The organism is Amycolatopsis sp. WAC 01416, from assembly GCF_003947485.1.
Classification (GTDB): Bacteria; Actinomycetota; Actinomycetes; order Mycobacteriales; family Pseudonocardiaceae; genus Amycolatopsis.
Genome location: NZ_QHHX01000010.1, coordinates 1 through 115,343, shown reverse-complemented (window position 1 = coordinate 115,343; position 115,343 = coordinate 1). Strand labels below are relative to the sequence as shown.

The window sequence follows — 115,343 nt, the reverse complement described above, 5'->3', positions numbered from 1 at the left end:
GGCGCCGGACCGATCGAACGCGGTGAGGGCGGCGTCCCAAAGTCTCGCCGCTTCCGCCTGCGCGAAACGGCTTTCGGCCCGTTCGGCGGCGGCCCGCGCGTAGTGTGCGGCGCGGTCCGCGTGCTCCTCGGACAGCACGAAATGGTGTGCCAAGGCATCGACGTCGTCAGGACGCAGACCTTCCAGCGCCTCGGCGATCTCGCCGTGCTCGCGGGCACGGCGCGAACGAGAGAGATCGCGGTAGAGCGTGTCCCGCACGAGCGCGTGCGCGAACCGGAATCGACGCGGCGCCGGCTCGGTCAGGAATCCTTGCCGGACAGCGCTTTCGACCGCGTCGAGCGCGGTTTCCCCGGCCAGTGCCTCGAGTACGTCCAGGTCGACGTCCGTGCCGATCACCGCGGCCCGGCGCACCACGCCCCTCGCCGCGTCCGGTAGCGCTTCCAGCCGGTGCCGGACGACGTCGCGGACTCCCGGCGGCACCGCGTCCAGCGCGGCCATGCCCTCGGCGGCCAGCAAACGGGCGAGTTCACGGACGAAGAAGGCGTTCCCGCCGCTACGCCGATGGATCACCGCGGCGGTCCGTGAGTCGACTTCTTCTCCGGTCGTGACCCGGACCAGGCCGGCGACTTCGGTCTCGGGCAGGCCGCCAAGGTAGACGCGCACCGGCTCGTGGCGTGCGGCCCGGCCGAGGAAATCCGTCAGCCGCGCGGGCGGGTCGGTGCCTCGATGGGTCGCGACGACCAGCACCGGCTCGGCGAGCACCGCGGTCAGCAACGCGAGCGTCTCCTCGCCCGCCCAGTGCAGGTCGTCGAGGACGAGCAGCAGCGGCTTGGCGCCGGCCAGATAGGCCGCGACCGCCCGATGCCATCGCCAGCGCGCGGCGACGGGATCTTCGGACACCGGTTCCGCCGTCGGCGCGGGGCCGTATCCGGCGTCGGCGAGTGTCGCCAGGATCCGGGTCCACGCGTAGGCGGGCGGCACACCCTCGTCGTCCGGATCGCTCCCCCAGGCCGTGGCCCAGCCGCGTGCGGCGAGCCGGGCGGAGAACGCCTCGGCGAGCGCGGTCTTCCCCACCCCGGCGTCGCCCGACACGAGCACCAGCCGCGACCGGACCGCGGCTTCCTCGAGCCTGGTCAGCTCCGCGTCGCGGCCGACCAGCGGCCGTTCGGCGATCTTGGGCGGGGACGGCGTCAGCCGCGGCGCTTGCGCCAGGATGTCGGCTTCCAGTTCCCGCAGGCCGGCGCCGGGATCGATGCCGAGTTCGTCGGCGAGCAGCTTGCGCGCGGCGCGCAACACCGTGAGCGCGTCACCCTGCCGCCCGGCGCGGTAGAGCGCCAAGGCCAGCAGCCGGGAACCGTTCTCCCGCAACGGGTGTTCGCGCACCCGCGGTTCCAGCTCGGGGATCACCTCGGCGGCCCGGCCGAGCGCGAGAAGGGCTTCGGCACGCAGTTCCCCGGCCAGCAGCCGGAGTTCGGTCAAGCGGGAGACCTCGCCACGCGCCCAGCCTTCGTGGGCGAACTCGGCATACGCCGTCCCGCGCCACAACGCGAGCGCGGTGTCCACTTGCGACAGTGCCGCGTCCGCCCGCCGTGCGTCGAGCAGTTCGCGGGCAGCGGCGACGGCGGCCTCGAAGTCCCAGGCGTCGACGGACTCCGCGCGCAGGGCGTAACCGCGGGCGACCGTGACGAGCAGCCGCGCGGGCTCCCGGGGCGCGCGGTCCGGCTCCAGCGCGCGGCGCAGGGCACCGACGAACGTCTGGACGGCGCCGACCGCGCCCTCGGGCGGGCGCTCCCACAGGTCGTCGACCAGGCGTTCCACCGGCACGACGCGGCCGCGGGCGATCAGCAGCCTGGCCAGCACCGCCCGGTGCCGCGGCCCCTTGAGCCCGACGGCACCCCGCGCGTCTTCGGCCACGAGCGGGCCGAGTACCCCGAACCGCATCGTCACCTCCCGCTTCACCGACGGTGATCATCGTGCCCCGGCCGCTCGGTCGTCGCTGACCGGGTGCTGATTCGCGCCGGGGACGCTGGCGGTCATCACGGAACGACCAGGAAGGTATCCATGCGCATCACCGGATTCGACTACCAGCGGGTGCCCGTGGCGGACGGCGTCGCACTCGACGTCGCCGTCGCCGGGACCGGCAGCCCGATCGTGCTCCTGCACGGCTTCCCCGAGACCCACCTCATGTGGCGGCACGTGGCGGCCGATCTGGCGGCGGACCACACCGTTCTCTGCCCTGACCTGCGAGGATACGGCGAAAGCGACAAGCCCGAAGACACCGGCGAGACCTACTCGAAGCGCACGATGGCGGCCGACGTCATCGCCGTCGCGAAGGCGTTCGGCCATGACCGGTTCGCCCTCGCCGGGCACGACCGGGGCGCGCTGGTGGCCCTGCGGGCGGGGCTCGACCACCCCGGCAAGGTGAGCCACCTCGCGATCCTCGACGTGCTGCCCACGCTGGACATGTGGGACGTCCTGCACGGCACCGGCGCCGCGGTCGGCTTCCACCTCTATCTGATGGCGCAGCCGCCGGGGCTGCCCGAACAGCTGATCGGCGCCGCGCCCGACGCGTTCTTCGGTCACTTCCTCGACGCCTGGACACAGCGCGGCGACGCGATCCCTGCCGACGTCCGGGCAGCGTACCTTGCGGCCTCGCGAAACGCGGTGACGTCGATCGTCGCCGACTACCGCGCGTCGGCGGGCGTCGACGTCGAGCACGACAAGGCCGATCGCGCGGCGGGCAACCGGCTCGCCATGCCGCTCACCGTGCTCCAACAGGACTGGGGTGCCGCGCTCGGCTACGACGCCGTCGCGCTCTGGCGGGCGTGGGCGACGGACCTCGACCATCGGACGGTCACCTCGGGCCACTTCATGGCCGAGGAATCGCCGTCGGAGGTGGTGAAAGCACTGCGAGACCTGCTCGCACGCTAGAGCGGGTCGTGAGTGGCGATTCGGGTTAGAACCCGAATCGCCACTCACGACCCGCGGAACCGACCACGCCACCTCTGCCTCACCACCGGAAACGCCGTGGCGCCGACGGGGTCACGCACCGTACCGTCACCGCATGCCCAGGCTCTTTCCGGTGGTGGAACCCTTGCCGCCCGGCTATTCGTCCTTCGCTCTGTGGCCGTTTCGCGGCCACGACGGCGAGTGGATCCCCCTTCACCGCGAAATGCCCTCCGAAGACGTCGGCGCGGTCGTGCTCTCCCTCCTCGGACACAGCACGAGCGGCGAGCTCGCCCGGCCCGACCTCGGGACCGCGTTCGACGAGCTGGTGCGGCTCGAGACCCCTTTCCTCGCCGGCGGTCTGCTGCTCGAAGCCGATGGCGTCTCCCTCACCCCAGCTTGCTGCTGCGACCTGACCGACTGGCCGGACTGGCACGGGCTGACGCAGGGGAACGGCCCCGACCTCGGTCACGGACCGGGGACGGTGTTCGAGTTCGACGGCGAGATCATCCGGTTCTGGCCGGACGTGGACGACGAGGACTGGGAGTCCCCCGAAGGACGGCGGCTGGAAATCCGGCGTCAGGACCTCCCCGGCCTCCTCCAAGGTGTGCTCCGGGACCTCGTCGGGTTTCTCGACGCGCTCCGGGCATGGATGCGGAACGTCGAGCCGACTTACGCGGATCACGTCGTCGCCGCTGTACGCGGCTACTTGCGCGTCGGAGACGGCCCATCGGCCTGAACCGAACGGCCCAACCCTCGCCGCCACCGGCGGGAATAGACAGCCGTTCAGGTTTGGCCATCACCCGGACGGGTATCGGTTGTCGGCACGCTCTACGAGGGGCCCGACATGACACCCACTGCCAAACGCGCGCACACCGTCGCCCGCGATCTTCTGTCTCTCACCAGATCGGGTGAAGCCGACCGGCTCGCCACCGCGCTGGTGTCCATCGCGTCGTCCACCCGGCGGAAACCGGCGCTCGGCGAAGTCGTCGGACGACTGGTCGACACGTTCTCCTTGGCCGCCAAGGATCGCCGTCGTTCACTGCGGATCGGTGAACCGTTCACCTTGCGCCTGCGGGATTCCGCGGGACGGACGGTGCGGCCCGACAAACTCGACCCCGCCGTGGCGGCGATCGTCCGCGCCATCGCCGCCAGTGTCCGCGACGACCGGGACACCTGCGCCGACCAGATCGGCGAGGCCTGCGACAACGCCGATCTCGACCAGCGGATCCGGGTTCTCGCGCACTGCCTGGTCTGGACCTCGGATCTACTGAGCACCGATACCACGGCCTATCCCCCGGTGCTGTCCTGCTTCAAGGTATCGCCCCGACACTGTCCACAGTAGACATTGCGCGGTTCGGATGACTTCCGGCCCGTCGTGTGGACAACCCCCGCGCGGAACGGCAAGCTGGACCATCGCGCACGAAGTCCCAGTCCCCGATGACGGGCGCACCTTCGCGGCCACTTCCCCTGAACCAGGAGTGCAGACTTGGACGAGGTAGCGCCCTCGACGGTACCCGCGGACTCCCGCGCCGCCGCCACGGCAGGCCGATTGCCCAATCCGGACAGCAGATTGGTCCGGGCGGCCGTCGCCGGTGATCCGGACGCGGTCCGGGAACTGCTCCGTTTCCTTTCCCCGCACGTGTTCCGTTATTGCGCGGGCAAGGTCGGGAGCGCCGGAACGGGTGCCTGTGACGCACAGGACTGCGCGCAGGAGGTGTTGCAGGCGGTGCTGATCGCCTTGCCCCGCTACCGGTATCGCCCGGACCGGTTCCTCGCGTTCGTCCTCGGGATCGCCGGGCACAAGGTCGCCGACCTCCATCGGCGCCGGTCCCGCGAACCGGTGGCCTCGGTCTCGGAGATCGCCGACGGGCTGACGTTCTGGGCCCGCCGCGACCCGGACGAGATCGAACGGCTGGAGCATCGGTTGCAGGCCGGGACCCTGCTGGCGAGACTGCCGATGCCGCACCGGGAGGTGATCGCCCTCCGGTTCGTGTTCGGCCTTTCGGCCGAGGAGACGGCCGAACGGCTCGGCCTCCCGAGTGCCGGAGCGGTCCGCGCGGCCCAATTCCGGGCGCTCACTCGGTTGCGGGTGCTGCTCACCGAGCGGAACGCCCGTTACGCCGGCGATGTCCCGATCATCGGACAAATCCCCGCACCGGAGCTCGTCCCGGCATAGAACAGTCCACTTCGGACACTCGATTCCTTGTACGCCGCTTGTACGAGCGTCTTGCATCCTGTCCCCCTATCAGGGGAACCACTGGAGGACAGAGATGAAGATCCGATCGAGGATCGCCAGAGGTGCCGTCGGCACGATCGCACTGACCGGGGCGATCATGTTCGGCGGTGCGGGCGAGGCGCTGGCGGCGACGGGCACGGTGAACACCGACTCCGGGGTGGCGGTGACCGTGCGGTCGAGCCCGAGCACCGGCGCGAGTTCGGTCGGCACCGTCGCGAGCGGCACCGCCGTCACGATCGACTGCCAGATCAACGGCTCGACGGTGACCGGCAAGTACGGCACCACCGACATCTGGGACTACGTGCCGTCCAAGGGCGGCTACATCAGCGACGCCTACGTCTACACCGGCTCCGACGGCCGGGTCGCGCCGGACTGCGCCGGCAGCACCCTCTCCTGCTCCACCGCGGGCACCGGCAACCCGAGGACCTGCGCCGAAGCCGTCGCGTGGGCGAAGGCGCACGTGCACACCAACAACGATCCCAACTACTACCGCTGGTGCGACCGGATCAACTCGTGGGCCTACGGCTGGACCGCGAGCGGCTCGGAAACGGCCTACGTGCACTGGACCCAGATCCCGGGTTCGTACAAGCACCCCGGTGACACCCAGGTCCCCGCGGGCGGGCTCGCCTTCTTCAGCAACGGCGGCACCGGGCACACGATGATCTCCATCGGCGGCGGCAAGTTCCTGTCGAACGACATCCACGGCCCCGGCAGCTTCACCGAGACCACGATCTCGGAGATCAAGAACGCGTGGAACTACACCTACCTCGGCTGGTCGCAGCCTTGGTTCAAGATCAACCACTGATCGCGCGAGTGGCCTCGAAACGCTGCCGGACGAAGGGGTCCTCGTCCGGCAGCGTTTCTTCCGCACGCCAGGAGAAACTCGCGGCGGTCAGCTCGGAGAAGATCCACCGGCGCCGGACGCCGTCGGTGTCGGCCTCGATCTCGAAGCCGTCCTCCGTCCGCTTGCCGAGGAACGGGATCACCCAGCCGTTGCCGGGACCGAGCCAGGTCGACCGGAACGCGTCGATCTTCTCGTCGTAGAAGCGCAGGCTCATCCCCCACTCCCCGTCCACGCCGTCGACCCTGCTCGCCCGCGCCGGACTGATCCACACGTCGGCCAGCGCGCGGCCGTCGAGCGCCCAGCCGAAATGCCATTCGCCGTCGACGGTCCGCACACCGCCGTCCTCCGCGTAGTTGTGCACGACCAGGTCCCAGCTGCCGATCAGCGGCTCGAACACACCGAGCCGTCCGGCGAGTTCGGGGCGCGGTCCCGAGGCGGTGAAGACGGCGGCGATCCGTTCGGTGACGTCCATGCGGCCAGAATGACCATTTGACAGTATGCTGTCAAATATGACCGACCTCGTCCGCGACTACCGGCTGCTGATCGCCGACGTCTACGAACTCGCGGGGCTGAGCCGCCGCGTCAGCGAGCGGGAGGCGGCCGGGCTGGGCACGACGGTGGCCCGCTGGCATGTGCTGAGCACGGTGTCCGAAGAACCCCTCGCCGTCCCCGCCATCGCACGACGGCTCGGCCAGGTCCGCCAAGCCGTGCAGCGCGTCGTGGACGACCTCACCGAGGCCGGTCACCTGAGCGTGGAGCCGAATCCTTCGCATCGCCGCTCGTCCCTGTACGCCATCACGCCCGAGGGCGCACGACTGCTGCAACGGCTGTGGGACGCGAGCGAATCCCGGCACGACGTGCTCCACGACAGCGGCGTCAACCCCGAGGAGCTGCGGCAGGCCCGCGACACACTGCGCAGATTGTCAGCCGCGCTCAGCTCCTGAATCCGCCCTTTCGTCGCATCGTGATAAAAAGCGGCCACTCGATCGGGTTAGAGTTGACGGATGGGCAACGAAGCTCTCGCTACTCCCGCACCCCGGGAGCAGCGCGCGCTCATGCAGGCGATGCTCACCCGGCTACCCGAGTTCAGCGACCGCCTCGCCCGGCTGCTCAGCGACGAGGACGAGTTCTACCACCAGGTGGACAGCACCGCGCCGGAAGAGTTGCGCAAGGTCTGCCGGGCGAATCTCGAGCGGGCGCTGACCGCACTCGTCGAGGGGCGCGGGCTACCGCTCGACGCGGCCCGCAAGACCGGGCTGGCGCAGGCCAGACAGGGTATCCCGCTGCCATCCGTGCTCCGCGCGTTCCGGATCGGCGGGATCTTCGTCTACGAACGCCTGGTGGAGCTGGCGGGCCCCGGGTTCATCAACCCGGCCCGCACGGTGGAGATCAACGCAGGCGTATGGAAGACCATCGACCTCTACTCCGACGCGCTGACCACCGCGTACAACGAGGTCGCGGGCGAACTCTCGCACGAGAAGCTCGTGCTGCTCGATGGCCTGCTGCAGGGCCGCTTCGCCACCCAGGCGGAACTCGAAAACGCCGCCAAGGAACTCGATCTTCCGGCGGCGGGTACGTTCGTCGCCGTCGTGACCGAGCCCGTCGAGCCGAAGGAACGGCCCGGCGTCGAAGCGCTGCTGCGGGCGCGACGCTGGAAGTCGGCCTGGCGGCCCGGCGCCGAAATCGGACTGGTCGTGATCGACCGCGTCGAAGACGTCCGGCGGCTGCGTGACGTCCTGGGCACCCTGCCGCTGGCGGTGGGGATGAGCAGGCCGTTCAACGGCTTCCTCGAGGTGCCGGACGCGGTGCACCGGGCCAGGATCGCCCGCCGGTCGCTGGCCGCCGGCGCCGCCGGTGTCGCCGTCTTCGGCGACTCCCCGGTCACCACCCTGGTCGCGAGCGCGCCGGAGATGTCGCGGGACGTCTTGCGCTCCGTGCTGGCCGGGCTCCTGGTGCTGCCCAAACCCGAACGACAGGTCCTGCTCGACACGCTGGTCGCGTGGTTCGCCGGGCACGGCTCGGCCAAGGAGGCCGCGGACCGGCTGATCGTCCACCCGAACACCGTCCGGTACCGGCTGCGCCGGGTGCAGGAGCTGACCAGACGCGACCTGTCGGACCCGGTCGACGTCGGGGAGCTCTACGTCGCGCTGGAGGCGGTCCGCCTGGCGGACAACGGCTAGCCCCTTCTCTCCGGCGCCATGTCGGCGTCGATGATCCTCGCGAGGTCCAGCAGCGTGTGCCCGAGACCGGGCCGCGCGGTGAGCCGCACCGCGAGCGTGCGGCCGCGCGCGGTCGTGGCGACCGGCAGGGTCACTTCGGGATTCGCGGATCTCGTCCACTGTGGACGGCGCCCGGCCGCGGACAGGACGATGTCGGGATGCGGGGACCGCCGCCCCGGCCGCCACCGTGACCTCCTGGCGTCGAGGTCACGGATCACGTTGCCGTGCAACGAAAGCAACGTCGCGACGTCCGCGACGGCGTCACGAAGCTCGACATCGGTGATCGAATCCGAGTACGCGCCGATGTCCAGCACGCGGGAATCGTTCGGGTCCTGCGGCACAAAGTTCCTTTCCACGCACCGGAAGTCGTCCGATGGTGGTCCCGCTCACGTTGTTCCCGGGAACAAACATGTTTGGCTGCCTGGGCCGAATGGCGGCGCCGGTACCACCTTCCGGCCGCACGCGGTGCCTGTGACCGCCGGTCACACCTTTGACGCTGACCTGCGGGCGGGCCAGTATCTGACGACTGATTACCGATGGGTAATGTGGATTTTCCATGGTTCCACCAGGAGGACCGTTGCGACGTGCGTTGAGCCTGATCTTCTTGGCCCTAGGGGTGTTCTCCATCGCCGGCGCGGTGTTGCTGCCGACCTACGTGAAACCCGAACTCGCCAAGGTGCCACTGAACCAGGAATCGACGTCGGTCCTCGAAGGCACCGCGTCCAAGGTGCTCGCCGTGAAGACCGAAGGCGGCAAGACCGTCACGGAGATCCGCGACAACGCCAAGCTGAAGGCGACCGCCCGCGTGGCGGCGAACTTCGCGCCGCCGGAGATGCGTGAGGGTACGGACGTCGCCGTCTGGCTGCTGGCCGTCTCGGTCGTCGACACCAGCGACCAGACCGTGGTCAGCGCCAGCAAGCGGCAGGTCTGCTTCGACCGTCGCACCGCGGAGGGCTACATGCCGCCGGGTGGTGACCAGGAGGCGAAGTGCTCGGCCAACAGCAGCTTCGTCACCAAGCTCAAGGACAAGCCCGAGAAGGAGGGCGAGAAGCCCGAGGAGATCCAGGAGTACAAGCCGCAGCCCGGCCTGAACTTCAAGTTCCCCTTCGACACCGAGCAGAAGGACTACCAGGTCTACGACGACAACACCGGCCGAGCCGTCCAGGCCCGGTTCAAGGGCGTCGAGGACATCAAGGGCGTCGAGGTCTACAAGTTCGTCCAGGAGATCCCCACCACGAAGATCTCGACGAAGAAGGTGCCGGGCTCGCTCATCGGCGCCACCGGTGACTCCGTCGAGGCGGGTCAGTTCTACGCGGGCACCATCACCAGCTGGATCGAGCCGGTGACCGGGATCCAGGTCAAGCAGGAACAGCGCTCACACCAGGAACTGCGGTCGGCCGCGAACCCCACGCCCACCGTGGTCTTCGACGGCACGCTGACCTTCACCGACGCGACCGTCGACGCGATGGTCAAGCAGGTCGGCGAGAACAAGGGCAAGCTGGACTTCATCGGGAGCACCGGGCCGATCGTGCTCGGGGTCGCCGGCGCGGCCTTCCTCGCGCTCGGAGTCTTCCTGCTGGTGAAGCGGCGCCCGACGCCTTCGCGCCACTAAGGCTTACGCAGCACCAACACCAGATTCCACGACGCGACCTCCCGTACCCCGGGGACACGCGCGATCCATTGGGCCCAGGAGGGGTGGTAACGCGGGTACACCTCCTGAAGATCGGCGAGCGGCGTGGCCTCCCCCCACCGGACGGCCGCGCCTGCCGAAAAAGCGAACAGACTCTCGCCGAATTTGTTCTTCGGCTCCTTCCCGTTCTTTTCGAGATAACGCCGCCGGGCGTAGTGTCCACCGAGGAAATGCCACGGTGCCGTCTCGTGACCGCCCCACGGCGAATACCAGGGTGTGAACGAGGCGAAAACCGTCCCTCCCGGTTTGGTCACCCGGCACATCTCGGCCAGCATGACCTCCGGTTCGGAAACGTGTTCGAGGACGTTCGACGAATAGCAGACGTCCACGGATCCGGTGCGCACCGGCAGTTTCGTCCCGCTGCCGCGGACCATGTTCTCCCCGGCCTCTCCCCGCGCCGTGAGCTCTCCGACGTCGGGGTCTATGCCCAGGTAGGTGGCTCCGGCGGCGCGGAACGCGTCCGAGAAATAGCCCGGCCCGCCGCCGACGTCGACGATGGTTCGGCCGTTCAACGGAGTGTGCTGCGCCAATTGCCGGACGGAGTCCTCGGCGAGCACCGAGTAGAAACCGTCCGGATCCGTCTGTTCGGTGAGAAAAGCCCGGAACAACGTCACCGATCTGCGCAAGGTGGCGCGATGAGGCATCGCCGAACGGGTCACCGACCGATTACCGACCATCGAACCATCGCTTTCCGAGAATGATTCATCTACCGTGTACGCACCGGTAACCTAGCATTGTCGCTAACAGGTTGGGAGAACCACGATGGAACGGCCACGTGTGCTGCTCGTCAACTGGCGCGACACCGGCCATCCGGAAGGCGGCGGCTCCGAGCGGTACGTCGAGCGGATGGCGGAGGGACTCGCCAAAGCCGGATACCGAGTCGAAATCCAGTGCGCGGCGTACCCGGGCGCGAACGCGGGCGAATGGCGCGACGGCGTCCGCTATCGCCGCCGCGGCAACAAGTTCGGCGTGTACCCGCACGCGCTCCGGGCGATCCGGAACGCGCACGCCGACCTCGTCGTGGACGTCCAGAACGGGATGCCGTTCTTCGCCAGGCTCGTGGCGGGCTGCCCGGTTCTCGTGCTGGTGCACCACGTCCACAAGGAACAGTGGATCAGCGCGCTCGGCGAGACGGTGGGCCGGATCGGCTGGTGGATCGAGTCCCGGCTGGCGCCGTGGCTGTTCCGGCACTGCCGCTACGTCACGGTTTCCGAGATCACCAAGGGCGAACTCGCCGGCCTCGGCATCGAAGGCTCACGCATCACCGTGGTACCCAACGGTTTGGACACTCCCCCACGCGTCAAGGCCGTCCGGGCCCCCGAACCGACACTGGTCGCCGTCAGCAGGCTGGTGCCGCACAAGCGGATCGAGCACGCGATCGACGTCGTCGCGGAACTGAGCACGCGCTGGCCGACACTGCGGCTCGAGATCGTCGGCCAGGGCCCGTGGGAAGAGGTTCTGCGCGAACACGCGCGCGACCGCGGCGTCGAAGACCGCGTGCGGCTGCACGGCTGGGTGGACGAGAACGAGAAACACGAGATCCTGGAACGGTCCTGGCTGCACCTGTGCCCGTCGGTCAAGGAAGGCTGGGGAATCGTCATCATGGAGGCCGCCGCGCACGGCGTGCCGTCGGTGGCCTACCGGGCGGCAGGCGGGGTGGCCGAATCCATCGTGGAGGGCAAGACCGGCCTGCTGGCCGACGACTTCGCCGATTTCACCGCGCGGGTGGACGGGCTGCTCGCCGATCAGGCGCGCCGGAACGAAATGGGCCGGGCGGGGGTCACCTGGGCGGGCCTGTTCGACTGGGAGCACAGCGTGCACCGATTCGAATCACTCGTGCGCGACGTGGCCGGGGTGGCCATCCCCCAGCCCAGGGTCCTGATCCCGCAAGGCTTCCACGATCCCGTCGGCCAGCCCGGCCGCGGCGGCGTCGTCGAAGTCCTTGCGGCGTGCGCGCACGGTGACGGTGCTCGTCTCGCCGACGGTCGCCGCGCCGAACGCCACGCCTGAGCGGCCGCTGGCGGCGGGATAGAACGCGATCGAGGTGACCGCGTCCGCCGCCGAAACGACGCCGAGGTTGGAAACCAGATAGGTCGACCCGAGCCTGCCCGCCAGCAGCCGGGTGCCCAGCCGGGCGATTCTGCTGCTGCGGGCGGGGAAATCGGGTTCCGGCGGCTGAGTGGCCAGCAGCGCGCCCACTTCGGCGACCGAGGGCTCGCGGCCGACCCGCAACCGGAAGAACGCGCTGTCGTGCTCGGGTTCCGGGGCGGCGCCGCCCCGACAGGAGGCACCCACCGCGGCCACCACCCTGGCGGTCTCCTCACCGTGCCGGGCGTTCCACGTCTCGGTCAGGTTCGCGGCGGCCGCCGTGAAGGCCGCGGATCCCAGGCGCGCGCGAGGGAGAATCCGGGCACTGAACACGTCTCCTGAGCCACTTTCGGCCCGTTCCGGGGTGATCCTGGCCGGTGGCGCGAAAAGCGCTTCAGCGAGCCGCTGGAAGGCCGACGTGAGAAAGGATCGATCCGCCGTACGCGCGCCGATGCCCTTGGCGGCGGACGAGATCGGGATGTCGAGGGCCAGGCCGAGGACGGCGAGCAGGCCGAGACCGTCGAGCGCGCCGTGGTGCGCGGCGATCAGCACGACGGGTTCGTCGACGCCGACGGCGACGCGAAGCAACGGCGCGCCGCGTTCGTACGACGCCTCGGCGAAGCGATCACGGATCGCCGGAAGTTCTTCACCGGCAACGGCTTCGACGTCGGGAGCGGCCCCGAGCCATGGCCGTTCCCCGACGGCGACCGCCAGCCGCATCCGCGCCTTTTCCGGTGTCAGCACCGAAGACAGCTTCGCTTCCAGGAGGATGCTCCAGGAAACGGTGGGGTCGCCGTAGAGCCCGACGACCCGGCCGGCGTGGTCGGAGGCGAGCTGGGACACCGGCTCAGCGGTTGCCGTAAATGATGTGCTCCGGGCTCGAATTCGGGTTGAACTGCTCCTTGATCTTCGCCTGCACCTGGGGTGCGGCGTCCGGATCGGCGGTGTTCGTCAGCGCGTAACTCCCGCCCGCGGCCGTTGCGAGCCCGATGATGACGGCGGCGGCCGCGCCGATGAGGGTACCCAAGACCTACTCCTTCCGCGGCAGGGAATTCCTGCGTCGGCTCAATGTACGCACCGGTAACTTGAGGCACAACAGTGCGGCGGCGATCGAGAGCAGTGCTACTCCGTTTGCCAGCACCACGGGGATCGGTGATCGCGTCTCGGTCACGGCGGGCTCACCGGGAGTGCGGTAAAGCGTGAGCCAGTCACCGGACCACACCCGTTCCGCGCCGGTCAGCAACCGCGCGTCGACCCGTCCCGGCGTCCCGTGTTCGACCAGGATCCAGCCGATTCCGGCCGCGGACAGGTCCTCGGGCGACTTCGCGGCGCGGACACGGTCCATTCTGGAATCCTCGCCGGAGATCTCCTCGCCGCCGACCCGCAACGTGTCGTCGACGAGAACGGTTTCGGGCAGCGCGCGCGGCGCCGGGTCCAACTGGGTCCGGTGGTCGTTCCAGGCGAAACTCCGGAACGTGGACAGTGGAAGCGCGACGACGTCGCCGGGGCGGTCGTCTTCCGCCAGCACCCGGTGGACGGCGTTCCAGTCCTCCGGGTAAGGCACCGCTTCGATCCGCCCCCAGCCGCCCCAGGCGAGATCGGGCATGGTGAGCAAGGGAAAGAGCGCGGCCGCCACGATGAGCGCCCCGCGCGCAGCGCCGGTCCGCAGACGTGTCGCGGCGGCTTCGGCCGCGAGCGCGAACCCGAGCGCGACCGGAAGGGCCCACCACGCCACCCATTTCTGCGCGTCCCGCAGCAGTCCCGCGCCGGGAACGTGCCCCATAGCCCAGGACAGCACGGGTTCGCCGAACGGCAGCGTCGCCAGCGCGGCGAGCACGACACCGAGAACTCCCAGCAGCACCAACGCTCTCGCGGGCGGCGTCCCCCACCTTCGTACCAGGGGACGGATCCCGGTCAGCGCCACGGCGACCGTGACGAGGATCAGTACCGGGGCCATCGGCGCGCCCCGGCTGCCGGGGACGACGTCGCCGTTCCAGATGCCGCCGAGCCCGAGCACGCTCAGGATCGCCGGGCCCCAGCTTTCGGCGCGGGCGCTGAACGCGGCAACCCCGGCTGGATCGGACAACGTGCCGCCGTCGTGCAGGAATGTCGGCACGAGCCACGGCAGGTTGAGCACGACGGCGAGACCGAGGGTGTGGCCGAGTTTCCGAGGCCCGGCCAGGACGATCGCCGTGAGCGCGGCCAGTACACCGCCCGGCGGGGTGAGCACCGCGGGGGCGCAGGCGAGCACCAGCCGCGCGAGCGCTCTCGACTCGTCCCGGCGCAGGGAAAGCGCGGCGCGCGCGATCCACGGGAGGCAGGCGTAGGTGAGCAGGAGCGGCCAATGCCCGATGAACAACCGTTCCGCGAAATAGGCCGTCCACGCATATGCGGTGGCGGCGACGATCCGCGTACCGAGTTGCTCCGTCGGCACCAGCCGTGCTGCGCCATATGCCGCGGCGAAGAGCGAAAGCAGCAGGACGATTTTCTGCACCACATCGCCGGGAATCACCGCTGTCGCGAGCGCGATCACGGCGTCGGCGGGGACGGAACGAGGTAGAGCGGAACCGAGGCCCAATGCGTCCGGGACCAGCGACTGACGCTGGGCGAACACCATGTCGTAGCTCAGGACGAAGCCGCGTCCGAGCACCGGCAGGAACACCAGCGACGCGAGCCCCGCCGACACCGCGGCCAGGACGAGCCGCTCACGCCGTGCGTCCAACTGCCCTTTCCTTTCCGCGCCGATCGCGGTTATGGTCGCTCGATTACTCGCCGGTAATAGGAGCGCCGTTGAGCTTAGACGTCGAGGTCGACCAGACCAGAACCGACAAGCGTGTCGCGGCGATCCTCGTTTCGCTCGCGCTGGCGGCCAACAACGCCGGTGCCTACGCGCTGAGCATCGTCGCCGCCCGGCTGCTCGCGCCGAGCGCGTTCGGTGAACTGAGTTCACTGCTGGCGGTGCTGGTGATCGGTGTCGTCCCCGCGATGGGCCTGCAAACCGTGGTCGCCCTGCGCGTCGCTCGCAAGCCTCAAGACTCGGGAACGCTACTGGCGCTGGGCCTCACGACGAGCGCCATCGTCGCGGCCATCGGCCTGCTGCTGGCGCCGGTGCTGGTCTTCGTGCTGCACCTGGATTCCGTCGTGCCGGCGCTGCTGCTCGCCGTCACACTCGGCCCGCTGACGCTGCTCGGCCTTTTCCACGGTCTGCTGCAGGGCAGCGGCCGGTTCGCCCGCCTGGCCGGGCTCATGTCACTCGAAGGCGCGGGCAAGGTCGGCGGCTCGCTGCTCGGACTGCTGATCGGCGGCGACGCCACCGGCGCGCTGGCAGGCACCGCGATCGGCTCGTACCTGGTGATCTTCTGCGGCTGGCTCCTCTGTGGACGGCAACGACCGCGGAAGGCGGGCTGGCACGCGGGCGAGGTCCTGCACGCGGCGCAGGCGATGCTGGCGCTGGTCCTGCTGGTGAACCTCGACCTGGTACTGGCGCGCCACACCCTCCCCGCGAACGAGGCGGGCGAGTACGCGCTCGGCGCGATCGTCACGAAAATCGCCTACTGGCTCCCCCAAGCGGTCGGTGTCCTGGTGCTCCCCCGCTTCGCGAACGGCGACGACCGGCGCCGCATCCTGCCCGCCGCCCTGGCCGTCTGCGCCGCCCTCGACGCCGTCGTACTCCTCGTCTCGGTGGTCGCCGGTCCACGCTTGCTCTCCTTCATCGGCGGCCCCGGCTACGCCGCCAGCACCATGCCGGTCTGGCCGTTCGCCCTCGCCGGCTCGATGCTCGCGCTGGTCCAGATCCTGCTGTTCTCCCGCCTCGCCGCCGGCGACCGGCGGGTGACCGTGCTGATGTGGACGACGGTGGTGGTGGAGACGGTGCTGGTGACCGCTTGGCTGCACTCTTCGGCGGTTCAGGTGGTCACTGTCGCGTCTTGCTGTGCCGGGGGTTTGGCACTTTCCGGCGCCGTTCTGGAGTGGCGGTCGCGTCGGACTTGAGGGGCACTGTGTGGATTTTGGGACGTCAGATGTCCAAAAATCCACACGGTCACCCACGAAAGGTCCGGTCACGACACCGAGCGACCGGAACCTGTCGGTGATCGGCTCCATGCTGTTTCGGTGCGAAGAGGAGACTGGGCGCGCCACCCCTTGATCACCAGCGGTTCGGCAGTGATCACGGCGACGCAACTTGAAACCATCGGCATGCCACGCCGGACGATCTCGCGACGATGCGAGCCCGGAGGGACGTGGCGGATGCTGCTGCCCGGCGTCGTCTTGCTCCAGAACGGTGCGCCGACGAGCGAACAGCAGGTCCAGGCCGCTCTCCTCCATGCCGGTGCCGACTCGATCCTGACCGGCGTACGCGCCCTGGAGCGATACGGTCTGCGCAACCTCCCATGCACCGATGAGGTACATGTCCTTGTCCCGTCGGAGCGCTCAGTCGCCGACAGCGGGTTCGTCCACATCGAACGGTCACGCCGACTGCCGAAACCAAGAGCACGGTCCGGCATCCCGACCGCTCCGGTGCCACGCGCGGTGATCGACGCGGCGCGAAGGACACGGGACACGGACGCGGTCACCGCGATGATGGCCGAGTCGGTACAGCGAGGCTTCTGCTTGCCAAGGGCACTTTCCGACGAACTCGAGGAAGGCCGCCGGACAGGCACGGAGTCGTTGCGAAACACGCTCCTGCCGATCCTCGGCGGCGCCCGTTCGGTCGCCGAGGCCGACGCCTGGAACCTCTGGCAGAGATCCGATCTGCCCGAGTGTCGCTGGAATGTCAAGATCTTCGACGCGAACGGCGTCTACATCGCGCAGCCGGACGGATGGTGTGACGAGCTGGGCTTCGCCTGGGAAATCGATTCCCTCGGGTACCACGCGGGAACCGACGGCTTCCGCAACACCCTTGCCCGCAACGCCCGCTATGCCGCCGCCGGGATCGTGGTGCTCCAGACACTCCCGTCACGCCTGCGTTCCGAGCCCGCCGAGGTCGCGGCCGAACTCCGGGCGGCGCTGGACAGCGCCCGGTCACGACTCCGTCCGGACGTCCGCGTCCGGTGACGGTCCCGCGAACCAAGGCACACACATCGCCACCATCGCCGCCGCCGCCAACAGCAGCGAAGCCTGCGTCACCGGACCGTAGGCCCACTCCTGCCCGTGCCCCAGCAGCCGCCCCACCACCGCGACGAGGGTGCCCGCGACCATCCCGCCGAAAGCGAGGTACCGCGGCGCGCGTTCGCTGAACTGGCGGGCCAGCAGGACGGCGATCAGTAGCACGATCGGCAGCATTCCGCCGAGGACGGCCAGCAGTCCGATGAGGACCACGGGGACGACGACACCGGAACCCGCCTCGACGGAGACGCGGCGCCGGCGGACCGGCCACAGTACGCCGATCAGTACGGCCAGGATCGCGATCGCGCCGATGAGCAGGCCGGACCGGTATTTCCAGTCCGGCGTGAACTCGAGTCGGACGATGCCGCCCGAGCCCGCGGGCAGGATCCACGCCTGCTGCCAGCCGTCGACGCGCGTCTTCACCAGCGGAGTCCCGTTCAGTGACGCGGTCCAGCCCGCGTTGGCGTTCTCCGGGACGGCCAAAATGGACTCGTCGCCGCCCGCCACGGTGACCGTCCGGGACGTCGCGTCCCAGGAGTCCACGGTGACGGCGCGATGCGCGGCGGGCGAAACAGCCTGCCCGGCGGGTTTGAGCCACAGATCCTGGACCACAAAGGACTCGGACCGGTCGGTACGCAGTTCGTGTCCGCCCGCCGCCAGGTCGACGCCGCCGGCGGAGTCGGGGCACGCGGACAGCGTCAGCGGCCGGTGCGCGAGGTAGTCGGCGAGGGTGCCGCGGACGGACGTGTCGTAGTCGAAGCCGTTCAAGTGGACGTTCGGGCCCGATCCGCAGGGCACCGTGAATTCCGAGTCCGGAGCGGGAAGTTCGGCACCGGTCAGGGACAGGCTCCCGATGCCCAGCGAGTTCCGGGTCCGCTGGTCGTCGTCGAGACCGGCGAACGCGATCTTCAGCTGTGACGTCTCCAGCGGCGGGAACGTCGCCGCGCCGGAGGCGTCGAGTTCCACGGAGCGGCTCGAAGTCGGCGTCGTCAGCTCCAGCCGTGCGGGCGCGCGTGGATCGGCGGCGACGCGGATACCGGAGATGGTCTGGGGTTTCGCCCACCCCAGGGTCAACGTCGGCCGCAAGTCGGTGATGTCGGGCAGCCACGTAGTCGCCGGATTCCCGTCCACCGCGGCGAACGCGCTCGCCGAAGGATCCCCGCCCAGTTGCGACGTCGCGGACACCCGCACGCCCGGCAAGGCCACCGGAACCCGGCCACCACCGGCGGGCAGCACGGTGCCGCCGAACTCGTAAGCATTCTGCGACGCCGTGGAGAACAGCCGCCGGATCCCGTCCGGTTCTTCACCGTCGCGGGCCGCGTCGGCGTCACAGCGGACGTGCTCGCCGTCCGGCACACACGAGTACCTCGGCTGCTGACCCCGCGTGAACGCGAAGCCCGGCGCCGCACCGGCGGACAGGTCCGCGGGGACTTCGAGCGCGCGTTGCGGGTCGACGCCGGGGATCTTCAGCTCCGAGATCCCGACGTTGCCGTCCTGCCTGCCGACCACGAGCGACAGCAACGTGATCCGCACCTTGCGCGTCACCCCCGGCGGCGCCGGATAGGAGTGCGCCCCCTCGCCCCGGACGACCTGGTGATCGACGGAACCGTTGTCCGTGGTGATCCGGATCCGGGTGGCGGGCCAGCCGACCCGGATGTCGTCGACCATCGCGACGTCGACCGTGTTCACCAGCCTCGGGGTGTCCAGTTCGACTTCGAGCCATTGGCCGATCGGGCCGGTGAAGCTCGACGAATGCCAAGCGGTGCGGGGATCCCCGTCCAACGCGGCGAACGGCTGATGGCTCGGATCCGAACCACCGAACGCGTCCGCGAACGACGCCGCCGTCGACGCGTTCACCGAGCGGATCCCCCGGTACGCGGCCACGGTCTGGTGCTGCTCGCCGGGGAACGGCAGCACGTCGAGCGCGGCTCGTTGCTGACGCGGCGATTCCCCGGCGGTCAGCGTCTGGCTCAGGTTGTCCCGCACCCCGCCGACGTTGCGTTCGGCGCGGCGCAGCCCGTCGGTGACCAGCCTCGGCCCGGTCGGCGAGCCGCCGTCCCCGGTCAGCACCGTCGGCGTACCGGGATCGAGCTGCCCGGAGTTCATCAACGGCAACAGGTTCTCCGGGCCACCGCTCACCGTCGGGACGTCCTTCGCGGACGTCGCGGTGACGAGCGGAACGGGCCGTTTCACCTCGAAGATCTCCAGCGGCCCGAACTCGGCCGACTTCTCGATCCCCGGCGATCCCGCCAGCCCTGCGCGCAACGTCGTGAAATCGGGCGCGCCGACCTTGGCGCGGTCGATGTCGCCGCGCAGCACCAGGAACCGGTAGCCCGACCGCGCGAGCAGCGCGGCGAGCCCGGGCTCTCCTCTACCGTCGGCCAACGCCGCGTCGATCGAGTCCATCAGGCGGGTGTTGCCCTCCGAGCCCAGCGGGACCTGGTTGCGCACGGCCCACGGGCTGTCCGCGATGGCCTGCGCCGGTTCGTCCACCGTGCGGCCCCAGTCGTACTCGCCGAAGCCGGTCGCGGGCAGCAGCAACGTACGCGCCGTCGCGTCGGTCTTGGCGACATGGCCCATCGCGTCGTACCAGTATCCCGGCACCTCGTCCCAGCCAGGCCCCGGCCGCAACATCAGCAGCCACACCGGTGCGGCCATCGCCACGACCAGCAGGGCGCCCAGCGCGGGCCGCAGATGGCGGCGTAGTGCCGGCGCGGCACTCGTGATGCCGTGGACGAAGGCCAGCATCAACGGCAGCCGCAGCACCGGCTCGAACTTGTGCACGTTCCGCAGTGGCGCGAGCGGGCCGTCGAGCAGCTGCCGGACGGGTTCCGCCAGCGGGCTGTCGAGCGTCCCGACATAGCCGACGGTCAGCAGCGTCAGCCCGGTCAAGACGCCGAGCACCAGGAACCGCCGCTCGGGCAGGCCGCGCCGCGCGAGGCCGAACAGCCCGACCGCGGCCACCAGCCCGGTCGCCGCCATCAGCACGGGATTGTCGACCAGCGCCCAGCCCGACGGCCACCACGGCGTGCCCTGCACGACATAGGCGACCCACTGGTTCGTGCCGCGCAATACCTCGAACAACGACATCGGCGCCGTGGTGTTCGTCGCGGATTCGATGTAGTCGAGGAACGGCAGGCTGTACTGGCCGAGCAGGACCAGCGGCAGGATCCACCACAGCATCACGCCTGCGACGAAGACGAACCACCAGATGACGAGTTCGACGTGCGTACTTCGCCATTTCCTGGTCAGCAGCCACAACCCGGGCAGTACGAGCGCCATCACGACCATCGCGCCGTTGATCCCGCCCATGCACAGCACGGCGAGCGCCGACAACCCGGCGGCTCGACGTGGCGAGCCGACGCGGTCGGCGAGGATCAGCGGCAGCAGCACCCACGGCAGCAGGACGGCGGGCAGCATCTCCGAGGACAGCGAACCGATTTCGGTGACCATCCTCGGCGCGAGGGCGTAACCGACTGCTCCGATCAGCCGAGTCCGTTCGTTCCCTATTTTCAGCGCGCGGGCCACCAGGAGCGCGCCACCGAACGCGACCGAGAGCAGGATCGCGCACCACAATCGCTGCGCGATCCACACCGGCATCCCGACCGCCTGGCACAGGGCGAAGAACGGCCCCATCGGGAACAGGTAGCCGTACGCCTGGTTCTGCAACTCCCCCGCCGTCGCCTGGGGATTCCACAGGTGCAGCGCCCGGCCGAGGAAGGCGAGCGGATCCACCGCGAGGTCCAGTTTCGTGTCGAAGGTCGTCCTGCCGGGACGCTGCACAAAGGACAGCACGGTGAGCGCCAGCACGATCCACGTGCTGGGTCGTTTCACCAGCGCCCCGGGGGTTACCATCCGGTAGATACTAGGCGGAAACGTGGCTACTATGCGCCTATGACAGACGGTTTCGAAGAAGCGTGGTCGCTCGCCGAACCCGTCAAGGGCTGGATGACGCGGGAGCAGGGCCTGGCCTTGTGGACCGCGGCGTGCCGCCTGGACAAGGGCGACCTCATCGTCGAAATCGGCAGCCACCAGGGCCGTTCGACGATCGTGCTCGCCAGTGCCGCCCGCACGGTCGGCGCACGGGTGGTCGCCGTCGACCCGTTCGTCGACGGCCGCCTGTTCGGCGGATCGCCGACACGCCAACGATTCGAGGCCAACCTGAGAAAGGCGGGCGTCGAGGACGTCGTGGAACTCGTGGCGGAGTACAGCACGAAGCTCCGGCCGCGCTGGGACCGCCCGATCCAGTTGCTCTACATCGACGGCAAACACGACTACTGGACCTACACCGACGACCTTCGCTGGTCGGAAAACCTGACCGCCGGTGGGGAAATCCTGGTCCACGACTGCTTTTCGTCGATCGGCGTCACCTTGGGCACGATCGCGAAAGTCCTCTTCGGACGGCGTTACACCTATCTCGACCGCGCGACGTCGATGGCCCGGTTCCGGCTCGCCCCGCCGTCGGCGAAGGACAGGCTGCGCGTGATCGCCCAGTTGCCGTGGTTCATCCGCAACGTCGGGATCAAGATCCTGCTGCGGCTCCGGCTGGCGCCGGTGGCGAAGATCTTCGGCCACGACAGCCCGTACGACCCCTACTGAGTGAGCGGCTTGCCGACGTCGACCTTCGCGAGACAGACGGGAGCACCCTTGGCGGACAGCTGAAAGCCGATCTTGTCGAACAAGCCCTCGATCGGCAGGTACATCGTGTGCAGGCCGGGCTGGAACCAGACCGGCACGCGCACCCCGTCGCGGTCGACGAAACCTTCACCGCCGTCCGAGGTGAAATAGTCGATCCGCAGCAGGTGGCGGCCGAGAACGGGGGTGTCCAACGGAACCCGGACCAGTTGCTCGCCGACGGTGTAGCCGCAGCCCGCCACCGGGCCTGGCAGGCCACGGGAAACCGGTTCCACGCCGGCGATCGTCCTCGCGGTGCCGGTATCGTCCAAAAGGGACATCCGGCTCGTCGGCTGGTCGAACAGAGCGCCGGGGATCAGGCCCACCACCCGGGAGGTGCGGGCGTTCTCGCCGAACCAGCCGTGCAGGATGTCGTTCGGCACCACGGTGTCGTACAGGACGAGATCGGGATCCCGTTCGATCGAGGCCCGCGCGTTCGCGAGGAACTCCCGGGAGTGGTCGAACCGCAGTCCGGGCGCCAGCCGGGAGAACCCCACGGCGGAACTCACGATCAGGGCGAGGCACAACGCCAGGGCCAGCGGCCGTTTCGCCGTGGACGGCTCGGGATCCGCAGGCCGGTCCAACGGTTTCGGCTCCAGGAAGGCGAAAGTGAGACACAGCACGACGACGAGCGCGAGATCGGCGACGTAGCGGGGATCGCTGCCCAGTTCGGGACCGACCTCGGTGAGCCGGGTGGCCGCCGAAAGCCCGATGTCCGCGACGAACACCAGGCCCAGCAGGATCCACGCCTTCCTGGCCCGGAGCCCGCCAACGCGAACCCCGGCGAACAACACGCCGACGGCCACGAGCAGCAGCAGAATCCTTACCACCACAGGAGAAGCGGCGAACGTCGCACCAGGACCCGGTCCCGACCAGGGGCCGCCCACGAGTCCAGGGAGCAGGGTGTCGCCGAGCATCCGGCCCGTCATGTCCGCGACTGTGCCGACGGTGACCGCGCCGCCGCCCTGCCCGACCTGGCTCGTCGTCAAGGCCAGGAAAACGACGGCATAGCCCGCCAGGACGGCGGCGAGGACACCCATCAGCACGAGGTGGCGGCGCAGGGAAATCCCGAGCAGCACGGTGATCCCGGCGATCAGCACCGGGATGAACACGGCCTTTTCGTAGAAGGCCAGCCCGAACACGGTCCAGGCCACGGTGGCGATCGCCCAGCGCCCGCCGTCGGCGAGGTACCGCACGTGCGCGTGCAGCGCGGCGGTGGCGGCCAGCAGCACGGGCGCGATCTGGATCGCGTACGCCCACCACAACGTCGGGACCAGCAGCAAGGTCGACGTCGTGAACATCGTGAACGGGACGAGAATCCCCCACCGGCGGCCGAAACAGCGCACCAGTACCGCCCACAGCAGCACCGAGGCCGCCGCCTGCATCAGCAGGACCGGTGCCATCAGCACGGCGAAGTCCAGCGGCGCCCACGCGGTCTGCACGTCGGCGAGCAGGAATCCGCCCGGCGCGAGGTGGCCGTGGTAGTCCTGGAAGAAATAACCGAAGTCGAACGGGCCCGACTTCGCGGCGTGATAGGTGATCACGAAGTCGTCTTGCGCGAGGCTGCCGCGCAGCGCGGCCCACGCGTGCAGGACGAACGGGACCACACCCGCGACGAACGCGGCGAGCGTGACCGGCGAAGGTCTCTTCCCCCGGACGAGCAAGTCCTGCCTCAATTCTTGCAGATCGGCGGCTGGCACATGATCTTGCTCAGCGCCTGGTAGAAGACGTCCGAGATCTTCCGCGGATCGGGGGTGGTGAACGAATCGCCGCCGGTGGCGGTGGAAACCTGGTGTAGTTCGGACGCGTCGATGTCCGGTCCGATGCCGATCCCGATGACCGGCAACGGTTTCCGAGGGTCCTGGAGCTTGCCCAGCTCTTCCAGCAACCGCGGCAGCCCGATCGTCTCGCTGTCTTCGTTGCGCCCGTCGGTGAGGACGACGACCAGGTTGATCCGGCCGGGTTTCCAGTTCTGCCTGGCGTTCTGGTACGCGGCGAGGATCGAATCGTAGAGCCCTGTCGCCCCACCGGCTTTCGGCCGCACGGCCTGCAACTGCCCGACACCGCCCGAACTCTTCTGTTCGGCGATCGTCTTCATCGGCAGCAGGACGCGATGGTCCTTGTCACCGTCCAATTTGGTCGAGAACAGCCACAAGCCCAGTTCCGTGGTGGGTTTGAACAGTCCGAGTCCCTGCGTCGCGGCCTGCAACGTGAGGTCCATCCGGCTCTTCCCGGTGCCCGGCACGGCGGCGGCCATCGAACCGGAGACGTCGAGCAGCACCTGGACACGGGCGCTCAGGTTCGTCCCCGCCCAAGCCTGCAGTACGGCATACAGCTCGGTCGCGGGCGGGGCACCCGCCGGATGCGGCGCCGGATCGGTCCGGCCGTCCCGCGCTCGCGGCACGGCGAACTGTCCGGTGGCCGCACGGAATCCCGCGTCGGCGAAGATGCCGCCGGCGAGCGGATCCAGCAACAGCCGCAAAAAGCGTTCCGCCGCGCTCCTCGACGCTTCGGACGCCTTGGGCAGCACGACATACGGGTAGTCGAACCCCTGCACCGGGACACCCGGATACGCCGCCACCAGATTCCGCGCCAGTACGGATTGTTCGGTGGCGGGAAAGGCGGCCGGGGCCTGGCCGGGGGCGGGGTTCAGTTTCCGCATGACGGCGGTGAGGGCCGCGGCCGGATCGGGCTCCTTCTCGGTCAGCTTCCGCAGGGCGAGCAAGGTGCCGACACCCAGCGGATCGCGCGCCGGGTCGGGGAAGCCGACCGGTGAGCCGTCGAGGATCTCTTGCCAGGAAGGAGCTTTCCCCGGCCAGCCGAACCGCCGCGCGGTTTCGTCGGGAAGTCCCAGCACCACCGGTGAGTTCGCCACCGACTGACCGGATTCCGGCAGGTTCCACGCGCCGGCGTCCCTGGCCTGCGACAACATCGTGCTCGACTCGGGGATCCAGACGTCGGGCCCGCCGGAGGTGGTGGTCCCGAGCAGGTCGGCGGTCGCGGCCGACTCGCTCGCGGTCACGTTGACACTGAAGCATTCTTCCTGCGGCACGGTCTGCGCGAGCCGTGTGAGCACCGGCGCCACGTCGGGGACGGTGGTGATCTCGACCGGCGTCAACGCGTCACAACCGTTGTCCGCCAACCGGGCCCGGAGGTAATCCACGCCCCACCAGGCACCCAGCGCGATCACCAGCAAGAGGCTCAAGACGACGACGGGCGCGGTGAAACGCCCGCCACGCCTCGGGCCTACCTGCATGTGCATGCCTCCGAGGTGCGGGGTGAGGACCTGGGATGTTGCCCAATCCGCCCGCGAACGTCAACCCTCGGGTAACTTAGCGCCTCCCGCTGCGGCGAACGGCCTAACCGAACCGTGACTCGCGTGATCAGACACGTAACTCGCGTGATTGGAGGCGTAACTCGCGAGTTACGCCTCCAATCACGCGAGTTACGGCTCCAATCACGCGAGTTCGGCCGAACGGCCTAACCGAAATAGCGTCCCGCCCCGATGTGGGCACCGGCGGACTGCCACCATCCGGCGTCGCCCGCCGAGTCGATCCCGTCCGCGATCACCGTCGCGCCCGCCATGGCCGCGGTCTCGATGAGGTTCCGCAGCGACCGTTCCGCCAGTGGTTCCGTCCGCCGCTCCGCCAGCCGGGGAGCGATCCGGACCGTCTTCACGGGCACGTCCACGAGACAGACGATGTCACCGGCCGCTCCGAAGTCCTGCAGTTCCGCGTCCACCCCGATCTCGGCGAGGAGGTGCAGGTTGTCGACGGTCTCCCCGAGTTCGGCGAGCACGGCACCGGCGGGGAAGCCCAGCCGCAGCCGTGACGGCCCGAGACCGGTCGTGGAGAGCACGCTCCGCACCGATCCGACGAGATCGGGATCCGCGGCCTGGTTCGGCGTCAGGCTCACCAGCATCGGGAGCCTGTCGTCCGACTCCTCGCAAGCCGTGCGGATGAGCCATTCGCCGAGCGGCACGATGAGACCGGTGTCGTTGGCGAAGCGGACGCAGGTGTCGTGACCGATCCGGCCGTGGCGCGGATGGTTCCAGGCGAGTCTCGCCTCGATCCCCGCGGGCCTGCTGTCCGCCAGCCAGGTCAGCGGCCGGAAATGCACTTCGACCTCGCCGGTCTCCCAGGCGCCCGCCATCGAGACGGCCAAGCCGAACTCGTGCCGCTCCCTGGTGTCGAGGACAGAGTCGGACAGCGCCCATTGCCGATAGCCGTTGGCCTGCGCCCGGCGCAGCGTCATGTCGGAGACGCGCAGCAGTTCGTTCGGCGCGATGTCCCTCGGCGGCCGGTGCACCACCCCGATACAGGCCGAGACCGCGACCCCGCTGCCGCCTTCGAGGTACACCGGTTCGGACAGCTCCTGGTTGATCATGCCGATCACGGTGGCGACCTCCGGGCTGGTCGCGGTGTTCTGGATGAGGATGCCGAATTCGTCACCGCCGATCCTGGCGATGAGCGCGTCCTCGCCACCGACGACGGCGCGCAGCTTCGCGGCGACGTTCTTCAGCAGGTCGTCGCTCTGTTTCTGGCCGAGCCCGCCGGCGATCAGGGAGAATCCGTCGAGGTCGAGGTGATAGACCGTGATGCCGAACGACGGGTCGGCGTGGCGCAGCGCCCGTTCCAGTCGGGTGCCGAAGCACTGCCTGTTCGGCAAGCCGGTCAACGGATCGTGCAGGGCCTGACGGCTCAGCTGCCGCTGCAGCAGCGAAACGTCGGTGTCGCCGTCGACGAGCGTGATCAACTGCTGGGCCTCACCCGCCGGGTCGCGGATCACCGCGCCGGTGAAGGCGGCCCACGTCGGTACGTCCTCGTCGGCCACGAGTCTTCGCGACAGCTCGAGCCGCTGACTCTCGCCTTCGAGCAGCTTCCGGTACCCCTCGCGCAAGCCCTCGGCGTCTTCCGGATGGACCAGGTCGTAGAGGTTGAGCCCGGTCAGATCCGCGACGGGCCGGTTCAGCATTTCGGCGAACGCCGGGTTCACCCGCTGGACGCGGCCATCCACCCTGGTGACGGCGACCCCCGTGGCCGAACCGGTGAACAGCTGCTCGAACCGCGCCTGCGTGAGCACCAGTTCACGCCGGGTCTCGCGTTCGATCGTGACCAACGTACGACTCAAATCCTCTTGCTGTGTCTGGATGCTCGCGCGCAACGCCTCGCCGTAACCCGACGCGAGCGCGCCGAGCACCTGCAGCACCCGTTCGGGGAGCGACTTCACGCTCCGCAACTCCGGCTCGTGCAAGAGCCCCTTGCCGAGTACGTCCATCGTGCGACGGAGGCTGTCCGGCCCGACGCACCTGAGCGCGACGAGTCGCGCGCCGGCTTCGGCGGCCTGCGCGGGCTCTGCGTCTTCACTCAGGACCGCCGCGAAGATCTCGTCCAGGAGAGCGGCGAAATGCTCTTCGATCTGGGCGTGGGTATACGGAAGATACGCCGTTCCGGTGACCAGGTAGGCCCACTTGCGGGCCAGCGTGGCGCGGGTCGGCGCGGTGTTCTTCCGCTTCGGCGATGCGGAGGATGAAGCTCTCTTCTGGGCGTCCGGCGATACCGGGAACTCATCGCCGTCCGGAAGTGGGAAAGTCACGTCCGCCGGTCCTGGGGTCGTTTTCGTATTCCGTCGTGAAGAACCATCCTCCACGATTCTCTGGCCGTACTCACGGTCAACCGTCCACCTGATCGGGTGGTCACCCTACGGTACTGCAATACCGACCTTTTCCCTCAGCCGAACGCGGGTGGCGTCCCGATAGTGGGACGCGTTGCGGTGCAATGCCAGCGAATGTCCGGCACCGGACAGAACATACGTGGAAAGTTCGGCCTCTGGCCGATAGAACGGCGCTTCCGCCGCACGCGACGTCCGCGCGTTCGAGCAGTCCCGGAGCGCGAAAAGGCCGCAGAACAGGATGTCCTTCTCCACGACCGCCTGGAAAACCGGCACCCTGATCGCTTTCGTCGCGGGCAGTACGATGCCGAACACGGCGACGGTTCCCATTCCCGGGACCGCGACCTGGTCCTTGGTCGCCTCGTCGGCCTCGACGACCCGCGGATCGGTATTTTCCGTCGCGTAGAACAGGCCGGCACACGCCGTCCACGTCCTGATATGTCGAAGCCTCGGCCGCGACGATGCCCGAACCGACCGAATGCCCGACGATCACGACCTTGTCGAACGGCATACCGCCGACCCGTCCCGCGCGCAAATGGCCGATCACCTCGTGCATCGACCGCGCCGGCACCGGCAGCAGGAGCGGAGGACTGAACGGTTTGCCGCTCCCGCCCGAACCGAGCTGATCCGCGGCGAAGGTCGCGTAGTCGTGCTTGGCCATGTCCCGCTGATAGGAGTAGCGATCCGGGTCGCCGAGCGGGCCGGTGACCGGCAGATCCAGGTCGGAACAGCGGATGTCGACGGCCGCGGCCGGCGCGGCGACCAGGAAACCGCCGACGAGCGCGCAGCAGGCGGCCACCACCGCGGCCAGTTTGAGCGGCATTCTCACAGAACCCTCTCCGGAATCGGAACGCTCGGAAGGAGCATGAACCCTACACCCGGTGATCGAACGTTCACCGCCAGCCTGTCAGGCCGGTGTTCGCGGCACACCGCGCGCCGATCGTCGCCGCCACCAAGGCGATCTCCGTGGGGGCGAATTGGTGGCCGGGGCACAGCCGCGCGCCGGCGCCGAACGGGATGAACGCGCCTTTGGGCACCGCGGCGGCGCGCTCGGGCTCCCAGCGATCCGGGTCGGGTTCGGGGAACCAGCGTGGATCGCGGTGCAGCGTGCGCCGGCTGACCGCGACCTCGGTACCGGCGGGGATGCGCACACCGCCGAGTTCGACGTCCTCCCGCGCCCGCCGCATGAGGATCACCGGCGGAGTGCGGCGGACGACCTCGTTGATGATCCGCTGCGTGCAGACCAGGCGCGGCAGGTGTTCGAATCGCGCGGGCCCGCCCGACAGCACCTCGTCGACCTCGGCGTGGAAGCGGCGCTCGATGTCCGGCCGCGCCCCGATCGGTCGCCGTGGCCCACGCCGGACTGCTGCTGCATTTCGTGCCGGACTCGTGGGAACCGCACGCGATTCTGGCGCGTTACCGGGAGCGCCTGGCACCCGGCAGCTTCCTCCCCCTCTCGCACGTCGCCGCCGACGCGAACTCGAGCGGCCTCGAGCCGGGCGTCGTCGGCTGCGCGATGTGGAACCCGCAAGGCGCCGGCGATATGTCCGAGGACCCGGAGATCAACTCGCTGCCGTACGCCGGGGTGGGCCGGAAGCCTTGAGCCCCGATGTCATGAAAGGGTCGTTCAGGACATATTTCGTCTTGAACGACCCTTTCATGACGTTCCCCCTCGCCGGTCGGATCAGGGCAGTACGTCGGTCACGGTGTCCTTGATGACCTGCCACTTGCCGTGCTCGCGCACCAGCGTCAGGCTGATCGTGTAGTGCCGGTTGACGTTCTGCGACGGCACCTTGTAGTAGGCGTCGAGGATCGCGAAGCCCATCTTGCAGTCCTCGACGACGGTGTGGGTCACCGTCCACGGCATGCTGTACTCGTACGGGACCTTGAACTGCTCGTTGACCACCGGGTCGACGTTGGCGTCGTAGCCGATGAACAACTGTCCCCGGCGCCCGACGGTCACCATGTCCTGGTGGATGATCGCCCGGTATCGGGCCTCGTCGCGTTTGTTGAAGCTGTCCATGTCCTCCCAGACCGCGCGGTCGAACGCCCGCTGACAGGACTGCCGTTCCGCCTCCGCCCGCTGGTCGCTCGCCGCCGCCGCGGCGGGCACACCGATTCCCGCCGCGGCCACGATCAGCCCGGCCAACGCCGCGTAATACCGCTTGCGCATGGGGTTCTCCTCATCACGTCCCGTATCTGGTCCACAAGCAGGTTCTCCGGACGGCGCATCACAGCTGCATCACTTCCGCACCGGCGCGGGCGGACGGCCGGTTAACCTCGGGGGAGGGGGTGCGATGGAGTTCCGGATCTTGGGGCCGGTGCAATGCCGGAACGGCGCGCGGGCGCTGAAGCTGGCGGGCTCGCGGCAGGAGCGGATCCTGGCCGCGCTGCTGCTCGGCGCCGATCGCGTGGTCTCCGTTTCGCGGCTGGTGGACGTCGTCTGGGACGAGGATCCGCCCGCCACGGCCATCCGCCAGATCCGCAACCTCACCACGGCGTTGAAGCGCACGCTCGTCGCCGAGGGCGCCGCTGAAGACGTTCTGACCGCCGAAGGGCCCGGCTTCGTCCTGCGCCCGGGCGTCTTCGACCTGCGCACGTTCGAGGAGCACGTCTCGCGGGGCGAGATCCGCGAAGCGCTCGCGTGCTGGCGCGGACCGGCACTGTCCGGCGTGGACAGTATGGCTTTGCGCGGCGAGGCCGACGAACTCGACGAACGTCGTCTGTCCGTTGTGGAGCGTTGCCTCGATGAAGAGGTCTCCGCCGGGGAAGACTCCGTCGCGGAGCTGACCGCACTGGTCGCCGAGCACCCGCTCCGGGAACCGTTCGCCGGACTGCTCATGCGCGCGCTGCACCAGCAGGGCAGGCAGGCCGACGCGCTGAACGTCTACCGGCAGGCACGGACGCGGCTGGTGGAGGAACTCGGCCTCGACCCCGGCCAGAAGCTGCGCGAACTCTACGAGCGGATTCTCCGCGACGAGCCGGAATACGGCAAGACACGCTGCTTCCTCCCGTACGACGTCCCGGATTTCACCGGCAGGGAGGCCGAGCTCCGCCGCCTGTTCGACGCCGTCCGGCTCGGCCGTCCGGTGGCCGTCGACGGGATGGCCGGGGTCGGCAAGACCTCGCTCGCCGTCCACGCCGCGCACAGACTGGCCGCCGATTTCCCGGACGGGCAACTGTTCGTGGATCTGCACGGCCATTCCCCCGCCCGCGAACCGCTCCCGCCCGAGGCGGCGCTGGAAGCCCTGCTCGGGCAGCTGGACGTCCCGGCGAGCAGGCTGCCCGGCGGCGTGGACAGGCGCGCGGAGCTGTGGCGCACGAGAACGGCGGGCCGGTCCCTGCTAGTGGTGCTCGACAACGCCACGAGCGCCGAACAGCTGCGGCCGCTCCTGCCCGGTTCGGCCACGGTCGGCCTCCTGATCACCGGCAGGCGCCGCCTGTCCGCCGTCGACGGCGGAGCGTCGATCAGTCTCGAAGTGCTGCCGGACGAACAGGCGGGCGCTCTGTTCGCGGCGGCGTCCGGGCGGCCGGACTCGGGGGTGGCCGCGTTGTGCGGGAATCTGCCGCTGGCGATCCGGATCGCGGCGGCCCGCCTGCAGAATCGTCCACAGTGGACCGTGGAGATGCTCGCCGAACGGCTGGGCTCGGAACACGACCGGCTGGCCGAGCTGACCGTCGCGGGACGCGATGTGGCTGCGGCCTTCGCCCTGTCCTATCGGGAACTCGATGCCGCGCAACAGCGCCTGTTCCGGTTGCTGGGAAGGAATCCCGGCGCCGACATCGGCGTGCCCGCGGCTGCCGCGTTGGCAGGCGTCGGTGAACATGAGGCCGAGCGCCTGCTGGAAGACCTCCTCGACGCCCACCTGCTCAGGCAGCCCGCGCTGGGCCGCTACGCGTTCCATGACCTGATCGCCGAGCACGCCCGCAGTGTCGTGCGCGACGAGGAATCGGGTCCGGCGATGGGCAGGTTGCTCGATCACTACCGCGACGGCGGCGGCTTCGGCTGGTATCGGACGGAACGGGCGAACCTGGTCGCGGTGACCCGGCACGCCTTCGACGCCGGCCTCGACGAGTACGCCTGGCGGATCGCCGAGGACACCACGGAACACCTGCGGGAGAGCGGGCACCTCGACGAACTGCTCGCCGTGGCGCGGACAGGGCTCGCCGCCGCTCGCCGGCTCGGTGACCCGCAGGCGATCCAGCTGAGCCTGGCGAGCCTCACGCTGGCGTTCTGGGAGAACGGGCGGCTCACCGAGGGCATGGGCTGCGCCATGGAACGGCTGGACGTCGTCCGGGCCTCCGGCGATCGCGCGGCCGAGGCGCTCGCCCTGTCCAGAGCGGGTGCCCTGCACAGCATGCTCGGCCGCTACGCCGAAGCGATCCGGTTCTATCGCGACGGCCTGGCCGTCGCGGGCGACGGCACCGACGCCGCCACACTCTGGACCAATCTCAGCAACACCCACGAGGTCCTCGGCAACCTGGACGACGCGCTGACCTCGGCCCGGCGGTCGGTGGCACTGCGCGAAGACGCCCGCGGCACGATCCTGAGCTCGGCCCAGCTCGGTCTGGTGCTGGCCCGGCTCGGCCGCTTCGAGGAGGCGTTCGAGGTCATCGAGCGCTCGATCGACTCGTCACGGGACCTCGGCTACCTGTTCGGCGAGGCGTGGAGCCGGATCGACCACGCCGATGCCCTGCTGCTCGCCCACCGGCCCGCCGACGCGCGCGAGCAGGCCGAACGCGCGTGCGCGATCCTCACCCGGCTCAACCATCCGTTGCTGCTGGCCATGGCGGCCAACAGTCTGGGCACCGCCTGCCTCGCGCTCGGCGAGACGTCGGCGGGGCTCCGGCAGCATCGGCTCGCGCTCGAAACGGCGAGGCGGATCGGATACCGGCTGCAGGAAGCCCGCGCGTTGGCCGGGCTCGGGCAGACCCGGGCCGCACGGGACCACTACTCCGCGATGGGCCTGCCTGCCGAGCCGCTGAAGGTCGTCACCTGAGGAACTCGGTGAGCAGACCGCGCAGGGTGTCCGGCTGGCGGAGGACACCGTGGTCCTGTCCCTCCACAGTGGAGTACCGGGCGCCGGGGACCGCGGCGGCCGGCGCGCGGGCGCCGGCCCGCATCCAGGCGTCGCTCTCCCCGCCGTCCATCACCAGCGTGGGCACCGAGATCTTGGCCAGCCTGTCGGCGGGCAGCACGTTGCCGGGACCGCACAGGGCGAGGTCGTAGGGCAGCGTGTGGGCGAGTCCGGTGAACCACGCCCAGAACGGGTCGTCCCGCATACCCTTGACGACCTCGGCCGGCGTGGCCGTCCCCTCGATCAGGAAGAGTTCCGCCGCGCCATCGCGGTCGCCGTCGGCGATCAGGGCCCGGACGCGATCGAAGAGGTCGACAGGGGGCTTCGGGCGGCTGTCGTCGACGACGTACGGCGGCTCGTACACGGCGAGACTCGTCATGGCGACGCCTCTCGCGGCCGCCTCCAGCCCGAGCACGGCTCCGGACGAGTGCCCGAAGACCGCCGCCGAACCACCCACGTGCTCGATCAGCGCGGCGAGGTCTTCGACCTCACGCTCCACCGAATAGACCGCGCCCGCGCCGCTGTCACCCCGCCCTCGCCGGTCGTAGGCGATCACGGTGAAGTCCGCGGCCAGCGTCGCGGCGAGGCCGGCGACGGTCGTGCGGTCGTTGAACGCGCCCCCTGCCAGGATCACCGGCGTGCCCGCTCCGGTGCGAGCGAAGGCGATCAGGGTGCCGTCGGCCGAGGTGACGGTCTCGAACGAGGTGGTCATCAGGTCCTCCACAGGGTCGCTTTACTCTAGCTTCGTGCCTGGGTCGGAGCCGACGACCACCGCTCGACATCACTTCGCGAGATTCCCGAAGAATTCCCGGAGCTCGGTCACCACGTCGTCCGGGACGGCCATCGCGACCATATGGCTGGGGCTCTCGTGATCCGCCCAGCGAACGACGTCGTTCTTGCGCGAGGCGACCTTGCGCAGGGCGGACGGCCCGCCGTGGGAGACGCCGGTCGGCACCACGGTCTGGTCGATCGGCATCGCGGCCGCGCCCTCGTAGTACGGCCACAGCGAAGTGCCGCCGGTCCCGGTCAGCCAGTACAACGTCGCGTTGGTGAGGACCAGGTCGCGGTCGATCGGCTCCGCGGGCGCCACGCCTTCGGGCCAGCCGTCGAACTCCTTGAACCGCTCGACCAGGTACGCCAGCTGCGCGACCGGCGAATCGAGGAAGCCGAAGCTCAGCGTCTGCGGCCTGTTCGTCAGGTACGGCGCGTACCCGCTGCCGCCCGCGAAGCGCTCCATCAGGCCCGAGAGGTCGGCCTGGTCCTGTTCGGTGAGCCCTTCGAAATCCGCCGGATCGCCCATCGGCACACCGAGCCCGGAGGTGATGTGCGAGCCGATGACGTGCTCGGACGCGTGCACCGCGAGGCAGGGCGTCACCAGAGCGCCGGCGTCGTTCCCATGTGCGCCATAGCGTTCGTAGCCGAGGCGGCTCATCAGCTCGGCCCACGTCCGCGCCACCCGCGCGATGTCCCACGGACGCTCGTCGGCCGGTTCGGGGAACGGCGAGAAGCCGAAGCCCGGCAGGGACGGCGAGACGACGTGGAAGGCGAGCGAAGGATCGAGGCCGTGGGCTCGCGGGTCGGTGAGCGGCCCCAGCACGTGCAGGAACTCGGCGATCGAATTCGGCCAGCTGTGCGTCATGATCAGCGGGATCGCGTCCGGTTCCGGCGACCGGACGTGCAGGAAGTGCACCCGTTGGCCATCGATCTCGGTGGTGTACTGCGGAAACTCGTTGAGCTGCTTCTCCAACGCGCGCCAGTCGTAGCCGTCTCGCCAGTACTCCGCGAGGTCCTTGAGGTAGGAGACGGGGACGCCTCGGCTCCACTCGGCACCGGGCAGCGCCGACGGCCAGCGGGTGCGGGCCAGCCTGTCGGTCAGGTCGTCCAGCTCGGACTGCGGAATGTCGATGCGGAACTGCTCGATGTCGGTCATGAGGTGACCGTAGGGACCATTCCGGTCAGAACCTGACCTAAATGCGCCCGCCGGGACCAGCACCCGAAGCGAAGGGAACTCTCCCCGCATCCGATGCAGGGAAAGTCCCCTTCACCCCAGCCCCGGTACGCCCCCAGTCCCTACCGCCCCGCAATTGGTCACCTAAACGCGAACAACCTGCGTAGCACCGAAAGTGTTCTTAACCGGCACCTCGAAGGTCTTGCGCCGCACCGTCACCCGCAGGACGTCCTGTCGCTGCGTCGGATCCGAAACGGCCAGCTGCCAGCCGTCGCGGGTCCGGCCGAGCGCCACCGAGGCCGGACCGGACACCGACACCTCGTCGACCGAGCCGGCGGCGAAGAAGTTCGCCAGCAAGGTCGCGTCCCACAGCCGGACGGCCTGCACGGTCGCGGTGTTGGACCGTACGCGCCACGCCCAGGCCGAGGCGATCGTCTCCAGCACCGACGCGGCGGGCAGAACGGCGTAGGCGTAGCTCGCGTTCGAAGGGTTGGCCCCGTGTTCGATCACGAGCTTCTGATAGCGCCTGGTGTACGGCACCGTCGTGCCCTTGGTGTTGGCCCCCTTGTCGATGTCGCGCCAGGTCCCCGTCCGGTCCTCACGCAGCGCGCTCACCTCCGCGGCGTCGAGCAGGACGTAACCGCCGACCTTCTCGAGGTGCAGCCATCGCTTGCGCCGCAAGGATTCCGAGCCGCCGACGAGACGGCCGTCGGCCAGGAGCGCACCGGAGCCGTCCTCGCCGAGGTTCCGGTTCTCGATCGTGGTGCGGACCCGCTCACCGGACGTGTCGGTGATCCCGGCACCGAGGCACAGCACACCCGACGGTGTGAAGAACCATGACTTCTTCGCGGTCAGCGTGCCGTCTTGCGAGACGAAGTCGAGGGCGTGCGCGCCGTGCCGCGCATCCCATCGGACGCCACCGCAGTGGTCCTTGGTCGTCAGCGGCACCGACTCCAGTTTGGGGGGCGGCCCGCTCTTGGTGGTGGTGCCCGGCAGTGACAGCGGATCGACCGTCGGCCAGTAGGCGTCGGTGAAATGTCCCTTGGCCTTGGGCAGGAACAGATACAGCGAACCGTCGCCGGTGTACCAGCCGTGCAGGTTCATGGAGTTGATCGACTCGTAGCGCGAGATCCGCGTCGAGGCGACGCCGAGGGAGGCCGACCAGCCTTCGGTGATGTGCACCATCCGGTCCTGCTGGCCGAACACGCGATGCGTCGCGACCGTCCGCGTCGGCCGGATCCCGGTCGCCAGCAACTCCTGGGCGAACTCGATGCCGGGGATGCCGACGAGGTCCGGCCCCGGCGCGAACCGTTCGGGGTCGGGGATCCGGAGATACGGCGCGAAAGTGTCCTCGGTGATCCACTTCGCGGCGAGGCCACCGAGTTCTTCCTTGCGCTTCCCGCTCGCCGACCGCGCCAGCAGGACGACCGCGCCGGTGAGCTGATGCCCGATGTCGTGGGCGGATTCCCCTTGACGGGAAAGGAACCGGCCGCGGACGGACTCCATCAGCGCGCCCGCATAGACGAACGGCGCGAACGTGTCGGAGACCAGCGCGTACGCCGCGTCGCGCACGTCGGCGGGCAATTCGAACTCCGTGCCCTTGGTGACGTGGATGGCGGACGCGACGGCGGTGAGCAGGACGATCCCGTAATGCCCGGGATACGGCACCGAATCGTGCTGGAGGAACGAGCCGTCGGTGTGGAAGCCGTCGCCCGCCGCGCGGTGGAGCCTGGCGATGACGCTCGCCGCTCCCCCGCCTTCCACGTCGGTGAACGCGCCGACGCCGCGCCTGATCCGATCCGTGTCGCCGAGCATCGCGCCGGAGACGATGGAGATCGTGGACTTGTCCGCGCGGTTGGCACCGGTCTCGACGACACCTGGATTGTTCGTGCGGAGATTCGGATTGCCGGAGAATTTCAGCACCGGCTTCAGGTACCTGGCGAGTTCGTCCTGGGTCAGTTCGTCGGCGACCGTCGCGAGAATGTGCAGCAGGTAGAGCGGGATACCGATCTCGTAGGTGTACCAGTTGCCGATCTCGGCGGTCTTCTCGCTGTACTGATCGCTGGTGTACAGCAGTTCCAGCGCCGCCTTGATCCGGGCGAGTACGGCCGGATCACCCGCCAGCGCGCCGCCCCGGGTGCCCCAGTTGACCGCGATCGCCCGCAGCCGGGCGTACATCGACGTCGTGAACTCGCTGCCAGGGCCGAGCGGGAGATCTTTCCACAGTGGACCGCCGCCGACCGCCATGCTGTCGTGGTAGGCCTTCGCGACCCTGTCCAGGTTCGCCAGCGCGGCGGTGCGTTCCGCCGACGGCCGGTCGATACCGGTTTGCAGCTCGCGGTAACCGGTGACGATGGAGGACGTACCCGACGGGCCCGAAGAACCCGGAGGTGCAGGCCTGGCCGACGCAGGGCTCGCGAGAGCGGTCGTGAGCGCCACCGAAGCGGCCGCTACCGCACCCGAGCGCAGAGCGGTTCTCCTGTCGAAGTGACCGAATTCAGGCATGACGGTGCCTCCCAAGGGTCGAAATACGGCAACTAGGGGCGGCGGCGTGTGGTGGGTCTCGTGAGTGGTGAGGACGGTTATTGAGGGGTAAGGCAAAGAGTCGGTGGCGTGAGCGGGGTAGCCAAGGAGCCTGGCGCGCTCTGGTCGTGAGTGGCAATGCGGGTTCTAACCGTCATTGCCACTCACGAGGTTCTAGCGTTTCCCGTCGGTCCTGCGGGTCAGGTCCCACGGGTTGTTCTCCTGCAACGGTTCCGGCAGCAGCGCGTCGGGGAAGCCCTGCCAGGCGATCGGTCGCAGGAAGCGTTCGATCGCGGCGGTGCCGACCGAGGTACTGGTCGGCGCGGTGGTCGCCGGGTAGGGACCACCGTGTTCCTGTGCCCAGGTGACCGTCACCCCGGTCGGCCAGTCGTTCCACAGCAGGCGGCCGGCGACCCTGGTCAGCGACGGGAGGACCGGGCGGATCCAGTCCACATCGGACTCTTCGCCCTGGATGGTCGCGGTGAGCCCCGGTTCCATCACCCCGAGCAGGCTGATCAGTTCCGCTTGATCGGCGTAGGTGACGATCAGCGACGCCGGGCCGAAGCACTCCTCGCGGACGGTGTCGGCGTCGGACAGGAAGGCCTTGGCGGTCGTGGCGAGCAGCGTCGCGCCGTGCGAGATCCCTTCCGCGCCACCGGACTCGGACAGCACCTCGACGCCATCGACCTCACGCAGCTTCGCCAGCCCGTCGGCGAAACCGGCCGCGATACGTTCGTTGAGCATCGGCTGCACCGGGATCGCCGAGACGGCTTCGCGCAGCACGTCGTCGAGACCGTGTCCCTCTGGCAGGAACAGCAGCCCCGGCTTCGTGCAGAACTGCCCGGCACCGAGGCTGAACGAGCCCGCGTAGCCCTTGGCGATGGCCTCGCCGCGCGCCTCGATCGCCGCCTGGGTGACGACGACGGGGTTCACGCTGCCGAGTTCGCCGTAGAACGGGATCGGCGACGGCCGTGAGGTCGCGATATCGAACAGCGCGCGCCCGCCCGGGACCGATCCGGTGAACGACGCCGCCTGGATCCGCGGATCCTTCAACGCCGTGACGCCGTTCTGCTGGCCGTGGATGACGGCGAAGATCCCTTCCGGCGCACCGGACTCGACCAGCGCGTCACGCAGGATCTCGCCGGTGCGCGCGGACAGCTCCGGGTGACCGGAATGCGCCTTGAGCACGACCGGGCAGCCGGCGGCCAGCGCCGACGCGGTGTCACCGCCCGCGACACTGAACGCGAACGGGAAGTTGCTGGCGGCGAACACCAGCACCGGACCGATCGGGGTGAGCAACCGGCGGATGTCCGGCCGCGGCCCCATCGGCCAGGCGGCGTCCGCGTGGTCGACGGTGGCGCCGAGGAACGAGCCGTCGGCCAGCACCTCGCCGAACAGGCGCAGCTGGAACGTCGTTCGCTTCAGCTCTCCCTGCAGGCGCGGTGAAGCCGGGAGATGCGTCTCCCGGTTGGCCAGCGCGATCAGTTCGTCGGCGGCCGCGTCGAGGGCGTCCGCAGCCGCGTTCAGCCATCCGGCGCGCTGGGCTGGGGTCGCGGCCGCCGCCGTGCCTGCCGCATCGGCGGCGGCCGCGAGGATCTGGTCGAGCGTGGCGGGATCCGTTGCCTGGCTCATGATTTCTTGCTTCTCCTAGAGTTCGTGTGCGGCGCTGACGGCGGCGATGAGATCCGCCCAGCGCCCCGGGCCGGCGAGGCCGAGGTGGTACAGGTGCAGTTCGGTGGCGCCCGCCTTGCCGAGTTCGCGGGTGTAGGCCTCGATGTCGGGCACGGGGCTCGCCGCCACCGCGGTGATGTAGCTGCCGACGGCGACCTTGTCCGGCAGTTTCGCCCGTGCCGTCGCGACCGCGCCCACGCTGGGGCGACCGGGTGCCCAGTTCTGCAGCACCACCGCGTCGACGTCTTCCGGGACCGACGGTGTCAGCCCCGGAAGCGCGCCCGTGACCCACGGGTCCATCGCGCCGTGCAGCACGATCCGGGGCCCGGACGGGATCTTCGCGAGCACCTCGCGCCGGAGCGCGTCGGTCGCCTTCTGCCGCGTGTCGAGCAGGACCTGCCGCAGCGTGGGCAGGATCTTGTCCTCGGTGGCACGAAGGTCGCCGCTGTCGATCAGCCGCCGGACCTCGGCCCGCAGCTTGCCCAGCGCCTTCGCCGGGTCCTGACCGGCCGCGGCCCAGGTGTCGAGACAGTCGTCGCAGCAGCAGACCGACAGCAGCCGTGCCACCGCGGGCGACCAGACCCCGTCGGTCTTCTCGTGCTGGTGCTGGTGCACGGCGCCGAGTGGACCGCACGCCTCGAGGACCACCGTGGCGAAATCGAGCCCGGCGAGGCTCTCCGCGACCACGTTCGCGGCGTACTCGCGGACGGCGGGCTGACCGGGGCACAGCGCCCACGGGTACCGCTCGCCGAAGCAGTTGCGCACGGTGAAATCCGGGAACTCCGTCCCCAGCTGCGAGTTGTGGGTCAGCACTATCCACGCCGCGGCCGGGACACCCGCCTCGTTCAGCATCCGGACGGCGTCGCCCGCGCTGTCGCGGCTTTCGACCCAGTCCGGTTCGGCGGGCCTCAGCTCACCCCAGGCCTCCTCACGCACCGGCCGGTACAGCGCCGCGTGGCGCGCGACGACCGAGGTGCGCTCGGGTGACCAGGGCGTCGCCGCGCGGGCGCTGTGGTACGACACGGCGACGGCGACCTCGTCGACGCCCAGTTCCCGTACGCGCTCGACGAACCCGGGATCGTCGACGACGTCCCAGGGGTAGGCGTATCCGGTGACCTTCACCCTGTCACCACCGTGCCGTGTTCGGCTCGAAGTTTCCGACGAACTTCCGCATATAGGTCACGTCATCCCGTTTGGTCTGTCCACTTCGGACATAGTCTTCATGGGCCCGCGCCAGCGCGTCGGGGTCGAGTTCGACCCCGAGCCCGGGCTTGTCGGGCACCGCGACCGCACCGTCGGCGAACTCCAGCGCACCCGGGGCGATGACGTCGGCCGTCTTCCACGGCCAGTGGGTGTCGCAGGCGTAGGTCAGGTGCGGCGTCGCCGCGGCCACGTGCACCATAGCGGCCAGACTGATCCCGAGATGACTGTTCGAGTGCATGGAAAGCCCCACGTCGAAGCATTCCGCCGTGGTGGACAGCGCCTGGGTGTCCCGCAGACCACCCCAGTAATGATGGTCCGAAAGTATTACGCCGACCGCTCGCTGCCGGAACGCGGGCTCGATGTCCGCGAAGCGCACGACGCACATGTTCGTGGCCAGTGGCATGTTCGCCTTCTCGGCGACGCGCGCCATGCCCTCGATGCCCGGCGTCGGGTCTTCGAGGTACTCCAGGACGCCGTCGAGTTCTTCGGCGACCCGGATGCCCGTTTCGACGGTCCACGCCGCGTTCGGGTCGATGCGCAGCGGATGCTCCGGGAACGCCTCGGCGAGCGCGCGGATCCCGGCCATCTCCTGATCGGGATCGAACGCGCCGCCCTTGAGCTTGATGGACCCGAACCCGTACTCCTCCACCATCCGGCGCGCCTCGCCGACGAGCGCCTCCGGCGTGGTCACCTCGCCCCACGAGTCCTCCTCGGCGCCGAGGTGGGCGCCGAACTTGTAGAACAGGTAGGCGGAGAAGTCGACGGCGTCGCGGGCCTTGCCGCCGAGCAGATCCACCACCGGCCTGCCGAGGTAGTGCCCCTGCGCGTCGAGCGCGGCAACCTCGAACAGCGAGTACACGCTGGCGACCGTCTTGCTGACGGAGAAGCCACCGGTGAGCCCGTGCGCGTCGGCGAAGACGACCTCGCCCAGCGTCGTGGCGACCTTCCGGCGGAGGCCGGGGAGGTCGAACACGTCCTGTCCCTTGAGTTCCGGCAGCACCTTGCGGACCTGTTCGAGGAACGCGAGGTCACCGTAGGACTCGCCGAGGCCGACCACGCCGTCTTCGCAGATCAGCTGGACGACGCCGCGCAACGCGAAGGGTTCGTGCACACCCATGGCGTTGAGCAGCGGCGGGTCGGCGAAGGCGACCGGGGTCAGGACGACGTCGAGAACCTTCATCTTCAGGCACCGGCCTCGACGGACTTGAGGACGGCGAACCCGTCGTCGACGATCTTCTCCAGCCGGGCGATCTGGTCCGCGGTCGGCTCGACCAGCGGCGGCCGGACGGAGCCGACCTTGTCCCCGCGCAGCCGTGCGGCGGCCTTGACCAGCGACACGGCGAAGCCCTGCCCCTCGTCCCGCAGCGCCACCAGCGGAAGATAGAACCCGGCGAGCAGCGCCTCCATGACCGCGTCGTCGTTCTCCGCGAGCGCGCGGTGGAAACGGGCCGCGATCTCGGGGGCGAAGCAGTGCACGGCCGAGGAGTACCGCGCCACGCCGACCGCGGAGTAGGCGCGCGCGGAGACCTCCGCCGTGGGGAGACCGTTGAAGAACAGGAAATCCCGGGCACGGTCGGTGTCGACCGAGCGGATCGTGGTGATGATCCGGCTCATGAGTTCGACGTCGCCGAAGCCGTCCTTGATGCCGACCACCGACGGGATGCCGAGGAGGTCGACAGCCGAGCCGGGGGTGAACACACCGGTGGAACGGTGGTACACGATCACCGGGATCGAGGACTCCCCGACGGCGTACCGGACGTGGTCGACCAGCCCGGCAGGCGGACCGGTGACCAGGTAGGGCGGCAGGAGGAGGACGCCGTCCGCGCCGCCCGCCTCCGCCGCCGCGATCCCGGCACGGGCCGTCGCCGCACCGCCGCCCGCCCCGACCCACACCGGCACACGCCCGGCCACGACCTCGCGAGCCTTACGCAGGATCGCCGCGTGCTCGTCCGGGGACAGCGAGCTGAATTCGCCCGTACCGCAGGCGACGAACAGCGCGCCGGCTCCGGCGGCCACGTGGCTCTCGACGGTTTCCGCGAACGCGTCGAGGTTGAGTTCCAGCCCCTCGGTGAAGGGGGTCAAGGGGAACGCCAGTAGGCCGTCGAGCTCGACTCGTGTTGATGAGTTCTCGGCGGGAAAACGTGCCTCGAACTTGGGCTGTGCCATGGATTTCTCTTTCGTTCTTTGTGGATGGTCCCGGGTTCGGGCCCGGTCAGGCGGGCACGGTGGTGCCGTCCTGCGACTTGCGGGGTAGGACGTCGTCGTCGCGGTCGATCGTGTCGATGATCTCGTCGGTGGAGGCCTTGCGCTCGGGCATGAGGTACCCGAGCCCGATGAACAGCGCCAGTGAGACCAGGATCGGCGTCGACACGGTGACCGCGAGGGTGGCGTTGTAGCCGTAGTAGGCGATCGCGTAGGCGATAAGACCGCCCGCCCACGAGATCAGGGCCGCGCGGGAGCCGGAGCGGCGGAACGCGGGGAGCATGCCGAGCAGCAGCGGCACCGAGATCGGGCCCATCAGGGCGGCGACCCAGAGCACCACGATACCGAGCACACCGCCGAGTTTCTCGGCCTGCGTGGCCACCGCCATGGTCAGCACGACGAAGACCACCGTCGAGATCCGCGCGGCGAGCAACCCCTGGGATTCGGTGAAGTCGCGGGCCTTCTTCCACAGCACCGGCATCATGTCGCGGGTGATGACCGCGGAGATCGCGTTCGCGTCGGAGGACACCATCGCCATGGTGTGCGAGAAGATCCCGGCCAGCACCAGCCCGACCAGCCCCGGCGGGAGGAACGTCGTGGTCATGATCGCGTAGGCGTTGTTGGGGTTGTCGATGTCCGGGATCAGCAGCGGGGCGGCGAACATCGGGAACATCATCACCAGCGGCCACACCAGGTACAGGATCGAGGAGAGCCGGGCACTCCGGCGGGCTTCGAAGGTGTTCGGCGCGGCCATGTAGCGCTGCGCCAGGTTCCACATACCGCCGTTGTACTCCAGCGTCTTCACCAGCACGTAGACGAGCAACACGACGGTGGTGAACTTCGACGTCGTCGGGTTCAGGTGGGCGGGCGGGAGGTCGCCCCACACGGTCCACAGTCCGGAGACACCGCCGAGCTTGTCCAGTACGACCCACAGCATCACGATCGCCGCGATGGCCTGGATGACGAACTGCCCGAAGTCGGTGAGCGCGTCGGCCCAGAGACCGCCGACGGTGCAGTAGATCAGCGTGATCGAGCCGGTGATGACGATGCCCCAGGTGTAGGGCACGCCCGCGAAGACGTTGAGGATCGTCGCGACCGCGAACCACTTGGCCGCGATGTCGAAGATCTTCAGGAGGCTGCCGCTCCAGGCCAGCGCCTGCTGCGTGGGCACGTTGAAGCGTTTCGCCAGGTACTCGAGCGGCGAGGCGACCCCTAGCTTCGAGCGCAGGCGGTTCCAGCGAGAGGCGAACAGCCAGCTGCCGATACCGACGCCGATACCGATGCTGGCCATGCCCCAGAAGTAGACGGTGATGCCGTCCGTGTAGGCGACGCCCGCATACGCGACGAAGAGGACGGCGCTGTAGCCGGACATGTGGTGGGAAATACCGGCCAGCCACCACGGCATCTTGCCGCCGGCCGTGAAGAAGTCACTGACGGTGTTGACCCGGCTGTGCGACCACAAGCCGATCACCACCATCAGTACGAAATACGCGGACACCATGATCCAGTCCAGCAAATGCACCGCTGACTCCTTTCCGCGTTCACGAAGGCCCAGCCCGACCTGTTCACATCCATGAACGGAGTCTGTTATAGTGATTATGTTCATCCATAAGAACGCTGTTCGGGACGCTAATATGGCCGGAGTCACAAGTCAACGGCCGGATGGAGGAGCGCGGATGCCACAGCAGGAAGCCGCTGTCACCGTGGCGAACGGCGCGGCCGCCGCGCCCGAACCCGCCGGGGTCAAATCGGCCCGGCGGGCGATCGATCTCATCGAGACCTTCGCCGCGAACGACGTCTGGCTTTCACTGTCGGATCTCCACGCGCGCACCGGTTTCCCCAGGTCGAGCCTGCACGGGCTGCTCCGCACCCTGCTCGAAGCAGGGTGGCTGGAAGTGGACACCAACACCGCCCGCTACCGCCTCGGCGTCCGCGCGCTGATCTGCGGAACGGCGTACCTGGACCGCGACCCGGTCGTCCCGTACGCGACCGAGGCACTGGAGCGGATCCGAGAGAAGACCGGCTTCACCGCACACTTCGCGCGGCGCGAGGGCACTGATGTCGTCTATCTGGAGACGCGCGAGTCCCGACACTCGACGCATCTCGTCTCCCGTGTCGGCCGCACGCTGCCCACCCACGCGACCGCGCTGGGGAAGGCGTTGCTGGCCGAACTGACGCACGACGAGATCGACGCGCTCCTGACCGGGGAGCTGTCGGCGCTGACCCCGAACACCATCACCACGGCCGAAGCGCTGCACGCCGAATGCGCGAAGACCCGCGAACGCGGCTATGCGGCGGAAATCGAGGAAGGCAGCCTCGGCGTCCGATGCGTCGCGGCCGTGATCCCGTACCGCATCCCCGGCACCGACGCGATCAGTTGCTCCATGCCGGTCACCGAAGTCACCGACGCCGACGCACAGCGTGTCGGCGAACTCCTCGCCGAAATCACCGCGGAACTCGGCCAGCAACTGCGCCGCGCCGGCATCCGCTGACCGACCCGTACTTCTTCCACTGACAAGGGGCACCCATGGCAGACCAGCGCGTCCTGATCACCGGCTCGGCGGGCATCGTCGGCACCCTGATGCGGTCGCGGCTGCGCCGTTCCGGGCGGATCCTGCGGCTGCTCGACCTGGCTCCGCAGCCCGAAGCCGAAGCGGGCGAGAGCGTAGAACCGATCATCGCCTCGGTCACCGACCCGGAGGCGATGGCGAAGGCGTGCGAAGGCGTCGACGCGTTGATCCACCTCGGCGGGCACAGCCGTGAGAACTCCTGGGAAGCCACGCTCGACGTCAACATCAACGGCACCCACACCGTTCTCGAAGCCGCGCGCGCGGCCGGTGTGCCACGCGTGATCCTTGCTTCCAGCAACCACTCCGTCGGCTTCCGCCGCAACGACGAGGCAGACGAAGACGGCCTTCCCGCCGACTCCACGCCCCGGCCCGACACCTATTACGGCGTCAGCAAAGCGACCATCGAAGCGCTCGGCAGCCTGTACCACTCGCGGTTCGGCATGGACGTGATCGTCATCCGGATCGGCTCGTGTTTCGAAAGCCCGCTCGTCCTCGGCCCGCGCGGCCTGACCACCTGGCTCTCCCCCGACGACGGCGCCCGGCTGTTCGAGGCCTGCCTGAGCTACCCCTCCCCGGGCTACCGGCTGATCTGGGGCGTCTCGGACAACACTCGCCGGGTCTACTCCCTCGCCGAAGCCGAAGCGCTGGGCTACAAATCGCTCGACAACGCGGAGACCTACGCGGATCAGCTGGCGGACAAGCCCGCTCCGACCGGGGTGGCTGCGGAGTACATCGGCGGGCCGTTCTGCACCGCGCCGCTGGGGGCACACAACCCGCTCTGAGGGCGTCGGTTGACATGCGCGGCGGCGGGCGGGAATGATCCACGCGCACAACTGAAAACCGAAGTCAGCGCCATGGTGGCAGGTGGGTGCGCTGGTGTGTCCGCGCGCGTCGCGGACACGACCAACACACCCAGGAGGTCAAGTGTCCCACCATCATCCTGACTTCGACGTGGTCGTGGTCGGCGCCGGTATGGCCGGTCTCGTCTGCGCCCACCGGCTCCGTGAGCGCGGAGTCGAAGTCCTTCTCCTCGAAGCCCGCCCTCAAGTCGGTGGCCGTACGGCCGGCGCCGAGGTCGACGGCGAGATCGTCGACCTCGGCGGCCAATTCGTCGGACCCGGCCAGGACCGGGTCCACGCGCTGGCCGCGGAGTTCGGTGTGGCCACCATCCCGACGTACACGGCCGGCGAGAACCTGCTTCAGACGGAGAGCGGGCGGTTACGCCGTTTTCGGGGCATGGTCCCGAAACTCGGCCCGTTGACACTCCTCGATGTCGCGCGAACCCAGTATCGCCTCGACAGGCTCGCCCGCACCATCGACACCGAAGCACCGTGGCGTAGCCCGAACGCGACCGCGCTCGACGGGCAGACTTTGCGATCCTGGATCGACCGCACGGCAAGGACCCGGGGCGGTCGCCTATTCCTCACCCTTGCCTGCCAAGCCATCTGGGCCTGTGAACCAAGTGAACTGTCGCTGCTGCACGCACTCTTCCACGTGAAGTCCGGCGGCGGCCTGTCTGCGTTGACCGACGTCGAAGGCGGCGCGCAGCAAGACCGGTTGGCAGGCGGGGCCTACGGTCTGGCCATCAAGATCGCCGACCGGCTGGGCACCGCGGTGCGGCTCGACGCACTGGTCCGGCGGATCGAACACGGCGATTCCGGTGTCGTGGTCACCGTCGACGACGGCACGACCTGGCGGGCGGGCCACGTGGTGGTCGCGGTTCCTCCCCCGCTCGCGGCACGGCTGGTCTACCACCCGCCGCTGCCGTCCGCACGCGACAACCTGCTGCAGCGACTGCCCATGGGCGGCGTGATCAAATGCGTCGCCACCTATCCGGAACCGTTCTGGCGGTCGGCGGGCCTCACCGGCGCCGCCCTCAGCCTGCGCGGCCCGATCGCACTGACCGTCGACAGCAGCCCGCCGTCCGGCCGGCGCGGCGTACTGCTCGGCTTCGTCAACGGTGCTTCCGCCCAAGACCTCGCCACCCGCTCTTCTGCCGACCGCCGCGCGATCCTCCTCGGCCAACTGGCGCACCTGTTCGGTCCACGGGCCGCGACGCCGGTGGACTTCGTCGAACGAAACTGGAACGAGGAACCGTTCGCCCGGGGTGGCTACTCCGCGGTGTTCCCGCCGGGTGCCTGGACGCGACTCGGCTCCGCACTGCGCGCTCCTGTCGGCCGGATCCATTGGGCGGGAACAGAAATCTCGGCGCGCTGGTACGGCTACATCGACGGCGCGGTCCGATCGGGCGAAGCCGCGGCGGACGCGATCGTCCGGGCCGTCCAGTGTCAGGGGACGGCTGGAACGGACTTGCAGGCGGGAGGGACGCAGGTGCCGAACCAAGTGGAGAACCAGTAGAACGTCCAAAGGACGAACGGCCCGGCGAACAGCAGCACGACGGGGACCAGCGCGTAGAACGCGATGACCGAAACGGCCTGGAGGCCGAACTCGAGGGCCTCGGTGCCCGATGGGGATTTCCTGGTCATGAGGACGATGCCGCCCATCAGCACGACAAGGCCGACGAAGATCCAGGCCAGTACGGGTGCGAGGACGACGGATATCCAGGCCAGGACGTTGAACCACGCACCGAAGTCGCCGGGTTCGCCGACGCTGAACCCACGTAACCCCGCACCGCAACCGGCCAGCAGGCCGAACACCGCGGCGGCGATCGCCGACAGGATCAGGGCGGACCAGCGCAGGTGAATCCAGTCGGTGTCGGGCGTGAGTGGTGTCTGAGCCATGGGACACCTCGCAATAGATACTCCGTATCAGAGTATGTCTATACTCTGATACGGAGTATCCGGCAAGGTGGGAGAGGCCGATTTGACCGGGCGGACGAAGAAACTCACCACGGTGTCCTACGGCGTCCTGGGCCTGATCGGACTGCGCCCGCACACGCCCTACGAACTGGCGCAGCAGTTCAAACGCAGCGGCACGTTCTGGGCCTCGGCCGAAAGCGTGGTCTACAACGAGCCCAAGGCGCTGGTGGCCCACGGCCTGGCCACGGCGGCCGCCGAGACCAACGGCGGGCGGCGCCGCACCCGCTATTCGATCACCCGAGCCGGGCGCCGGGAACTGCGCCGCTGGCTGTCCGACGCCGCCGCCGAGCCGCAGTTCCAGTTCGACGCGATGATGAAGGTCCTGTTCTCCGATCTCGGCGACAAGGACGACCTGCTCGGCGCCATCGAAGCGACCCGTGCCTGGGCCGATCGAACCCAGGCCGGCGCGGCCATGATCACGCACGACTACGCGACCGGCGACGAGCCCTACCCCGACCGGGCGCATATCGTCGGCCTGACCCAGGCGTACCGCGTGGGGTTGGCACAGATGACCCGGCAGTGGGCGGACTGGGCCGAAGAGCAGGTCCGGGACTGGCCCGATACCCACAGCGGCCCCACACCCGCCGAACTGCTGACCCGGCTGGGCGAAGGCCGAACACCCTGGTAGCGCGGCACTACCGCCTTGAGCCTGCCTGGCGGATCCTGAAGTCCGTGAAGGCCTCCTTGGGGGCACTGCATTTGCTTACCCATTACTCGGGGCTCGCGCTCTGAGATCCCCCGGTCGTCGTGTGGCCTTAGGCGTGACACGCGTGATGGGAAGCGGAACTCACGGCGGAGCCGGGCACGGGCGAGATCCGCGTTTAAACACGCGAGTTCCGCGTTCAATCACGCGAGATCGGTGTCCAGTCACGCGCGACGTCCATCGACCTGGTGGTGGCATCACCTCACGACCCACCCACCAGCCCGCAGGCCAGACGTAGGTACACGAATAAAGGCCTCCTTGAGGGACCAGAGTCCCTCAAGGAGGCCTGCACGAACCTTAACGGCAACCGCGTTCAGCCCACCGCGATCGACTGGAACGTCACCGGGATCCGCGGCGGCCCCGTTCCGTCACCAGGCCCCTTCGCGTCGTCCACCCCGGCGCGCGCGACCTTGTCCAGCGTCTGCAGACCGGGGTCCGAGATGCTCCCGAACACCGTGTAATCCGGCGGCAGTTCCGCCTCGCCGTAGACCATGAAGAACTGGCTGCCTCCCGAGTTCGGCGTCTGCCTCTTGGCCATCGCGAGGATGCCCCGGCCGTACTTGACCTCGGGGAAGGCCTCGTCCGGGACGTTGTAGCCCGGTCCGCCCATCCCGGAGGCTTCGGGGTCACCGCACTGGAGCATCTGCAAGCCGGAGGTGCCGAGCCGATGGCACGAGGTGCCGTCGTAAAAACCCTGCTGCGCCAGCGAAAGGAAGCTCGCCACGGTGCACGGCGCGAGCCCGCGGTCGAGCGTCAGCCCGATGTCGCCCGCGGTCGTTTTGACCGTGACGGCCATCGTGCCGGTCGCGGGGGTCGGACCGGCCGCGGGCGGGTTCGCCTTCTTCGGCACCGAACCGGTGGAATCCGCCGGGTAGGCACAGTTCGCCGGATCCGCCAGCGGCGTCGTGCGTTTCGGCAGATCCATGCGGCCTGCCGGGATCCGCACCGGGCTGTCCGTCGTCGTGTCCTGCGCGCTCGACGTCGGAGCCGAAGACGGCGCCGCGACCGCGGTCTCGCTCTTCGAGTCCGAGAGGAAGAAGCCCGGCGCCACGAATCCGGTGATCGCCACGACGGCGACCACCACCACGAGTCCCAGCACCCCCAGCCCGACCCAGAGCGCCGTCTTGTTCGACGAGGGCGGCGGCTGCTGCGGAGGCCCGTACCAACCCTGTTGCTGCGGATAGGGCTGCTGATACTGCGGCTGGGGGTACTGCTGCCCCTGCGGAGCCCCGGGGTCGGGCTTCTGGCCTTCGGGCTCGCCCGGCTGCGGTGGCTGGGACATCTGTGCTCCTGTCGTCCGGAGGAAGTACAGGAACACTCTCGCGCATGGCCGCTCACGACGTCACGGCATCCCCCATGGCGTGCTGTTCCCGTTCGCCGGAACCGGCCGGATCTCGAAGTCCGGCCGGTCGCCCGCGCGGTGCACGACGGCCTCCTCCCCACGCCGCAGGTCGATCCGGACGTCCCCGTTCGGCAGCCGCCACCAGCGTTTCGGCCTCCCCCACCGGTCCCGGACGGTCAGCTCCCCGCCAAGGTCCGTCCGGAGCACGCACGGCGCCCCGGCCTCACTGGTGATCTTGACCCACCGCGTCTTGCCGCCTTGCCGGGAAGCGCTGACCAGGAACGTGCCCTCCGTGCGGAAGTCGCGCAGCGCGGCGTCCGCCCATTTCGCGGGCACGGCCGGGAACAGCCGGATGACCCCGCCCCAGCTCTGCACGAGCATGTCGTGCAGTGACTGCGCCGCCGAGAGCGGCGTCTCGATCACCGGACCGGATTCCTTGTACATCGTGTTCGGCTGGATGTAGCGGCGCTGCAGTTCGCCGAGGTAGAACTCCGCCTTCTCACCGCGCAGCATCTGCGCCGACATCGACGCGGCGCCGGTGAACGTGTAACCCTGCAACGCGCCCTCGAAGCCCACCCAGTGGTCGAGCGAGGTCTCGATGATCCGCCGCTGCTCCGGCCGCTCCCAGGTGATCTCGTACAGCGGGTAGATCTGCAGCAGATGCGAGTAGTGCCGATGCGATTTCGCGAACGGCACCCCCGCGCCGATCATGTAGCCGTTGGCGTCGGCCGGATACGGGACCAGCGTGGCCAGGACTTCCCGCCACCTTCGCGCGAGCGGGTCGTCGATCCGCAGTTCCGCCGCCGACTCCAGCAACGTCCGGCAGCCCCAGCGGATCAGCGCGAGGTCGTAGGTGCAGTCGGGCGCGTTGACGCCGTACTCCGGGGAGAACGTCGCGGGCAGGTGCAGCTTCCCGTCCGGCCCGGGTGCCAGGAAGTGGAGGTAGTAGTTGATCGCCTTGCGCAGCAGCGGGAACAGGGTGTCCCGCAGCAGGCGCCGGTCCATCGTGTGCCGATAGGACAGCCAGACGTTGTGCAGTGCCCAGGTGAGATTGCCGACCTCCGGCGTCGGCGTCTCCTTGCCGGGAACACCGACGGGGAACCCGGCGTTCGTCCCGGCGGCGCCGTTGAGCAGGGTCATGTCGGTCGTGCGCGGGATGCCGGCCGAATCGTGCTGGTACGGCTCGGCGACCTGACTCGTCAGGTTCGACCGGTACTTGCCGAGCGCGTGACCGACGGCGTCCAGTTCGAGGTGATTGGACCCGTGGATGAGCCAGTACTCCAGCTGGACGTTGAGGTTCCACCACGTCGCCGGCCACGGGGTCGGTTCGAGCCACGGCCCGCAGGTCGCCATGACCGGCGCTTCCCGGCGCGCGGCGGAGGCGATCTTGTACAGCTGGATCCAGTAGAAGCCTTGGAGCCGGGTGTCCGGAATGGACAGAAAACCGTGCCGGTAGTAGTCGTGCCACCAGCGTCGGTGTTCCGCCGCCAAAGCGGAGAACGGCTCGGCCCGGCGGATCGTCTTCAATGCCTCTCGTGCGGCCGTCCTTTTCGGATACGACCACGCCACGGACGTGTACAGCGTGCGCTTCGATCCCCGGGCGACCTCGCGCCACGCCGTCACATGTTCGCCGCCCGCCAGCAGACTCTGCACGGAAAGATGGGTGTCACCACTCGTTTCCAGACTCGCGGGCGGGTTGGCGACGTACCCGGCGGGCGGCGGCTTCCCGAACTTCGGATCCGTTCTCGGGCTCACCGCTTCGGCGGGGTGGAAGGTCCACTCGAAGCCGCGCTCACCCTCGGTCGGTTCGATCTCGACGGCCAGCAGCGACTGTCCGGTGTGGACGATCGCCCGCAGCGAGAGGCTGCCCGCGGCCGTGGTGATCGTGCCTCTGAGTTCGGCGTTCCAGAGGTCCATCCGCCAGTCGATCCCGGTGATGGCGCCGACCGGTTCGAGGGTGAAGTAGCCGATCGGCAGCCGCGCGAGCCCGAACAGGGAGCCGAATTCCGGCCGGTGGTCCTGCACTTCACTGTGCTGGACGTTGAACCGGACGGCGTTGCGGCCGGGTTCGGCGTAGATACCCGAGCCGAGGAAACCGTTGCCCAGGAACGGGCCTTCGTACCAGGTCTTGGGCATCCGGCGCCAGAGCAGGTCGGCCGTACCGAGGAAGCCGGGCCAGTCGAGTCCGCCGAGCGCGAAGTCGTTCTCCACCGCCGACGCGGACGGCGCGAACCCGGCCGCCGCCACGCCCGCCAGTGCCCCGCCGAGCATCGTCCTGCGAGTGATGTCCATCCTCAGACCTCCTGGTCGAGTCCCCATGCCGGAGTTTCACGGTCGCCGGGCACGTCGCGGGGCTCCAGTTCCGGGCGCGTGCCGCGCCGGGTGACGACGGCCGTCCCGCCGCGGCCGAGCGGGATCGAGATCGTGCCCGGCCCCGCGGCCCGCCAAGGAAGGCGCCGCCCGCGCGCGTCACGGACCTCGATGTCGCCCGGAATCCCGTGCTGGAGTGTGAGCGGCTCGCCCGCTTCGCTGTGGACGCGGAGCCATTCGGTCGCGCCGTTCCGCCGGGAGGCGTCCACGAGGAAGGCGCCCTCCGCTCGCAGGCTTTCGAACGACGCCTCCCGCCACGCCGACGAAACCGACGGGAAGACCTTGAGGACGCCGTGATCGCCTTGCAGCAGCATGTCCACAACGGACTGCGCGGCGGTGATGGGACTCTCGATCGCGAGGTTCGCGCCTTCGCGGTACATCGTGTTCGGCGTCAGCTGAGTGTTGGCCACGACGGTCCCGTCCAGGAAGATCTTCAGGTAGCGCAACGCTTCCTCTGGCGCGTCCATCACGGAACTCATCGACGACGCGGCCGCGAAGCTGTAGCCGTGCCATTTCTCCTGTGCGCCGGCCCAATGCGCGAAGGTGCGGCGCATGATGTCCCGGTCGCCGGGACGGTCCCAGAGCTTCTCCCGCAGCGGATGGAGCCAGAGCAGATGCGAGAAGTGCCGATGTGAATCGGCGAGCGGGACACCGTCGCCGATCAGCACGCCTTGGGCGGGGTCCTGGTGGTACGGCGCCAGTTTCTCGCCGATCTCCCGCCACGCCGGCACCCGCGGGTCGTCGATCCGCAGCTTGGCCGCCGATTCGACGAGGGTGCGCGCCGCCCAGCGGATCAGCGACAGGTCGTATGTGCAGTCGGCCGCGTCCGCGTACTCGGGTGACCTGGTCATCGGCAGGTGCAGGGCGCCGTCCGGGCCGGCGGCGAGGAAGTGGCGGTAGTAGTTGAGGGCCTTGGCGAGCGTCGGATACAGGACTTCGCGCAGGATGCGGACGTCCATGCTGTGCCGATACGCCAGCCAGACGTTGTGCAGGCCCCAGATCAGGTTGCCGGTCTGGTCGTTCTTCGTGGCCGGGCCGGGAATCCCGACCGCGCGGGTGCCGCCGGGCCGCAGCCGCCAGTCTCCCGGATGCGAAAGCGCGTACGTCTCGCCGTCCCGGTACGCGGGCGGCACCGAGAGTTCGAGGTTCGCGTGATCGCGGCGGAAGGTCGCGGTGACGGCGTCGAGTTCGGGATGGTTGCTGCTGTTGACGATCGGGTACGTGACCTGCACGTTGAGGTTCCACCACACCGCCGTCCAGCTGTTGCCGACCTCCGGGAACCACGGTCCCCATTCGGCGACGACGGGGCCGTTCGCGCGGGTGGCGCAAGCGGTCTTGTACAGCTGGATCCAGTAGAACCGCTGGACGCGTTTGTCCGGAACGGACACGAAACTGCGGCGGTAGAAGGCGTTCCACCAGCGCCGATGGCCGGCGACGAGGGCGTCCGGGTTCACCGCCGAGGCCCGGTGGACCCTCCTGATCGCCTCGGCGGTGTGGGTCGGCTCCGGGAACCCGTACGCGATCGTCGCCGCCAGGAGCCGCCGCGTGCCGACGGTCCGCTCGCGCCACGCTGTCGTGTACCCACCCCCCGCGTGGAGTGGCTGCTCGCAGTACCGGACCGCGCCCGCGGTGGCGAGCTTCGGATCGGGATTGGCCGTGTACTCGGGCGGTTTGCGGATCGTCCTCGTCGTCGCCGACTTCAGCGGCGTGAACCCCCAGTCCGCGGCCGCCTCCCCGGTGAGCGAGACGAGGAGGAGGTCCTGGTCGTCGTGGACCAGCGCGGAGAACCGCACCGAACCCCGGGTGGTCGTGATCGTGCCGCCGAGTTCGGCGTTGTACAGGTCGAGATGCCAGTCCACCGCCGTGATCGCGCCCTCGAAGGTGAGCGTGAGATAGCCGATCGGCAGCCGCGAGTACCCGATGCCCGCTTCCCACTGTCCGCGCTGGTCCTGGACCTGGGAGTGGCTGAGCATCACCTTGACGACGTTCGGCTGCGCCCCCGCGTAGAACTGCACGCCGAGGAAGCCGTTGGCGAGGAACGGACCCTCCTGCCAGTTCCGCGGCATGCGCTTCCAGACCATGCGCGCGTCGTCGACGATCCGGCGATGGACGTCCTGCCCGGCGAATGCCGGAGGCGCCCCCTGAGCCCAAAGCCCGCCGAGCGCCGCCGCTCCCGCCGCGACCCTCAGCATCGATCGCCTGGACAGCTCGGCCATGGGTCGCCTCCAGATTCATACTACGTTTACCGCAGATCAAGTCCTGGCGACCGGCATGTTTCCAGAAATAGTCGAGGTTTGGCCATCCCTTTCACTCACGTAGCCGTACAGACATCCGATGTCTCGTCGGACAATTCATCCGTTGTTGAGCAAGCGCGCCTTCAGTGTCCGGACGGCCGCGCCGGACACGCCACGCTGCCGGGCCCAGCCGGCGAATCCGCCGAAGTCGTCCTCGACACTGTCCAGCAAGGCGTTGATCGTGCTCTCCGTGCACCGGAACAGTTCCTCCGGCAAGCCGAGGGGGCGGAACCGCTCGATCACCCGGGGAAGGCTGTACGCGCTGCGCAGGTAGTCCTGGACGATCAGCTCGCGCGGCGCCCCGGCGAGCCCGAGCGCGAGGGCCGTGACGACGCCGGTCCTGTCCTTGCCCGACGCGCAGTGCACCACGACGGGACGGGTCAGCAGGACCGCCAGGAGCTCCATGGCGATCGACAGGTTCTCGTCGTGCCGGAGATGATCGACGTAAATCTCCTCCAGCGCGCTCGACCGTCCGCTTTGGACGGTCTTCAACGGCACGTTCACATACCGGACACCGGGTAACTCCGCCCGGCCCTCGCTGACCGTCTCGGCACTGGAGCGGAGATCGAGGACCCCCTCGATACCGAACCGGCCGAGCAGGAGTTCCTTGTCGGTTCCGGTCAGCGCCTGCAAGGTGTCACTGCGGAACAGCCTCCCCCGCCGGATCGGCCCGCCGCCGGTGTCGCGGAAGTTGAACGCGCCGGTGAGCGCGGACGCCACCGCGGTCACCGGGAATCCTCCGCCGTCTCGCCGAAGGTGATGGTCCCGGCGGAACCGTCGACGGTGATCACCTGACCGGTGACGATCCGCGTCGTCGCGCCCGGAACGCCGACCACGGCCGGGATCCCGTGCTCCCTGGCCACGGTGGTGCCGTGGGAGATCATCCCGCCCGTTTCGGTCACCAGCGCCGCGGCCGTCAGGAACAGCGGCGTCCACCCGGGATCCGTCGTCGCGGCGACGAGGATCTCGCCCGGTTCGATCCGGGCCCCGTCCGGATCGTGGATCACCCGCGCCCGGCCGGTCACCGCCCCGGCCGCCGCCGCCAGCCCGGTGAGGTCACCACCGTCCGAAGTGGATTCGAGGGCGGGCGCGGTGCCGTCGGAAAGCACGACCGACGGCACCCGGGGCCGCCGGGATTCCCGCTCCCAGATCTCCCTGCGCCGTGCCACGGTCGCGCGGAAGTCCCTGCTGCCCAAGGCTTCGCGGACTTCGGCGAGATCGAGGAACATCACGTCGCCAGCCCGCTCCAGCCGCTCCGCCCGCACGATCTCCTCGCCGACGAGGAGCAGTTGCGTCCGGAGAGCGGCGAAACCGCGCATGAGGCAGAACTTCGGGAACTCACGCAGGCCACGCAACCGTCGAGACCGCCGGAGCAGGAACCGGGCGAGCAGCGCCCGGTGCAGCTTGGTCACCGGAAGCCGCCGGGTGAGCTCGACGATCCGCGCTTCGGCCGCCGCGGCCGCCTGCTCGAAGCGGGTTTCCGGATCCTGCTCCTCTCCTTCCGCGCGAAGCAGGTTCGAGAGCATCGCGAAAACCGGCTCCGGGTCATCGGTCCAGCGAGGCACCCCGAAGTCGATCTCCGAGGTCGCGCGGCAGCCGTATTCGGTCAGGAACGCGGCGACGCCGTGCTGGATCGCCTCCGGCAGGGTCCCGGCGAGGTGTTTGGCGGCCAGTTCGTCGGGCGCGGTTTCCAGCAACAGCCGGAAGGCCTCGTCGTCACGACGGATCGCGGCCGCCGCCCGCCACAACGCCAGATCCATCTCGGTGGTCGGATTGTGCGGGATACCCCGGAAAACGGTGGCCACCTCGGCGTCGCTCACGTGACCGCGCAGCAACTGCCCGGCCAGCTGCCCGCCTGTCCCGCCCGCGGTGTTGGCGTCGCGAGGGAGGTTCGCCTCGATCCGGCAGACGTCACGCCGGACGGATTCCACAAAGGACAGCCGTTCTTCCGCCGTCGCCTCGGCGGGCCCGGTGAAGGCGGCGATCCGCCGTTCGGCGTCGCGGACGACCTTCGCACGGGCCTGATCCGGCCACAGCCACGCGGGGATCATCCGTTCCCAGCGGCGACGCCGTTTCTTCGGCGGGACGTCCTCCTCCGAGCCGGACGCCACCGAGGGGAACCGGCGGTCACGGCCGAGCTGCTCGACGAGCCGCCCCGAAGGCGCGGCGAGACTGTCCACGAACGCGGCCATCTTCGGCCGCTTCGCCGGGCTCCGCACGCCGTCGGTGATGTCCCAGTACAGCCACCCGTCCACGTCGGTGATCTCGTCGGAGAAGCCGAGCGCGCTCATGTACGCCGCCATCCCGCGCTGGCGTTCGCGGATCATGGACGCGCCCATCGGCGTGAAGGGCCGGCTGATCCCCTGATAGACGTTGACCGACCAGTACGCGCGCGATTCGTCGCTCTCCGGGACGGGGAACAGCGTGGTGATGTGCCGCGACTGGGTCAGCCACAGCTCGCCCTCGCCGTTGAACGCCCACTCGACGTCCTGCGGCGCACCGAAGTGCTTCTCCAGATGCCTGCCGACGGCCACGAGTTCGCCCAGCCGTGACGGCGTCAGGCAACCGTCGCCCGGGCCTTCGAGGGATTCGCCGTCGACGGTCAGCCGATAGTGATCCGGGGTCACCGCGCCGGAAACCACCGCTTCACCCAAGCCGGGAGCGGCGTCGACGATGATCTCGGAACGTTTGCCCGACACCGGATTCGCCGTGTACAGCACGCCGGCGCATTCGGCGTCGACGAGGCGCTGCACGATCACCGCGATGGCGGGTCCGCGATCGGTGCCGTGCGCCGCCCGGTACCTGGTCGCCCGCTCCGACCAGAGCGAGGCCCAGCATCGGCGCACCGCCGACAGCACCTCGCCGGAGCCCTGGACGTCGAGGAAAGTGTCGTACTGCCCGGCGAAACTGGCGTCCGGCAGATCCTCGGCCGTCGACGAAGACCGCACCGCGACCGCCACCGGCTCGCCTCGCGAAAGCCGTTCGTACGCCTCGACGATCCCGGTTTCGAGCCGGGCCGGGATCGGGACGGTCAGGACGTGGGCCCGCAACCGGTCCGCCAGTTCGGCCAGCCGTCCCTCGTCGCCGGACGGCACCCTGGTCAGCTCGCCGAGCAACCGCGGCCCCTCGCCGTCGGAGAGCACCTGCCGGTACGCGGCGGTCGTGACGCAGAAACCCTCCGGCACGGGAAACCCCGCCGAAGTCATTTCCGCGAGGTTCGCCGCCTTGCCGCCGACGAGGTCGCGCGGGCTTCCTCCCGCTTCGGCGAGCTCGAGAATCACTTTCATTACCTCCAGGGAGTGTTTGCTTAGCCTAAGCTTGCATCCTCAACCTGGGTTGAGTTCAAATGATGTCATGGAATCCGCATCGATCAGAGAGGTCGCCGACCGGTTCGACCTTCCGGTTTCGACCCTGCACTACTGGGAACGCCGCGGACTGATCAAGCCGCACCGGCGATCCGGCTGGCGTTACTACGACACCGACCAGCTCTACCGGATCGCCCTGATCCGGCTGTGGCGGGACACCGGCCAGCTCAGCCTCGACGAGATCGCGACCGTGCTCGCCGGGCGCACCGCCACGTACGACTGGCGGGACACCGTTTCGGCCCGTATCGAAGCTTTGGAGTCCCAGCTCGAAAAGCTCGCCACCGCGCGGACCTATCTGCACCATCTGCTTCGCTGCCCCGAAAACACGCTGGAACGCTGTCCGGAATTCCGGTCCACAGTGGAGCTTCCGGGCGCTTGACCTCAAGCCGGGTTGAGGGGGCAGGCTACCGGAGTATGACCGCCCGTGGCCTGATCGACACCACCGAGATGTACCTCAAAGCAGCCTACGAGCTGGAAGAGGACGGTGTCGTCCCGTTGCGCGCCCGGATCGCGGACCGGCTCGAGCAGAGCCCGCCGACGGTCAGCCAGACCGTGGCCCGCCTCCAGCGTGACGGCCTCCTCCTGGTCGCCGAGGACCGGCGGCTGGAGCTTTCGCCGGAGGGACGGCGGATCGCGGTGCGGGTGATGTGCAAGCACCGCCTCGCGGAAACACTCCTCTATCGGGTGATAGGGCTGGACTGGGTCCGGCTGCACGACGAGGCCTGCCGCTGGGAACACGTGATGTCCGACGCCGCCGCGCGCCGGATCTTCGAACTCTGCGGCGGGCCGCGGTTCAGCCCGTACGGCGGGCCGATTCCCGGCTTGGCCTTTCTCGGCCTGTCCGGCCTTCCCCCGGTGCCGGCGCCGCCGGGAATGCGGCCCGCCACCCATGCCGGACGGCAAGAGGTCCGGCTGCACCGGATCAGTGAACGGATCCAGGACGATTCCGCCTTCCTCGGAACGCTTCTGGCCGCGGGCCTCACCCCTGGAGCGCGAATGACGCTCACCCCGGCCGACGGGCGGCGGTTCGAAGCGCGGACGGCCACGGCGACCGTGCTCCTCGAGCGAAACCAGGCGTCGAAGATGATCGTCTGCGATCCCACCGCGCCGAATTCCGCCGTTCCGGCACGCACCCGCTGCGTCGCCGGTCGCTGACATTGTTCTTTCGCGCATTGCATATCGTTTTCGAACAGGCGTGCGCGTTCCGCCGGGGCAAGGCAGTAAGATGTCATATGATCTGCCGATCTGATGTCCACATCCGGGGGCCGAAGGAGGGAGACCGCCATGCCACTTCGAGCGGCCAGTACAGCGAGACTCTCGTCCACTGTGGTCGACCAGTTCGAGGAACTGATCGAGACCGGCGAATGGCCGGTCGGCTCCCGTATCCCGCCGGAACAGGAGCTGGTCGAGCAACTCGGGGTCGGGCGCAGCACGGTCCGCGAAGCCGTCCGTGCCCTTGAGCACGCCGGGCTGCTGGAGCCGCGCCGCGGCGACGGCACTTACGTCAGAGCACGGCACGGGCTGTCCGCGGCCCTGCTGCGGCGAACCCGCGCCGCGAACGTTCTCGAAGTACTCGAAGTCCGCAACAGCATCGAGCGGCAGGCCGCCAGGACGGCGGCGGAACGCCGGGACGCCGAAGACATCGCCCGGATCACCACCGCACTCGCCGCCCAGCACGAAGCACGGGACGCCGGCGACGAGGACGCTTTCCTCGCCGCGGACAACGAATTCCACGCGGCGATCATCGCCGCCACGCACAACGCGGTCCTGATCGAATTGTGGGAGGGCCTCAGCTACGCGCTGAGCAGCGGGGTGGCGACGGTGATGGCCGAGCTGCGCCGCGAGCACATCGACTTCCCGGATCACGACACCCTCGCCGAGGCCATCACCGACGGCGACGCCGACCGCGCCGAACGGGCCGTCGCGGTGATCATCGACGCCGCCGTCGCGGTGCTGACCAAGGCACAGAAGAAAACCGCTTCCCGTAAAAGGAAAAGCACGCCGAAGCGCCGTTGAGCGAACCGGGCCGGTCAGCCGAGACGGATGGCCGGCCGGTACAGATCGAACCAGTGGTGGAGATCCAGCACGCGGTCCAGACCGTGCCGCGTCTGGCCGGTCAGCGTCGCCGCGTCGGCCTGGACGGCGTCGTACACCCAATCCCGGTTCACCAGCTGGAAAACCGGCGAATCGAGGTCCGCGAGCACCTCTTTCGCCTGCGACTGAAGGGCGACCGCGTATCCGGTGTCCTGTGTGGACGGATACGGGCTCTTCAGCCGCTCGGTGACCGAGACCGGCAGAAGATGCTTCGTCGCTTGCCGCAACAGGCTCTTCTCCCTGCCGTCGAAGGTCTTGAACGCCCACGGGGTGTTGTAGACGTACTCGACGAGCCGGTGATCGCAGAACGGGACCCGGACCTCCAGGCCGACCGCCATCGACATCCGGTCCTTGCGGTCGAGCAGCACCCGGACCCACCGGGTCAGGTTCTGGTGACAGATCACGCGCATCCGTTGTTCGAGGGCGTCGTCCCCCGGCAGTTGCTCGACCTCCGCGACCGCGGAGGCGTACTCGTCGGCGGCGTAGGCAGGCACGTCGAGCGCCTCGCGGACGTCACGGCGGAGCAGGTTCTCCCGATCACTGGTGACCGCGTTGCGGAACACCAGCCACGGGAACATGTCGGTGGTGCGGGATTCCTCTTCGAAGAACCATCGGTAGCCGCCGAACACCTCATCCGCCGCCTCCCCCGACAAGGCCACTGTGGACTGCCGCCGGATCGCCTTGAACAACAGATAGAGCGAGAGGTCGACGTCGCCGAGCCCGGACGGCATGTCCCGCGCGGCGACGCAGGCCCGGCGCACGTCGGGATCGGTGAGCTCGGCGGGATCCAGCATGACGTTCTCGTGCACCGAGCCGACGAGATCGACGACGTCGCGGATGAACGGCGAATCCGGGGCGTCGCGCATCTCGTCCGGGCGGAAGTTCTCCTCCTGTCCGGCGTAATCGACCGAGAACGTGCGCAGCGGCTCCCCCGACTCCGCGAGCCGCGACGCCGCGATCCCGGTGACCGCGCTCGAATCCAGCCCGCCCGAGAGCAGGACGCACCGTGGCACGTCGGAGACCAGTTGACGGTGCACGATGTCGGTCATCAGCTCACCGACCCGTGCCACCGTCGCGTCCTGATCGTCGGTGTGCGGAGCCGTCCGCAGCCGCCAGTAGGTGTGCGAACGGATCCCGCGGTCGTCGACGGTGACGATCGTCCCCGGCTCGACCTCGTGCATGTCCTTCCACAGCGACCAGCCGGGCTTCTTGGTGAAAGCGACCAGTTCGCGCAGACCGTCCGCGTCGACGACACGCGGCGCCCGCGGGTTCGCCAGGATCGCCTTCGGCTCGGAACCGAACAGCACGCCACCGGAGGTCGCCTGGTAGTAAAGGGGTTTCACGCCCATGCGATCCCGGATCAGCACCAGCTTCGCGGTGCGGGAGTCCCAGACGGCGAAGGCGTACATGCCGTTCAGCCGTTCGGCGACCCCCTCTTCCCATTCCAGGTAACCGCGCAGAACGACTTCGGTGTCGCTGTCGGTGTGGAACCGATGCCCCTTGTCCCGCAGTTCCTTCCGGAGCTCGGTGTAGTTGTAGACCTCACCGCTGTAGACCAGCGCCACTTCGCCGGCCGGGGTGCCCGCCGACATCGGCTGCACACCGCCGGGCAGGTCGATCACCGCGAGCCTGCGGTGCCCGAGCGCGGCGTGGCGGTCCAGCCAGACACCTCCGGCGTCCGGACCGCGGCAGGACATCGTGGCCGTCATCGCGTCGAGGATCGGGCGCTGGCTCCGTAGGTCGTCCTCGAACGACACCCAGCCGGTGATTCCGCACATTTCGCCTCCCAGTAACTTGGTGTCAGCCGAAAACGGGTTCCGCGGTCCGCGTCCGCTTCAGTTCGAAGAAATACTCGAATCCGGTGAGTGCCCGGACGCCGTCGAAGATCCGGCCCGCGGCCTCACCGCGCGGGACCTGGGCGAGCACCGGGCCGAAACAGGCGCTGCCGTCGATCCGCACGACCGGCGTGCCGAGGTCGGGCCCGATCGCGGTCATCGCCTCGTCGTGGCTCGTGCGGATCGTGGTGTCGAGTGTCGTGTCCGTTCCCGCGACGGCCAGTCCCGCTGGGAGCCCGGCCGCTTCGAGGGCCAGACCGGTGACCTCGCGGTAGTCCTCGTTCCCGCCGGGATGGATGCGGGTGCCCATCTCGGTGTACAGGGGTTCGACGACCTTCTCGCCGTGGTCACGGGCGGCGGCCGCGATGACCCGCGAGAGGTACCAGCCTTCGCGCATCATCACTTCGTACTTTTCGGGCAACTGGTGGCCTTCGTTCAGCACGGCGAGGCTCATCAGGTGGAAGCGCAGGTCGATCTCACGTACTTCGGCCGCTTCGAGCAGCCAACGCGAGGTCTGCCACGCCCACGGGCAGATCGGGTCGAACCACAGGTCGGCCCGGACGGAGGTTTCGGTCATGGCTGTCCTCGTTTCTGGAGACAAGGTGGGGTCGCGTGATCAGAGGGACGACACGCGTGTCCAGACGGACGACAAGCGTGTCGTCCGTCCAATCACGCGACATGTCCGTCCAATCACGAGTGACGTCCGTCCAATCACGCGTAAGGCGAGCAGGATCACGCGGAACTACGCGAAGGTGGCCGGGGTGTACGCGCCTTCGGTCCGCGCGGCCTGCAGTACTTCCGGGTAGATGACCGACTTCGGGCGGTCTCCCGCCACGATGACGATCATCAGGCTCTCTTCCGTCCCGGGAGCGGCCGCCAGGTTGGTGAACCGGCGCTGGAGCCCGGCCGGCAGGGAGATCACGTCGAACGGGCCGAGGTCGACGTACAGGTCGTCCTCGTCGTTGCAGCGGAACCGCCAGGTGCCGCTCAAGGGGATGAACGTCTCGTTCGTGTCGTGGTTGTGCAGGATCGTGCCGTTCCCCGGCGTGGCCTTGATGTAGGCGAGGTTGAAGCCCTCGGCGATGTCGATCGGCGCGTTCCCCGAACTCTTCGCGCCGATCGGGGAGATCACCTGGTCGTCGTCGGCGCCGTTGCGCTCCGGCGGCCGGAAGCCGATCACGTTGAACATCACCCGCGCGCACCCCGCGAGCACCGTGTCCGGGGCGCCGCCGTCCGTTCCGGCCAGGTCGGTGAACCTGGCGACCCGGGCGCGGAGGTCATTCTCGCTGAACCGGATACTGGCCATGAGGTCGCTGGACATTCCCGTCTCCGATCTTCGAACGTCGGTCGATCACTGGGGTTTTCCCGTTGCTTCCGGCTTCGATGGTGGTGAGCACGAGGCTGTGTGCGGGAACCACGACGCCGTCCCCGATGGTCACGGGGCCGAGCACCGTCGCTTTGGCACCGACGACCACCCGGTCGCCGATACGCGGATGCCGGGCCTCACCCTCGGCCCTGGCGTTGTCACGCCAGAAGCCGATGGCGCCCAGCGTCACCTGTTGATAGAGGGTCACGTCGTCGCCGATGACGGCGGTTTCGCCGATCACGACACCGTTCCCGTGGTCGATGAAGAATCGCCTGCCGATCCGGGCACCGGGATGGATTTCCACCCCGGTCAGGATTTTCGCCGCGTTCGACAGCAGCCGGGCGAGGATCCGGTGGCCGCCGCGATGCAGCCGGTGCGCGATCCGGTGACTCCAGACCGCGGGCAACGCGGGATGACAGAGCGCCTCCAGGCGGGAGGTCACCGACGGGTCTTTGTCCATTGTGGTCGCGAGATCCTCGCGCAACCGGATGAGGGACCGCCGCATGTCATCCGGCCGTCTGCTCGGCCTTGACCCAATCCTCCTCGGGACCGGCGTCGGCGAACAGGGTCACGACGACCTGGTCGGGCCCGAACCGTTCGGCGACCTTCTTCGCGCTCAGCCAAGCGGCCGCGGCGGAGGCGCCGATCGAGGTGCCGGTGAGTTTCCGGTAGTCCACCATTCCCCGCAGGGATTCGGCATAGGTGACGTGCAGTTGTTCCGCCTCGGGGAGCTGGGTGTCGACGAACGGCTGACGCAGCCCGTTGCCGAACCCGCCCGCCCCGGCGAACCGGGGCTCGGAATGCGGTGCCCGCTCGGTGCCGTACGGCATTTCCGAGGGCGTGACCCCGGCGACCACGACGTCCGGCCACCGCGTGCGCAGCGCACGGTGGACCCCGGCCAGTGTGCCGCCGGTCCCGATCGCACTGACCCAGGCGGCGGGCCGGTGCTCGCCGAGCTGGTCCAGGATCTCTTTGCCGGTACCGAATTCGTGGGCCGCGACGTTGGCCATGTTCCGGTGTTGCACGAGCGGGGTGAGCGAGGGGTCGTCGGCGGCGATCTTCTCGCACACCTTGATCATCCCGAGCAGACCGCCCGCCGCGTCGGCGAGTTCGATCTCCGCGCCCGTCTTCTCCATCGCGGTCAGCAGGCTCGGCGGGATGACGGACGGGACCACGAGCCGGGTCGGGATCCCCGCCAGTTCACCGAGTCCGGCGAGCGCGCGGGCCATGTTCCCGGCCGAGGCGTCCAGCAGTTTCAGCGGCTCCGGTCCGGTGTGCGCGGCGATCGCCCGGCAGACCAGTGCGAACGCGGTGCGGTCCTTCACCGAACCGAACGGGTTGGCGAATTCGTACTTCGCCAGTACCTTCGCCCCGCCCGGCGGGCCGGGGACCTCGACCAGCGGGGTGTCGCCGAGCCGTCCGGCGAACTCCCGCAACCCGGGATGCCGGGTCAGCGCGACCGCCTGATCCGGTGCCGCGGCGAGCGGTTCTTCCACAGTGAGAGCGATCTCTGGCTGAGCGGTGTCGGTCATGCGAGTCCTTCCCCAGGCGCCACTCGAGCAGCGCGACGATCAGCGCGGCGTGGTGTTCGGGTGCGGATCCCCCTCGGCGGATCCGGATTTTCCGGTGGCGGAAAACGCTCGTACCGGTGGTCCGCGGGACAGGGCCGCCGGCTTGACGGCCGCGCGCGGAACCTGATTCAGGCTAGCAAGTAAACACCTGCTCTGTCGAACATCAGACGTTCAGTCATCCGCTTGCCCGATGGGCGGCACGAACGGGTGGTCCGCTTCGCCCGAGTTGACCTCAACCCGGGTTGAGGATCCAAGGTTAGGCTAACCACACCTGATCGATCGGAGGCGGACATCGGCACCACGTCCCTGCGCCCGCGCACCCTCACCGCCACGGCGGCGGCCCTGCGGGACGGCACGGTCACGAGCATCGGCCTGACCGAGGCGGCGATGGCCGCCGCGGATCGCGGTGACGCGGTCTACGGCGCCTACTTGACCCGCCTCGACGAGACCGCGTTCGCGGCGGCGAGACGGGCGGACGCCGAACTCGCCGCCGGACTCGACCGCGGACCGCTGCACGGGATCCCGATCGGCGTCAAGGACATCATCGCCACCGCCGAAGCCGCGACGACGGCGCAGAGCCTCGTGCACGACCGCGGCTGGCTGGCGGGAACGGACGCGACGGTCGCCATCCGGCTCAAGGCCGCGGGCGCGGTGCTCACCGGCAAGACGACCACGATGGAGTTCGCCTGCGGGATGCCGGAACTGGAGCACCCCTTCCCGATCCCCCGCAATCCGTGGCGGACCGGACGCTGGGCGGGCGGTTCGAGTTCGGGCGCCGGGATCGGTGTCGCGACCGGGATGTTCCTCGCCGGGATCGGCTCGGACACCGCGGGCAGCATCCGGGTGCCCGCGGCGTTCTGCGGGGTCACCGGCCTGATGCCCGGGTACGGCCGGGTGCCCAGAACCGGCTGCGTGCCGCTGGGCTACAGCCTCGACCGGATCGGCCCGCTGGCCCGTTCCGTACGGGATTGCGCGGCGGTGCTCGAAGTGCTGGCCGGGCCGGATCCGGCCGATCCCGATTCCGCGACCGGGCCGGTGCGGCGCCCCGCATTCCGCGGCGATCTCACCGGGCTGCGGATCGGCGTCGTCCGCGACCACCACTTCCCACCCGGACGCGATCCCGCGTTGGACGGCGTCTTCGCCGAGGCGCTCGCGGTGCTGGCCGGACTCGGCGCGCGACTGAGCGGGATCACGCTGCCGTATCCGGCGGAACTGGTGACGGCCGTTCAGGTGACCGTCGCCAGCGAGGCGCTCGCGCACCACCGCGCGGAACTGTGCCATCGGTGGCTCGACTTCAGCCGCGGGACACGCGGGCTCCTTGCCACCGGCGCGCTCGTCACCGGCGCCGACTACGTCCAGGCCCAGCGCGTGCGGCGGGTCGCGCAGCGGGCGGTCGACGGACTCTTCACCGAAGTGGACCTCGTCGTCTGCCCGACGGCGTCCGTCGGCGCGCCCCGGTTCGAGTCGCTGCTCTCCCCCGCCGGGCTGCCGGAGAACGAGGAACTCTTCGGCGTCATCCACACGCCGTACTGGAACGGGCTCGCCAATCCCGTCTTGGCGCTGCCCATGGGGTTCACCGCCGACGGGCTGCCGCTTTCGCTGCAGTTGGCCGGGCCGGTGCGCGGCGAAACGGAACTGCTTGAGGCGGGCGACGCGTTCCAGTCGGCCACCGGCTGGCATCTGCGGACCCCGCCGGAGCCGTCATGAGCGTGCCGGAGATCCGCGTACTGCTCGCGGCCGCGACCCTGCCGGCCACCGAACCCGAGATCGCCGGGCTCGCCGCGCGCTATTCCTGGCAGCGGGCGGCGATCGACGCGCTGTACGACCTCCCCGCGGCTCGTCACGCGCTGCCCGTCCTCGGCTTCCGGACGGGTGATGAAGAGGCAGTAGGAACAGGAAAGGTTTCATGAGCACGTCTTCTCCCGCCCACCGCCGCGACCACTTGGTGCTCGGGCTGGCCTGTCTCGGGTCGTTCGTGGTGGTGCTGGACGCCACGATCGTCTCGGTCGCCCTGCCAAGGATCCGCGCCGATCTCGGCTTCTCCGCCGCGACGCTGCCGTGGGTGGTCAACGCGTACACGCTCGCGTTCGCGGGCTGTCTGCTGCTCGGTGGCCGATGCGCGGACGTCTTCGGACGGCGCCGGGTGCTGCTGGCCGGGATGGGCCTGTTCGCGGGGGCGAGCCTCCTCGCCGGGCTGGCCGCGGATCCGGCGCTCCTGCTGGCCGCGAGCGCCGGACAGGGCGTCGGCGGCGCGCTGCTGATGCCCGCGACGTTGTCGCTGTTGACCGACACTTTCCCGGCGGGGCCGAGGCGTGCCCGCGCGCTGAGCACGTGGAGCGCGATCGGTGCCGTCGGCGCCGCGTCCGGTCCGCTGACCGGCGGCCTCCTGACCGAGTTCGCGGGCTGGCGTTGGGTGTTCTTCGTCAACGTGCCCTTGGGCCTGGTCGCGGTCGCCGGCACGGTGGCCCTGCTGCCCGGCGGTTCCCGGTCCGGATCGGCGTACCGGCTCGACGTCGTCGGTGCCGTCCTGGCGACGGCCGGGCTGACCGGCGTCGTGTACGCGGTGATGGAGTCGGAGACCGTGGACTGGAGCGCACCGGAGGTGTCCGGTCCGCTGATCGCGGGAATCGTGCTGTGCGGGCTGTTCCTGCTGCACCAGGGACGCTGGGCGGCGGCGCCGCTGGTGCCGTTGAGCCTGTTCTCCCATCGCGCGGTCCGCGGCGCGAATCTGGTGATGTTCCTGCTGGGCCTGGGTTTCTTCGGTGCCCCGGTGCTGATCTCGTTCGCCCTGCAGTACGTGCACGGTGCCGGTCCGCTCGCCGCCGGGCTCGGTTTCCTGCCGGCCGGGCTGGCGATGTTCGCCGGTGCCAAGGCCGCCGGTCCGCTCACCATCCGGCTCGGTGCCCGTCGCGCGGCGGCACTGGGCTGCGTGCTCGGGGCGGCAGGTCTCGCCGGGGTGGCCGTCTCACTCGGCACCGGCGGTTCGTCCGTGGCGATGATCGTGCTGCCGAGCGTGGTGTTCGGTTTCGGTACCGCGTCGGCGTTCACCCCGTTGACGGTGGCGGCGACCAGCGGCGTGCCCACCACCTCGGGCGGGGTGGCCGCAGCCGTGCTCAACACCGTGCGGCAGACCAGTGGCGCGATCGGTTTGGCCGTGCTGACCACGATCGCCGCGGCCGCCGCGGGCGGGTCTTCGACGCAGGAAGGACTCGCGCACGGGTATGCCTACGCGTTCGCCGTCTCGGCGGGCTGTGTGGCCGCCGCGGCGGTGGCCGGCATGCTCGTCCTCCCGCCGCGAACCGCGGAACGGCTCGCCGCCGCCACCGGCCGGGTCCGGGGACTCGACGGCGACCCGGTGCCCGGCGCGGTGGTGCTGCTGGTGAATCCGGACGGTGGTCGCGTCGTCCGCACCGTCACCGACGAGACCGGCTGGTACCACGCGGCGCCGACGGCTCCGGGGCCGCATCTGGTCATCTGCACCGCGCCCAGCCATCAGCCGTCGGTCGGCCGGATCATGGCCGACGACACGCCGGTGCGGCACGACGTCGTCGTCGGCCAGGTGGGTCCGTGAGCCGCGCGTCATCGCGCCGCCGCGGCGAGCCGCGGCACGATCCGCTCGGCGGTGTACGCGAGGGCGAGTGCGGACGGGAACGCGAGTGCTTGCGCTTCCGCCTTATCGATCGGGAGATAGGAACCCCGGTGTACAGCGGGAAGCCGCGCGAAAAGCGGCTCGGACTCGAACGTCTGCCGCTGCTGGACCGATTCGTAACTGACCAGCATGATGTCCGCGTCGAGCAGGTCGAGCCGCTCCGGACCGACCGCCGCGACACCCTTCGTCGTGGTGGAGCGCAGCTGGGTGACCTTCTCCGACAGGCGCAAACCGAACTGCGCCAACGAAACCGCCAGCACGTCCTCGGGTGTGTTCTTGGTGTACACCTGTCCCGCGCCGCTCACCGAACTGCAGCTGAACGTCTTCCCCGCGAGCCCCGCGGTGTCCCTGGCCGTCGCGATCTTGCCCAGCGTGCCGCTGATCAGCTGTTCCGCCGCGGAGTCCTTGCCGAGCGCCCGGCCGATCCGCCGGGTGGTCTCCTGCCACGGATCGAGGTTCGGCCCGGCGACGTAGCCGAGCACGGGCGCGATCTCGGCGAGCCGCTGGTAACCGGTTTCGAGGTAGTAGTCGCCGGCGGCGAGGAACAGGTCCGGCCGCAAGGCGGCGAAGTGTTCCAGTGGGCGGTCCGGCCCCGTCCGCACCAGTTCGGGCCGGGCGGTCCCGAGCAGCGGCGCGATCCACGGCTGGATGCGGTCCGGCGTCGACGTTCCCTCCTGCATGGCCACCGGGATGACGCCGAGCGCCACGGCGGCGTCGGCGTCCTGTCCGAAGCCGAGGGCGATCACCCTGGAAGGCAAGCGATCCAGCACCGTGGGGCCGAGTTTTCCTTCCAGCGTCACCGAAAACCCGCCCGTTGGGGCGGTGTCCCCCGCCCTTCCGGGCGTACATCCGGCCAGCACGAAACCGGCCGCACCCGCCAGGAAGAGACGGCGGCCAGGCCTGCCGGATAGGTCCATCAACTGCATCTGCGCACTCCACGAAGTCGGACACCGAACGGAGGTTTCCCGGATCACACCGACGCGGCACCGAGGTGACGGGCAGGCGCGACCTACTTAGGTAAGGCTGCCAAAACATCGGTTGTTGCGCTAGTCATACGTCTGCTGTTAGGTTGAATCCTGCCCGCAATCGGGCGTGCTTCCCTTGCGAAAGGCTCACTGTTCGAGCCGATGCAGCGACGGTCGGGTTCCGGGCTTCGGCGGCTGCATGTTTCGACGTTCGTCATCCACGCACTTGGGGGTGCAAGTGAACGAGGCCGCCGAAAGTACCAAGCCCCGATATCAGATTCCTTCCGCACGACGGGGATCCGTTGTCGACGAAGAAGATTTCGCAGTACTCAGAACGGTTCTGCAGAACGACCTCGCGTTGACGGCGGGGCCCTGGCGAGACCGGTTCGAAGCCCAGTTCGCCGCGTACACCGGCTCTCGCCACGCGTTGTCGGTGACCAGCGGCACGGTCGCACTGGAGATCGCCATCCGGCTGCTCGACCTCCAGCCCGGCGACGAGGTGATCGCGACCACCCAGACGTTCCAGGCGTCGATCCAGCCACTGCTGGATTCGCCGGCGATCGTCCGGTTCTGTGACATCGATCCCGAAACGCTCAACCTCGATCCCCGCAAGCTCGAGGCGCTGATCACCCCGCGGACCAGGGCGATCATCCTGGTGCACTACGGCGGGAATCCGGCCGACATGGCGAAGATCTGCGCGATCGCGGCCCGGCACGACGTACTGGTGCTCGAAGACTGCGCGCACGCGCTCGGATCGGCCTATCGCGGACGGCGGCCCGGTTCACTCGGCGACATCGGCACGTTCAGTTTCCATTCCTCCAAGAACATCACCACCCTCGGCGAAGGCGGAATGATCACCTTCGACCGCGACGACTGGGCCGTCCGGGTGGACCGGATCCGGTCGAACGAGGTCGACATGGTCGCCGGCCCGGTCAGCGGGATCCTCGGCTCCCCGCCGGAAACCCTGCCATGGATGAAATTCTCCGAAGCGGTGTACCGGGAATCGGTCGCCGGGATCCACGGCGCGGGAACGAACGCGACGCTTTCCGAGGTCGCCTGCGCCGTCGGCACCGTACAGCTGCGGAAACTGCCGTCACTGGTGCGAAGGCGGCGCGAGATCGCGGCCAAACTCGACGCGGTGCTCGGCGGATATCCGCAGATCCGGCTGCCTCTCGTCGATCCGGGCGACGAACATTCGTACCACCTCTACACATTCTTCGTCACCGAAGGCGATGACGTCCGCCACGCGCTCGTACGCGCGCTCGATCGCCGCGGCGTCGAGATCCAGTTGCGGTATTTCCCCTTGCACCTCACGCCGGAATGGCAGTCCCGGGGGCACGGCCCCGGAGAATGCCCGACGGCGGAACGGCTCTGGTTCTCCGAGCACATGAACCTCCCGTGTCACCCCAATCTGACCGACACCCAGGTCGCGCTCCTGTGCTCCGCGCTCCGAAGCAGCCTCAACGAGGTCTTCGGCAGACGAGCCGTGCTGAGCCACAGCTGACCTGATCCCGCCCGAAAGACCGGAGCGAGTTCCGTCATGCCCTACATCCATGTCCAGATCCTGGAAAACCGCCTCACCGAAGAGACCGAGCCGAAACTGATCGCCGCGATCACCGACGCGGTGGTCGGAACCTACGGCGAAGACATCCGTGAACACGTGTGGGTGGTACTGGACCCGGTACCCGCACACCGCTGGGGCCTCGGCGGAAAACCCGCCGCACCACGGCCTTCCTGACCGGCGCCCTTCCGAACAGCTGGGAGTACTGGTGAAATTCGGCTTGAACTTCTTCCCCGTCTTCTCCCCCGACCGCAAAACGGCGGGTGACTACTACCGCGAAGTCATCGATCTGTCCGAACGGGCCGATCGAGCGGGACTCGAACACGTCCAGACCGTCGAGCACCACGGATCCCCCTACGGTGGATACAGCCCCGACCCGATCACGTTGCTCGCCGCGATCGCGGCGAGGACCGAACGGATCCGGATCACGACCGGCGCGGTGATCCCCGCGTTCCTCCACCCGCTCAAGCTGGCGGGCAAACTCGCCATGCTGGACAACCTTTCCGGCGGACGGCTGGACGCCGGATTCGGCCGCGGCTTCCTGCCGGACGAGTTCGACTGGTTCGACGTCCCGATGGACGAAAGCCGGCGCCGCTTCGACGAAGGCGTCGACGCCTGCCGGCGTCTTCTGTCCGAAGTGGACGTCAAGATCGAGGGCGAGTTCCACAGCTTCGGCCCGGTGACGCTGTTGCCCCGGCCGGTGCAGCAGCCGTATCCGCCGTTCTTCGTCGCCTCCGCCTCGAATCCGGAGTCGTGCGCCGCGGCGGGCACCGCCGGTCACCACCTCCAGGTGGTCCCGTCGATCGTCAGCCAGGAGACGCTGACCGAGATGATCGAGGGCTACCGCACCGCGTGGGCGGCTTCGGGACGGCGCCCCGAGGACGGCCGGATCCAGATCAAGTACACCTGCTATCTCGCCGAGGACCGGGCGACCGCGCTGGCCTGGGGCGAGAAGTTCGAGAACAACTACATCGAGCAGATGAGCGGCGCGATCGCCTCGTGGGCGTCGACCACGTCGGGCGCGTACCAGGGCTACGAGAAGCTCATCGAGAAGGTCCGCGCGTACGACTTCGAGGATTCCTTGACACAGAACAAGGTTCTCGCCGGAACGCCGGACGACGTCGCCGGGCAGATCAGCTGGATCGCGGAGAACTTCGGCAGCGACCTTTCGGTCAGCGTGCAGCTGAACCCGGGCTACCTCGACCACGAGCACGCCGTCCGTGCACTCGACCTGTTCACCTCCGGCGTGGTCCCCCGCTTCGATGCCTGAGCCGGACGCCGACGTCGTCGTGGTCGGGCTGGGCGCCTGGGGCTCGATGGCCCTGTGGCAGCTCGCGAGCCGGGGTGTCCGGGCGATCGGCGTCGAACGCCACGGCCGCGGCCACTCGCTCGGCGCGTCGCACGGTGGCAGCCGGATGTTCCGGATCACCTGCCTGGAACATCCCGGGCTGGTGCCGTTGGCCCGCAGATCCGGCGAACTGTGGGACCTGCTCGGGCGCCAGGCCGGGAAACCGTTGCTGCACCGGTACGGCGGGCTCCTGATCGGCTCGCCGGATTCGGCGGTGGCCGGCGGAACACTCACCGCCGCGAACGAACACGGCATCGAGGTCGAACCGCTCGACCGCGCGCGGCTCGCCGAACGGTTCCCCCAGCACACCGCGCTGGCCGCGGACGACATCGGCGTCTGGGAGCCGTCCGCCGGGCTGCTGCGGCCGGAGGAGTCGATCCGGGCCGCGCTCGACGCGGCGGAAACCGCGGGGGCACAGGTCTTGACCGGGACCGAGGTCACCGGGATCTACTCGACCGACGACGGCGTCCTCGTGCACAGTCCGGGACGGACCTGGCTGGCGCGGCGCGTGGTGGTGGCGACCGGGTCGTGGCTGCCGTCCATGACGCCCTTGCCGGAGCTCCGGGTGGTGCGAATGCCGGTCACCTGGTTCGAACCCGACGGCGACGCCGACCGTTTCCGGCTGGCGGAGTTCCCGGTGTTCATGCGGGAACTCGACGGCGGCACGGTGCTGTGGGGCTGCGGAGCGGATCCGCCGTACGACGTCAAACTCGGCCTGGAGCAGTTCGGCGCCACCGCGGTCCCGTTCGATCCGCTGGACACCGACCGTTCGGTGACCCCGGCCGACTGGACGGCGTTGCGCGACGTGCTCGCCGATCATCTGCCCGGTCTGCGTCCGGAACCCTCACGGGTGGCGGTGTGCATGCTGACGCTCACCCCGGACGGGCAGTTCGTGCTCGGCTCGCTGCCCGAAGCGCCGAACGTGATCGTCGCGGGCGGCGACAACGCGCACGGGTTCAAGCACGCCACCGGGATCGGCGAACTGCTCGCGGATCTGGCCACCGGCCACGAACCGCGGATCGACTTCTCGTTCATGGACGTCAAGCGATTCTGCTGACGCGAGCACCTTCTGGAGGGAAAGCCGTGGACCTCGACATCTGCGGACTCGGCGCCGTCTCGAGCATCGGCCGCGACCCCGAAACGATCCACGACGCACTGTGCGCCGGAAGAAGCGGCCTGGGGCCGCTGCGGGTCTACGACACGACGAAGTTCCGGGCGCGAACGGCCTACGAGATCGACGACCGGGCCACTCCCGGCAAGGACGAACCTGGCCGATCGACGAAATGGCTGGTCGACGCGATCTCGCAGGCACTCGAGGGCGCCGGGCTCACCGAGTTGCCGGAGAACTGCCCGGTGCTGGTCGGCACGACACACCGGGAGCAACGCTCGATGGAGCTGTGGTGGCGAGGCGAAGCGGAGGCGGATTTCGCCGACCTGCATTTCGGCACGGCGATCCGCGAACGGTTCGGCACGGTGGAAACGCATACCTTCGCGAACGCCTGCGCGGCGTCGCTGACCGTGCTCGGCCTGGCGGCCGACCTGATCGCGGACGGCGAATACGACACCGTCGTCGTAGCCGGGACCGACGGTCTGACCGAAGCCACCTTCGGCATCTTCGATCGGGTCCAGAGCGGCGTACCGGGCGAAGTGCGGCCCTTCGCGAAGGAACGGCACGGGATGATGATGGGTGAAGGCGCCTCTGCGGTGGTGCTCCGCAGACCGGGCCACGGTGGGCCGGTCGCGGCCCGGCTCCGGTCGGTCGCGCTCAACTGCGACGCCGACCATCCGACGGTGCCCGAGCCGGGCAGTGTCGCGAGGGTGGTGCGGCAGGCGCACGACCGCGCCGGGATCGGTCCGGACCAGATCGATCTGATCGTGTTGCACGGCACCGGAACCGTCCGCAACGACCTGGTCGAGACCGGGATGCTGCACGACGTGTTCGCCGGCGCGAAACCGGCGCTCACCGCGATCAAGGCGTCGACCGGGCATACGCTCGGCGGTTCCGGGCTGCTGAGCCTGATCGTCGCCGCGATCTCCCTGCGAAAACGGCTGGCGCCACCGATCCTCGGTCTGGCCGAGCCGATGGACGAGGCCGAGGGCCTGGACCTCGTCCGCGACGAACCGCGGGACGGCGAGTTCCGGATCGCCCAGGTCGACGCCTTCGGGCTCAGCGGGATCAACGCCGTGGCGATCCTGGAGGCGGCCTCGTGACCGCCGTCGTCGTGACCGGGGCGGGGATCGCCGTCGACGGTCTGCGCGGACCGGCCGACCTGCTGCAGCCGTACCGGCGCCACGAGGACGGCTTCGATCCGGAGACCGGGTTGCGTGGCAGGCAGTTCCGGCACCGCGACAGGGCTTCGCGGCTGGCTTCCCGCGCGGCCACGACCGCTCTCCGTGACTCGGGCCTGCTCGGTGAGGACGGCTCGTATCGCGGGGAATCGCTCCGGACGGCGACCGTGGTCAGCACGAACACCGGGAACCTGGACAGCATCTGCTCGTTCCTGGACACGATCGCCGAAGAGTCCGCGAGCCTGCTGCCGCCGACCGGACTGCCGAACACCTCCAGCAACGTGTCCGCGGGCTGGGTCGCCATCGACCACGGACTGCGCGCGCCGAACCTGACGCTGTCGAACGGGCCGACCAGCGGCCTCGACGCCTTGCAGTGGGCACGGCGGCTGATCCGGCACGGCCGGGCGGACGCCGTCGTCGTCACCGGTGTCGAACCCGACAACCGTTATGTACGAAAGCTTCTCGACGACAACGGCGAGACGCACTGGCCCGACGCGGCGGCCGCGGTCGTGCTCGAATCCGCCGGGGCGGCCCGCCACCGCCGTGCCCGCGTCCGGCTCGTGCTCGGCGAGTACCGGCGAGCCGGAACCGCGCGGGCAGCGGCCTCGGCGGTCACTGGCGAAGCCGTCGCGACCCTGGCCGAACCGGGGATCCGGCCGGGTGAGGTGCTCGACCTTTCCGCTTGGGCCGGACGTCAGTCGGGGGCGCTCGGCGTCCTGCAATGCGCCGCCGCGAGCGCGCGCATCGACGGCGGCGAAGGCAGCGCGCTCGCCGTGTCCTGCGGCTCGCCGGGTGCGGCGGCGGCCGCGATGGCGTTCGCCGGACCGGGCGCCGAACAGCCGTGAACGACCGAAATCGGGGAACAGAGACGAAAGAAGGGGCCTTCATGACCGGGAACAAGCTGATCGAGCCGGAACTGGAAGACCTGCGGACACTGGTGGCCCGCGTGCTGGAGGTCGAGTCCGCGGAGGTGACCGACGAGGCGAACCTCGTCGAAGACCTCGGTGTCGATTCGCTGCTGCTGCTCGAAGTCGCGGCGCGGATCCTGCAGCGCTACGGCATCCGGGTGGGCGACGCGGCGATCAGCGAGGTGGAGACGCTCGACGAAATCCATCAGCTGGTCCTCGCCGGGCAGAAGGGCTGAGCGGGGATGGCACAGAACGGGGACTGGCCGGGGTGGCCGGACGAGGACGCCCGCCGGTACCGCGCCGTCGGCCACTGGCAGGGCGTGACCTTCGGTGAACAACTCTCCGACTGGGCGGTCCGGTACGCCGACCGGGTCGCGTTGGTGGACGGCGACCGCCGGTGGACCTACGCCGCGCTCGACACCGCCGTACGGCGCCTGACGACCGGACTCACCGGGCTCGGGCTGAAACGCGGCGACAAGGTGATCGTGCAACTGCCGAACCGTGCCGAGTTCGTGCTGCTGTGGTTCGCGCTGACGCGGCTCGGGATCGTGCCGATCCACGCGATGCCCGCCCATCGCCGCAACGAGATCGCGCATCTGGCGGCGATGGCCGAGGCCGTCGCGTACGTCATCCCGGACCGGCACGCCCGGTTCGACTACCGCGAACTCGCCGCCCGCGTCCGTGCCGACGCCGGCATCCGGCACGTGATCGTCGCCGGGGACCCTGGCGGGCACGAGGGCTTCCTCGCGCTGTCGGATCTGCTCGACAACGAACCCGGATCCGACCCCGCCGACCCGCCGCTGGCGAGCGACCTCGCCCTGCTGCTGCTCTCCGGCGGCACCACGGGTATGCCGAAGCTGGTGCCGCGGACGCACGACGACTTCGCCTACAACTCCCGGCGGGCCGCGGACCTCTGCGAGCTGACCGAGGATTCGGTGTACCTCGCCGTGCTGCCCATCGCGTTCAACTACACGATGAGCTGCCCGGGGATGCTCGGTGTCCTCCAGGCGGGCGGGCGGGTCGTGCTCGCTCCCTCGCCTGGTGCGCGGACGTCGTTCGATCTGATCGCCCGCGAGGGCGTCACGATCGCGGCCATCAACCCTCCGCTGGTGCCGCACTGGCTCGCGGAGTTCGAACACGGTGACACGGATCTTTCGAGCCTTCGTATCCTCCAGGTCGGCAGCGCCCGGCTCGCCGACGACCTGGCGACCGCGGTCACCAAGACCTTCGACTGCCGTCTGCAACAGGTGTTCGGCATGGCCGAGGGGTTGTTGTGCCTGACCAGGCTCGACGATCCGGACGAGCTCGTGCACACCACGCAGGGCAGGCCGATCTCCGCGGACGACGAGGTCCGCGTGGTCGGCCCGGACGACGCCGAGGTCGGTCCCGGCGAGACCGGCGAACTGCTCACCCGCGGGCCGTACACGCTGCGCGGCTACTTCCGCGCGGCCGAGCACAACGCGCGGGCCTTCACCGCGGACGGTTTCTACCGCACCGGCGACCTGGTCCAGCGGCTCCCGACCGGTCATCTCAACGTCGTCGGCCGGGCGAAGGACCAGATCAACCGCGGCGGGCAGAAAATCGACGCGACCGAGGTCGAAGGTCATCTGCTGGCCTGCCCGGGAGTATTGTCCGCGGCCTTGCTGCCCGAAGCGGACACCGTGCTCGGCGAGCGATCGGTGGCGTTCCTGGTCTGCTCGGGCGAACCGCCGTCCACGAGCACACTCCAGGCTTTCTTCCGTGACCGCGGTGTCGCCGCGTACAAGGTCCCGGACCGGGTCGCGGTCGTCGACGAACTGCCGTCGACCGCGGTCGGCAAAATCGACAAGAAGGCCCTCGCCCGCCGGTACCTCGGCTGATTTCGGTTGGAGGAAACGATGTTCTTCCCGTTCTCGGCCGAGTCGCCCGAGCAGCTGGCGGCCGAAGCCGCCACACTCGCGGACCGGGCCGATCCGCTGCCCGCCCTCGCCGCCGAACTCGCCGGACGGCGGCACGGCGCGTGGCGTGCCGTCGTCGTGGGAGAGGACCGGGACTCGGTGACCGGCCGCCTTCGCGCGGTCGCCGCCGGAGAACCCGCCAGTGGCGCCGCCGTCGGCGAGGCGGTCACGGCCGAGAACGCGGTCTGGGTGTTCTCGGGCCACGGTTCACAGTGGACCGGGATGGGCAAGGCACTGCTCGACGGGGAACCCGCCTTCGCCGAGGAGATCGATCACCTGGCGCAGCTGATCGCGGATGAAGCCGGTTTTTCCTTGCACGACGCGCTTTCCGGGTCAGCGGAAGGCATCGAACAGGTCCAGCCGTCGCTGTTCGCCATGCAGCTCGGACTGGCGGCGGCCTGGCGTGCCCACGGTGCCGAGCCGGCCGCCGTGATCGGCCACTCCATGGGCGAGACGGCCGCGGCAGTGGTCGCGGGCGCACTGTCCACGGAGGACGGCGTGGCCGTGATCTGCCGCCGCTCCCGGCTGATGCGGCGCGTCTCCGGCACCGGCGCGATGGCGATGGTCGCCCTGCCATGGGACACGGTCGAAACCGAACTCGCCGACGTACCCGAAGTGACCGTCGCCGCGCACTCGGGCCCGACCTCGACCGTCGTCGCCGGCGGACGGGACCGGGTGCAAACCCTGGTGGACCGCTGGGCCGCGAGAGACCTGATGGCGAAACTCGTCCCGGTCGAGGTCGCGTCGCATTCACCGCAGGTCGAACCGATCCTGGCCGACCTGAGCACCGGACTGTCCGCCCTGCGCCCCAGACCCGCACGCGTTCCCGTCTACTCCACCGTCCTCCTCGACCCGAGATCCGCCGCCGCCTTCGACGCCGCCTACTGGACCGCGAACCTGCGCCGTCCCGTCCGTTTCAGCGCCGCCGTGCGGGCGGCCCTCGACGACGGGCACCTCGCCTTCGTCGAGATCTCACCCCACCCGCTGCTCGCCCACGCACTGCGGGAGAACGCGGGCGTCGGGAAGGTGGCGGTGCTGTCCAGCATCCGCCGGGGAGGTGACGCGCTGCTGCGTTTCCGGACGCAGGTCGGGGCTCTGCACTGCGCCGGCGCTCCGGTGCGGTTCTAGGGTTCGGCCTAGTGCGACGACCACCGGTTTACCTGGGGACTCCTAAGCCGCGCTGCCCCGAAGGCCACCTTCGGGACGCACTATCCGGACACATGGCCGAGGGCGCGCGGCAGCGGCCTCATGCGCCGCGCGGAGCTCTTTGGCGACTTCTTCGGGTTCTGACCGGAGGCGGCCGGGCAGGGTTTGCAGCACGGCGATCCCGGCTGCGGCGTACCTGGCGTTTCTCTCCAAGGTCTTCGCGTAGTCCTGTTTCGTGAAGTGGAATTCGTACGAGTCGATCTCCCAGGCCAGGCCGGCCTCCTCGAAGTAGCCGTCGGGCTTGGCGACATAACGGTGGGCTTCGTCGCGGAGTTCGTAGTTCCAGATCGGTTCGGGCAGGCCGGAGAGCCGCCACACGGTCATCGCGTCCATCTCCGCGACCGACCGAGCCCCGGCTGTGATGCGCTGGAGCGCCACTCGCGGGATCGCCGTGCCGCGGTTGCTCCCCGCATCGAGTTCTTCCAGCAGTGTCGCCGGGCTCAGCCCACCCGACTGCACGGCCTCGGTGAGCAAGGCGGAAACCGTCGTCGGAGAGCGGAGCCTCCGGCACAAGTCGAGAACGGCTCGGGCGAACGGGGCCACAGGGACGCCGTCCTCGACGAGCGGTCGCGGCATGCGTGTCGTGCGCTCGACGATCACGAAGCCGGAACTGAGGGCCCTGTGCTCATGCGGGACCAGGAGATGCACACAAGGCGGCCCGGCGGGCACCGCGCGCAGGCCTCGGCGACGGCAGGCCGCCGCGCCGGTCACCACCGCGTCCCGACCGCCGTACAACAACGCTGCGTCGACCAGTTGCCGATAGCTGGGCTCGCCTGTGCCGAGCAGCAATACACCCGGCAGCAATCGCCGCCAGGGACGCCCCGGCTGACAGCGCCGGTAACAGGTTCTGGCGGGAACGCCGAGCTCCACGAGCCGCGCGACGGTGATCACACCGCCGCGGCTGTGCTGATAGAGCCGCTCGGGATCGTCGGCCCATTCTCCGATTTTCACCCCATGATCGTCAGCGACCCGAGTGCCCAGGCGCCAGTACCTTTCGGCGACCTGTGGACAACTCGCCACATCAGCACCACTGTGGATAACTCCCCGGATGTCCTGAAGGGCACCTTTGAGACGATCAACGTCTCAAAGGTGCCCTTCAGGACATCCGGGCGAGCGAGAGCGGACCGGCGGAGCGTCAGGGAAGCGGAGGCAGCGCCGGAGCGTCCAGCCAAGCGTCGAAGAAAGAAGCCAGCGACCGACCAGCGAAGCGTTCAGCAAGTGCCACAAAAGCAGCCGTGGTCACCAGACCGTGCCGGTTCTCCATCGCCCAGGCCTTCACCATCGGGAAGAACACCGCGTCGCCGACGGTGCAACGCAAGGCGTGCAACAGAAGTCCGCCGCGTTTGTACACCCGCTCGTCGAACATCCGCGCCACGCCGGGGTCGGAGAGACGCAGATCGGCGGGTTTCGCCTTCATGCGCGCGTGCCAGGTCCTCGCCCACTCGTGCGCGCTCTGCTCGCCGGCTTCCTCGGACCAGAGCCATTCCGCGTAGGTCGCGAAACCTTCGTTCAGCCAGATGTGCCGCCAGTCGGCGACGGTCAGGCTGTTGCCGAACCACTGGTGCGCCAGTTCGTGCACGACGAGCCGTTCGTGGGTGCGCCGTCCGTCGACGTGGTTGGCGCCGAAGATCGACATGCCCTGTGCCTCGATCGGGTCGTCGAGGTCGTCGTCGGTGACGACGATGACGTACTCGCCGAAGGGATACGGCCCGAACAGTCGTTGCAGCGAGTCCATGATCCGGCCCTGCCGCCCGAAATCGCGCGAGAAGGCCCGGCGCAGGCGCGGCGGCACGGCGGCCCGTTGCGGGACCGAGGTGACCACGGTGCCGCCGTCGAGGTTGATCCGGAACGCCTCGACGGAGGGTTGCGAGAACCAGCCGGGCTGGGGGCCGGAGACGAGTTCGACGTCGTCGTACCGTCCTATTTGGACGCTCATCAGGTACGTCGCCGTCGGCTCGGGCCGTTCGAAGACCCACTTCGTGGTGCTCGCGCGCTCGTGTCGCGCCACCAGGTTCCCGGTGACGGCCACGAGATACGGCGACGACGTCGTCAGCGCGACGCGATAGGTCGCCTTGTCGGAGGGATGGTCGTTGCACGGGAACCACGACGGCGCCCCGACCGGCTGGCTTGCGACGATCGACCCGTCGGTCAGTTCGTCCCAGCCGATGTCGCCCCACAGCCCGGGAAGCGGCCGCGGGTTGCCGACGTAATGAATCTCGGCCCGGAACTCGCTTCCGGCCGCTAACGACTTCGCGGGCTTCACGTGCAGCTTGTGCGCACGCCGCGTGTACTTGGCCGGTTTCCCGTTGACCAGCACGCGGTTGATCCGGAACTCGCCGAAGTCGAGTGTGAGCCGCGACAGCGCCTGCGTCGCCTCCGCGGTGATGGCCGCGGAGGCCGACAGCCGGTTGGGACCGATCTTGTAGTCCAGCTCCAGATCGTAGTGCCGGACACGGTAACCGCCGTTGCCGTGCCGGGGCAGATAGGAGTCACCGGAGGTGTCCGAGCCGGGCGATGGCTGCGCGGAGGCCTTCGAAATCACCCGCGAACGAACCCCGCTTCCCTACTTCGTCCAGGCCGAGATGGGATTGCCCAGCCAGCGCGAGTCGGCGGGAACCTCGTCGCCCCGGGTCACCAGAGAGCCCGGTCCGACGGTCGTCCGCGCGCCGATGCTCGCACCAGGCAGCACGATACCGTGTGGCCCGAGCGTCGCTCCCTCGTCCAGGGTCACCGGCGACATCGTCATGATCCGGTCGTGGAAAAGGTGCGTCTGCACGACACAACCGCGGTTGATCGTCGCGCCGTCGCCCAGGCTCACGAGGTCCGATTCGGGCAGCCAGTACGTCTCCAGCCACACACCGCGGCCGATCTTGACGCCCATGGTCCGCAGCCACGCCGGAAGCAGCGGCGTGCCGCCGAGGGAACCGATCAGCCACGGCACGGCGAGCGCCTCGACGAAGGTGTCGGCGAGCTCGTTGCGCCAGACGAACGAGCTCCACAAGGGATGGTCGACGGCGCGGAACCGGCCGACGAGCAGCCACTTCATCGCGGTGGCGGTCAGCGCCGCGACGGCACCGGCGGCGAGCAGCAGCGGCCCGCCGAGCAGCAGCGCGACCAGGAAGCCATACGACGACGCCAGCGCGAAGATCCCGGCGGCCACCAGCACGGTCAGCGCGACACCGCACATCACCGGCACGATGCGGCACAGTTCGACGAGCGCACGCGCCGCCTTCAGCCGCAGCGGCGGCGTATACGTGCGGCTCGTGTCCGCCGCGCCGACCGACCGGCGGACCGGCAGCGGCGGCATCCCGAGGTACGAGGAGCCCTTCTTCGCCTTGAGCGGGGCCGACGACAGCACGCCGACCAGACCGCGTTTGGGCACCGAACGACCGGGCGCGGCCATCCCCGAGTTACCGAGGAACGCCTGCTTGCCGATCCGGGCGGGCGCGACGTGCAGCCAGCCGTGGCCGAGTTCGTAGGTGGCGACCATGGTGTCGTCCGCCAGGAACGCGCCGCTGTCCACCTGGGTCATCTTCGGCAGCGCGAGGACGGTGGACGCCTCGACGTTGCGGCCGACCTTCGCCCCGAGCATCCGGAGCCACACCGGGGTGAACAGGCTGGCGTACAAGGGGAACAGCCCCTCACGCGCCATGCCCATCAGCCGTTCGGTCGCCCACACCTGCCACGCGACGCGGCCGTGTACGGGGTGGTAACCCTCGACCATGCCGATGCTCAGCGAGCGGACGGCGACGAGCACGAGCAAGGCGTAGCTCAGGAAGTACGCGATGGTCGCGAGCGGTGTGAACAGCAGCGCCTGGCCCAGTGCGGCGCCCAGCGAAGGGGTATCGGCGATCGCGTAACCCAGCACCGCGACAGCGGGCAGGGCGGCGACAGCGGGCAGGAGCCCCAGCGCGACCGAGGTCGCGCCGTAGACCGAAGACCAGAACCGCGACCGCGGCGGGCGGCTCGGCGGCCACTTGAGCGAATCCTTGGCGGCACGCGCCGCGGGCGCACCGGCCCAGCGCTGTCCGGCGGGCACGTTGCCGCGCACGGTCGACCCGGCCGCGATCTCCGCGCCCTTGCCGATCCGCGCGCCGGGGAACAGCGTGCTGCGCGCGCCGATCCGCGCGTCGGCGCCGATCCGGATCTTGCCGATGTGCACGAGATCGCCGTCCACCCAGTGCCCGGTCAGGTCGACCTCGGGTTCGATGGCGGCACCGCGGCCGAGTTTCAGCATGCCGGTGACCGGCGGCGGCGAATGCAGGTCGACGTCCTTGGCGATCCGCGCGCCGAGTGCCTTGGCGTACGTCGTCATCCAGGAAGCGCCGGCGACACTGTCCGCGCCGCTGAACTCGGCGAGCTTTTCGGCCGTCCACAGTCGCAAGTGGACACTCCCGCCGCGCGGGTAGCTGCCGGGGCGGACGCCGCGCAGCAGCAGCCGCGCGCCGGTCGCCGAGATCGCGATGCGGCCCGCGGGGCTGAACAGCGCGATCCACGCGACGGCGATCCACGCCCAGTTCAGCGTCGGCGCCCAAGCGAAACCGGCCAGTGACAGCACGTTCGACAGGGTTGCGGCGATCGTGGTCCAGCGCAGGCCGACCAGTCCCATCAGCGGGATCATCAGCAGCGACTGGATGATCCCGGCCTTGCGCGGGGTCGGCGCGATGTCACGGCGTTCGGTCTTCTCGCCGCTCAGCGCGTCCAGCAACGTGGCCAGCGCGCCGAGCTTCGGGTTGGCGTAGATGTCGTTCACCGACACCTGCGGATGCCGGGTGCGGATCCGCGCGATCAGCTGCGCGGCCGTCAGGCTTCCACCGCCGTTGGTGAAGAAGTCGGCCTTCGGGTTGTCGACCGAGACACCGAGGATCTCGGCCCAGCCTTCGGCGAGCCAGCTCTCCGTCGGGGACAGCCCGGATTTGGCGGCGTCCACAGTGGACAGCGGCCAGGGCAGCGCGTTGCGGTCGACCTTGCCGGAGGTACGCGTCGGCAGGTCTTCGACCAGCGCCAGCAGCGGGACGAGGGCCGCGGGCAGCTGCTCGCGCAGCCGGGTCGCGGCCTCGTCGTGGTCGAACTTCGTCCCTCCGGCGGGCACGACGTACCCGACCAGAACCTGGTTGCCGGCCTTGGTACGGCGGACCGCGGCCGCGGCGCCCTGCACTCCGGGCAGCGCCTGGAGCGCGGCGTCGACCTCGCCGAGTTCGATCCGGCGGCCGCCGAGTTTGACCTGCTCGTCGAGCCGTCCGAGGAACAGCAGTCCCTCGGCTTCGGCGCGGACCATGTCACCGCTGCGGTACGCGCGGCGCCAGCCCAGCGAGGGCAGCGGCGCGAACTTCTCGGCGTCTTTCACCGGGTCGAGGTAGCGGGCCAGGCCGACGCCGCCGATGACCAGCTCGCCGGTCTCCCCCATCGCGACGGGCTCGCCAGCCTCGTTGACGACGGCGAGCTGCCAGCCGGCGAGCGGCAGCCCGATGCGGACCGGGCCCTCGCCGGTCATCTGCGCGGCGCAGGCGACGACGGTGGCCTCTGTCGGGCCGTAGGTGTTCCAGACTTCGCGGCCTTCGACGGCGACGCGTTCGGCCAGTTCCGGCGGGCAGGCTTCGCCGCCGAAGATCAGCAGGCGGACGTCTTCGAGCGCGTCGGCGGGCCACAGCGCGGCCAGCGTCGGCACGGTCGAGACGACGGTGATGCCCTGCGCGACCAGCCACGGGCCGAGGTCGACACCGGTCCGCACGAGCGAACGCGGCGCCGGGACCAGGCACGCGCCGTGACGCCAGGCGAGCCACATCTCTTCGCACGACGCGTCGAACGCGACGGACAGACCGGCGAGCACGCGGTCGCCGGGGCCGATCGGCTCCTCGGTGAGGAAGAGCTGAGCCTCGGCGTCGACGAACGCCGCGGCGGACGCGTGCGAGACGGCGACACCCTTCGGCTTACCGGTCGAACCGGAGGTGAAGATGATCCACGCGTCGTCGGTCGGCGCGGGGCCGCCTTCGACGCCACCGGGCGAGCCGACGACGGTGATCGCGCCGCCATCGCTGACGACGGCGGCGACGTCGGCCTCACCGAAGACCAGCTCGGCGCGCTCGTCCGGGTCGTCCGCGTCGACCGGCACATAGGCGGCGCCGACGGACAGGATGGCGAGGATCGCGACGTACAACTCCGCGGTGCCGGAGGAGATCCGGACGCCGACACGGTCACCGACGCCGACACCGTTGGCGGTCAGCTTGCGGCCGTAGTCGTCGATCTCTTCGACGAGCTTGCGGTAGGACAGCGTGGTCTCGCCGTCGTCGATCGCGCCCGCGTTGGGGTGGCGGGCGGCGGTCTCGGCGAGGATGTCGATCAGGGTGCGCTCGCCGGCACCGAGGCCGGACCAGAAGAGGGCACGGTCGGCGATCGGCGTGGCGGACGGGGCGACGGTGACATCGGCGACGCAGGCGATCGGCCGGGAATCGGCGGTCAGCGTCATCAGGCGGTCACCACGGGCAAGAAAGAACCATGGGCGCTCAAGCCCATCACACCTTTCGCGAAGTGCGTCATTCGGGCTCGCTCTCCGAATGAGGCGCCCGCTAGCAGACCATCGACTTTACCGCAGGTGGACGACATATCTCGGGAGGGTCTCGGCAGAGTGTCGAACCTCACCGGTGGACACGCCGAAACCCGAGGTCATCGGCGTGTCCACCCAGTGAAATATTCACCTACATCGTGAGAAATCAGCGGGTCTTCGGTTTACCGGCCGCTTTTCCGCCGACCTTGGGCCTTTGCTTCTTTTCCCGCACTCGGATATTCACCCGGACGGGGGTGCCTTCGAATCCGAAACGCTCACGGAACTTCCGTTCGATGAATCGCCGGTAGCCCGCCTCGAGGAAGCCGGTGGTGAACAGGACCAGCGTCGGCGGCCGGATGCCCGCCTGGGTCGCGAACAGCACCTTCGGCTGCTTGCCGCCGCGCACCGGCGGCGGGGTCGCGGCGATGAGCTCGGCCAGCCAGCCGTTCAGCTGACCGGTGGGAACCCGCTGGTCCCAGGACTTCAGCGCGGTCCGCAGCGCGGGCGCGAGCTTGCGCACGGACCGGCCGGTGAGCGCGGAGATGTTGACCTTGTCCGCCCACGGCACCCGCACCAGGCCGCGGTCCAGTTCGCGGACCATGGCGTGGCGGCGGTCCTCGTCGACGAGGTCCCACTTGTTGAAGGCGAGCACGCAGGCGCGGCCTGCCTCGACGACCATGGTCAGCACCCGCAGGTCCTGCTCCGAAAGCGGTTCGGCGGCGTCCAGCAGCACGATCGCGACCTCGGCCGCGTCGATCGCGGTCTTGGTCCGCAGCGACGCGTAATACTCGGCGCCGTTGGCCGAGTTGACCCGTTTGCGCAGGCCCGCCGTGTCGACGAACCGCCAGGTCTCGCCGTCCAGTTCGACCAGCGAGTCGACCGGGTCGACGGTGGTACCGGCGACCGAGTCCACGACGGACCGCTCCTCGCCGGAGAGTTTGTTCAGCAGGCTGGATTTGCCCACGTTCGGCTTGCCGACCAGCGCGACGCGGCGCGGGCCGGTGGTGGCGCGGTCGCCGTCACGCGGCATCGACGGCAGCGCCTTGACGACGGCGTCGAGCAGGTCGCCCGAGCTGCGGCCGTGCAGCGCGCTGACCGGGTACGGCTCGCCGAGGCCGAGCGACCACAGCGAAGCGGTGTCGGCGAGCAGACGGTCGTCGTCCACCTTGTTGGCGGCGAGGAGCACCGGCTTCTTCGAACGGCGAAGCACCTTGGAGACGGCTTCATCGGTGGCCGTCGCGCCGACACTGGCGTCGATGACCAGGAGCACCGCGTCGGCGGTGGCCATCGCCATCTCGGCCTGCGCGGCGACGGAGGCCTGCAACCCGGTCGCGTCTGGCTCCCAGCCGCCCGTGTCGACGAGGGTGAACCGGCGGCCCGCCCAGAAAGCGTCGTAGGCGACGCGGTCCCTGGTCACGCCGGGGACGTCCTGCACGACCGCCTCCCGGCGGCCGAGGATGCGGTTCACCAGGGTCGACTTGCCCACGTTCGGCCTGCCGACGACGGCGAGGACCGGCTGCGCGAGCTGCGCCTCCTCCTCGGCCTCGCCCGCGGCGATCTGCGCGTCGAGCGCGGTGAATTCGGATTCGTCGGACCAGGAGCCGTCGGTCTCACCGACGCCGTCCAGGCCGGCCGATGTACTTCCCCCCGCGGAGGCGGAGTCAAATCCAGTCATCTACTCAATCCTGTCGCGTGTCTTGGAGCCCGTGCTCCAAGCGCCATTCGTCCAGTGCCTTCACGAGGTCCGCGAGCGCGAGGCGAAGCCGCTCGGTTCCCTCCTCCAGCCCTGTCCTTCCCTTCCCGATCGCGGGAGTGAAAGGTTCGCCGACCATGATGTCGACGCGTGGCCGCCAACGCCTCTTGGCGCCGGCGGGTTTGTACGTCCCCCGAGTGGCGACCGGAACCACGGTCGCGTTCCCGGCGCGGACCAGGAAGGCCACGCCGCGCTCGAAGTTTTCGGCGTCACCGAGGCCGCGGGTGCCTTCGGGGAAGATCCCCACCGCACCGCCGTCCTCGAGCACCTTGACCGCCGTCATCAGCGGTTTGCGGTCCACCGCACCCCGTTTCACCGGGATCTGGCCCAGTTTCGGGAAGAACCAGCCGACGAAACCCTTGAAGAGTTCCGCCTTGACCAGGAACGCGGTGCGCCGCGAGAACATTCCGAACAGCAGCGCCGGTTCCGCCATCGAGCTGTGGTTGGCCATGAACACCACCGGCCCGGACGCCGGTACCCGCTCGGCACCGTGGACCCGGACCCGGAACGCGGGCCGGACGATGAACTTCGAGATCCCCCGGCCGAAGGTGTGAAACGGGTCGCTCGCGCCTTCGGGCAGTCCCTTCGCGCTCACCTGGCGGCCTCGGCGGGGCAGCCTTCGAGGAGACCGCGGTGCAGCGCCAGTTCCGCCAGCGCGACGATCACCTGGTCGATGTTGAGCGCCGAGGTGTCCACCTCGACGGCGTCTTCGGCCGCGCGCAGGGGCGAAGCCGCCCGAGTGGAGTCCAGGCGGTCACGCCGTTCCACCGCCGCCTTCGCGACGTCGTGCGTGGATTCGCGGCCGGCGGCGGAATCCTGCGCGCTGCGGCGTGCGGCGCGGACCTCGGCCGAAGCGGTGAGGAAGATCTTGAGCGGAGCGTCGGGTGAGACGACGGTGCCGATGTCGCGGCCTTCGACAACGATGCCGCCGACGCGGCCGAGCACCTCGGCGATGATCTCGCGCTGCCGGGCGACGAGCAGTTCGCGGACCGCGGGGACGGCCGAAACCGGCGACACCGCCGTGGTGACGTCCGCACCGCGGATCTCGGCGGCGACGTTTTCACCCGCGAGCGCCACCGTCGCGTCGTCAGGGCTGGTCCCGATGCCGAGTTCGGCCTTCCGGGCGACGTCGGCAACCGCGTCCGCGTCGGCCGGGTCGACCCCGGCGCGCAGGACGGCGAGGGTGACCACGCGGTACATCGCGCCCGTGTCGAGGTAGCCGGCACCGAGTTTCGTCGCGAGCTTCCGCGAAACCGTGGATTTCCCGGTTCCGGACGGGCCGTCCATCGCGACCACACCACGCAGGGCTCCCGTCACCGAAACTCTCCTCAGCTCATTCGTCGCTCACCTGATCGACGACCATTCTGCCTGGTGGCGCGCGACACGCCTCAGCCGCCCACGGCGAACCGGTCGACGAGCATGCCGATCCGTTCCGCGCGCGCGGCCGCCGGGAGCCGTCGGCTGCGCTCGAGGGTGACGAGGCCGTGCAGGGCGGCCCAGAACGTCTCGGTGTAGAGGCCGGGGTCGTAATCGCCCGCCACCGGGCCCACGATTTCGAGCAGGGCGCCGAACGCGTCCTTCAACGGCTCGGGGCTGTCCGGACTGGCGAAGTCCAGTTCACTGGCAAGGGTGAAGATCGCGTCGTAGAGCGCGGGTTTGCGGTCGGCGAAGTCGAAGTAGTTCCCGGCCAGCCTCCGCAGCGCGCCACGCGAGTCCTCCGCCGCACCGGCCCCCTTCCGCATATGGGCGGCCATTTCGGTGCAGCCCTCGAGAGCCGCGGCCGCCATGATCGCCCCCTTGCCGGAGAAGTGGCTGTAGAGGACTGGCTGGCTGTACTCGATCTTCGCCGCCAGCCGCCGGGTCGTGACCGCGTCCCAGCCTTCTTCTTCGGCGATCTCGCGGGCGGTGGTGACGATCAGCTGTTCGCGCTGTGAGCGGTCCCGCTCGCGCCGGGGGTTCGTGACCATACGAATATCCTAGCATCGCTAGACAAGCTAGCGGCGCTAGAGCTAACGTCTGCGATGTTCCTAGCACTGCTAGCTTCTGGAGTCGGAGATCATGACCAGAACCAAGATCGCTTACATCCTGTCCGCCGCCCTCGTGCTCTTCGTCCTCTACTTCGGGAGCGGATACGTGTTCTTCCCGCAAACCCAGACGGGCGGTTTCGGACTGCCGGTGATGCCATCCGAGGGTGATCCGATCCTCGCGGTCAAGGGGGTCCGCGACATCGGCACGGCGCTCGTGGTGCTCGCGCTGCTCCTGTTCCGGAACGCCCGCGCGCTGGGCTGGGCCATGCTCGCGCTGGCGTTCATCCCCTTCGGCGACATGCTGATCGTGTTGACCCACAACGGTTCCGTGGGCGCCGCGCTCGGCATCCACGGCGCGACGTGCGCCTTGATGGTCGTCATCTCGGCGCTGTTCCTGATCCGACCGAAGCGAACCGGACAGTGAGTTACTGTTGACGTCGTGAACGTCGAAGTGACCCCGCTCCCCGGAATAGGCGTCCGCAAGGACTTCGCCACCCGCAACGGCCGCCGCGTCGGCGTGGTGACCCATCGTGATGGACATGTCGAGCTGATCGTGTCCAAAACGGACGATCCCGACGCCTGCCTGGCCTCACTTCCGCTCACCACCGACGAAGCCGGCGCGCTGGCGAACCTGCTCGGCGCGCCCCAGCTGGTCGCCCAGCTCACCGAAGAGCACCGGGACCTGCCCGGCATCAACACCAAGCAGCTGCCGATCAAGGCGTCGTCGCCGTTCGACGGCCGGACGCTGGGCGACACCGCCATGCGGACCCGCACGAGCGTCTCGGTCGTCGCGGTGATGCGGGCCGGGCAGGTCCACCCCTCCCCCACTCCGGATTTCAATCTCACCGCGGGCGACGTGCTCGTCGCGGTCGGCACCTCCGAAGGTCTCGAGGCCGCCGTCAAGATCTTGAAGTACGGCTGATCGCGGATGGATCACACCGCACTGTCCTTGATCGAACTCGGGGCGGTCTTCTTCGGGCTGGGCGCGCTCGGCCGCCTCGCCGGGAAGATCGGGATGTCCCCCATCCCGCTGTACCTGATCGGCGGCCTGTGCTTCGGCCAGGGCGGGCTGATCCCGCTCGGCGACATCGGCGACTTCACCCACCTCGCCAGCGAGATCGGCGTCGTCCTGCTGCTGCTCCTGCTGGGCCTGGAGTACTCGGCGGCCGAGCTGTTCACCGGGCTGAAACGCTCGTGGATGGCGGGGCTCGTCGACATCGTGCTCAACGCCGCGCCGGGTGCGATCGTCGCGCTCATCCTCGGCTGGGGACCGATCGGCGCGATCGTGATGGCGGGCGTCACCTACATCTCGTCCTCCGGGATCATCGCGAAGGTTCTCGGCGACCTCGGGCGGCTCGGTAACCGGGAAACGCCGGTGGTGCTGTCGATCCTGGTGTTCGAAGACCTGGTGATGGCGCTGTACCTGCCGATCCTCACCGCGGTCCTCGGCGGTGTCAGTTTCCTCGGCGGTATGAAGGCGGTCGGGATCTCGCTGATGGTGATCACGGTCGTGCTGGTGATCGCGCTGAAGTTCGGCCGGTACGTCTCCGCGGCGGTGGACAGCCCGGACCGCGAGGTGTTCCTCCTCAAGGTCCTCGGCGCGGCCCTGCTGGTCGCCGGCCTGGCTTCGGCGATGCAGGTGTCGGCCGCGGTCGGCGCGTTCCTGCTCGGCATCGCGATCTCGGGCTCGACCGCGGAGAACGCGACGCACCTGCTCGAACCACTTCGGGATCTCTTCGCGGCCGTGTTCTTCGTCGTGTTCGGGCTCAACACCAACCCCGCGTCGATCCCGCCCGTGCTCGGCTGGGCGGTCATCCTGGCGGTCGCGACGACGCTCACGAAGGTCGGCACCGGCTGGTGGGCCGCGCGACGGCAAGGTATCGGGAAGATGGGCCGGGCTCGTGCCGGAGCCGCGCTGGTCGCGCGAGGCGAGTTCTCGATCGTCATCGCCGGACTTGCGGTGGCGGCGGGCGCGGTGACCGGCGAACTCGCGGCACTCGCGACGGCGTACGTGCTCCTGATGGCGATCCTCGGCCCGACGGCCGCGCGGATCGTCGAGCCGGTGGCGCGGGCTCTGCAGCGAAGGCCCTTCGGCTCGAAGAGCGCCGCTTCCCAAACCGGCTGACCCCGCCCCACACGCGTGCAATGAAGGGGCCTTTCATAGCAAATTTTGCTATGAAAGGCCCCTTCATTGCGCTTGCCTAGCCGCGCTCAAGCCCCGAAACGGTCGCAGGAGCGATCTGCGCCGGAGCCGCCGGAAGCGGAGCCGGAACCGCCGACGGTCCCGTGCCCGAGACAGGCAGAGCCAGCGAAGTCTTGCCCAGGTCCACCGTGATCTTCGGGTACTGCGAAGGACCCGAGATGAACGAGCCGTCCGTCCCGCCGATGATCAGCGCCAGCTGATGTCCTTGCGGGACCACATGATCCGTACTCGCCAGCCGGAACGTCATCGTGTACGGCCGTCCCGGCGTCAGCGGCGATTCCTGGCTCAGCGATTGGTGGTTGGCCAGATCCGCCCAGCCGCGGCTGATGATGTTCAGCCCCACCGAGACCGCGTCGGTGCTCGTGTTCAGGTAACAGGCGTCGTTGCCGGAAGCGCTCGCGCCCCAGCACGACTGCGTCAGCTCGTTCTTTATGCCTTCCTTCGGCCCGGTGTAGTTCCGGATCGTCGCCGGACCGTAGTCCACGAGGATCGCCGAGAGCCTCGCTGTGGACGTCGACGGCGTCGCGGTCACGGTCACCTTCGCCGTTCCGGACACGTGCAGATCCTTCGCCAGCGCGCCGGTGCTGAACAGCAGGCGTCCGTTCGAGGTCTCCGTCGGACGTGCGGCCCAGCTGTTCGAGGACTGACCGGAGGAGTCCGTGAACGACGCCGTACCCGTCCCCGCCGTGGCGCCGAGGGTGCCGACGCCCGGAGTGCCGCCGGCCGCGGGACGCAGGGTCACCGCGCTGCCCGCGGGCCACGCCGCCTGGTCCACCCAGACGTCCGGCTCCCGTTCCACGCTCGCGCCCGGTGTCTTTTCGATGCCGTTGTCCACGCCGAGCAGGTAGTGGTCGAACCACTTGTGCAGGGTGTCGACCCACGCCGACCGCCGGTAGTCGAACGGGTCGACGTGACCGGCCTGCGTCAGCCAGATCTTGCGCTCGACGTTCAGCGCTTCCCACCACTGCCCGAAGTTGATCGTCTTGACGTTGAGGTCGCCCAGCCCGTGCGAAGCGAGCACGCTGGCCTTCACCTTCGACGCGCTCTGCACGTGGTCTCGGTCGAGCCAGAAGGCGTTGTAGTCGCCGTTCGCCGTCGCACCCGCGGTGAGCTTCTGGTTCGCCGCACCGCAGTTCTGCCCGCCGTTGCGCCGGGACACGGTCTGCGCCAACCCCGCCGGGCTGCCCTGGCGGAGGTTCGCGCCATCCGAGCGGTAGTAGTCGTACCAGGAGCTGATGGCGCCGATCGGCACGATGGTCTTGAGCCCGTCGACACCGGTCGCGGCGACGCCGTTGGCCACCGTGCCGTCGTAGGACTTCCCGATCATGCCGACGGCGCCCGTCGACCAGGTCGCGTTCGTCCTTGCCGGTCCGGTCGCCGTCGTGTAGCCGTTCGCCCGGCCGTTCAGCCAGTCGACGACCTTGCGCGCCGAGTTGACGTCCGAGGGTCCGCCGACGTCGGTGCAGCCGCGGGATTTGTTGGTACCGGCCAGATCCACCAGGACCACGGCGTAGCCGCGCGGGACGAAGAAGTTGTCGTAGTAGAGCGGGAACCCGACCGGCCTGCCCGCCGAGTCATAGGTCTTGAGCTCGCTCTCGTTGCCCCGTCCGCAGCACGAGTAGTACGGACTCGCGTCCATGATGACCGGGACCTTCTTGCCCTGCGCCGCCGGTTCCTTCGGGCGGATGATGTCGGCGGCGACCCGGTCCGAACGGCCGTCGCCGTCCCCGTCGAGGCCGATGTCCACCCAGGCCGTCTCGCGGACGGCCTGGGCGAAGTCGTAGACCGGTTCGCTGCCCCGCGGTTTCGCCGCGGCCTGCGGCGCCGCGACCACGGCCGCGGCGACCGCCAAGATCCCTGCCAGCACAACTGTTTTCACGGTTGAGCCCTTCCCCGTCGGCTGAAAGCCCGTCAGGGAGAGCTAAACGCGATGATCACTTGTGCAGTAGAGCGGAAAGTCTTACAGATCGACCGCGCGGTAGAGCGAACCGACCTCGCCGCGGTTGAGCCGCCGGATCGAGCCCGACCGCTGGGCGCCGAGCTGGACGTCGCCGAGCGCGGTCCGGACCAGTTTGCGCACCGGATGCCCGGTGGCCGCCATCAGCCGCCGCACGATGTGCTTGCGACCTTCGTGGATGACCAGTTCGATCTGGGTCCGACCGGCCAGCATGTCCTTGACCCTGAACTGGTCGACCTTGACGATGCCGTCCGGCAGCTCGAAACCGGCCCGCAGTTCCTTGCCGAGACCGCGCGGGACGATGCCCTCGACCTCGGCGAAGTAGGTCTTGAGCACCTGGTACGACGGGTGCATCAGCCGGTGGCCGAGGTCGCCGTCGTTGGTGAGCAGAAGAAGGCCTTCGGTGTTCTCGTCGAGCCTGCCGACGTGCACGATGCCGGGCGTCTCCTCGTACCGGCCGCGCAGGTAGTCGCCGACGCACGGGCGGCCGCGGTCGTCGCTCATCGTGCTGTGCACGCCCTTGGGCTTGTTCAGCAGGAGGTAGACGAGGTCCTCGCGGACCTGCACGCGGGTGCCGTCGACGTGGATCACGGAGTTGTCCGGATCGACCCGGCGGCCGAGTTCGGTGACCACCTTGCCGTCCACGCTCACGCGACCGCGCACGATCAGGTCCTCGGCGGCGCGCCGCGAGGCGACGCCGGCCTGCGAAAGGACCTTCTGCAGCCGAATGCCGTCGGGATGCGGGTCAGATGTCATCGATGGTGTCCACTTCGGGTAGCAACGGAGCGATGGGCGGAAGGTCGGCCAAGGACGAGAGGCCCAGTCGCTCCAGGAACAGCTCGGTCGTCACGTACAGCGTGCCTGTGGTTTCGGGGTCGGTCCCCATCTCCTCGATCAGGCCGCGTGCCAGCAGCGTCCTGATCACCCCGTCCACGTTCACCCCTCGGACGGCGGCGACCCTGGCCCTGGTCACCGGCTGCCGATAGGCGATCACGGCGAGGCTCTCCAGTGCGGCTCGCGTCAGCTTGGAACGCTGGCCGTCGAGCAGAAGCTTCTCCACGAACGGGGCATAGACGTCCCTAGTGTAGAACCGCCACCCTTCGCCGACTCGGCGCAGGTCGATTCCGCTGGTCCGCTCGGTGAACTTCTGCGCCATCGTGCGCAGCGCCACGGTGACCCGCGACACGGATTGCCCGACGGTGTCGGCGAGCGATTCCTCGTTGATCGGCGAGTCGACGACCAGGAGCAACGCCTCCAAGGCCGCTTCGAGCGCCTCGTCGGAGGTGAGGTCGGGATAGTCGCCGTCACCCGCCGCCACGAGCCCCTCGTCGGCAGGCGGCTCCGCTTCGACGGCAGGTGCCTCGGCCTCCGGCTGGTCGGCCTCCGGCGGGCTGAAAGCGTCCTCCGCCTCGTCGGACTCGGTGACGGCAGCTTTCGGCTCATCACCGGTCTCGGGGGTTTCTTCGGTCTTCTGGATCTCTTCGGGGCTCACCCGTACTCCTCGTCCTCCGCGGCGGCGAGGTCCTGTTCGGCCGCCACCGACGCCTGCGCCACGGACCCGCCGGTCCAGCGCACGTGCAGTTCGGCGAGCGCCTCCAGCTGCTCGAACTGGACCGTGGCCTCCCGGTACAGCTCCAGCAGCGCGAGGAACCGCGCCACGATCTCGACGGTGTGCTCGCAGTCCTCGACGAGCTCGCTGAAGGTCGCTTCGCCTCGTTCCGCGAGCTTGAGCCGCAGGAGCGCGGCGTGTTCGCGCACCGAGACCCGGCCCATGTGGATGTGCGCGATCGACACCGTCGGCGGCGGCTTCGGTTTGAAGACCGCGACGGCGATCTCGGCGAACTTCGCCGGGTCGACGCCGAGCATCACCTCGGGCAGCAGCCCCATGAACCGGTCTTCGAGCGCGACCGACCGCGGATACCGCCGCAGCGCACCGGCCTCCAGCTCACCGAACAGCGCCGCGACCTGCTTGTACGCCCGGTACTGCAGCACGCGCGCGAACAGCAGGTCCCGAGCTTCGAGCAGGGCGAGGTCGTCTTCGCTCTCCACCTCGGCGGCGGGCAGCAGGCGTGCCGCCTTGAGGTCGAGCAGGGTCGCCGCGATGACCAGGAACTCGGTCGTCTCGTCGAGGTTCCACTCCGTGCCGAGCGCACGGGTGTAGGCGATGAAATCGTCCGTGACCTGGTGCAACGCGACTTCGGTGACGTCGAGCTGGTGCTGCGAGATCAGCTGGAGCAGCAGATCGAAGGGGCCCTGGAAATTCGACAGGTTCACCTTGAACTTGGACGTGCTCAGCTCTTCACTGGCCAGTCCTTCGGGGACCATCCCGCCGTGCACGGTCTCATGCACGGCGGGGGTCTCGTCTGCCTCTGTCCGCTCGACCGGCTCTGAGCCGCTGGGAGCAGCCGCGGCCGGGTCGTCCATCAGCTCTCGGTCTCTTTCCCGTCCTCGCTGCCCGCCCGCAAGCGCTGGACGAGCACCGACTCCTCGCCCGCCGCGTCGAAGTCGGCCAACAGGACGGCCACCGCCTCGCGGACCAGCCTGCCGCGGTCGAGCACGAGCCCGTGCTTCGCCCGCAAGTTCAGCCTGGCCTGCTCCATCGCCAGCAGTTCGTCGCCGGAGACGTAGACGGTGATCTTCGCGTCGTGCTTGGTCCGCCCGGAACCGCTTCGCGCGGCACGGGACAGCTGTTCCTTGTGCGCGGGTCCCGCCTCGTTCCCGGATCCGTTCCCGTTGCCGTTCCCCGTCGAGGGGGCGGGCTGCTCGGGCGCGGGCGGAAGATCGAGGGCGGGACTGGAGGTGATCCTGAAAAGTTCGGACGCTCCGGGCAGGGAAGCTCGCCTGCTCACCGGGCGATCACCTCACGGGCCAGCGCGCGATAGGCCGCCGCGCCTGCTGATTTGGGGGCCCACGTCGTGATCGGCTCGCCCGCGACGGTCGTCTCGGGGAACCGCACGGTGCGGTTGATCACCGTGTCGAACACGATGTCGCCGAATGCCTCCACCACTCTCGCCATGACCTCCTTCGAGTGCAGGGTTCTCGGGTCGTACATGGTGGCGAGAATCCCGGTGATGTCCAGTTTGGGGTTGAGGCGTTCCTGCACCTTCTCGATGGTGTCGATCAGGAGCGCTACGCCTCGCAGACTGAAGAACTCGCACTCCAGCGGGATGATCACACCGTCCGCGGCGGTCAGTGCGTTCACCGTCAGCAGGCCTAGCGAGGGCTGGCAGTCGACAAGAACATAGTCGTAGTCGTTCATGACCGGACGAAGGACCCGTAACAACGTGTGTTCGCGCCCTACCTCTGCGACCAACTGGACCTCGGCCGCGGACAGGTCGATGTTGCTCGGCAGCAGGTCGACGCCGTCCACCCGGGTCTTCCGGATGGTGTCGGTGATGCTGACCGAGCGCTCCATGATGACGTTGTAGACCGTCTGGTCCAGCTCGTGCGGCTGAATGCCGAGACCGACCGAGAGCGCGCCCTGTGGATCGAAGTCGACCAGCAGTACCCGGCGGCCGCATTCGGCGAGCGCCGCACCCAGGTTGATGGTCGATGTGGTCTTGCCGACGCCGCCCTTCTGGTTGCACATGGCCATCACGAGTGCGGGGCCGTGCCGTTCCAGCGGCGGCGGATCGGGGATCTCGCGGTACGGACGGCCGGTGGGGCCGATACCTTCCCTCTCGAGTTCTTGCTGTTTGGTTTCTTTGGCGCGCTTGGCCTTGCGGCCGCGGGAAGAGATCGTGTCCTCCGACGGTTCGTCGCCGTCGTGTTCGGCGGGGGTTGCGATGGTCACCTGGCTGAGGCTCGCCGCGGCCGAACCGGCGGACGCGGACGGCTTCGCCGGCTCGTTCGGTGTCGACATAACGCGAAAGCTCCTCTTCGGCAGGATCCTCGGCAGCCTATGCGCGATTCACGAGTCGAGCCAACGAGGCACGCCGGGACCGACCGGGTCGATTAGGCGCTGCTTAGCCGAGGGCGCGGGGATGTGCTGTCGCGTAAACCTCGCGGAGCGTGTTCACCGTGACCAGCGTGTACACCTGCGTGGTCGTCACCGAGGCGTGGCCGAGCAGTTCCTGCACGACGCGGACGTCGGCGCCGCCTTCGAGCAGATGCGTGGCGAAGGAATGGCGCAACGTGTGCGGGGAAACGCCCGCCGTGATCCCCGCGGATTCCGCGGTGTCCTTGAGAACCTGCCACGCGCTCTGCCGGGAAAGCCTGGAGCCGCGGGCGTTCAGGAACATCGCCGGTGTCCCCCTGCCGTGGGTGGCGAGTGCCGGCCGCGCGCGGACGAGGTACGCGTGCACCGCTTCCAGCGCCGGACGGCCGATCGGCACGATGCGCTGTTTGCCGCCCTTCCCGTCGAGCAGCACGGTGCGTTCGGCGTCGTCGATGTCGTCGACGTCGAGCCCGACGGCCTCGGAGATCCGCGCGCCGGTGGAGTAGAGCAGTTCCAGCAACGCCCGGTCCCGCAGCGGCCGCATCCCCTCGGGCGGCGGGGTTTCGAGCAGCTTCAGCACGGCGTCCACCGGCAGTGCCTTGGGCAGCCGTTTGGCCGCGGCGGGCGGGCGGACCTCGCGGGCCGGGTCGTTCTCGGTGATGCCGTCGGCGTGCGCGAACTTGTGCAGCCCCCGCACGGCGACCAGTGCGCGAGCGGCCGAGGACGCGGCGAGCGGCTGATGCTCTTCGTCGCCTTCGCGCAGCGCCGCGCCGAACGAGGTGATGTGTGCCGACGTGACGTCGGTGAAACGTTCGACGTCGGCGCCGTCGAGGTACGCGGTGTACCGGCGCAGGTCACGGGAGTAGCTGTCGAGGGTGTTCCTCGCGGTTCCGCGTTCGACCACCAGATGGTCGAGGTATGCGGCGACCACCTGGGCGACTCCGGTACCACCGGCCCGTGACACACGGACACTCTAGGACCACCACGACCCGTTCGGGGGTTCGCCGCGCGTACCGCGTCGCGGGTGTGAAACGAGCTACCTTGGGAGCATGTCCCAGCAACCGGACCCGGACGAGATGCGCGTCGGCACCGCCGAACGCGAAGAGGCCGCGCGGCTGCTCGGCGACCACTACAGCCAGGGCAGGATCACGCCGGACGAGTACGAGGGCCGCGTCCTCGCCGCGTACGAGGCCGTGACGCTCGGCGAACTCCGGCCGCTGTTCCAGGACCTGCCCGCGCCTCATCCGACGTACCTGGCGCCGCGGTTCGACCCGCCGCCGTTCGTGCCCGTGTACCAGCAGCCTGCCGCGGTCATGCCGTACTCACCGAAGTCGAAGATCGCCGCCGGGGTGCTGCAGCTCGTGCTGCCGTTCGGGATCGGGCGCTTCTACACCGGGCATGTCGGGCTCGCTTTGGGACAGCTGGCGGTCGTGGTGGTCACCTGCGGCGTCGGGGTGGTCTGGCCGATGGTCGACGGGATCGTGCTGCTGGCGAACGGCGGCACCGACGCTCAGGGCCGCCGTCTCCGGGACTGACCGCTCCCGAAACTGAGATGAAAGGCCCCTTCATTGCGAATTTCGCAATGAAGGGGCCTTTCATCTCACGCGCGAAGCGCCTAGAGACCGCGCGAAGCGAACTTCGTCGGCCGGTCCTCCCAAGGCGCGTCCGCGGGCCGCGCCGAAGCAGCCCCCGAAAGCACCGCGTGCGCGGCGAGCACGCCACCGACGGTCGACCCGTTCACCAGCTCACCGGCCAGCGCCATCCGGACCGCTTCGGCGAGCGGGAACTTCCGCATGACGAGGTCCGCCTCCTCGTCGCCGAGGACCTCCCTGTCCACTTCGGACAGCCCACGGGCGAGGTAGACGCGGACGACCTCGTCGGTGAAGCCGGGCGACGCGGCGACGTCGACCAGGGTCTCCCAGCGCTCGGCGCTGAGCCCGACCTCCTCGACCAGCTCGCGTTCGGCCGCGCCGACGGGGTCCTCCCCCGCCTTGTCGATCAGCCCGGCGGGCAGTTCCCACAGCCGCCGCCCGATCGGATGGCGGTACTGGTGGATCAGCGTGACCGCGCCGTCGTCGTCGAGCGCGACGACGGCGACCGCGCCGAGGTGCTCGACGACCTCACGGCGGGCGGTGCCGCCGCCGGGCATCACGACGTCGTCGACCCGCAGTCCGACGACGCGTCCGATGTGGACGTCCCTCGTGGACGCGACGGTGAACTCGTGCTTGCCGGGTTCGGTCACCGGGCCACCGTCTGCGGGGCCTCGGGCAGCTCGACCGGCAGCCGCTCGGCGACCTTGCGGTCCACGACGGCCTTCACGAACGCGCTGAACAGCGGATGCGGGCGGGTCGGGCGGCTCTTGAGTTCCGGGTGCGCCTGGGTACCGACGAAGAACGGGTGCTTGTCGGCGGGCAGCTCCACGAACTCGACCAGGTGGTCGTCGGGCGAGGTGCCCGAGAACACCAGACCGGCCTCGGAAAGGCGCTTGCGGTAGGCGTTGTTGACCTCGTAGCGGTGGCGGTGCCGCTCGGAGACCTCGGTGCTGCCGTACGCCTTCGCGACCTGCGAGCCCGGCTTGAGCTTGGCGACGTAGGCGCCGAGCCGCATCGTGCCGCCCATGTCGCGCTCGCCGGCGACGACGTCGCGCTGGTCGGCCATCGTGGAGATGACCGGGTTCGCGCCCTCGTCGTCGAATTCGGCCGAGTTCGCGTCCTTGATCCCGGCCAGGTTCCGCGCCGCGTCGATCACCATGCACTGCAGGCCGAGGCACAGGCCCAGCAGCGGCAGTCCCTGGGTGCGGGCGTAGGCGATGGCGCCGACCTTGCCCTCGATGCCGCGGATGCCGAACCCGCCGGGGATCAGCACACCGTCCACATCGGACAACGCGGCCGCGGCACCGGCCGGGGTCTCGCAGGAGTCCGAGGGGACCCAGGCGATCTGGACCTTGGCGCGGTGGGCGAATCCGCCCGCCCGCAGCGCTTCGGTCACCGACAGGTACGCGTCCGGCAGGTCGATGTACTTGCCGACGACCGCGACCCGCACCGTCTCCGACGGGTTGTGCACCCGGTCGAGCAGGTCGCCCCACACGGTCCAGTCGACGTCGCGGAACGGCAGCCCGAGACGACGCACCACGTAGGCGTCGAGCGCCTCACGGTGCAGCACCTTCGGGATGTCGTAGATCGACGGCGCGTCGGGGCAGGCGATGACGGCCTCCGTGTCGACGTCGCACATCAGGCCGATCTTGCGCTTGAGGTCCTCCGGCAGCTCGCGGTCGGCGCGGCAGACGAGCGCGTCGGGCTGGATACCGATGTTGCGCAGCGCGGCGACCGAGTGCTGGGTCGGCTTGGTCTTGAGCTCGCCCGACGGGGCGAGGTACGGGACCAGCGAGACGTGGAGGAAGAAGCACTGGTCACGGCCGACGTCGTGGCGGACCTGACGGCAGGCCTCCAGGAACGGCAGCGACTCGATGTCGCCGACGGTGCCGCCGACCTCGGTGATCACGACGTCCGGGCTGTTCCCGTCCTCGTCGGCGCCCGCCGCGGCGGTGATCCTCGCCTTGATCTCGTCGGTGATGTGCGGGATGACCTGCACGGTGTCGCCGAGGTACTCACCGCGGCGTTCCTTGGCGATGACCTCGGAGTACACCTGCCCGGTGGTGACGTTCGCCTTGCCGTCGAGAGCCCGGTCGAGAAAACGCTCGTAATGCCCGATGTCCAGATCGGTCTCGGCGCCGTCGTCGGTGACGAACACCTCACCGTGCTGGAACGGGTTCATCGTGCCTGGATCGACGTTGAGGTACGGATCCAGCTTCTGCATCGTGACCCGGAGCCCACGTGCGGTAAGGAGCTGACCCAGGCTGGAAGCCGTGAGTCCCTTACCCAGAGAGGAGGCAACGCCTCCGGTGACAAAGACATACTTGGTAGCCCGCGACTGAAGTCCCACGGGCTTCCACCTTATCGCACGCCCGCCGGGGCGCTCACCGGCCACGCCGCAAGCGTCCGATGGAGTGGAAAACCGCTACCCTCGCGGCGTGACAGACGCGCACGACACCTGGACCGCACCGGTCGCGGAAGGCCCGCTCGACGCGGACATCCGCGTCCCCGGCTCGAAGTCGATCACCAACCGGGCCTACGTCCTCGCCGCACTCGCCAGCGCGCCGACGCGGGTGCGGACCCCGCTCGACTCCCGGGACGCGCGGCTGATGCTCGGTGCCCTCTACGCGCTCGGCGCGCACTCGCAGGGCAGCATCGGCGGCTATCTCGTGCACCCGCTCGGCCCCGGCCGTGTCCATCCCGAAGAGACCGTCCGGGTGGAACTCGGCAACGCGGGCACGGTCGCCAGGTTCACGCCCGCGCTCGCCGCGCTGGGCACCGGCCCGGCGCTGTACGACGGCGACGAGGCGATCCGCCGTCGTCCCATCGGGCCGCTGCTGAAGGCGCTGCGCGGTCTCGGCGCCCGCATCGACGACGATCGCCGCGACGCGCCGCCGTTCACCGTCCACGGCGAAGGCGGCCTGCGTGGCGGCAAGGTCGACCTGGATTCGTCGGCGTCGAGCCAGTTCCTGTCCGCGCTGCTGCTCGCGGGGCCGTCGTTCCAGCAGGGTGTCACCGTGCGCCTGGTCGGCGGAGAGGTGCCGAGCGAACCGCATATCGCGATGACCGTCGAAATGCTTCGCCGCTTCGGGGCCACTGTGGAGCGCGAGGGCGACGAGTTCCACGTCGCGCCCACAAGGCTTTCCTGCCCCGAGTACATCGTCGAGCCGGATCTCTCGACGGCCGCCCCGTTCGTCGCCGCCGCGGTCGCGGCCGGCGGCACGGTGCGGATCGCGGGCTGGCCGCAGCGGACGACCCAGCCAGGCGACTGGCTCCGCAGCCTGATGCCCGTCTTGGGCGCCACCGCCGAACTCGACGCGGGCGGCCTGACGGTCACCGGAAGCGGCACGATCCCCGGCGTCGAGCTGGACTTGCACGACGTCGGCGAACTCACGCCGGTGATCGCGGCGCTGCTGTGCTTCGCCGAGGGACCGTCGGTCATCTCCGGGGTGGCGCATCTTCGCGGCCACGAGACCGACCGGCTGACCGCGCTCGCCACCGAACTGTCGTCGCTCGGCGCCGACGTCCGCGAGACCGAGGACGGGCTGCGGATCACGCCGGCGCCGCTGCACGGCGGAAAGTTCCGCACCTACGACGACCACCGGCTGGTGATGGCGGCCGCGGTGCTCGGACTGAAGGTCGAAGGCGTCGAGGTGGAGAATCCGGGGACGGTCGGGAAGACCTTCCCCGGATTCGGCGAAGCCTGGACCTCGATGCTCGGCTAAGCGAGCCCTCCGGCAAAGGGGGTTTCCCGCCACTGCTCGATCATCGGTTTCATGCCGTCCACCAGCATCGGCAGGTCGGGCGCCATCGACAGGCACGCGACCACCTGAAGCAGGCCCAGCGCTTCGAAGGTGCGCAGCACACCTTCGTCGACCTCGCGTAGCCCGAGTTCCGCGGCGGCGGCGTTGTAGGCCGCGACGCCTTCGGGACCGTTGAAGACGAGGTCGCGTTCGATCGGGCCGCGGTTCACTAGTTCGAAGTCGGAGTAGAGCTCGCCTTCGGTGGTGACGATCAGGTTGTAGCCAGGCGCGTCACCGTGCACCGGCTGGACGGTGGCGCCGGGGAACGCCTTGGCGAAGGCCTCCTCCGAGGCCAGCAGCGGCCGGAAGACCTCCCATTCGCGGCGGGCGCGGTCGAGGTCGGCCGGGGCGAGCAGCTCCGGCCTGCCGTCGAGCTGGGCGAGGCCGTCGGGGATGAACGGGTCGAGACCGTTCAGGAACGCCAGGTCACCGGGATAGTCGCGCAGCGCGGCGTGCAGCTTCGCGACGAGCTTGGCCGAGTGCTCTGCGGTGAGGTTCGCGTCCTCGACGAACTCGATGAGCTCCCAGAAGGTCATCGAGAAACCGTCACGCCGCACAGGCTCCGCCGGGGCCAGCGGGCTCGGCTTGACGACCGGGAGCCCCTTCTCGCCGAGCCAGGCGGCGACGGCGAGTTCACGCCGCTGGTCGGTCAGCTGCGTCTCCAGCGTGGTCGTCCGCGGCAGCACGGTCGGCACGCGCACGACGACCGGCGAAGGCGCAAGCCGCACGATGACGGAGAAAACGTCGTACAGGACTTCGGGTTCGGTGACGGTGATGCCGAGGTCGCGGCCCGCGGAAACCGCGGCGGCCACCGCCCGCGCGGTGCGGACGGCCCGTTGTTCGTCGGTGATCATGTCGCGAGTCTGACATGTCCGGTTCACCCGGCGGAGCGTTCTCCGTCGTCTTCGGGGAACAACGCCTTCAGCGTGACCTCCCGGTTCACCCGCACATGTTCGACGGCGTGGGACCGGGCCAGGTCGGCGTCGCCCGAAGCGATCGCGTCGTAGAGGCGGCGGTGCTCGTCGAGCAGTTCGCCCCAGTGCTCGTTCTGGCTGGTGAGCCAGCGCAGCCTGCCCTCGAGCGGGCGGAGGATCTCGTGCAGGAGCCCGTTGCCCGCCAGCGCGACGATCTCGTCGTGGAAGCGGGTGTTGAGCAGGGTGATCCGGGCAGCGTCGCCGCTTTCGGTCGCGCGGGCGGCGTCGGTGAGCAGCCGTTCGAGTGCGCGGAGTTCCGCTTTGCCCGCCCGTTCGGCGGCCAGCCCGGCGGCGAGCCCTTCGAGCGCTTCACGGACGTCGAACAGTTCCTCGACGTCGGCCTTGGCCAGCTGGCGGACGACGATGCGCCGGGGCGACTGGACGGCGAGGAAGCCTTCGGCCTCCAGGCTGCGGATGGCCTCGCGCACCGGGACCCGCGAGACGCCGAGGCCCTCGGCGAGTTCCCGTTCGACCAGCCTGTCCCCCGGCTTCAGCCGTCCGTCGAGGATCCGTTCACGCAGCTCGTCCCGGACCCGTTGCCGGGTCGCGGCCAGCGGCTGACGTGGTCCTTCCTCGGCCACCCGACCCCCTCGTTCAACACTGCCGTAACAGCTCGTAACCCGAGTTTATCGGCAGGAACCTTGACGACGGGCCACCGCGGGGTGATATTTGGGATGCCAAATTTTGGGATACCAAATCGACCGGACGTCCCCGTCGATCGGAGGCCCGCATGACCGCCGCCCCAGCAACCCGGTCCGAAGCGCCTACCACCGAGAACGCCGATCCCCGGCTCTGGAACGAAGATCTCGCCCCGGCGAAAGAACGCCGCTGGAAGGTCTACGACATCTTCGCGCTGTGGATGTCGGACGTGCACAACCTCGGCAACTACACGTTCGCGGCGGGCCTGTTCGTCCTCGGGCTCTCGGCCTGGCAGGTGTTCACCGCGCTGCTCACCGGGTTCGTGCTCATCTACTTCGGCATGAACCTGATGGGCCGGATCGGCCAGAAGACCGGCGTCCCCTTCCCCGTGGTCGCCCGCATCAGTTTCGGCACCTTCGGCGCGAACCTGCCGGCGCTGATCCGCGCGATCATCGCCATCTTCTGGTACGGCATCCAGACCTACCTCGCCTCCGTGGCCATCACCCTGCTGGTGCTCGCGATCGATCCAGGCCTGAAACCGTTGACCGAGGTGGGTTTCCTCGGCCTGCACGCCCTCGGCTGGATCTGCTTCATCGCGTTGTGGCTCGCGCAGGCGCTGGTGCTCACCCGCGGGATGGAGGCCGTGCGCAAGTTCCAGGACTGGTGCGGTCCCGGCATCTGGGTCGTGATGATCGCGCTGGCCGTGTGGATCCTGGCCGCCGCCGACTGGAACATCTCCTTGACCAGCAACCCGAAAGCACTGTCCACAGGGGAGCAAGTACGGCAGTGGTTCGGCGCCGTCGGCCTGATCCTGTCCATCTACGGCACCCTGATGCTCAACTTCTGCGACTTCTCCCGGTTCGCCCCGAACCAGAAAACGGTGCGGCGCGGGAACTTCTGGGGTCTGCCGATCAACTCGACGGCGTTCGCGCTGCTGTCGGTGCTGGTGACCGCCGGCAGCCTTCAAGTGTTCGGCGAAGCCATCACCGACCCCGCCGAACTGCTGGCCCGCATCGACAACACACCCGTGCTGATCATCGGCGCGCTGACCTTCGCGATCGCCACCATGGGCGTGAACATCGTCGCGAACTTCGTCTCCCCCGCCTACGACCTTGCCAACATCTGGCCGAAACGGATCACCTTCACCATCGGCGGGATGATCAGCGCGGTCGCCGCGTTGTGCGTGCTGCCGTGGAAGCTGTACTCCTCCCCCGCGGTGGTCAACTACTTCCTCGGCGGCCTCGGTGCCTTCCTCGGCCCGCTGTTCGGCATCATGATCGTGGACTACTACCTGGTGAAACGCGGCCGGATCGACGTGGACAAGCTGTTCGTGGCCGGACCCGATTCGCCGTACCACTACAAGCGCGGGTTCAATCCGCGCGCGATGGTCACGTTCCTGCCCACGGCGGCGCTGTCCGCGATCATCGCCCTCGTGCCGTTCTTCGCGGCCGCCGCGCCGTATTCGTGGTTCATCGGCACCGCTTCCGCGGCGGCGCTGTACTTCGCCGTGTCGCGGAAACAGCGGGTCGCGTGATGCGGATCCTGGTCACCAACTGCAACACCACCGAGGCGATGACCAAGGAGATCGAAGCCGGCGCGCGCGCCGCGGCGAGTCCGGGCACCGAAATCCTGGCCAGAACACCGTTGTGGGGCCCGGAATCCGCGGAAGGCTGGCTGGACAGCTTCCTGAGCGCCGCGGCCGTCCTCGACCTTCTCAAGGGGCTGGACGAGCCGTTCGACGCGCTCGTGCTGGCCGGTTTCGGCGAGCACGGCAGGGAAGGCGCTCGCGAACTGCTGGACGTCCCTGTCGTCGACATCACCGAAGCGGCCGCGCATCTGGCCTGTCTGCTGGGAAGACGCTATGGCGTGGTGACCACATTGGACCGGACGTGCGGGCTCATCGAAGACAGCCTGCACGCCGCGGGCGTCGCGCAGAACTGCGTCGGGGTTCTGGGCGCCGGGCTCGGCGTGCTCGAACTGACCGACGAACGCCGGACGGAATCCGCGCTGCTGACCGCCGGACGGCGCGCCCGCGACGCGGGTGCGGAAGTCCTGGTCCTCGGCTGCGCGGGGATGACGGGCCTCGATCGCCGGATTTCGGCGATGCTCGACATCCCGGTGATCGACGGCGTCGCGGCCGCCGTCCGCCTCGCCGAATCCCTGGTGGCGCTGAACCTCAAGACCAGCCGGGCCGGCTCCTACGCCCGCCCTCTCCCGAAAACCCGCCGCTGGCCCACGCAATTCGGCACCTGATTGCGATGCGAACGATCGCAAGCAGGTGCCGAATCGCGAAGGGAGCTAGTTGCCGGCGGCGGCGATGCCGGGTGCGGGAGCCTGGGCGTTACCCGCGATGCCGTAGCGCCCCGCGCCGCCTTCGAGCTGCTCGCGCAGCGCCATGATCGTGGTGACCCGGCCCGCGGCGGTCTCCGCGTTGTCCACAGTGGACAGGATGGAGGTCGACGAGGTGTCGGCGCGGACGACACCGATCGCGCCGGTGCCGTCGGCGGATCCCGCGTCGCCCGCCAGGACGGTGCCCGCGCCGGAACGGTCGAGCTGCGCGGCGAACCGCGCGACGGTCGAGGCACGGTCACCGGCGCCGTCCCCGGTGTACTTGGAGCCGGTGAGCACGATCGCGAGCTGCGCAGGCTTCACCTCCCCGCCGGTCTTGAGGAAACCGCCGTCGGTGAGCCCGCCGAGCGCGGCCGCCAGCTCCACCGGCGTGGACTGCGGCTGCGCGTTGTCCTTGTTCAGCAGCGCCACCGAGCCGAGCAGGGCACCGGCGAGGGTGCCGGGGTCGCCCGCGGTCGGGAACTGGACACCGGCGGGCTGCAACCGCGAGACGACGTCACGCAGCTGATCCGACCGCATCGGGTCGGAGAACGCCTCGGTCAGCTGGATCTCGCCGGTGACGGCGGCACCCGCTTGCCCGATGAGTTGTTTGAGGGCGTCGCGGTCCGCGGGCTTCGCGTCCTCCGTGGTCACCAGCACCACCGAACGCTTGTCGAGCTGCCCGGCGACCACCTTCGGCCCCATCGCACCGGCGAACGCGTCCGCGTCACCGAGCCTCGCGTTGAGCGAGTTGCGCTGCGCCTCCAGCTCCGCGACCTGGGAACCCAGGTCCTCCTTCTGGCTGGCGAGCCCCGAGAGCAGTGAACCGTTCAGCGCCGTGGACCCGAGCACCACCCCGATGGCGAGCGCCAGGAAGCAGGCGGCGATGGAAACGATGTGGTACCGCAGTGAAATCACGTGAAAAGTCCCTTGCCCCAGGCGATGAACGAGTTCCAGGTGTCGCGGATCCAGTCGAGGTAGACCGAACCCACGTCGGACACCAGCAGCGCGGCCGCGACGGCCACCAGGGCCGCCAGCACCAACAGGACGATGGCGCCGATGGACACCCGGCTGCGGTGCAGGGTCGCGACCGCCTTGCCGTCGACCAGTTTCGTGCCGAGTTTGAGCCTGGTGAGGAACGTGGACGGATTCGACCCGGACCGGCCGTGGTCGAGGAACTCCCGCAGCGTCGCCTGGAATCCGACGGTGACCACGAGACTGGCCTCGTGCGCGTCGGCCAGCAGCAGCGCGAGGTCCTCGGCGTTGCCCGTCGCGGGGAAGGTGACGGCGCCGATCCCGAGGTCCTGGATACGCTCGACACCCGGCGCGTGCCCGTCCGGCTGCGCCGGGACCACGACCTCGCCACCGCTGCGCAGCGTCTCGGCACCGATTCCGTGCGGATCGCCGACGATGACGTCCGGCTGATATCCCTGCGCGCGCAGGGTGTCGGCCCCGGCGTCGACACCGATCAGCACCGGACGGTGCTCGGAGATGTACTTCTTCAGCTTCTTGAGGTCTTCGGCGTGCCCGTTGCCGCCCGCGACCACGAGGGCGTGCCGGTCTTTGAGCGGAACCCGGATCTCCGGGACGCCGACACCGTCGAGGATGAGACTGCGTTCCCGGCGGAGGAACTCGATCGTGTTCGCGGAGAACGCCTCCAGCTGGGTGGACATCCCGGCCTTGGCCTCGATCATCTGGTCCGCGACGCTCTCACGCGTCTGCTGGACACCCGATCCGAGCTGCCGCTCACCGATGTAGACGACGCCCTCGTGCAGGCGGAGTTTCGTGCCGTCCTTCACCTTGCGCAGCAGTTCGCCGCCGACCGAATCGACAAGCGGGATCCCGGCCTCGAGCAGGATCTCCGGGCCCAGGTTCGGGAATCGGCCGGAGATCGACGGCGAGGCGTTCACCACCGCCGCGACTTCGGCCTCCACCAAGGCATCCGCCGTCGACCGGTCGAGATCGAGCTGGTCGAGGACGACGATGTCGCCAGGGCTCAGCCGGCGGAGCAGCTCACGCGTACGCCTGTCGACCCTGGCGACGCCGGTGATCCCGGGGAGGGTCTCTTGGTTACGCGAGAGCAAGCCGGTGAGCTTCATGCGACCGATAGTGACAAATCCGCGCGGCCTTCCGTGTCCGCCACGCCGATGGAAACACGCCGATTAACCCACACCGGATCGGGCTACCCGGCCGTGACAGGCACTACTTCGCTTTCTTTCGCTTTCCGCCACGACGGGCTTTGGGCTTGTCCGGCGCGCTCTTGTCGGCCTCGGCGACGGCGAGCAATTCCTCCGCGTGCGCACGGCCGGTCTCGGTGCTTTCCATTCCGGCGAGCATGCGGGCAAGTTCGACGACGCGCTCGGATTGTTCGAGCACGCGCACGCCACTGCGGGTCACCCCGCCGCTGGTGCCCTTGTCCACCACCAGATGCTGATCGGCGAACGCGGCCACCTGCGGCAGGTGGGTGACCACCAGGACCTGGTGACTGCGTGCCAGCCGCGCGAGCCGCCTGCCGATCTCGACCGCGGCCCGGCCGCCGACGCCGGCGTCGACCTCGTCGAACACCAGTGTCTGCACGGTGTCCGCATGCGCGAGGACGACCTCGATCGCCAGCATCACGCGGGAAAGCTCACCGCCGGAAGCGGCCTTGTGCACCGGAAGCGGCGGCGCGCCGTTGTGCGCGCGCAGCAGCAACTCGACGTCGTCGACGCCGTCGGGGCCGGCGTGCACGAGCCTGCCTTCGACCTTCACCGCGTGCGGATCGCTCTCGTCCACGGTGCGCCGCTCGACGGTGATCTCGATCTCGGCCTGTCCCATGGCGAGCCCGGACATCTCGGCGGTGATGGCCTCGGCCAGTTCGGCGGCGGCCTCGACGCGCGCCTCCGACAGGGTCAGGGCGTGTTCCGCCAGCGTGACGGCGAGTTCGTCGCGGCGCTTGGCCAGTTCGGCCAGTGCCTCCTCGGAGGTGTCCATCGTGGACATCCGGCGGCGGGCGTCGTCGGCCCAGGCGAGCACGCCGTCCACGTCGGCCGCGTACTTGCGCGTGAGCCGCTTCAGATCGGCCTGGCGCGCGAGCACCTTCTCCAGCAACGCCGGATCGGCGTCGAGCGTTTCGAGGTAACTGCCCAGCTCGGTGCCCACTTCGGACAGCAGTACCGAAGCCTCGTCCAGCCGGGGCCCGAGTTCCCGCAGCACGGCGTCCTCGGAACCGTTCAGGTGGCGGGTCGCCTCCCCGATCAGCCCCAGCGCGCCGGGCGCGTCCGGATCCCCGTCCGCCGATCCGGCGACGGCGGCGTGTGCCGCACTGGCCGACGCTCGCAGCTCGTCGACCGCGGCGAGCCGCTTGATCTGTTCGGTGAGTTCGGTGTCCTCGCCCGGTTCGGGCGCGACGGCGTCGATCTCGGTGAGCCCGTGCCGCAACAGGTCCGCCTGCTGGGCCATCTCACGGGAACGGGTGGACCGCTCGGTCAGTTCGGCGACGACGGCGAGCCATTCGTCCCGCACCGCGCGATATCGCTCGAGTGGTGCGGTGACGGCCTCACCGGCGAACCGGTCGATCACCGCGCGCTGCTCGGCGGGCCGCAACAGCCGCAGCTGATCGTTCTGCCCGTGGACCGCGATCAGCTGCTCGGACAGATCGGCCAGCACGCCGACCGGCACCGAACGGCCACCGAGGTGGGCCCGGGACCGGCCGTCGACCGAGACCGCGCGCAGCGCGATGACGCTGCCGTCCTCGTCGACCTCCGCCCCGGCGTCGGTGACGATCCGGGTGGCGCCTTCCGCGCCGCCCAGCTCGAATCGGCCTTCCACGAAGGCCTTCAGCATTCCCGTCCGCACCTTGGACACTTCGGCTCGGCCGCCGGAGAGCAGGTGCAACCCGCTGACGACCATGGTCTTGCCCGCACCCGTCTCACCGGTGACGACGGTGAAGCCCGCGTGCAGTTCCAGCAGGGCGTCCTCGATGACTCCGAGGCCCTGGATGCGCATCTCGGCCAGCACGACGCCCACCGTAGCGGCCCACCCCGACCATTCCCGCACCCGGCACGTCATGAAAGAGCCCTTGACGACGAAAGTTGTCTTCAAAGGCCCTTTCACGACATCCGTCAGCGGGCGTGCCGCTCCCGCCAGCCCTTGATCGGCAGCGAGAACTTGTGCACCAGCCGGTCGGTGAACGGGCCTTCCCACAACCGGATCAGGCGCACCGGCACCCGGCCGCAGGTGACCCGCACGGCCGCGCCGGCGGGAAGATCGAAGGTCCGCGATCCGTCGCAGGTCAGGACGGCGGGCGAGCCGTCCGGATCGATGGCGACGGTGATCTCCGAGTCGCGCGAGACGACCAGCGGCCGCGAGAACATCGCGTGCGCGTTGCTCGGGACCACCAGCAGGGCCTGGACGTCCGGCCAGATGATCGGCCCGCCCGCGGAGAACGCGTACGCCGTCGAGCCGGTCGGTGTGGCACACAGGACGCCATCGCAGCCGAAGGACGACACGGGCCTTCCGTCGACCTCGATGAGCGCGTCCAGCACGCGTTCACGCGAGCTCTTCTCGACGCTGGCCTCGTTGAGCGCCCACGTGTTGACGGTCTCTTCGCCGTCGACGCTGACCGTGACGTCGACGGTCATCCGCTCTTCGACCTGGTAGTCACCGTCGACGGCGCGCTGGACGGTGTCGGCGAGCTTGTCGGAATCGGCCTCGGCGAGGAAGCCGACGCGGCCGAGGTTCACCCCCAGCACCGGAACGCCGTTCGGCCTGGCCAGTTCCGCGGCCCGCAACAGCGTGCCGTCGCCGCCGAGCACGAACACCAGCTCGGTCCCGGCGGCCGGATCCTGTTCCGGCGCCATGACCGTGCAGGGCCCGCCGATCCCGCCGTCCGCCTCCAGCATCTCCTTCACGTCCTCGTCGAGCACCCGCAGCCGCACACCGGCCTTGGCGAAACGGGCCGACACCTCACGTGCCGCGTCCCGGGTCGCGTCCCGGTCCGGGTGCACGACGAGCAGCACCTCGCGATCGCTCATTGGGGTCCCTCCAGGACTGCGGTGCGGACGAGCCGCTCGGCGTCGGTGCCGGCGGTCTCCCCCGCCCCGCGGGTAAGCCAGACGAAGTATTCGACGTTCCCGGACGGCCCGGGAAGCGGGCTCGCCACGACGCCGCGCAGACGCAGGTCCAGCTTCTCGGTCTCGGCGAGCACGCCGAGCACGGATTCGACCCGAAGCTCCGGGTCACGGACGACACCGCCGCTGCCGAGCCGGTCCTTGCCCACTTCGAACTGCGGTTTGACCATCGGCACGAGATCGGCGCCGTCCCGCGCGCACGCGGCCAGCGCGGGCAGCACGAGTTTGAGCGAGATGAACGAGAGGTCCCCGACCACGAGGTCGACCTGCCCGCCGAGATCTTCCGGCGTCAGGTTGCGGACGTTCGTCTTGTCGAGCACGACCACGCGGTCGTCGGTGCGCAGCCGCCAGTCCAGCAGGTCGGCGCCGACGTCGGCGGCGATCACCGTGGCGGCGCCGTTGCGCAGCAGGACATCGGTGAAGCCACCGGTCGAAGCACCCGCGTCGAGGCAGCGCTTTCCTTCGGTGGAAAGTCCTTGCGGGGTGAAGGCTTCGAGCGCGCCGAGCAGTTTGTGCGCGCCGCGGGAGGCCCAGCCGGGGTCGTCGCTGTCGCGCACCACGATCGGCGCGCCGGATTCGACCCCTGTCGCGGGTTTGGTGGCCACCATCCCGCGCACGCTGACCTTGCCCTCGGCGATCAGCGCGGACGCCTGCTCCCGGGAACGGGCGAGGCCCCGCCGGACGAGCTCCGCGTCCAGGCGGGCGCGTTTGGGCATGCGGTCAGACCTTGTCGATGGTGGACAGCGCCACCGTCAGCTCGGTGTGCACGGCTTCGAAGCGGTCGACGTGCTCAGAGAGCGGAAGCGCGGCGAGGTCGTCGAGACCCGCCACGGCTTCGTCGATCCCGGCTCGGGGATCCGTGTCCTGCTGCTCGAACTGGTCAGCCTGGACCGCCGGAGGGCCAGGCACCGGCGGAGGGCCCGGTACCGGCGGTCGCGGCACGGGGTGGAAGTGGTCTTGCACCCCACCAAGTTAGCAGCGCTGGTCAGGCGAGGCGCAGCTCGCCGAGCGCGGCGCGGGCGGCGTCGCCCACACCACGGACCTCGGTGATCCCCGACTCCCAGGCAGCCGCGCACAATGCGCGCAGCAGGTCGAGGGAGTCGCCTTCACCGTCGGCTTCGAGCGCGTCACCCCGTGCGGTGACACGCCAGCCGTCCTTGGGCCCGATTTCGAGCAGCTCCGCGCGGCTGCTCAGCCCGGACAGATCCCACGAAAGATAGCGAGGACGCTCCTCGGGCCTGGCCTTGATCAAGGACGCCGCGTCGGCGACGCCGGTCAGGACGCAGAGCGCGTCGATCCCGGCCGCGACCGCGCCCTCGATGTCGGTGTCCAGCCGGTCGCCGACGACGAGCGCCCGCTCCGCACCCGCGTCCCGCACCGCAGTGGTGAACAGCAGCGGCGCCGGCTTGCCCGCCACCAGCGGTTCGACGCCGGTGGCGGTGCGCAACGCGGCCACCATCGACCCGTTGCCCGGCAGCAGCCCGCGTTCGGTCGGCAGGGTCGCGTCGACGTTGGTCGCCACCCACAACGCGCCCGCGCGGATGGCGAGGCACGCCTCCGCGAGCGCGGCCCAGCTGTTCTCCGGGGAATGCCCCTGAACGACGGCGGCCACGTCCGGACCGGCTTCCCGGACCGTCCGCAGCCCGGCCGACTCGATCTGGGCGGCCAGCGAGTCCGTGCCCACGACGAGCACCACGGAGCCCTGAGGCAGCCGCTCACCCAACAGGGTGGCGGCGGCCTGAGAGCTCGTGTGGACTTCCTCGGGCGTGGCCGCGAGTCCGAGTGCCTCCAGGTGTGCGGAGACCTCCGCGGGCGCCTTGGAGGCGTTGTTCGTGACCCACCGGACGGCGGTGCCGTGGTCCCGAAGCTCCCGGAGTGCTTCCGGTGCGCCCGGGACCACGATGCCGCCGTGGTAAACCGTGCCGTCGAGGTCGAACAGGACCGCGTCGTACCCGGCCGACAGAGCGTCAGCCATTCGTGAGCTCCGCGGCGCGCTCGGCGGCGTCGGTCTCGTCCTCCTCGTCGGCCTCTGCCGCGTTCAGGAACCAGCGGATCGCCTCGTCCTTGCGGTCGGCGGCGGCGAGGTTGTCGGCGTAGGCGTAGAACAGCCGGGCGCTCCACGGGTCGCGCTTCTCCGCCTTGAGGTCGTCGCCCTGGAGGGAGACGACGGCGGCGTCCAGCTGGCCGAGGTCACGCCGGGCGCCGGCGGCCACGATCGCGAGTTCGATCTGGGTCGCCTTGGCCAGGCGCTCCTTGTCGACCTCCTTCGCGAGGTCGAGTGCCCGCTCCGGACGGCCGATGGCGCGCTCCGCGTCGGCGATGATCGCGATGTGCTCGTCGGTCCGGGTCATCCGGCGGACGGCCCGCAGCTCGGACAGGGCCTCGGACCAGTTGCCCGCGTGGTAGGCGACCAGGCCGAGCGCCTCACGGACGATCGGGACCCGCGACGCCTTGGCCTTCGCGTACTTGGCGTGCTCCATCGCGGCTTCGGGGTCTTCGTCGACGAGGCCACCGGCCGCGACCAGGTGCTTGCCGACGGTTTCCGCGAGTGCCTTGGGCAGCGTGCGGAGCTCCCGGCGGACCTCCTCGTCGAGATCCGAGAACTCGATGCCTTCGGGCAGCTCCGGAGCCGCGAGCAGCTCACGCGCCAAGGTCTCGTCGTCGACCGGCTTGTCCTCGGTGCGAGGCGAGGAACGGAAGTCCTTGCGGCCTTCGGAACGGTCGCGCTGGGGACGATCGTCACGCTTGCGGTCGAAGCCGCCGCGCTTGTCGTCGTAGCGCTTCTCCGGCCGGTCGGACGGGCGACGGTCGGGACGGTCACCGGACGGCCGGTAGGCGCCGCGCTTGTCGTCACCACGGTTGTCGTCGCCACGCTTGTCGCGGTCGCCGAAGCTCTTGCGCTCGTAGCCACCACTGCTGGGACGGCGGTCGCTCGAGGACGGACCACGACGATCGCCGCCGCTGTAGCCACCGGAACGGGAGCCACCGCGATCGTCGCGATAGGACGGACGCCGATCGTCGCCGCGCTTGTCGTCACCACGGTTGTCGCGGTCACCGTAGGACTTGCCCTGGGGGCGGCCTTCGTAGCGGTTGCCGGACGGGCGGTCGTCGGATCGGCCGCGGTTGTCCGAGCCGTAGCCGGAACGAGCCGGGCGGCTGTCGGGGCGCTTCTCGTACCGGCCTTCGGAACGGTTGTCCGAACGGCTGTCGGAGCGATTGTCCGAGCGGCTGTCCGAACGATTGTCGGAGCGACGCTCGGGACGGCTGTCGGACGAGCGGTAACCACCGCGGTCGCCACCCCGGTTGTCGGAGCGATAGCCGCCGCGGTTGTCACCGCCGCGACTGTCACCGCCGCGGTTGTCACGGTTGTCCCCGCCGCGGTATCCACCGCGATCGCCGCCACGGCTGTCCCGGCTGTCGGACCGGTAACCACCGCGGTCACCGCCTCGGCTGTCGCCACCCCGGTTGTCGCCGCCACGATTGTCCGAGCGGTAACCGCCGCGGTCGCCGCCCTTGTTGTCGCGGCCACCGGACCGGTCGTCACGACGGTCGCCGGCACCAGGGCCACGACGGTCGTCGCTGCTGTTGTAGCGCGGGCGGTTCTCGTCACGCCCCTGGCCTGCGAACCGGCTGCCACCGGGGCGCTGGTCACGGGGACCGTCGCCACTGCGCGAGGGCTTGCCGGGATAGCTGCCACCGGCACCGCGTGCGCCGCGGTCGTCACGACGCGGGCGACCCTGGTAGCCACCATCGCGGCCGCCCCGGTCCTGCCTGCCGCCGGCGGAACCGCGCCGGTCACCTCGCTGCGCGTCAGACCGGCCTCCGCGGGGACTGTCGTCCCGGCGACCCGACCGGCCGGACGCGCCATCATCTGAGTCACGTCGACCGAACTCGGACACCTGGCCTCCTGCCACTATTGAAAAGTTTCGACACTTGCGCCCACCCGTCAGGTGGGCCAACGGACCATTCTAGTCGGTCCATGGACATGAAAAGAGACAGGGCCCTGACCGGGGGAGAACCTGTGGGGTTCTCAACCCTGGTCAGGACCCTGTCCTGAAGTTAGTCCGGCGGTGTCCTACTCTCCCACAACCCTTCGGTTGCAGTACCATCGGCGCTGTCAGGCTTAGCTTCCGGGTTCGGAATGGGACCGGGCGTTTCCCTGACGCTATGACCACCGAAACACTG

97 protein-coding genes, 1 rRNA gene and 2 pseudogenes (1 of these 100 running past the window's edge) are annotated in these 115,343 nt (G+C 69.4%); 40 read left to right on the top strand and 60 right to left on the bottom strand.

Annotated features, from left to right (window positions below; genetic code table 11):
* Positions 1-1,941: the 5' portion of an AfsR/SARP family transcriptional regulator gene (locus DL990_RS31585; RefSeq protein WP_199746684.1), read on the bottom strand. It extends 1,143 nt beyond the left edge of the window; 1,941 of the gene's 3,084 nt are visible here — the first part of the coding sequence; it begins with the start codon at positions 1,939-1,941; its stop codon lies beyond the left edge, outside the window.
* Between the two features lie 120 nt (positions 1,942-2,061).
* Here DL990_RS31585 and DL990_RS31580 point away from each other — a divergent pair, with 120 nt between their 5' ends.
* The 5 genes from DL990_RS31580 (at position 2,062) to DL990_RS31560 (ending at position 5,990) form a co-directional block, all read left to right on the top strand.
* Positions 2,062-2,931 (top strand): alpha/beta fold hydrolase, encoded by an 870-nt coding sequence (locus DL990_RS31580; RefSeq protein ID WP_125800866.1) that lies wholly within the window; start codon positions 2,062-2,064, stop codon positions 2,929-2,931.
* Positions 2,932-3,064: 133 nt separating this feature from the next.
* On the top strand, positions 3,065-3,685 hold the full coding sequence (locus tag DL990_RS31575) for a hypothetical protein (protein WP_125800865.1): 621 nt from the start codon (positions 3,065-3,067) through the stop codon (positions 3,683-3,685).
* A 108-nt stretch (positions 3,686-3,793) separates the two neighbouring features.
* Positions 3,794-4,291 (top strand): hypothetical protein, encoded by a 498-nt coding sequence (locus DL990_RS31570; RefSeq protein WP_125800864.1) that lies wholly within the window; start codon positions 3,794-3,796, stop codon positions 4,289-4,291.
* A 144-nt stretch (positions 4,292-4,435) separates the two neighbouring features.
* Positions 4,436-5,125, top strand: coding sequence for a sigma-70 family RNA polymerase sigma factor (locus DL990_RS31565; protein ID WP_125800863.1), 690 nt, complete (start codon positions 4,436-4,438; stop codon positions 5,123-5,125).
* 94 nt (positions 5,126-5,219) lie between these two features.
* The gene (locus DL990_RS31560; RefSeq protein ID WP_125800862.1) at positions 5,220-5,990 is read left to right on the top strand and encodes a hypothetical protein; all 771 of its coding nucleotides are present in this window, start codon (positions 5,220-5,222) and stop codon (positions 5,988-5,990) included.
* Here DL990_RS31560 and DL990_RS31555 read toward each other — a convergent pair.
* A complete protein-coding gene (locus DL990_RS31555; protein WP_125800861.1) occupies positions 5,980-6,501 on the bottom strand; it encodes a hypothetical protein in 522 nt (173 codons plus the stop codon). The two genes, DL990_RS31560 and DL990_RS31555, sit on opposite strands and share 11 nt — an antisense overlap.
* Before the next feature lie 37 nt (positions 6,502-6,538).
* Here DL990_RS31555 and DL990_RS31550 point away from each other — a divergent pair, with 37 nt between their 5' ends.
* Positions 6,539-6,973, top strand: a complete 435-nt coding sequence (locus tag DL990_RS31550) for a MarR family winged helix-turn-helix transcriptional regulator (RefSeq protein ID WP_125800860.1) — start codon at positions 6,539-6,541, stop codon at positions 6,971-6,973.
* Between the two features lie 60 nt (positions 6,974-7,033).
* Positions 7,034-8,209, top strand: a complete 1,176-nt coding sequence (locus DL990_RS31545; protein WP_125800859.1) for a CdaR family transcriptional regulator — start codon at positions 7,034-7,036, stop codon at positions 8,207-8,209.
* On the opposite strand, the gene DL990_RS31540 is transcribed toward DL990_RS31545, so the two are convergent.
* The gene (locus tag DL990_RS31540; protein WP_125786342.1) at positions 8,206-8,589 is read right to left on the bottom strand and encodes a hypothetical protein; all 384 of its coding nucleotides are present in this window, start codon (positions 8,587-8,589) and stop codon (positions 8,206-8,208) included. The genes DL990_RS31545 and DL990_RS31540 overlap by 4 nt on opposite strands.
* A gap of 236 nt (positions 8,590-8,825) precedes the next feature.
* Here DL990_RS31540 and DL990_RS31535 point away from each other — a divergent pair, with 236 nt between their 5' ends.
* Complete coding sequence (locus DL990_RS31535) at positions 8,826-9,860, top strand: DUF3068 domain-containing protein (protein ID WP_158632671.1); 1,035 nt, start codon at positions 8,826-8,828, stop codon at positions 9,858-9,860.
* Here DL990_RS31535 and DL990_RS31530 read toward each other — a convergent pair.
* Positions 9,857-10,552 (bottom strand): bifunctional 2-polyprenyl-6-hydroxyphenol methylase/3-demethylubiquinol 3-O-methyltransferase UbiG, encoded by a 696-nt coding sequence (locus DL990_RS31530; protein WP_125800858.1) that lies wholly within the window; start codon positions 10,550-10,552, stop codon positions 9,857-9,859. The two genes, DL990_RS31535 and DL990_RS31530, sit on opposite strands and share 4 nt — an antisense overlap.
* Before the next feature lie 163 nt (positions 10,553-10,715).
* Here DL990_RS31530 and DL990_RS31525 point away from each other — a divergent pair, with 163 nt between their 5' ends.
* Complete coding sequence (locus DL990_RS31525; RefSeq protein ID WP_125801033.1) at positions 10,716-11,948, top strand: glycosyltransferase family 4 protein; 1,233 nt, start codon at positions 10,716-10,718, stop codon at positions 11,946-11,948.
* A 925-nt stretch (positions 11,949-12,873) separates the two neighbouring features.
* Here DL990_RS31525 and DL990_RS31520 read toward each other — a convergent pair.
* Positions 12,874-13,053, bottom strand: a complete 180-nt coding sequence (locus DL990_RS31520; protein ID WP_125786340.1) for a hypothetical protein — start codon at positions 13,051-13,053, stop codon at positions 12,874-12,876.
* 3 nt (positions 13,054-13,056) lie between these two features.
* A complete protein-coding gene (locus DL990_RS31515) occupies positions 13,057-14,748 on the bottom strand; it encodes a hypothetical protein (RefSeq protein ID WP_125800857.1) in 1,692 nt (563 codons plus the stop codon).
* Between the two features lie 68 nt (positions 14,749-14,816).
* Here DL990_RS31515 and DL990_RS31510 point away from each other — a divergent pair, with 68 nt between their 5' ends.
* Entirely contained in the window at positions 14,817-16,016 is a 1,200-nt protein-coding gene (locus tag DL990_RS31510) for a lipopolysaccharide biosynthesis protein (RefSeq protein WP_125800856.1), read from the top strand.
* A 255-nt stretch (positions 16,017-16,271) separates the two neighbouring features.
* Complete coding sequence (locus DL990_RS31505; protein WP_370451383.1) at positions 16,272-17,078, top strand: hypothetical protein; 807 nt, start codon at positions 16,272-16,274, stop codon at positions 17,076-17,078.
* On the opposite strand, the gene DL990_RS31500 is transcribed toward DL990_RS31505, so the two are convergent.
* On the bottom strand, positions 17,046-20,984 hold the full coding sequence (locus DL990_RS31500; protein WP_125800855.1) for an alpha-(1->3)-arabinofuranosyltransferase: 3,939 nt from the start codon (positions 20,982-20,984) through the stop codon (positions 17,046-17,048). The genes DL990_RS31505 and DL990_RS31500 overlap by 33 nt on opposite strands.
* Positions 20,985-21,023: 39 nt before the next feature.
* On the opposite strand from DL990_RS31500, the gene DL990_RS31495 reads away from it, so the two are divergent.
* Entirely contained in the window at positions 21,024-21,728 is a 705-nt protein-coding gene (locus DL990_RS31495; RefSeq protein WP_125800854.1) for a class I SAM-dependent methyltransferase, read from the top strand.
* On the opposite strand, the gene DL990_RS31490 is transcribed toward DL990_RS31495, so the two are convergent.
* The 5 genes and pseudogenes from DL990_RS31490 to DL990_RS31470 all read right to left on the bottom strand — a co-directional run.
* The gene (locus DL990_RS31490) at positions 21,722-23,467 is read right to left on the bottom strand and encodes a hypothetical protein (protein WP_125801031.1); all 1,746 of its coding nucleotides are present in this window, start codon (positions 23,465-23,467) and stop codon (positions 21,722-21,724) included. The two genes, DL990_RS31495 and DL990_RS31490, sit on opposite strands and share 7 nt — an antisense overlap.
* A gap of 8 nt (positions 23,468-23,475) precedes the next feature.
* Entirely contained in the window at positions 23,476-25,065 is a 1,590-nt protein-coding gene (locus DL990_RS31485) for a substrate-binding and VWA domain-containing protein (RefSeq protein ID WP_233620628.1), read from the bottom strand.
* A 218-nt stretch (positions 25,066-25,283) separates the two neighbouring features.
* On the bottom strand, positions 25,284-27,398 hold the full coding sequence (locus DL990_RS31480; protein ID WP_125786334.1) for an EAL domain-containing protein: 2,115 nt from the start codon (positions 27,396-27,398) through the stop codon (positions 25,284-25,286).
* Between the two features lie 105 nt (positions 27,399-27,503).
* Positions 27,504-28,296 (bottom strand): annotated as a pseudogene (locus DL990_RS31475) (alpha/beta hydrolase).
* A gap of 106 nt (positions 28,297-28,402) precedes the next feature.
* Positions 28,403-28,813 (bottom strand): annotated as a pseudogene (locus DL990_RS31470) (cytochrome P450); the annotation flags it as partial.
* Between the two features lie 8 nt (positions 28,814-28,821).
* On the opposite strand from DL990_RS31470, the gene DL990_RS31465 reads away from it, so the two are divergent.
* Complete coding sequence (locus DL990_RS31465) at positions 28,822-29,076, top strand: SAM-dependent methyltransferase (RefSeq protein ID WP_233598938.1); 255 nt, start codon at positions 28,822-28,824, stop codon at positions 29,074-29,076.
* A gap of 81 nt (positions 29,077-29,157) precedes the next feature.
* On the opposite strand, the gene DL990_RS31460 is transcribed toward DL990_RS31465, so the two are convergent.
* The gene (locus tag DL990_RS31460) at positions 29,158-29,646 is read right to left on the bottom strand and encodes a DUF4440 domain-containing protein (protein ID WP_125786333.1); all 489 of its coding nucleotides are present in this window, start codon (positions 29,644-29,646) and stop codon (positions 29,158-29,160) included.
* Positions 29,647-29,770: 124 nt separating this feature from the next.
* On the opposite strand from DL990_RS31460, the gene DL990_RS31455 reads away from it, so the two are divergent.
* Entirely contained in the window at positions 29,771-32,473 is a 2,703-nt protein-coding gene (locus tag DL990_RS31455; protein WP_125800853.1) for a BTAD domain-containing putative transcriptional regulator, read from the top strand.
* Here the strand turns inward: DL990_RS31455 and DL990_RS31450 are convergent.
* From DL990_RS31450 to DL990_RS31415, 8 genes are all read right to left on the bottom strand, one after another.
* Entirely contained in the window at positions 32,466-33,263 is a 798-nt protein-coding gene (locus tag DL990_RS31450; protein WP_199746683.1) for an alpha/beta fold hydrolase, read from the bottom strand. The genes DL990_RS31455 and DL990_RS31450 overlap by 8 nt on opposite strands.
* 69 nt (positions 33,264-33,332) lie before the next feature.
* Positions 33,333-34,481, bottom strand: coding sequence for an epoxide hydrolase family protein (locus DL990_RS31445; protein WP_125800851.1), 1,149 nt, complete (start codon positions 34,479-34,481; stop codon positions 33,333-33,335).
* 162 nt (positions 34,482-34,643) lie between these two features.
* Positions 34,644-37,004, bottom strand: coding sequence for a polysaccharide lyase 8 family protein (locus DL990_RS31440; RefSeq protein WP_125800850.1), 2,361 nt, complete (start codon positions 37,002-37,004; stop codon positions 34,644-34,646).
* 192 nt (positions 37,005-37,196) lie between these two features.
* Positions 37,197-38,654, bottom strand: coding sequence for an aldehyde dehydrogenase (NADP(+)) (locus DL990_RS31435; protein ID WP_125800849.1), 1,458 nt, complete (start codon positions 38,652-38,654; stop codon positions 37,197-37,199).
* Positions 38,655-38,669: 15 nt separating this feature from the next.
* Entirely contained in the window at positions 38,670-39,815 is a 1,146-nt protein-coding gene (locus DL990_RS31430; RefSeq protein WP_125800848.1) for a hypothetical protein, read from the bottom strand.
* Positions 39,816-39,819: 4 nt separating this feature from the next.
* Positions 39,820-41,076, bottom strand: a complete 1,257-nt coding sequence (locus tag DL990_RS31425) for a glucarate dehydratase family protein (protein WP_125786326.1) — start codon at positions 41,074-41,076, stop codon at positions 39,820-39,822.
* A gap of 2 nt (positions 41,077-41,078) precedes the next feature.
* Positions 41,079-42,062, bottom strand: coding sequence for a 5-dehydro-4-deoxyglucarate dehydratase (locus DL990_RS31420; protein WP_125786325.1), 984 nt, complete (start codon positions 42,060-42,062; stop codon positions 41,079-41,081).
* 46 nt (positions 42,063-42,108) lie between these two features.
* Positions 42,109-43,620 carry a sodium:solute symporter family protein gene (locus tag DL990_RS31415; RefSeq protein ID WP_125786324.1) on the bottom strand — a complete coding sequence of 504 codons (1,512 nt, stop codon included), beginning with the start codon at positions 43,618-43,620 and terminating at the stop codon, positions 42,109-42,111.
* Between the two features lie 154 nt (positions 43,621-43,774).
* On the opposite strand from DL990_RS31415, the gene DL990_RS31410 reads away from it, so the two are divergent.
* The 3 genes from DL990_RS31410 to DL990_RS31400 all read left to right on the top strand — a co-directional run bounded on the left by DL990_RS31410 (position 43,775) and on the right by DL990_RS31400 (position 47,026).
* Positions 43,775-44,590: an IclR family transcriptional regulator gene (locus DL990_RS31410; protein WP_125786323.1), complete on the top strand. Its 816-nt coding sequence runs from the start codon at positions 43,775-43,777 to the stop codon at positions 44,588-44,590.
* 35 nt (positions 44,591-44,625) lie between these two features.
* The gene (locus DL990_RS31405) at positions 44,626-45,450 is read left to right on the top strand and encodes an NAD(P)-dependent oxidoreductase (RefSeq protein WP_125800847.1); all 825 of its coding nucleotides are present in this window, start codon (positions 44,626-44,628) and stop codon (positions 45,448-45,450) included.
* Between the two features lie 142 nt (positions 45,451-45,592).
* The gene (locus DL990_RS31400; protein ID WP_199746682.1) at positions 45,593-47,026 is read left to right on the top strand and encodes a flavin monoamine oxidase family protein; all 1,434 of its coding nucleotides are present in this window, start codon (positions 45,593-45,595) and stop codon (positions 47,024-47,026) included.
* On the opposite strand, the gene DL990_RS31395 is transcribed toward DL990_RS31400, so the two are convergent.
* On the bottom strand, positions 46,957-47,409 hold the full coding sequence (locus DL990_RS31395; RefSeq protein ID WP_125800846.1) for a hypothetical protein: 453 nt from the start codon (positions 47,407-47,409) through the stop codon (positions 46,957-46,959). The two genes, DL990_RS31400 and DL990_RS31395, sit on opposite strands and share 70 nt — an antisense overlap.
* Before the next feature lie 67 nt (positions 47,410-47,476).
* Here DL990_RS31395 and DL990_RS31390 point away from each other — a divergent pair, with 67 nt between their 5' ends.
* Complete coding sequence (locus DL990_RS31390) at positions 47,477-48,115, top strand: PadR family transcriptional regulator (protein ID WP_125800845.1); 639 nt, start codon at positions 47,477-47,479, stop codon at positions 48,113-48,115.
* A gap of 388 nt (positions 48,116-48,503) precedes the next feature.
* Here DL990_RS31390 and DL990_RS31385 read toward each other — a convergent pair whose 3' ends face one another.
* The 5 genes from DL990_RS31385 to DL990_RS31365 form a co-directional block, all read right to left on the bottom strand.
* A complete protein-coding gene (locus DL990_RS31385) occupies positions 48,504-49,472 on the bottom strand; it encodes a peptidylprolyl isomerase (RefSeq protein ID WP_125800844.1) in 969 nt (322 codons plus the stop codon).
* A gap of 60 nt (positions 49,473-49,532) precedes the next feature.
* Positions 49,533-51,824 (bottom strand): glycoside hydrolase family 95-like protein, encoded by a 2,292-nt coding sequence (locus DL990_RS31380; protein WP_125800843.1) that lies wholly within the window; start codon positions 51,822-51,824, stop codon positions 49,533-49,535.
* A 2-nt stretch (positions 51,825-51,826) separates the two neighbouring features.
* The gene (locus tag DL990_RS31375; protein ID WP_125800842.1) at positions 51,827-54,118 is read right to left on the bottom strand and encodes a glycoside hydrolase family 95-like protein; all 2,292 of its coding nucleotides are present in this window, start codon (positions 54,116-54,118) and stop codon (positions 51,827-51,829) included.
* A 135-nt stretch (positions 54,119-54,253) separates the two neighbouring features.
* The gene (locus DL990_RS31370) at positions 54,254-54,925 is read right to left on the bottom strand and encodes a tyrosine-protein phosphatase (RefSeq protein ID WP_125786316.1); all 672 of its coding nucleotides are present in this window, start codon (positions 54,923-54,925) and stop codon (positions 54,254-54,256) included.
* Entirely contained in the window at positions 54,922-57,483 is a 2,562-nt protein-coding gene (locus tag DL990_RS31365; RefSeq protein ID WP_125800841.1) for a PEP/pyruvate-binding domain-containing protein, read from the bottom strand. The genes DL990_RS31370 and DL990_RS31365 overlap by 4 nt, the downstream gene beginning before the upstream one ends.
* Before the next feature lie 67 nt (positions 57,484-57,550).
* Here DL990_RS31365 and DL990_RS31360 point away from each other — a divergent pair, with 67 nt between their 5' ends.
* From DL990_RS31360 to DL990_RS31350, 3 genes are all read left to right on the top strand, one after another.
* Complete coding sequence (locus DL990_RS31360) at positions 57,551-57,940, top strand: MerR family transcriptional regulator (protein ID WP_125786314.1); 390 nt, start codon at positions 57,551-57,553, stop codon at positions 57,938-57,940.
* Between the two features lie 35 nt (positions 57,941-57,975).
* Entirely contained in the window at positions 57,976-58,716 is a 741-nt protein-coding gene (locus DL990_RS31355) for a metal-dependent transcriptional regulator (RefSeq protein ID WP_125786313.1), read from the top strand.
* Positions 58,717-58,845: 129 nt separating this feature from the next.
* A complete protein-coding gene (locus tag DL990_RS31350; RefSeq protein WP_125786312.1) occupies positions 58,846-59,577 on the top strand; it encodes a FadR/GntR family transcriptional regulator in 732 nt (243 codons plus the stop codon).
* 14 nt (positions 59,578-59,591) lie between these two features.
* On the opposite strand, the gene asnB is transcribed toward DL990_RS31350, so the two are convergent.
* From asnB to DL990_RS31325, 5 genes are all read right to left on the bottom strand, one after another.
* On the bottom strand, positions 59,592-61,433 hold the full coding sequence (gene asnB, locus DL990_RS31345; RefSeq protein ID WP_125786311.1) for an asparagine synthase (glutamine-hydrolyzing): 1,842 nt from the start codon (positions 61,431-61,433) through the stop codon (positions 59,592-59,594).
* Between the two features lie 22 nt (positions 61,434-61,455).
* Entirely contained in the window at positions 61,456-62,067 is a 612-nt protein-coding gene (locus tag DL990_RS31340) for a disulfide bond formation protein DsbA (RefSeq protein WP_125786310.1), read from the bottom strand.
* 165 nt (positions 62,068-62,232) lie between these two features.
* Positions 62,233-62,811: a cupin domain-containing protein gene (locus tag DL990_RS31335; RefSeq protein WP_125797243.1), complete on the bottom strand. Its 579-nt coding sequence runs from the start codon at positions 62,809-62,811 to the stop codon at positions 62,233-62,235.
* The gene (epsC, locus tag DL990_RS31330) at positions 62,768-63,361 is read right to left on the bottom strand and encodes a serine O-acetyltransferase EpsC (RefSeq protein WP_125786308.1); all 594 of its coding nucleotides are present in this window, start codon (positions 63,359-63,361) and stop codon (positions 62,768-62,770) included. The genes DL990_RS31335 and epsC overlap by 44 nt, the downstream gene beginning before the upstream one ends.
* A gap of 1 nt (position 63,362) precedes the next feature.
* Complete coding sequence (locus DL990_RS31325; RefSeq protein WP_125786307.1) at positions 63,363-64,388, bottom strand: pyridoxal-phosphate dependent enzyme; 1,026 nt, start codon at positions 64,386-64,388, stop codon at positions 63,363-63,365.
* Between the two features lie 330 nt (positions 64,389-64,718).
* Here DL990_RS31325 and DL990_RS31320 point away from each other — a divergent pair, with 330 nt between their 5' ends.
* The 3 genes from DL990_RS31320 to DL990_RS31310 are packed head-to-tail and all read left to right on the top strand — an operon-like array spanning position 64,719 to position 67,998.
* The gene (locus tag DL990_RS31320; protein WP_370451384.1) at positions 64,719-66,134 is read left to right on the top strand and encodes an amidase; all 1,416 of its coding nucleotides are present in this window, start codon (positions 64,719-64,721) and stop codon (positions 66,132-66,134) included.
* A complete protein-coding gene (locus DL990_RS31315; RefSeq protein WP_125786305.1) occupies positions 66,131-66,337 on the top strand; it encodes a hypothetical protein in 207 nt (68 codons plus the stop codon). Before DL990_RS31320 ends, DL990_RS31315 begins: the two co-directional genes overlap by 4 nt.
* Positions 66,334-67,998 carry an MFS transporter gene (locus tag DL990_RS31310; RefSeq protein ID WP_125800839.1) on the top strand — a complete coding sequence of 555 codons (1,665 nt, stop codon included), beginning with the start codon at positions 66,334-66,336 and terminating at the stop codon, positions 67,996-67,998. Before DL990_RS31315 ends, DL990_RS31310 begins: the two co-directional genes overlap by 4 nt.
* Before the next feature lie 8 nt (positions 67,999-68,006).
* On the opposite strand, the gene DL990_RS31305 is transcribed toward DL990_RS31310, so the two are convergent.
* The gene (locus DL990_RS31305; protein ID WP_125800838.1) at positions 68,007-69,002 is read right to left on the bottom strand and encodes an ABC transporter substrate-binding protein; all 996 of its coding nucleotides are present in this window, start codon (positions 69,000-69,002) and stop codon (positions 68,007-68,009) included.
* A 238-nt stretch (positions 69,003-69,240) separates the two neighbouring features.
* Between DL990_RS31305 and DL990_RS31300 the strand changes: the two genes are divergently transcribed.
* From DL990_RS31300 to DL990_RS31260, 9 genes are read left to right on the top strand one after another with little or no spacing between them, the layout of a single operon-like run.
* Positions 69,241-70,545 carry a DegT/DnrJ/EryC1/StrS aminotransferase family protein gene (locus DL990_RS31300; RefSeq protein ID WP_125786302.1) on the top strand — a complete coding sequence of 435 codons (1,305 nt, stop codon included), beginning with the start codon at positions 69,241-69,243 and terminating at the stop codon, positions 70,543-70,545.
* 36 nt (positions 70,546-70,581) lie between these two features.
* Positions 70,582-70,779, top strand: coding sequence for a 4-oxalocrotonate tautomerase family protein (locus DL990_RS31295; protein WP_125797235.1), 198 nt, complete (start codon positions 70,582-70,584; stop codon positions 70,777-70,779).
* Between the two features lie 31 nt (positions 70,780-70,810).
* On the top strand, positions 70,811-71,872 hold the full coding sequence (locus DL990_RS31290) for an LLM class flavin-dependent oxidoreductase (protein WP_125800837.1): 1,062 nt from the start codon (positions 70,811-70,813) through the stop codon (positions 71,870-71,872).
* Positions 71,865-73,007 (top strand): N-methyl-L-tryptophan oxidase, encoded by a 1,143-nt coding sequence (gene solA, locus DL990_RS31285; protein ID WP_125800836.1) that lies wholly within the window; start codon positions 71,865-71,867, stop codon positions 73,005-73,007. Before DL990_RS31290 ends, solA begins: the two co-directional genes overlap by 8 nt.
* 26 nt (positions 73,008-73,033) lie before the next feature.
* On the top strand, positions 73,034-74,161 hold the full coding sequence (locus DL990_RS31280) for a beta-ketoacyl synthase (RefSeq protein ID WP_125786298.1): 1,128 nt from the start codon (positions 73,034-73,036) through the stop codon (positions 74,159-74,161).
* Entirely contained in the window at positions 74,158-75,084 is a 927-nt protein-coding gene (locus tag DL990_RS31275) for a beta-ketoacyl synthase N-terminal-like domain-containing protein (RefSeq protein ID WP_125800835.1), read from the top strand. The genes DL990_RS31280 and DL990_RS31275 overlap by 4 nt, the downstream gene beginning before the upstream one ends.
* 41 nt (positions 75,085-75,125) lie before the next feature.
* Entirely contained in the window at positions 75,126-75,383 is a 258-nt protein-coding gene (locus tag DL990_RS31270) for an acyl carrier protein (protein WP_125786296.1), read from the top strand.
* Positions 75,384-75,389: 6 nt separating this feature from the next.
* Positions 75,390-77,006: a (2,3-dihydroxybenzoyl)adenylate synthase gene (locus DL990_RS31265; RefSeq protein WP_125800834.1), complete on the top strand. Its 1,617-nt coding sequence runs from the start codon at positions 75,390-75,392 to the stop codon at positions 77,004-77,006.
* 18 nt (positions 77,007-77,024) lie between these two features.
* The gene (locus DL990_RS31260; RefSeq protein ID WP_125800833.1) at positions 77,025-78,212 is read left to right on the top strand and encodes an acyltransferase domain-containing protein; all 1,188 of its coding nucleotides are present in this window, start codon (positions 77,025-77,027) and stop codon (positions 78,210-78,212) included.
* Between the two features lie 42 nt (positions 78,213-78,254).
* Here the strand turns inward: DL990_RS31260 and DL990_RS31255 are convergent, their stop codons facing one another.
* From DL990_RS31255 to DL990_RS31225, 7 genes are all read right to left on the bottom strand, one after another.
* On the bottom strand, positions 78,255-79,241 hold the full coding sequence (locus DL990_RS31255) for a hypothetical protein (protein ID WP_199746681.1): 987 nt from the start codon (positions 79,239-79,241) through the stop codon (positions 78,255-78,257).
* Between the two features lie 184 nt (positions 79,242-79,425).
* A complete protein-coding gene (locus DL990_RS31250; protein WP_125800832.1) occupies positions 79,426-80,832 on the bottom strand; it encodes a M1 family metallopeptidase in 1,407 nt (468 codons plus the stop codon).
* 21 nt (positions 80,833-80,853) lie between these two features.
* On the bottom strand, positions 80,854-84,756 hold the full coding sequence (locus DL990_RS31245; protein WP_125800831.1) for a Pls/PosA family non-ribosomal peptide synthetase: 3,903 nt from the start codon (positions 84,754-84,756) through the stop codon (positions 80,854-80,856).
* A 244-nt stretch (positions 84,757-85,000) separates the two neighbouring features.
* Complete coding sequence (gene der, locus DL990_RS31240; protein ID WP_125786290.1) at positions 85,001-86,509, bottom strand: ribosome biogenesis GTPase Der; 1,509 nt, start codon at positions 86,507-86,509, stop codon at positions 85,001-85,003.
* Between the two features lie 4 nt (positions 86,510-86,513).
* A complete protein-coding gene (locus tag DL990_RS31235) occupies positions 86,514-87,182 on the bottom strand; it encodes a 1-acyl-sn-glycerol-3-phosphate acyltransferase (protein ID WP_125800830.1) in 669 nt (222 codons plus the stop codon).
* Positions 87,179-87,883, bottom strand: a complete 705-nt coding sequence (gene cmk, locus DL990_RS31230; protein ID WP_125801027.1) for a (d)CMP kinase — start codon at positions 87,881-87,883, stop codon at positions 87,179-87,181. Before cmk ends, DL990_RS31235 begins: the two co-directional genes overlap by 4 nt.
* A 92-nt stretch (positions 87,884-87,975) precedes the next feature.
* A complete protein-coding gene (locus DL990_RS31225; RefSeq protein WP_125786288.1) occupies positions 87,976-88,554 on the bottom strand; it encodes a TetR/AcrR family transcriptional regulator in 579 nt (192 codons plus the stop codon).
* A 91-nt stretch (positions 88,555-88,645) separates the two neighbouring features.
* Between DL990_RS31225 and DL990_RS31220 the strand changes: the two genes are divergently transcribed.
* The 3 genes from DL990_RS31220 to DL990_RS31210 are packed head-to-tail and all read left to right on the top strand — an operon-like array spanning position 88,646 to position 90,739.
* Positions 88,646-89,038: a DUF4267 domain-containing protein gene (locus DL990_RS31220; RefSeq protein ID WP_125786287.1), complete on the top strand. Its 393-nt coding sequence runs from the start codon at positions 88,646-88,648 to the stop codon at positions 89,036-89,038.
* A gap of 15 nt (positions 89,039-89,053) precedes the next feature.
* Positions 89,054-89,536: a cation:proton antiporter regulatory subunit gene (locus DL990_RS31215; RefSeq protein WP_125786286.1), complete on the top strand. Its 483-nt coding sequence runs from the start codon at positions 89,054-89,056 to the stop codon at positions 89,534-89,536.
* A gap of 6 nt (positions 89,537-89,542) precedes the next feature.
* Positions 89,543-90,739, top strand: a complete 1,197-nt coding sequence (locus DL990_RS31210; RefSeq protein WP_125800829.1) for a cation:proton antiporter — start codon at positions 89,543-89,545, stop codon at positions 90,737-90,739.
* Between the two features lie 76 nt (positions 90,740-90,815).
* On the opposite strand, the gene DL990_RS31205 is transcribed toward DL990_RS31210, so the two are convergent.
* The 7 genes from DL990_RS31205 to xerD form a co-directional block, all read right to left on the bottom strand.
* A complete protein-coding gene (locus DL990_RS31205; protein ID WP_125801026.1) occupies positions 90,816-92,684 on the bottom strand; it encodes a Xaa-Pro dipeptidyl-peptidase in 1,869 nt (622 codons plus the stop codon).
* A 93-nt stretch (positions 92,685-92,777) separates the two neighbouring features.
* Positions 92,778-93,530, bottom strand: coding sequence for a pseudouridine synthase (locus tag DL990_RS31200; protein ID WP_125786284.1), 753 nt, complete (start codon positions 93,528-93,530; stop codon positions 92,778-92,780).
* The gene (scpB, locus tag DL990_RS31195; RefSeq protein WP_125786283.1) at positions 93,520-94,266 is read right to left on the bottom strand and encodes an SMC-Scp complex subunit ScpB; all 747 of its coding nucleotides are present in this window, start codon (positions 94,264-94,266) and stop codon (positions 93,520-93,522) included. The genes DL990_RS31200 and scpB overlap by 11 nt, the downstream gene beginning before the upstream one ends.
* Positions 94,263-95,198: a ScpA family protein gene (locus DL990_RS31190; protein WP_199746680.1), complete on the bottom strand. Its 936-nt coding sequence runs from the start codon at positions 95,196-95,198 to the stop codon at positions 94,263-94,265. Before DL990_RS31190 ends, scpB begins: the two co-directional genes overlap by 4 nt.
* Positions 95,198-95,623: a cobyrinic acid a,c-diamide synthase gene (locus DL990_RS31185; RefSeq protein WP_125786282.1), complete on the bottom strand. Its 426-nt coding sequence runs from the start codon at positions 95,621-95,623 to the stop codon at positions 95,198-95,200. The genes DL990_RS31190 and DL990_RS31185 overlap by 1 nt, the downstream gene beginning before the upstream one ends.
* A complete protein-coding gene (locus DL990_RS31180; protein ID WP_125786281.1) occupies positions 95,620-96,636 on the bottom strand; it encodes a ParA family protein in 1,017 nt (338 codons plus the stop codon). Before DL990_RS31180 ends, DL990_RS31185 begins: the two co-directional genes overlap by 4 nt.
* A gap of 103 nt (positions 96,637-96,739) precedes the next feature.
* The gene (gene xerD / locus DL990_RS31175; protein WP_125786385.1) at positions 96,740-97,642 is read right to left on the bottom strand and encodes a site-specific tyrosine recombinase XerD; all 903 of its coding nucleotides are present in this window, start codon (positions 97,640-97,642) and stop codon (positions 96,740-96,742) included.
* A 118-nt stretch (positions 97,643-97,760) separates the two neighbouring features.
* Here xerD and DL990_RS31170 point away from each other — a divergent pair, with 118 nt between their 5' ends.
* On the top strand, positions 97,761-98,246 hold the full coding sequence (locus tag DL990_RS31170; RefSeq protein WP_125800828.1) for a DUF1707 domain-containing protein: 486 nt from the start codon (positions 97,761-97,763) through the stop codon (positions 98,244-98,246).
* A gap of 80 nt (positions 98,247-98,326) precedes the next feature.
* Here DL990_RS31170 and DL990_RS31165 read toward each other — a convergent pair whose 3' ends face one another.
* Together DL990_RS31165 and DL990_RS31160 are read right to left on the bottom strand one after the other, a co-directional pair.
* Positions 98,327-98,953 carry an NUDIX hydrolase gene (locus DL990_RS31165; RefSeq protein ID WP_125800827.1) on the bottom strand — a complete coding sequence of 209 codons (627 nt, stop codon included), beginning with the start codon at positions 98,951-98,953 and terminating at the stop codon, positions 98,327-98,329.
* Positions 98,950-100,653 carry a CTP synthase gene (locus tag DL990_RS31160; protein ID WP_125786278.1) on the bottom strand — a complete coding sequence of 568 codons (1,704 nt, stop codon included), beginning with the start codon at positions 100,651-100,653 and terminating at the stop codon, positions 98,950-98,952. The genes DL990_RS31165 and DL990_RS31160 overlap by 4 nt, the downstream gene beginning before the upstream one ends.
* 88 nt (positions 100,654-100,741) lie before the next feature.
* Between DL990_RS31160 and aroA the strand changes: the two genes are divergently transcribed.
* Positions 100,742-102,028, top strand: a complete 1,287-nt coding sequence (gene aroA / locus DL990_RS31155) for a 3-phosphoshikimate 1-carboxyvinyltransferase (protein ID WP_125800826.1) — start codon at positions 100,742-100,744, stop codon at positions 102,026-102,028.
* Here the strand turns inward: aroA and DL990_RS31150 are convergent.
* Both DL990_RS31150 and DL990_RS31145 read right to left on the bottom strand, forming a co-directional pair.
* Positions 102,025-102,960: a phosphotransferase gene (locus DL990_RS31150; RefSeq protein WP_125800825.1), complete on the bottom strand. Its 936-nt coding sequence runs from the start codon at positions 102,958-102,960 to the stop codon at positions 102,025-102,027. The genes aroA and DL990_RS31150 overlap by 4 nt on opposite strands.
* 23 nt (positions 102,961-102,983) lie before the next feature.
* Complete coding sequence (locus DL990_RS31145; RefSeq protein WP_125800824.1) at positions 102,984-103,661, bottom strand: GntR family transcriptional regulator; 678 nt, start codon at positions 103,659-103,661, stop codon at positions 102,984-102,986.
* 149 nt (positions 103,662-103,810) lie between these two features.
* On the opposite strand from DL990_RS31145, the gene DL990_RS31140 reads away from it, so the two are divergent.
* Together DL990_RS31140 and DL990_RS31135 are read left to right on the top strand one after the other, a co-directional pair.
* Complete coding sequence (locus DL990_RS31140) at positions 103,811-105,253, top strand: NCS1 family nucleobase:cation symporter-1 (RefSeq protein WP_125800823.1); 1,443 nt, start codon at positions 103,811-103,813, stop codon at positions 105,251-105,253.
* Positions 105,253-105,972, top strand: a complete 720-nt coding sequence (locus DL990_RS31135; RefSeq protein ID WP_125786273.1) for an aspartate/glutamate racemase family protein — start codon at positions 105,253-105,255, stop codon at positions 105,970-105,972. The genes DL990_RS31140 and DL990_RS31135 overlap by 1 nt, the downstream gene beginning before the upstream one ends.
* Positions 105,973-106,017: 45 nt before the next feature.
* Here the strand turns inward: DL990_RS31135 and DL990_RS31130 are convergent, their stop codons facing one another.
* The 9 genes from DL990_RS31130 to rrf form a co-directional block, all read right to left on the bottom strand.
* Positions 106,018-106,965: a copper transporter gene (locus DL990_RS31130; RefSeq protein ID WP_125786272.1), complete on the bottom strand. Its 948-nt coding sequence runs from the start codon at positions 106,963-106,965 to the stop codon at positions 106,018-106,020.
* Complete coding sequence (steA, locus tag DL990_RS31125; RefSeq protein ID WP_125786271.1) at positions 106,962-108,146, bottom strand: putative cytokinetic ring protein SteA; 1,185 nt, start codon at positions 108,144-108,146, stop codon at positions 106,962-106,964. Before steA ends, DL990_RS31130 begins: the two co-directional genes overlap by 4 nt.
* 103 nt (positions 108,147-108,249) lie before the next feature.
* Positions 108,250-110,046, bottom strand: a complete 1,797-nt coding sequence (gene recN / locus DL990_RS31120; protein ID WP_199746679.1) for a DNA repair protein RecN — start codon at positions 110,044-110,046, stop codon at positions 108,250-108,252.
* Positions 110,047-110,150: 104 nt separating this feature from the next.
* On the bottom strand, positions 110,151-111,062 hold the full coding sequence (locus DL990_RS31115) for an NAD kinase (protein WP_125786269.1): 912 nt from the start codon (positions 111,060-111,062) through the stop codon (positions 110,151-110,153).
* Complete coding sequence (locus DL990_RS31110) at positions 111,059-111,874, bottom strand: TlyA family RNA methyltransferase (protein ID WP_125800822.1); 816 nt, start codon at positions 111,872-111,874, stop codon at positions 111,059-111,061. The genes DL990_RS31115 and DL990_RS31110 overlap by 4 nt, the downstream gene beginning before the upstream one ends.
* Before the next feature lie 4 nt (positions 111,875-111,878).
* A complete protein-coding gene (locus DL990_RS31105; protein WP_125801025.1) occupies positions 111,879-112,100 on the bottom strand; it encodes a hypothetical protein in 222 nt (73 codons plus the stop codon).
* A gap of 43 nt (positions 112,101-112,143) precedes the next feature.
* The gene (locus DL990_RS31100; protein ID WP_125800821.1) at positions 112,144-113,133 is read right to left on the bottom strand and encodes an HAD-IIA family hydrolase; all 990 of its coding nucleotides are present in this window, start codon (positions 113,131-113,133) and stop codon (positions 112,144-112,146) included.
* The gene (locus DL990_RS31095) at positions 113,126-115,057 is read right to left on the bottom strand and encodes a hypothetical protein (RefSeq protein WP_125800820.1); all 1,932 of its coding nucleotides are present in this window, start codon (positions 115,055-115,057) and stop codon (positions 113,126-113,128) included. Before DL990_RS31095 ends, DL990_RS31100 begins: the two co-directional genes overlap by 8 nt.
* Positions 115,058-115,220: 163 nt before the next feature.
* Positions 115,221-115,337: ribosomal RNA gene (rrf, locus tag DL990_RS31090) — 5S ribosomal RNA — on the bottom strand.
* Positions 115,338-115,343: the final 6 nt, after the last annotated feature.

Excerpts from the sequence above, each read along its gene's own strand:
- DL990_RS31580 (WP_125800866.1), top strand. The coding sequence starts at position 2,062 with ATGCGCATCACCGGATTCGACTACCAGCGGGTGCCCGTGGCGGACGGC.
- DL990_RS31575 (WP_125800865.1), top strand. The coding sequence starts at position 3,065 with ATGCCCAGGCTCTTTCCGGTGGTGGAACCCTTGCCGCCCGGCTATTCG.
- DL990_RS31570 (WP_125800864.1), top strand. The coding sequence starts at position 3,794 with ATGACACCCACTGCCAAACGCGCGCACACCGTCGCCCGCGATCTTCTG.
- DL990_RS31560 (WP_125800862.1), top strand. The coding sequence starts at position 5,220 with ATGAAGATCCGATCGAGGATCGCCAGAGGTGCCGTCGGCACGATCGCA.
- DL990_RS31555 (WP_125800861.1), bottom strand. The coding sequence starts at position 6,501 with ATGGACGTCACCGAACGGATCGCCGCCGTCTTCACCGCCTCGGGACCG.
- DL990_RS31550 (WP_125800860.1), top strand. The coding sequence starts at position 6,539 with ATGACCGACCTCGTCCGCGACTACCGGCTGCTGATCGCCGACGTCTAC.
- DL990_RS31545 (WP_125800859.1), top strand. The coding sequence starts at position 7,034 with ATGGGCAACGAAGCTCTCGCTACTCCCGCACCCCGGGAGCAGCGCGCG.
- DL990_RS31505 (WP_370451383.1), top strand. The coding sequence starts at position 16,272 with ATGCTGCTGCCCGGCGTCGTCTTGCTCCAGAACGGTGCGCCGACGAGC.
- DL990_RS31500 (WP_125800855.1), bottom strand. The coding sequence starts at position 20,984 with ATGGTAACCCCCGGGGCGCTGGTGAAACGACCCAGCACGTGGATCGTG.
- DL990_RS31495 (WP_125800854.1), top strand. The coding sequence starts at position 21,024 with ATGACAGACGGTTTCGAAGAAGCGTGGTCGCTCGCCGAACCCGTCAAG.
- DL990_RS31485 (WP_233620628.1), bottom strand. The coding sequence starts at position 25,065 with ATGCACATGCAGGTAGGCCCGAGGCGTGGCGGGCGTTTCACCGCGCCC.
- DL990_RS31460 (WP_125786333.1), bottom strand. The coding sequence starts at position 29,646 with ATGCGCAAGCGGTATTACGCGGCGTTGGCCGGGCTGATCGTGGCCGCG.
- DL990_RS31455 (WP_125800853.1), top strand. The coding sequence starts at position 29,771 with ATGGAGTTCCGGATCTTGGGGCCGGTGCAATGCCGGAACGGCGCGCGG.
- DL990_RS31450 (WP_199746683.1), bottom strand. The coding sequence starts at position 33,263 with ATGACCACCTCGTTCGAGACCGTCACCTCGGCCGACGGCACCCTGATC.
- DL990_RS31445 (WP_125800851.1), bottom strand. The coding sequence starts at position 34,481 with ATGACCGACATCGAGCAGTTCCGCATCGACATTCCGCAGTCCGAGCTG.
- DL990_RS31440 (WP_125800850.1), bottom strand. The coding sequence starts at position 37,004 with ATGCCTGAATTCGGTCACTTCGACAGGAGAACCGCTCTGCGCTCGGGT.
- DL990_RS31435 (WP_125800849.1), bottom strand. The coding sequence starts at position 38,654 with ATGAGCCAGGCAACGGATCCCGCCACGCTCGACCAGATCCTCGCGGCC.
- DL990_RS31425 (WP_125786326.1), bottom strand. The coding sequence starts at position 41,076 with ATGAAGGTTCTCGACGTCGTCCTGACCCCGGTCGCCTTCGCCGACCCG.
- DL990_RS31420 (WP_125786325.1), bottom strand. The coding sequence starts at position 42,062 with ATGGCACAGCCCAAGTTCGAGGCACGTTTTCCCGCCGAGAACTCATCA.
- DL990_RS31410 (WP_125786323.1), top strand. The coding sequence starts at position 43,775 with ATGCCACAGCAGGAAGCCGCTGTCACCGTGGCGAACGGCGCGGCCGCC.
- DL990_RS31405 (WP_125800847.1), top strand. The coding sequence starts at position 44,626 with ATGGCAGACCAGCGCGTCCTGATCACCGGCTCGGCGGGCATCGTCGGC.
- DL990_RS31395 (WP_125800846.1), bottom strand. The coding sequence starts at position 47,409 with ATGGCTCAGACACCACTCACGCCCGACACCGACTGGATTCACCTGCGC.
- DL990_RS31385 (WP_125800844.1), bottom strand. The coding sequence starts at position 49,472 with ATGTCCCAGCCACCGCAGCCGGGCGAGCCCGAAGGCCAGAAGCCCGAC.
- DL990_RS31380 (WP_125800843.1), bottom strand. The coding sequence starts at position 51,824 with ATGGACATCACTCGCAGGACGATGCTCGGCGGGGCACTGGCGGGCGTG.
- DL990_RS31375 (WP_125800842.1), bottom strand. The coding sequence starts at position 54,118 with ATGGCCGAGCTGTCCAGGCGATCGATGCTGAGGGTCGCGGCGGGAGCG.
- DL990_RS31365 (WP_125800841.1), bottom strand. The coding sequence starts at position 57,483 with ATGAAAGTGATTCTCGAGCTCGCCGAAGCGGGAGGAAGCCCGCGCGAC.
- DL990_RS31360 (WP_125786314.1), top strand. The coding sequence starts at position 57,551 with ATGGAATCCGCATCGATCAGAGAGGTCGCCGACCGGTTCGACCTTCCG.
- DL990_RS31355 (WP_125786313.1), top strand. The coding sequence starts at position 57,976 with ATGACCGCCCGTGGCCTGATCGACACCACCGAGATGTACCTCAAAGCA.
- DL990_RS31350 (WP_125786312.1), top strand. The coding sequence starts at position 58,846 with ATGCCACTTCGAGCGGCCAGTACAGCGAGACTCTCGTCCACTGTGGTC.
- asnB (WP_125786311.1), bottom strand. The coding sequence starts at position 61,433 with ATGTGCGGAATCACCGGCTGGGTGTCGTTCGAGGACGACCTACGGAGC.
- DL990_RS31340 (WP_125786310.1), bottom strand. The coding sequence starts at position 62,067 with ATGACCGAAACCTCCGTCCGGGCCGACCTGTGGTTCGACCCGATCTGC.
- DL990_RS31335 (WP_125797243.1), bottom strand. The coding sequence starts at position 62,811 with ATGTCCAGCGACCTCATGGCCAGTATCCGGTTCAGCGAGAATGACCTC.
- epsC (WP_125786308.1), bottom strand. The coding sequence starts at position 63,361 with ATGCGGCGGTCCCTCATCCGGTTGCGCGAGGATCTCGCGACCACAATG.
- DL990_RS31325 (WP_125786307.1), bottom strand. The coding sequence starts at position 64,388 with ATGACCGACACCGCTCAGCCAGAGATCGCTCTCACTGTGGAAGAACCG.
- DL990_RS31315 (WP_125786305.1), top strand. The coding sequence starts at position 66,131 with ATGAGCGTGCCGGAGATCCGCGTACTGCTCGCGGCCGCGACCCTGCCG.
- DL990_RS31310 (WP_125800839.1), top strand. The coding sequence starts at position 66,334 with ATGAGCACGTCTTCTCCCGCCCACCGCCGCGACCACTTGGTGCTCGGG.
- DL990_RS31305 (WP_125800838.1), bottom strand. The coding sequence starts at position 69,002 with ATGCAGTTGATGGACCTATCCGGCAGGCCTGGCCGCCGTCTCTTCCTG.
- DL990_RS31300 (WP_125786302.1), top strand. The coding sequence starts at position 69,241 with ATGTTTCGACGTTCGTCATCCACGCACTTGGGGGTGCAAGTGAACGAG.
- DL990_RS31295 (WP_125797235.1), top strand. The coding sequence starts at position 70,582 with ATGCCCTACATCCATGTCCAGATCCTGGAAAACCGCCTCACCGAAGAG.
- solA (WP_125800836.1), top strand. The coding sequence starts at position 71,865 with ATGCCTGAGCCGGACGCCGACGTCGTCGTGGTCGGGCTGGGCGCCTGG.
- DL990_RS31270 (WP_125786296.1), top strand. The coding sequence starts at position 75,126 with ATGACCGGGAACAAGCTGATCGAGCCGGAACTGGAAGACCTGCGGACA.
- DL990_RS31265 (WP_125800834.1), top strand. The coding sequence starts at position 75,390 with ATGGCACAGAACGGGGACTGGCCGGGGTGGCCGGACGAGGACGCCCGC.
- DL990_RS31260 (WP_125800833.1), top strand. The coding sequence starts at position 77,025 with ATGTTCTTCCCGTTCTCGGCCGAGTCGCCCGAGCAGCTGGCGGCCGAA.
- DL990_RS31245 (WP_125800831.1), bottom strand. The coding sequence starts at position 84,756 with ATGACGCTGACCGCCGATTCCCGGCCGATCGCCTGCGTCGCCGATGTC.
- der (WP_125786290.1), bottom strand. The coding sequence starts at position 86,509 with ATGACTGGATTTGACTCCGCCTCCGCGGGGGGAAGTACATCGGCCGGC.
- DL990_RS31225 (WP_125786288.1), bottom strand. The coding sequence starts at position 88,554 with ATGGTCACGAACCCCCGGCGCGAGCGGGACCGCTCACAGCGCGAACAG.
- DL990_RS31220 (WP_125786287.1), top strand. The coding sequence starts at position 88,646 with ATGACCAGAACCAAGATCGCTTACATCCTGTCCGCCGCCCTCGTGCTC.
- DL990_RS31210 (WP_125800829.1), top strand. The coding sequence starts at position 89,543 with ATGGATCACACCGCACTGTCCTTGATCGAACTCGGGGCGGTCTTCTTC.
- DL990_RS31200 (WP_125786284.1), bottom strand. The coding sequence starts at position 93,530 with ATGACATCTGACCCGCATCCCGACGGCATTCGGCTGCAGAAGGTCCTT.
- DL990_RS31190 (WP_199746680.1), bottom strand. The coding sequence starts at position 95,198 with ATGGACGACCCGGCCGCGGCTGCTCCCAGCGGCTCAGAGCCGGTCGAG.
- DL990_RS31180 (WP_125786281.1), bottom strand. The coding sequence starts at position 96,636 with ATGTCGACACCGAACGAGCCGGCGAAGCCGTCCGCGTCCGCCGGTTCG.
- DL990_RS31170 (WP_125800828.1), top strand. The coding sequence starts at position 97,761 with ATGTCCCAGCAACCGGACCCGGACGAGATGCGCGTCGGCACCGCCGAA.
- DL990_RS31150 (WP_125800825.1), bottom strand. The coding sequence starts at position 102,960 with ATGATCACCGACGAACAACGGGCCGTCCGCACCGCGCGGGCGGTGGCC.
- DL990_RS31140 (WP_125800823.1), top strand. The coding sequence starts at position 103,811 with ATGACCGCCGCCCCAGCAACCCGGTCCGAAGCGCCTACCACCGAGAAC.
- DL990_RS31135 (WP_125786273.1), top strand. The coding sequence starts at position 105,253 with ATGCGGATCCTGGTCACCAACTGCAACACCACCGAGGCGATGACCAAG.
- steA (WP_125786271.1), bottom strand. The coding sequence starts at position 108,146 with ATGAAGCTCACCGGCTTGCTCTCGCGTAACCAAGAGACCCTCCCCGGG.
- DL990_RS31115 (WP_125786269.1), bottom strand. The coding sequence starts at position 111,062 with ATGAGCGATCGCGAGGTGCTGCTCGTCGTGCACCCGGACCGGGACGCG.
- DL990_RS31110 (WP_125800822.1), bottom strand. The coding sequence starts at position 111,874 with ATGCCCAAACGCGCCCGCCTGGACGCGGAGCTCGTCCGGCGGGGCCTC.
- DL990_RS31100 (WP_125800821.1), bottom strand. The coding sequence starts at position 113,133 with ATGGCTGACGCTCTGTCGGCCGGGTACGACGCGGTCCTGTTCGACCTC.